This window comes from Caulobacter segnis, from assembly GCF_023935105.1.
In the GTDB taxonomy this organism is placed as follows: Bacteria; Pseudomonadota; Alphaproteobacteria; order Caulobacterales; family Caulobacteraceae; genus Caulobacter; species Caulobacter segnis_B.
Window position 1 is genome coordinate 5271651 of sequence record NZ_CP096040.1, and the last position, 112374, is coordinate 5384024.

Annotated in this window: 103 protein-coding genes, 1 other RNA gene and 2 pseudogenes (2 of these 106 running past the window's edge); 51 read left to right on the top strand and 55 right to left on the bottom strand. The window is 68.5% G+C overall.

Annotation, left to right across the window (positions count from 1 at the left end; genetic code table 11):
• From MZV50_RS24430 to MZV50_RS24440, 3 genes are all read left to right on the top strand, one after another.
• A protein-coding gene (locus tag MZV50_RS24430; protein ID WP_252631936.1) for a hypothetical protein crosses the window boundary here: on the top strand, positions 1–120 show its final stretch. The gene continues 495 nt to the left of window position 1, outside the view; the window shows 120 of its 615 coding nt (coding positions 496–615); its start codon lies off the left edge, out of view; the stop codon is at positions 118–120.
• An 88-nt stretch (positions 121–208) separates the two neighbouring features.
• A complete protein-coding gene (locus MZV50_RS24435; RefSeq protein WP_252631937.1) occupies positions 209–763 on the top strand; it encodes a hypothetical protein in 555 nt (184 codons plus the stop codon).
• A 3-nt stretch (positions 764–766) separates the two neighbouring features.
• Positions 767–1123 carry a hypothetical protein gene (locus tag MZV50_RS24440; protein ID WP_252631938.1) on the top strand — a complete coding sequence of 119 codons (357 nt, stop codon included), beginning with the start codon at positions 767–769 and terminating at the stop codon, positions 1121–1123.
• Here the strand turns inward: MZV50_RS24440 and def are convergent.
• The 7 genes from def to ffs all read right to left on the bottom strand — a co-directional run bounded on the left by def (position 1120) and on the right by ffs (position 6409).
• Entirely contained in the window at positions 1120–1641 is a 522-nt protein-coding gene (def, locus tag MZV50_RS24445) for a peptide deformylase (RefSeq protein ID WP_252631939.1), read from the bottom strand. The two genes, MZV50_RS24440 and def, sit on opposite strands and share 4 nt — an antisense overlap.
• 8 nt (positions 1642–1649) lie before the next feature.
• Positions 1650–2951, bottom strand: coding sequence for a DNA recombination protein RmuC (rmuC, locus tag MZV50_RS24450; RefSeq protein WP_252631940.1), 1302 nt, complete (start codon positions 2949–2951; stop codon positions 1650–1652).
• A gap of 53 nt (positions 2952–3004) precedes the next feature.
• Positions 3005–3157 carry a hypothetical protein gene (locus MZV50_RS24455; RefSeq protein WP_252631941.1) on the bottom strand — a complete coding sequence of 51 codons (153 nt, stop codon included), beginning with the start codon at positions 3155–3157 and terminating at the stop codon, positions 3005–3007.
• Positions 3158–3268: 111 nt separating this feature from the next.
• Positions 3269–3871, bottom strand: coding sequence for a recombination mediator RecR (gene recR / locus MZV50_RS24460; RefSeq protein WP_252631942.1), 603 nt, complete (start codon positions 3869–3871; stop codon positions 3269–3271).
• 39 nt (positions 3872–3910) lie between these two features.
• Positions 3911–4240 carry a YbaB/EbfC family nucleoid-associated protein gene (locus tag MZV50_RS24465; protein WP_252631943.1) on the bottom strand — a complete coding sequence of 110 codons (330 nt, stop codon included), beginning with the start codon at positions 4238–4240 and terminating at the stop codon, positions 3911–3913.
• Positions 4241–4385: 145 nt separating this feature from the next.
• Positions 4386–6221 carry a DNA polymerase III subunit gamma/tau gene (locus MZV50_RS24470; protein ID WP_252631944.1) on the bottom strand — a complete coding sequence of 612 codons (1836 nt, stop codon included), beginning with the start codon at positions 6219–6221 and terminating at the stop codon, positions 4386–4388.
• Between the two features lie 90 nt (positions 6222–6311).
• An RNA gene (gene ffs, locus MZV50_RS24475) (signal recognition particle sRNA small type) lies at positions 6312–6409 on the bottom strand.
• Between the two features lie 94 nt (positions 6410–6503).
• On the opposite strand from ffs, the gene nudC reads away from it, so the two are divergent.
• Positions 6504–7445, top strand: coding sequence for an NAD(+) diphosphatase (gene nudC / locus MZV50_RS24480; protein WP_252631945.1), 942 nt, complete (start codon positions 6504–6506; stop codon positions 7443–7445).
• Positions 7446–7569: 124 nt separating this feature from the next.
• Here nudC and MZV50_RS24485 read toward each other — a convergent pair whose 3' ends face one another.
• Positions 7570–9024, bottom strand: coding sequence for an AMP nucleosidase (locus tag MZV50_RS24485; RefSeq protein ID WP_252631946.1), 1455 nt, complete (start codon positions 9022–9024; stop codon positions 7570–7572).
• 321 nt (positions 9025–9345) lie between these two features.
• Between MZV50_RS24485 and MZV50_RS24490 the strand changes: the two genes are divergently transcribed.
• Together MZV50_RS24490 and MZV50_RS24495 are read left to right on the top strand one after the other, a co-directional pair.
• Entirely contained in the window at positions 9346–10608 is a 1263-nt protein-coding gene (locus MZV50_RS24490) for a dicarboxylate/amino acid:cation symporter (protein WP_252631947.1), read from the top strand.
• A gap of 148 nt (positions 10609–10756) precedes the next feature.
• On the top strand, positions 10757–11182 hold the full coding sequence (locus tag MZV50_RS24495) for a DUF6491 family protein (RefSeq protein ID WP_252631948.1): 426 nt from the start codon (positions 10757–10759) through the stop codon (positions 11180–11182).
• Between the two features lie 160 nt (positions 11183–11342).
• Here MZV50_RS24495 and MZV50_RS24500 read toward each other — a convergent pair whose 3' ends face one another.
• Both MZV50_RS24500 and MZV50_RS24505 read right to left on the bottom strand, forming a co-directional pair.
• A complete protein-coding gene (locus MZV50_RS24500) occupies positions 11343–12230 on the bottom strand; it encodes a 2-dehydropantoate 2-reductase (RefSeq protein WP_252631949.1) in 888 nt (295 codons plus the stop codon).
• Positions 12231–12291: 61 nt separating this feature from the next.
• Positions 12292–13005, bottom strand: coding sequence for a hypothetical protein (locus tag MZV50_RS24505; RefSeq protein ID WP_252631950.1), 714 nt, complete (start codon positions 13003–13005; stop codon positions 12292–12294).
• Positions 13006–13170: 165 nt separating this feature from the next.
• On the opposite strand from MZV50_RS24505, the gene MZV50_RS24510 reads away from it, so the two are divergent.
• Positions 13171–13872 (top strand): hypothetical protein, encoded by a 702-nt coding sequence (locus MZV50_RS24510; RefSeq protein WP_252631951.1) that lies wholly within the window; start codon positions 13171–13173, stop codon positions 13870–13872.
• 70 nt (positions 13873–13942) lie between these two features.
• On the opposite strand, the gene MZV50_RS24515 is transcribed toward MZV50_RS24510, so the two are convergent.
• Positions 13943–14983 carry a ribonucleotide-diphosphate reductase subunit beta gene (locus MZV50_RS24515; RefSeq protein ID WP_252631952.1) on the bottom strand — a complete coding sequence of 347 codons (1041 nt, stop codon included), beginning with the start codon at positions 14981–14983 and terminating at the stop codon, positions 13943–13945.
• 137 nt (positions 14984–15120) lie between these two features.
• Between MZV50_RS24515 and MZV50_RS24520 the strand changes: the two genes are divergently transcribed.
• Together MZV50_RS24520 and MZV50_RS24525 are read left to right on the top strand one after the other, a co-directional pair.
• Complete coding sequence (locus MZV50_RS24520; RefSeq protein ID WP_252631953.1) at positions 15121–15792, top strand: glutathione S-transferase family protein; 672 nt, start codon at positions 15121–15123, stop codon at positions 15790–15792.
• A gap of 630 nt (positions 15793–16422) precedes the next feature.
• Positions 16423–17466: an aspartate-semialdehyde dehydrogenase gene (locus MZV50_RS24525; RefSeq protein ID WP_252631954.1), complete on the top strand. Its 1044-nt coding sequence runs from the start codon at positions 16423–16425 to the stop codon at positions 17464–17466.
• A 139-nt stretch (positions 17467–17605) separates the two neighbouring features.
• Here the strand turns inward: MZV50_RS24525 and MZV50_RS24530 are convergent, their stop codons facing one another.
• The gene (locus MZV50_RS24530) at positions 17606–18550 is read right to left on the bottom strand and encodes a LysR family transcriptional regulator (RefSeq protein WP_252631955.1); all 945 of its coding nucleotides are present in this window, start codon (positions 18548–18550) and stop codon (positions 17606–17608) included.
• Positions 18551–18659: 109 nt separating this feature from the next.
• On the opposite strand from MZV50_RS24530, the gene MZV50_RS24535 reads away from it, so the two are divergent.
• From MZV50_RS24535 to MZV50_RS24560, 6 genes are all read left to right on the top strand, one after another.
• Positions 18660–19826 (top strand): MFS transporter, encoded by a 1167-nt coding sequence (locus MZV50_RS24535; RefSeq protein WP_252631956.1) that lies wholly within the window; start codon positions 18660–18662, stop codon positions 19824–19826.
• Positions 19827–19853: 27 nt separating this feature from the next.
• Positions 19854–20624: a sulfite exporter TauE/SafE family protein gene (locus MZV50_RS24540; protein WP_252631957.1), complete on the top strand. Its 771-nt coding sequence runs from the start codon at positions 19854–19856 to the stop codon at positions 20622–20624.
• A gap of 129 nt (positions 20625–20753) precedes the next feature.
• The gene (gene trhA, locus MZV50_RS24545) at positions 20754–21449 is read left to right on the top strand and encodes a PAQR family membrane homeostasis protein TrhA (protein WP_252631958.1); all 696 of its coding nucleotides are present in this window, start codon (positions 20754–20756) and stop codon (positions 21447–21449) included.
• Positions 21450–21471: 22 nt separating this feature from the next.
• Positions 21472–22743: a patatin-like phospholipase family protein gene (locus MZV50_RS24550; RefSeq protein WP_252631959.1), complete on the top strand. Its 1272-nt coding sequence runs from the start codon at positions 21472–21474 to the stop codon at positions 22741–22743.
• Between the two features lie 72 nt (positions 22744–22815).
• Positions 22816–24561: a serine hydrolase gene (locus MZV50_RS24555; RefSeq protein ID WP_252631960.1), complete on the top strand. Its 1746-nt coding sequence runs from the start codon at positions 22816–22818 to the stop codon at positions 24559–24561.
• 84 nt (positions 24562–24645) lie between these two features.
• The gene (locus MZV50_RS24560; protein WP_252631961.1) at positions 24646–25299 is read left to right on the top strand and encodes a DUF2799 domain-containing protein; all 654 of its coding nucleotides are present in this window, start codon (positions 24646–24648) and stop codon (positions 25297–25299) included.
• 7 nt (positions 25300–25306) lie between these two features.
• Here MZV50_RS24560 and MZV50_RS24565 read toward each other — a convergent pair whose 3' ends face one another.
• The 13 genes and pseudogenes from MZV50_RS24565 to MZV50_RS24625 form a co-directional block, all read right to left on the bottom strand.
• Positions 25307–25648: a hypothetical protein gene (locus MZV50_RS24565; protein WP_252631962.1), complete on the bottom strand. Its 342-nt coding sequence runs from the start codon at positions 25646–25648 to the stop codon at positions 25307–25309.
• Between the two features lie 83 nt (positions 25649–25731).
• A complete protein-coding gene (locus MZV50_RS26630) occupies positions 25732–26265 on the bottom strand; it encodes a lipid A-modifier LpxR family protein (RefSeq protein ID WP_354668912.1) in 534 nt (177 codons plus the stop codon).
• A 5-nt stretch (positions 26266–26270) separates the two neighbouring features.
• A complete protein-coding gene (locus MZV50_RS26635; protein WP_354668913.1) occupies positions 26271–26726 on the bottom strand; it encodes a hypothetical protein in 456 nt (151 codons plus the stop codon).
• Positions 26727–26936: 210 nt separating this feature from the next.
• On the bottom strand, positions 26937–28820 hold the full coding sequence (locus MZV50_RS24575) for a ribonucleoside-diphosphate reductase subunit alpha (RefSeq protein WP_252635310.1): 1884 nt from the start codon (positions 28818–28820) through the stop codon (positions 26937–26939).
• 479 nt (positions 28821–29299) lie between these two features.
• Positions 29300–30508: an OmpA family protein gene (locus tag MZV50_RS24580; protein WP_252631963.1), complete on the bottom strand. Its 1209-nt coding sequence runs from the start codon at positions 30506–30508 to the stop codon at positions 29300–29302.
• 346 nt (positions 30509–30854) lie between these two features.
• A complete protein-coding gene (locus MZV50_RS24585) occupies positions 30855–32003 on the bottom strand; it encodes an ABC transporter permease (RefSeq protein WP_252631964.1) in 1149 nt (382 codons plus the stop codon).
• Entirely contained in the window at positions 32000–32935 is a 936-nt protein-coding gene (locus MZV50_RS24590; protein ID WP_252631965.1) for an ABC transporter ATP-binding protein, read from the bottom strand. The genes MZV50_RS24585 and MZV50_RS24590 overlap by 4 nt, the downstream gene beginning before the upstream one ends.
• Positions 32932–33930, bottom strand: coding sequence for an HlyD family secretion protein (locus MZV50_RS24595; RefSeq protein ID WP_252631966.1), 999 nt, complete (start codon positions 33928–33930; stop codon positions 32932–32934). Before MZV50_RS24595 ends, MZV50_RS24590 begins: the two co-directional genes overlap by 4 nt.
• The gene (locus MZV50_RS24600; RefSeq protein ID WP_252631967.1) at positions 33927–34568 is read right to left on the bottom strand and encodes a TetR/AcrR family transcriptional regulator; all 642 of its coding nucleotides are present in this window, start codon (positions 34566–34568) and stop codon (positions 33927–33929) included. Before MZV50_RS24600 ends, MZV50_RS24595 begins: the two co-directional genes overlap by 4 nt.
• A gap of 195 nt (positions 34569–34763) precedes the next feature.
• Complete coding sequence (locus MZV50_RS24610) at positions 34764–35600, bottom strand: class I SAM-dependent methyltransferase (protein WP_252631968.1); 837 nt, start codon at positions 35598–35600, stop codon at positions 34764–34766.
• A 56-nt stretch (positions 35601–35656) separates the two neighbouring features.
• Positions 35657–37855 carry a copper-transporting P-type ATPase gene (locus MZV50_RS24615; protein WP_289781892.1) on the bottom strand — a complete coding sequence of 733 codons (2199 nt, stop codon included), beginning with the start codon at positions 37853–37855 and terminating at the stop codon, positions 35657–35659.
• Positions 37856–38166: 311 nt separating this feature from the next.
• Positions 38167–39986 (bottom strand): annotated as a pseudogene (locus tag MZV50_RS24620) (cation:proton antiporter domain-containing protein).
• 27 nt (positions 39987–40013) lie between these two features.
• Positions 40014–40262 (bottom strand): helix-turn-helix domain-containing protein, encoded by a 249-nt coding sequence (locus MZV50_RS24625; RefSeq protein WP_252631969.1) that lies wholly within the window; start codon positions 40260–40262, stop codon positions 40014–40016.
• Between the two features lie 71 nt (positions 40263–40333).
• Between MZV50_RS24625 and ybaL the strand changes: the two genes are divergently transcribed.
• Genes ybaL through MZV50_RS24640 form a run of 3 tightly spaced genes read left to right on the top strand, consistent with a single transcriptional unit; the run spans position 40334 to position 42840 of the window.
• Positions 40334–42019 (top strand): YbaL family putative K(+) efflux transporter, encoded by a 1686-nt coding sequence (ybaL, locus tag MZV50_RS24630; protein WP_252631970.1) that lies wholly within the window; start codon positions 40334–40336, stop codon positions 42017–42019.
• A gap of 45 nt (positions 42020–42064) precedes the next feature.
• Complete coding sequence (locus tag MZV50_RS24635) at positions 42065–42517, top strand: MaoC family dehydratase (RefSeq protein WP_223392758.1); 453 nt, start codon at positions 42065–42067, stop codon at positions 42515–42517.
• A 14-nt stretch (positions 42518–42531) separates the two neighbouring features.
• Entirely contained in the window at positions 42532–42840 is a 309-nt protein-coding gene (locus tag MZV50_RS24640; RefSeq protein WP_252631971.1) for a putative quinol monooxygenase, read from the top strand.
• Here MZV50_RS24640 and MZV50_RS24645 read toward each other — a convergent pair.
• The gene (locus MZV50_RS24645; RefSeq protein WP_252631972.1) at positions 42837–43466 is read right to left on the bottom strand and encodes a DUF2306 domain-containing protein; all 630 of its coding nucleotides are present in this window, start codon (positions 43464–43466) and stop codon (positions 42837–42839) included. The two genes, MZV50_RS24640 and MZV50_RS24645, sit on opposite strands and share 4 nt — an antisense overlap.
• A gap of 103 nt (positions 43467–43569) precedes the next feature.
• On the opposite strand from MZV50_RS24645, the gene MZV50_RS24650 reads away from it, so the two are divergent.
• Positions 43570–44334, top strand: a complete 765-nt coding sequence (locus tag MZV50_RS24650; protein ID WP_252631973.1) for a LytTR family DNA-binding domain-containing protein — start codon at positions 43570–43572, stop codon at positions 44332–44334.
• 72 nt (positions 44335–44406) lie between these two features.
• On the opposite strand, the gene MZV50_RS24655 is transcribed toward MZV50_RS24650, so the two are convergent.
• Complete coding sequence (locus MZV50_RS24655; RefSeq protein ID WP_252631974.1) at positions 44407–44817, bottom strand: hypothetical protein; 411 nt, start codon at positions 44815–44817, stop codon at positions 44407–44409.
• Between the two features lie 194 nt (positions 44818–45011).
• Here MZV50_RS24655 and MZV50_RS24660 point away from each other — a divergent pair, with 194 nt between their 5' ends.
• The 9 genes from MZV50_RS24660 (at position 45012) to MZV50_RS24700 (ending at position 53698) form a co-directional block, all read left to right on the top strand.
• Positions 45012–45407 (top strand): DUF2946 family protein, encoded by a 396-nt coding sequence (locus tag MZV50_RS24660; protein WP_252631975.1) that lies wholly within the window; start codon positions 45012–45014, stop codon positions 45405–45407.
• A gap of 97 nt (positions 45408–45504) precedes the next feature.
• The gene (locus MZV50_RS24665; RefSeq protein ID WP_436792234.1) at positions 45505–47565 is read left to right on the top strand and encodes a TonB-dependent receptor family protein; all 2061 of its coding nucleotides are present in this window, start codon (positions 45505–45507) and stop codon (positions 47563–47565) included.
• Between the two features lie 14 nt (positions 47566–47579).
• Complete coding sequence (locus tag MZV50_RS24670) at positions 47580–48101, top strand: YcnI family copper-binding membrane protein (RefSeq protein ID WP_252631976.1); 522 nt, start codon at positions 47580–47582, stop codon at positions 48099–48101.
• A 14-nt stretch (positions 48102–48115) separates the two neighbouring features.
• Positions 48116–48607, top strand: coding sequence for a copper chaperone PCu(A)C (locus tag MZV50_RS24675; RefSeq protein WP_252631977.1), 492 nt, complete (start codon positions 48116–48118; stop codon positions 48605–48607).
• A gap of 98 nt (positions 48608–48705) precedes the next feature.
• On the top strand, positions 48706–50823 hold the full coding sequence (locus MZV50_RS24680; RefSeq protein WP_252631978.1) for a M13 family metallopeptidase: 2118 nt from the start codon (positions 48706–48708) through the stop codon (positions 50821–50823).
• Between the two features lie 144 nt (positions 50824–50967).
• Positions 50968–51330, top strand: coding sequence for a BlaI/MecI/CopY family transcriptional regulator (locus MZV50_RS24685; RefSeq protein WP_252631979.1), 363 nt, complete (start codon positions 50968–50970; stop codon positions 51328–51330).
• On the top strand, positions 51327–52100 hold the full coding sequence (locus MZV50_RS24690) for a M56 family metallopeptidase (RefSeq protein ID WP_252631980.1): 774 nt from the start codon (positions 51327–51329) through the stop codon (positions 52098–52100). Before MZV50_RS24685 ends, MZV50_RS24690 begins: the two co-directional genes overlap by 4 nt.
• A gap of 14 nt (positions 52101–52114) precedes the next feature.
• Positions 52115–52534 carry an energy transducer TonB gene (locus MZV50_RS24695; protein WP_252631981.1) on the top strand — a complete coding sequence of 140 codons (420 nt, stop codon included), beginning with the start codon at positions 52115–52117 and terminating at the stop codon, positions 52532–52534.
• Positions 52535–52771: 237 nt separating this feature from the next.
• Positions 52772–53698 carry an alpha/beta fold hydrolase gene (locus MZV50_RS24700; protein WP_252631982.1) on the top strand — a complete coding sequence of 309 codons (927 nt, stop codon included), beginning with the start codon at positions 52772–52774 and terminating at the stop codon, positions 53696–53698.
• Between the two features lie 133 nt (positions 53699–53831).
• On the opposite strand, the gene MZV50_RS24705 is transcribed toward MZV50_RS24700, so the two are convergent.
• From MZV50_RS24705 to MZV50_RS24725, 5 genes are all read right to left on the bottom strand, one after another.
• Positions 53832–56630 (bottom strand): TonB-dependent receptor, encoded by a 2799-nt coding sequence (locus tag MZV50_RS24705; RefSeq protein ID WP_252631983.1) that lies wholly within the window; start codon positions 56628–56630, stop codon positions 53832–53834.
• A gap of 797 nt (positions 56631–57427) precedes the next feature.
• Positions 57428–58399: an ATP phosphoribosyltransferase gene (gene hisG / locus MZV50_RS24710; protein WP_252631984.1), complete on the bottom strand. Its 972-nt coding sequence runs from the start codon at positions 58397–58399 to the stop codon at positions 57428–57430.
• Positions 58396–59529: an ATP phosphoribosyltransferase regulatory subunit gene (locus tag MZV50_RS24715; RefSeq protein WP_252631985.1), complete on the bottom strand. Its 1134-nt coding sequence runs from the start codon at positions 59527–59529 to the stop codon at positions 58396–58398. Before MZV50_RS24715 ends, hisG begins: the two co-directional genes overlap by 4 nt.
• Positions 59530–59533: 4 nt before the next feature.
• Entirely contained in the window at positions 59534–61021 is a 1488-nt protein-coding gene (hisS, locus tag MZV50_RS24720) for a histidine--tRNA ligase (RefSeq protein ID WP_252631986.1), read from the bottom strand.
• Between the two features lie 338 nt (positions 61022–61359).
• Positions 61360–62952, bottom strand: coding sequence for a hypothetical protein (locus MZV50_RS24725; protein ID WP_252631987.1), 1593 nt, complete (start codon positions 62950–62952; stop codon positions 61360–61362).
• Positions 62953–64041: 1089 nt separating this feature from the next.
• Between MZV50_RS24725 and MZV50_RS24730 the strand changes: the two genes are divergently transcribed.
• Positions 64042–64260, top strand: a complete 219-nt coding sequence (locus MZV50_RS24730; protein WP_252631988.1) for a hypothetical protein — start codon at positions 64042–64044, stop codon at positions 64258–64260.
• Positions 64261–64444: 184 nt separating this feature from the next.
• A complete protein-coding gene (locus MZV50_RS24735) occupies positions 64445–66523 on the top strand; it encodes a TonB-dependent receptor plug domain-containing protein (RefSeq protein WP_252631989.1) in 2079 nt (692 codons plus the stop codon).
• 15 nt (positions 66524–66538) lie between these two features.
• Here MZV50_RS24735 and pgi read toward each other — a convergent pair whose 3' ends face one another.
• Positions 66539–68158: a glucose-6-phosphate isomerase gene (pgi, locus tag MZV50_RS24740; RefSeq protein ID WP_252631990.1), complete on the bottom strand. Its 1620-nt coding sequence runs from the start codon at positions 68156–68158 to the stop codon at positions 66539–66541.
• A gap of 221 nt (positions 68159–68379) precedes the next feature.
• Here pgi and MZV50_RS24745 point away from each other — a divergent pair, with 221 nt between their 5' ends.
• Positions 68380–69126, top strand: a complete 747-nt coding sequence (locus MZV50_RS24745) for a DUF1353 domain-containing protein (protein ID WP_252635312.1) — start codon at positions 68380–68382, stop codon at positions 69124–69126.
• Positions 69127–69130: 4 nt separating this feature from the next.
• Here the strand turns inward: MZV50_RS24745 and MZV50_RS24750 are convergent, their stop codons facing one another.
• Positions 69131–71290, bottom strand: coding sequence for a protein-disulfide reductase DsbD family protein (locus MZV50_RS24750; RefSeq protein WP_252631991.1), 2160 nt, complete (start codon positions 71288–71290; stop codon positions 69131–69133).
• A 113-nt stretch (positions 71291–71403) separates the two neighbouring features.
• Here MZV50_RS24750 and MZV50_RS24755 point away from each other — a divergent pair, with 113 nt between their 5' ends.
• The gene (locus tag MZV50_RS24755; RefSeq protein ID WP_252631992.1) at positions 71404–71796 is read left to right on the top strand and encodes an acyl dehydratase; all 393 of its coding nucleotides are present in this window, start codon (positions 71404–71406) and stop codon (positions 71794–71796) included.
• 71 nt (positions 71797–71867) lie between these two features.
• Here MZV50_RS24755 and MZV50_RS24760 read toward each other — a convergent pair whose 3' ends face one another.
• Both MZV50_RS24760 and MZV50_RS24765 read right to left on the bottom strand, forming a co-directional pair.
• Positions 71868–72656, bottom strand: a complete 789-nt coding sequence (locus MZV50_RS24760; protein WP_252631993.1) for a SapC family protein — start codon at positions 72654–72656, stop codon at positions 71868–71870.
• A gap of 290 nt (positions 72657–72946) precedes the next feature.
• The gene (locus MZV50_RS24765) at positions 72947–74980 is read right to left on the bottom strand and encodes a TonB-dependent receptor (RefSeq protein ID WP_252631994.1); all 2034 of its coding nucleotides are present in this window, start codon (positions 74978–74980) and stop codon (positions 72947–72949) included.
• Positions 74981–75125: 145 nt separating this feature from the next.
• On the opposite strand from MZV50_RS24765, the gene MZV50_RS24770 reads away from it, so the two are divergent.
• Positions 75126–75932 carry an acid phosphatase gene (locus MZV50_RS24770; RefSeq protein WP_252631995.1) on the top strand — a complete coding sequence of 269 codons (807 nt, stop codon included), beginning with the start codon at positions 75126–75128 and terminating at the stop codon, positions 75930–75932.
• Here MZV50_RS24770 and MZV50_RS24775 read toward each other — a convergent pair.
• From MZV50_RS24775 to MZV50_RS24790, 4 genes are all read right to left on the bottom strand, one after another.
• Positions 75929–76456: a GNAT family N-acetyltransferase gene (locus tag MZV50_RS24775; RefSeq protein ID WP_252631996.1), complete on the bottom strand. Its 528-nt coding sequence runs from the start codon at positions 76454–76456 to the stop codon at positions 75929–75931. The genes MZV50_RS24770 and MZV50_RS24775 overlap by 4 nt on opposite strands.
• On the bottom strand, positions 76453–77331 hold the full coding sequence (aguB, locus tag MZV50_RS24780) for an N-carbamoylputrescine amidase (RefSeq protein WP_252631997.1): 879 nt from the start codon (positions 77329–77331) through the stop codon (positions 76453–76455). Before aguB ends, MZV50_RS24775 begins: the two co-directional genes overlap by 4 nt.
• Positions 77331–78338 (bottom strand): agmatine deiminase family protein, encoded by a 1008-nt coding sequence (locus tag MZV50_RS24785; protein ID WP_252631998.1) that lies wholly within the window; start codon positions 78336–78338, stop codon positions 77331–77333. Before MZV50_RS24785 ends, aguB begins: the two co-directional genes overlap by 1 nt.
• Positions 78339–78493: 155 nt before the next feature.
• Complete coding sequence (locus tag MZV50_RS24790) at positions 78494–80908, bottom strand: TonB-dependent receptor (RefSeq protein ID WP_252631999.1); 2415 nt, start codon at positions 80906–80908, stop codon at positions 78494–78496.
• A 189-nt stretch (positions 80909–81097) separates the two neighbouring features.
• On the opposite strand from MZV50_RS24790, the gene MZV50_RS24795 reads away from it, so the two are divergent.
• On the top strand, positions 81098–82675 hold the full coding sequence (locus tag MZV50_RS24795; protein ID WP_252632000.1) for an ArnT family glycosyltransferase: 1578 nt from the start codon (positions 81098–81100) through the stop codon (positions 82673–82675).
• A 93-nt stretch (positions 82676–82768) separates the two neighbouring features.
• Positions 82769–83797, top strand: a complete 1029-nt coding sequence (locus tag MZV50_RS24800; protein WP_252632001.1) for a DJ-1/PfpI family protein — start codon at positions 82769–82771, stop codon at positions 83795–83797.
• Here the strand turns inward: MZV50_RS24800 and MZV50_RS24805 are convergent.
• Together MZV50_RS24805 and MZV50_RS24810 are read right to left on the bottom strand one after the other, a co-directional pair.
• Positions 83757–84398 (bottom strand): 3-oxoacid CoA-transferase subunit B, encoded by a 642-nt coding sequence (locus tag MZV50_RS24805; protein WP_252632002.1) that lies wholly within the window; start codon positions 84396–84398, stop codon positions 83757–83759. The genes MZV50_RS24800 and MZV50_RS24805 overlap by 41 nt on opposite strands.
• On the bottom strand, positions 84398–85108 hold the full coding sequence (locus tag MZV50_RS24810) for a CoA transferase subunit A (protein WP_252632003.1): 711 nt from the start codon (positions 85106–85108) through the stop codon (positions 84398–84400). Before MZV50_RS24810 ends, MZV50_RS24805 begins: the two co-directional genes overlap by 1 nt.
• Before the next feature lie 174 nt (positions 85109–85282).
• On the opposite strand from MZV50_RS24810, the gene kefF reads away from it, so the two are divergent.
• Both kefF and MZV50_RS24820 read left to right on the top strand, forming a co-directional pair.
• Positions 85283–85870, top strand: coding sequence for a glutathione-regulated potassium-efflux system oxidoreductase KefF (gene kefF / locus MZV50_RS24815; RefSeq protein WP_252632004.1), 588 nt, complete (start codon positions 85283–85285; stop codon positions 85868–85870).
• Between the two features lie 7 nt (positions 85871–85877).
• A pseudogene (locus tag MZV50_RS24820) lies at positions 85878–87781 on the top strand (monovalent cation:proton antiporter-2 (CPA2) family protein).
• A 5-nt stretch (positions 87782–87786) separates the two neighbouring features.
• Here the strand turns inward: MZV50_RS24820 and MZV50_RS24825 are convergent.
• From MZV50_RS24825 to MZV50_RS24835, 3 genes are all read right to left on the bottom strand, one after another.
• On the bottom strand, positions 87787–88824 hold the full coding sequence (locus tag MZV50_RS24825) for a helix-turn-helix domain-containing protein (protein ID WP_252632005.1): 1038 nt from the start codon (positions 88822–88824) through the stop codon (positions 87787–87789).
• Positions 88825–89134: 310 nt separating this feature from the next.
• Positions 89135–90178, bottom strand: a complete 1044-nt coding sequence (locus tag MZV50_RS24830; RefSeq protein ID WP_252632006.1) for a fatty acid desaturase family protein — start codon at positions 90176–90178, stop codon at positions 89135–89137.
• A gap of 110 nt (positions 90179–90288) precedes the next feature.
• Positions 90289–90960: an OmpA family protein gene (locus tag MZV50_RS24835; RefSeq protein WP_252632007.1), complete on the bottom strand. Its 672-nt coding sequence runs from the start codon at positions 90958–90960 to the stop codon at positions 90289–90291.
• Between the two features lie 209 nt (positions 90961–91169).
• Between MZV50_RS24835 and MZV50_RS24840 the strand changes: the two genes are divergently transcribed.
• Both MZV50_RS24840 and MZV50_RS24845 read left to right on the top strand, forming a co-directional pair.
• Positions 91170–92105 carry an isopenicillin N synthase family dioxygenase gene (locus MZV50_RS24840; protein ID WP_252632008.1) on the top strand — a complete coding sequence of 312 codons (936 nt, stop codon included), beginning with the start codon at positions 91170–91172 and terminating at the stop codon, positions 92103–92105.
• A gap of 86 nt (positions 92106–92191) precedes the next feature.
• Complete coding sequence (locus MZV50_RS24845) at positions 92192–92695, top strand: DUF805 domain-containing protein (RefSeq protein WP_252632009.1); 504 nt, start codon at positions 92192–92194, stop codon at positions 92693–92695.
• A 19-nt stretch (positions 92696–92714) separates the two neighbouring features.
• On the opposite strand, the gene MZV50_RS24850 is transcribed toward MZV50_RS24845, so the two are convergent.
• The gene (locus MZV50_RS24850) at positions 92715–94589 is read right to left on the bottom strand and encodes a ubiquitin-activating E1 FCCH domain-containing protein (protein WP_252632010.1); all 1875 of its coding nucleotides are present in this window, start codon (positions 94587–94589) and stop codon (positions 92715–92717) included.
• A gap of 119 nt (positions 94590–94708) precedes the next feature.
• Between MZV50_RS24850 and trmD the strand changes: the two genes are divergently transcribed.
• Together trmD and rplS are read left to right on the top strand one after the other, a co-directional pair.
• On the top strand, positions 94709–95446 hold the full coding sequence (trmD, locus tag MZV50_RS24855; RefSeq protein ID WP_252632011.1) for a tRNA (guanosine(37)-N1)-methyltransferase TrmD: 738 nt from the start codon (positions 94709–94711) through the stop codon (positions 95444–95446).
• A 2-nt stretch (positions 95447–95448) separates the two neighbouring features.
• Positions 95449–95847 carry a 50S ribosomal protein L19 gene (gene rplS, locus MZV50_RS24860; protein WP_252632012.1) on the top strand — a complete coding sequence of 133 codons (399 nt, stop codon included), beginning with the start codon at positions 95449–95451 and terminating at the stop codon, positions 95845–95847.
• Between the two features lie 63 nt (positions 95848–95910).
• On the opposite strand, the gene MZV50_RS24865 is transcribed toward rplS, so the two are convergent.
• Complete coding sequence (locus MZV50_RS24865; protein WP_252632013.1) at positions 95911–96720, bottom strand: M23 family metallopeptidase; 810 nt, start codon at positions 96718–96720, stop codon at positions 95911–95913.
• Positions 96721–97166: 446 nt separating this feature from the next.
• Here MZV50_RS24865 and MZV50_RS24870 point away from each other — a divergent pair, with 446 nt between their 5' ends.
• The 7 genes from MZV50_RS24870 (at position 97167) to MZV50_RS24900 (ending at position 105588) form a co-directional block, all read left to right on the top strand.
• Positions 97167–98132, top strand: coding sequence for a LysR substrate-binding domain-containing protein (locus MZV50_RS24870; protein ID WP_252632014.1), 966 nt, complete (start codon positions 97167–97169; stop codon positions 98130–98132).
• Between the two features lie 307 nt (positions 98133–98439).
• The gene (leuC, locus tag MZV50_RS24875) at positions 98440–99879 is read left to right on the top strand and encodes a 3-isopropylmalate dehydratase large subunit (protein WP_252632015.1); all 1440 of its coding nucleotides are present in this window, start codon (positions 98440–98442) and stop codon (positions 99877–99879) included.
• A complete protein-coding gene (gene leuD / locus MZV50_RS24880; protein ID WP_252632016.1) occupies positions 99876–100484 on the top strand; it encodes a 3-isopropylmalate dehydratase small subunit in 609 nt (202 codons plus the stop codon). Before leuC ends, leuD begins: the two co-directional genes overlap by 4 nt.
• Before the next feature lie 145 nt (positions 100485–100629).
• Entirely contained in the window at positions 100630–100932 is a 303-nt protein-coding gene (locus MZV50_RS24885) for a putative quinol monooxygenase (RefSeq protein ID WP_252632017.1), read from the top strand.
• A 12-nt stretch (positions 100933–100944) separates the two neighbouring features.
• The gene (gene leuB, locus MZV50_RS24890) at positions 100945–101997 is read left to right on the top strand and encodes a 3-isopropylmalate dehydrogenase (protein ID WP_252632018.1); all 1053 of its coding nucleotides are present in this window, start codon (positions 100945–100947) and stop codon (positions 101995–101997) included.
• A 97-nt stretch (positions 101998–102094) separates the two neighbouring features.
• Positions 102095–103903: a methyl-accepting chemotaxis protein gene (locus tag MZV50_RS24895; protein ID WP_252632019.1), complete on the top strand. Its 1809-nt coding sequence runs from the start codon at positions 102095–102097 to the stop codon at positions 103901–103903.
• A gap of 65 nt (positions 103904–103968) precedes the next feature.
• A complete protein-coding gene (locus MZV50_RS24900; protein WP_252632020.1) occupies positions 103969–105588 on the top strand; it encodes a long-chain fatty acid--CoA ligase in 1620 nt (539 codons plus the stop codon).
• Positions 105589–105606: 18 nt separating this feature from the next.
• On the opposite strand, the gene MZV50_RS24905 is transcribed toward MZV50_RS24900, so the two are convergent.
• The 4 genes from MZV50_RS24905 to MZV50_RS24920 are packed head-to-tail and all read right to left on the bottom strand — an operon-like array spanning position 105607 to position 107954.
• Entirely contained in the window at positions 105607–106086 is a 480-nt protein-coding gene (locus MZV50_RS24905) for a GNAT family N-acetyltransferase (RefSeq protein ID WP_252632021.1), read from the bottom strand.
• On the bottom strand, positions 106083–106502 hold the full coding sequence (locus MZV50_RS24910) for an SRPBCC family protein (RefSeq protein WP_252632022.1): 420 nt from the start codon (positions 106500–106502) through the stop codon (positions 106083–106085). Before MZV50_RS24910 ends, MZV50_RS24905 begins: the two co-directional genes overlap by 4 nt.
• Positions 106503–106507: 5 nt before the next feature.
• Complete coding sequence (locus MZV50_RS24915) at positions 106508–106918, bottom strand: PaaI family thioesterase (RefSeq protein WP_252632023.1); 411 nt, start codon at positions 106916–106918, stop codon at positions 106508–106510.
• 40 nt (positions 106919–106958) lie between these two features.
• The gene (locus tag MZV50_RS24920; RefSeq protein ID WP_252632024.1) at positions 106959–107954 is read right to left on the bottom strand and encodes an aldo/keto reductase; all 996 of its coding nucleotides are present in this window, start codon (positions 107952–107954) and stop codon (positions 106959–106961) included.
• A gap of 96 nt (positions 107955–108050) precedes the next feature.
• Between MZV50_RS24920 and MZV50_RS24925 the strand changes: the two genes are divergently transcribed.
• Positions 108051–108956, top strand: coding sequence for a LysR family transcriptional regulator (locus MZV50_RS24925; RefSeq protein ID WP_252632025.1), 906 nt, complete (start codon positions 108051–108053; stop codon positions 108954–108956).
• A gap of 6 nt (positions 108957–108962) precedes the next feature.
• Here the strand turns inward: MZV50_RS24925 and MZV50_RS24930 are convergent, their stop codons facing one another.
• The 4 genes from MZV50_RS24930 to MZV50_RS24945 form a co-directional block, all read right to left on the bottom strand.
• Entirely contained in the window at positions 108963–109496 is a 534-nt protein-coding gene (locus MZV50_RS24930) for a DUF1579 family protein (protein ID WP_252632026.1), read from the bottom strand.
• Positions 109497–109568: 72 nt separating this feature from the next.
• The gene (locus MZV50_RS24935; RefSeq protein WP_252632027.1) at positions 109569–110375 is read right to left on the bottom strand and encodes a helix-turn-helix domain-containing protein; all 807 of its coding nucleotides are present in this window, start codon (positions 110373–110375) and stop codon (positions 109569–109571) included.
• A 4-nt stretch (positions 110376–110379) separates the two neighbouring features.
• Entirely contained in the window at positions 110380–110814 is a 435-nt protein-coding gene (locus MZV50_RS24940; RefSeq protein ID WP_252632028.1) for an acyl-CoA thioesterase, read from the bottom strand.
• Positions 110815–110828: 14 nt separating this feature from the next.
• Positions 110829–111098 (bottom strand): zinc-finger domain-containing protein, encoded by a 270-nt coding sequence (locus MZV50_RS24945; protein WP_252632029.1) that lies wholly within the window; start codon positions 111096–111098, stop codon positions 110829–110831.
• Between the two features lie 150 nt (positions 111099–111248).
• On the opposite strand from MZV50_RS24945, the gene MZV50_RS24950 reads away from it, so the two are divergent.
• Complete coding sequence (locus tag MZV50_RS24950; protein ID WP_252632030.1) at positions 111249–112211, top strand: ABC transporter ATP-binding protein; 963 nt, start codon at positions 111249–111251, stop codon at positions 112209–112211.
• A 98-nt stretch (positions 112212–112309) separates the two neighbouring features.
• Positions 112310–112374, top strand: partial view of a purine nucleoside permease gene (locus tag MZV50_RS24955; RefSeq protein WP_252632031.1) — the 5' end (the start) only. It continues 1000 nt past the right edge of the window; the window shows 65 of its 1065 coding nt (coding positions 1–65); the start codon lies at positions 112310–112312; its stop codon lies beyond the right edge, outside the window.

The following is a 112374-nucleotide window of genomic DNA, read 5'->3' on the forward strand; positions in this document are numbered from 1 at the left end:
AAGGCGCTCGAAGGCTGCTGGCGGCCGAAACAGCCCTATATCGCCGGCGCCTACGACCTTCGATCCCGGCTGGGCTCGGCCGAGGACGAGGTCAAGGTGATGAGCCCCAAGGCGCGATAGCGCGACGGCCGCCGCGCCACGGCGCGTTCGGAACCTTCACCGCACGGATCGGTTAGTGGGCTCGAATGGTGAGAGTCGGGGAGTCTTCATGAAAACCGTGTTGCGCGTCGCGGCCCTGTGCGTCGCGTTTCTCGCGCCCGTATCCACACGCGCCCAGGACGCTTCGAAATTCGATCCGGCCACTATCGACCTGGCCAAGCTGATCGCCTGCCGCACCTATCAGCCGGCCCAGTACAACGCCCTGGCGTTCTGGATGGCGGAAGACGACGGCAAGGCGGCGCTGGCGCATCTTGGTCTGTCGGAAACGCCGTCCGCCAACCCGATGCTGCGCACCTTCACGCTGAAGGCGCCGCTGACCGTGTTCGGACGCCAGACTCGCCAGATCGCCTTCGCCAGCTCGGGTCCGCTGGCCATACTGGACGAGGCCGATCCGCATCCGCTGGCTCGCGAGCTGGGCGTGAAGGCGGCCGTCGATACGCCCGGGAAGTTCCTGGGCGAGCGCGAGATCTCCGCCGCGTCGGAAAAGGACGAGAAGACCGGCATGACCTTCAGCAGCCGCGTCGCGCTGAACGTCTCGACCGTCACCTCGCATCCCGGCAAGACGCTGGCGGGGTGCAGCTATGTCATCGATGTCTTGGGCTAGGCCATGCGAAACCCAGATCTCATCGCGGCGCTGACCGCCGTGGCCTTGCTGGCGAGCGGCGGCGCCGCCAAGGCCCAGGACATCTACATCGGCACGGTCGCGGTCGAGAAGGACGTGGTCGTGCTGACCCGCTGCGATCTCGCCCAGAACCGATACGTCCTGCGCGACCGCAAGGGCGAGGCGCGGCGTCCGGTCGCCGACCTGCGCGAGCGCCTCAAGCGCCTCAGGGCGCCGGTCTATGTCGAGGTGATCGGCGAATATGCCGAGCAGGGTGAGGACAACGCCCTGGACGTCATCGGCCTGGAGAACCTCGAGGCCGGCAAGTCATGCCATCTGACCGACGCGCTGGAGGCGCGCTAAGCGGCCCGGCGCGCCTTCTTGACCTTGGCGATGGCGCGATCGCGGCGCAGGCGCGAGAGGTGGTCGATGAACAGGACGCCTTCCAGGTGGTCCATCTCGTGCTGAATGCAGACGGCGAACAGGCCCTCGGCCTCCTCGACGACGGTCTCGCCCTGGTAGTTCATGTAGCGGATGGTGACCTTCGACGGGCGCTCGACCTCGTCGAAATATTCCGGCACCGACAGGCAGCCTTCCTCGTAGCCCAGGGTCTCTTCCGAGCTCGAGAGGATCTCGGGATTGACGAAGTAGCGCGGCGCCGGCTCCTCGCCCTCGCGGGCCAGGTCCATGGTGATGACGCGAATCGGTTCGCCGACCTGCACGGCGGCCAGACCGATGCCGGGGGCGTCGTACATGGTTTCCAGCATGTCATCCATCAGGGCGCGCAGTTCGTCGGTGACGGCCTCCACGGGCGTGGAGATCTTCTTGAGAACCGCCAGGTCGGCGGCGTTATCGACGGTGAGGATGCGACGGATAGCCATGATGAACGTCAGGTAGGCGTCTCATTTCCGAGCGTCAAGGTGGGAGATTGTCCCGCCCCGGCCTGGGCCGTTCCCAACTTGGTGAGCGGACGGACGGCCTGTTCGACCGGCGCCGGCTCGGCGATTTCCTTGCCCTCGTGATCGACCGACAGGTCCTCGAAGCGGCGAGCCTGGGTCAGGACCTGACTCTCCAGCGAGCCGACGAACTGGTTGTACTTGCCCACGGCGCTCTCCAGCGCCTTGCCCATGGCCCCGGCATGGGCGCCCATGACCGAGACGCGCTTGTAGAGCTCGCGGCCGACCTCGACGATGCGGGCGGCGTTCTTGGCCTGGTCCTCGGCCCGCCAGCCATAGGCCACCGCCTTGCAGAGGGCGAACAGGGTGGTGGGCGTGACCAGCACCACCCGCCGGTCCATGGCTTCCGCCATCAGTTCGGGCAGGCGGTCCAGGGCGGCGGCCAGGAAGCCGTCGCCGGGCACGAACATGGCCACGAAGTCGGGCGAGCCCTCGGCGTTGAACTGGTCCCAATAGGCCTTGGACGCCAAGCCCTGCATGTGGGACCGGACGCTGGCGGCGTGGCGGACCATGGCGGCCTCGCGCAGACCTTCGTCGGTCGCCTCCTGGGCCTCGAGGAAGGCGTTCAGCGAGCACTTGGCGTCGATCACGAACACCCCGCCGCCCGGCAGGGTGACCTTGACGTCGGGCCGGCGGCGGCCTTCCTCGCTGTCGACGCTGAACTGCTCCTGGAAGTCGAAGCGGCTGTTCAGGCCGGCGGCCTCCAGCACGTTGCGCAGGGTCTGCTCGCCCCAGCGGCCCTGGACCCCGGCCCCGCGGCGCAGGGCGGCCGACAGCTTGCGGGCCTCGGCCTGGGTGGCGGTCGAGGCCTCCATCAGGGCGGCGATCTGGGCCTTGAGGCCGCCGGTCTCTTCGGCGCGGGCCTTCTCGACCGCGGTGACCTGGGCCTCGAACTTGGCCAGGGTTTCGGCCACCGGCTTCAGCTGGGCCTCCAGGCGCGCCTGGGCCAGGTTGTCGCGACTCTTGGCGTTCTCGTCGGCGCGCTTGATCAGCTGTTCGGCGATGGCGTTGGCGCTCTGGGCGGCCTGGGCGCGGATCAGTTCGAGCTGGGTGGCGCTCTGATCCTCCAGGAGGCGGTGGCGTTCCTCGGCCTGGGCCACACGCTCGTTCAGCATCCAGGCCTGGGCCTCGGCCTTGGCGGCGCGGCGCTGGCTGGCGACCGCCCACAGGGCGCAGGCGATGGCCGCGAGGGCGAAGACGACGGCCAGGATCAGAAACGGATCAGAGAAGTTCATGCTCCGTTCTTAGGGGGAGTCGGCGGCGGCATAAAGACCGCCGCCGCGCAGGATCAATCGTCGCCGTCGGCCAGGTCGGCGATCATGCCGCTGATCGGTTCACCGCCGAAGCCGGTGACGTTGTGGCCACGATCGACCACGCCGACCTTGGCGGGGTGCGGCGCTTCGGTCTCGACCTCGGGGGTTTCGTCTTGGGGAGTGCTCATCGGAAAGTCTCTCCGCTCACACGGCGACGATCGCCAGCGTGGCGAGGCTGAGCTTGCCACCGCCTTCGCGGTCTTGTCAGGGCGTGATTGCTACGGTCCGGAGATTTTCCGTCAGGCCGGTCGCCGAGCGCGCAGCGCCTGGGCGATGGTGCCGTCGTCGAGCCAGTCCAGGTCGCCGCCGACCGGCACGCCGCGCGCCAGCATGGTCACCGGCACATTGGTCCGGGCCAGGCGGTCGGCGATGTAGTGGGCGGTCGTCTGGCCATCGACCGTGGCCGGCAGGGCCAGGATGACCTCGGCCACCTCGCCGTCGCCCACGCGGGCCGCGAGCTCGCCGATCCGCAAGGCTTCGGGTCCCACGCCGTCCAGCGCCGACAACAGGCCGCCCAGCACGTGATAGCGGCCCCGGAACGAGCCGCCGCGCTCCATGGCCCAGACCGAGCCGACCTCCTCGACCACGCACAGCAGGCGCCGGTCGCGCGCGCCGTCGGCGCAGATCGCGCAGGGATCGGTGACGTCCAGCGAGCCGCAGGTCGAGCAGGTCCGGACCTTGGCCTGGGCCTCGGCCATCGCCAGGGCCAGCGGCGCCAGCAAGGTGTCGCGCTTCTTCAGCAGGGCCAGAGCCGCCCGCCGGCCCGAGCGCGGACCCAGGCCCGGCAGCTTGGACAGCAGGGCGATCAGGCGCTCGATCTCGGGTCCGGCGGAGGAGGCCATTCTTTTCCTTGATCCCTTTCCAGCGGAAAGGGTGGGTCCCTAGAACTTCATCCCAGGCATGCCGCCCATCAGGCCCGCCATCGGGCCGGCGGCGTCCTGCATCATCTGGGCCTGCTTGGCGTCGAGCTTCTTCTTGGCGTCGGCGTGGGCGGCGACGATCAAGTCGGCGATCACCTCGCCCTCGCCCGGCTCGATCAGGCTCTCGTCCAGCGTCACCTTGGCCAGCTCGCCCGTGCCCTTCAGCACGACCGTGACCATGCCGCCGCCCGAGGTGCCCTCGACGGTGCTTTCGGCCAGGCGCGCCTGGGCGTCCTGCAGCTTCTGTTGCATGGCCTGGGCCTGCTTCATCAGGCCGCCGAGGTCTTTCATTGTCTCAATCTCCAACTCTGTCGATTTCCCCTCCCCTTGATGGGGAGGGGTAGGGGTGGGGTGATGCGGCGGTCGATGCAGCGCGCGGCGGCCGCCTCGGCAGTCACCCCCATCCCAACCCTTCCCCCATCAAGGGTGAAGGGCGTTATCCCTCTTCCTCGTCGGGCTCCAGCGGCGGCGTCTCGGGCGTGAGCAGCTTGCGGATCTCGACGATCTCGGCGCCAGGGAAGGCCGACAGCACCGACGACACGAAGGGATCCTTCTTGATCTCCTCCAGCGCCTCGCGCTCCTCGCGCTTCTGGCGCTCCATCAGGCTCTCGGCCCCGCCGCCGCCCTCGGCGGCGACCAACCAGGGCTGGCCGGTATATTCCTTCAGGGCGCGGACCAGGCGGCCGGCCAGGTTGGCGGGCGCTCCGGGGGCGGCCTCGAAGGTGATGGCGCCGGGCCGGAAGCTGATCGGGCGGACATATTGCTCGACGTCCAGCCGCAGTCCGATGTCGCGCTTGGCGGCGATCAAAGCGAGGACGTCGTCGAACGAGGCCAGCACCGGCATGGCCTGGGCGCCGGGCGCGGCCATGGTCACCGGGGCGTGGGCGGTCGCGCCGCCGCCGGCCGAGCCGCCCCCGCCCATTCCCCCATTGGCGGCGACACCGCCGCCAGGACCACCGCCGCCGATCGGCGAACCGTCGCGCAGAGCCTTCAGCGCCTCTTCCGGACCGGGCAGGTCGGCGGCGTAGCACAGGCGGATCAGCGCCATCTCGGCCGCGGCCATGGCGTCGGGCGCGCGGCGCACCTCGTCGTGGGCCTTCAGCAGCATCTGCCACAGCCGCGACAGCGTGCCGGCCGAGGTATGAGCCCCGATCGCGGCCAGGCGCGCGGCCTGCTCCTTGGGCATCGACAGGGCGTCTGGCCCCAGGGCCTTGGACACCGCCGAGGCGTGGCAGTGGTCCAGCACGTCCAGCATCACCACCGCAGGGTCGGCCCCGAAGCCCCATAGGGCGCGGAAGCCTTCCAAGGCGTCCTTGGTCTTGCCGGCCATGACGTTTTCGAACAGGGCGATGGTCTGGCCGCGATCGGCCAGGCCCAGCATGTCGCGGACGACGGCCGAGGTGACGGTCGCGCCGCGATCGGTCTGGACGATGGCCTGGTCCAGCAGCGACAGGCCGTCACGCACCGAGCCCTCGGCCGCGCGGGCGATCAGGGCCAGGGCGTCCATCTCGATCCGCGCGCCTTCCTTGGCCGAGATGCGGTCGAAATGCTTGACCAGCACGTCCGGCTCGACCCGGCGCAGGTCGAAGCGCTGGGTGCGCGACAGGATGGTCACCGGCACCTTGCGGATCTCGGTGGTGGCGAAGATGAACTTGGCGTGCGGCGGCGGCTCTTCCAGCGTCTTCAGCAGGGCGTTGAACGCCGCCGTCGACAGCATGTGCACTTCGTCGATGATGTAGACCTTGTAGCGCGCCTCGACCGGGGCGTAGCGCACCCCGTCTAGCAGCTCGCGCATCTCGTCGACCTTGGTGCGCGAGGCGGCGTCGAGTTCCAGCACGTCCATGTGCCGGCCCTCGATAATGGCGCGGCAGTGGTAGCCCTCGGTTGTCAGGTCGACCGAGGGGCCCTTGACGGTGTCGGTCTCGTAGTTGAGCGCGCGGGCCAGCAGGCGCGCGGTCGTGGTCTTGCCGACGCCGCGCACACCGGTGAGCATGAAGGCGTGGGCGATGCGGCCGGTCGCGAAGGCGTTGGCCAGGGTGCGGACCATGGCCTCCTGGCCGATCAGGTCCTCGAAGGTGCGCGGACGATATTTCCGCGCCAGCACCGTATAGGCGTCGCCGGTCTCGGGCGGCGGATCCTGGACGACAGGACGCGACTCTTCGGGCGCGGGCGCGGGGCCGCCGAAGATGTCGGCGGTGTTCTCGTCGCGCTCGGCGGGCGCCTCGTCCCACGGCGGCGCGGAATCAGGCGAGAGGTCGTCGTGGTCGGCCATGGGCTGAGTGTAGTGGGGCGAAGGGCGCGGCAAAAGACCCGGCCCGCGCGGACCGACCATCTGCTGACAGATTTCGCTGAATTTGGGGGAAGGTGGAGACCGGACAGCGACCCAGAGGTGATCTCGTTGTGGCTGCTGCCTCTCGGCCCTGACCAGGTTGGCGAGGCTTCCGTCCGCGCCGATCTCCGAGGCCTATATCGCGACTCATCGCGGCGGATGCAAGACGCATGACGCACATGCGACGTCGTGACGAACAATCACGCTCGCGCTAGAGGTTCGTTCATGCCCCTCTCGATCATCACCAACACCTTCGCCGGCAACCCCTTGAACCGCGACAGCGAGCGTCGCGGCGACGAGGTGTTCATCGCCGAAAAGCTGGCCGACGCCGAATCCCTGGCCGTGGCGCTGTGGAACGGCAAGCCGCTGGTCGAGGACATCCTGGGCGAGGACGGCAAGCCCACCGGTGTCCAGATCGCCTATCTGCGGGCCGACATGGCCCAGGACCTGGCCGGCGGCAGCGAGAAGCTGCTGTATCTGGGGCTGTGGAAGGACATCGCCGTGTTCGCGGTCGACATCGACACGGCCTCGGACCCGGCCGAGGGGCCGCTGCAGGGCCTGGGCCGGTTCGAGGAACTGCGCGGCGCGGCGGCGACCATGCCCCAGGCCGACGCCGGCATCCTGGCCACGGCCAAGTCGATGTTCGAATGGCGCCGACGCCACCGCTGGTGCAGCGCCTGCGGCCAGAAGACCGAGGTGGCCGACGGCGGCTGGAAGCGCATCTGCCCCGCGTGCGACGCCGAGCACTTCCCCCGCACCGACCCGGTGGCGATCATGCTGGCCATCCATGACGGCAAGTGCCTGCTGGGCCGCCAGGCCGCCTGGCCGGCCGGCATGTACTCGGCCCTGGCCGGCTTCATCGAACCCGGCGAGACCATCGAGGAGGCTTGCGCCCGTGAGCTGCACGAAGAGGCCGGACTGAAGGCGACGGCCGTCCGCTACCACTCCAGCCAGCCTTGGCCATGGCCCAGCTCGCTGATGATGGGCCTGATGGCCGACGTCGAGACCGCCGACGCCGCCCCGGACCAGACCGAGCTGGAAGCCGTGCGCTGGTTCACCAAGGAAGAGGCCGCGCGGCTGATCAAGGGCGAGTTCGAGGACGGCCTCTTCGCCCCGCCCCCACTGGCGATCGCCCACCAGCTGATCAAGGCCTGGGCGGAGGGGTAGTCACTTGCCCCCTCCGGGCCTTCGGCCCTCCTCCCCCGGAGGGGGAAGAAGGTTCACCTTCCGCCCCCGCTGGGGGCGGACGATCGCGAAGCGATCAGGTGGGGGCCTGCTGAGCCTGCCGTCCTTACCTGAACGGCGGCTCGTCGAACGCCCGGAGCTTGCGCGAGTGCAGGTTGGGCCCTTCGGCGTGCAGCAGCTTGCAGGCCATGATGCCGATCTGCAGGTGCTGGCTGATCGCCCGCTCGTAGAAGGCGTTGGCCTGGCCGGGCAGCTTGATCTCGCCATGCAAGGGCTTGTCCGACACGCACAGCAGCGTCCCGTACGGCACCCGGAAGCGGTAGCCCTGGGCCGAGATGGTCGCGCTTTCCATGTCGATGGCCACGGCCCGGCTCTGGTTGAAACGCAGGGCCGAGAGGCTGTGGCGCAGTTCCCAGTTGCGGTCGTCGGTGGTGACGACGGTGCCGGTGCGCAGGCGGCGCTTCAGCTGGTCGCCGCTGTCGCCGCTGATCGCCTTGGACGCGTCGTACAGCGCCCGCTGGACCTCGGCGATCGAGGGCACCGGGATCTCGGGCGGCAGCACCGCGTCCAGCACGTGGTCGTCGCGCAGATAGGCGTGGGCAAGGACGTAGTCGCCGATGGTCTGGGTGTCGCGCAGGCCGCCGCAGTGGCCGATCATCAGCCAGGCCTGCGGACGCAGCACCGCCAGGTGGTCGCAGATGGTCTTGGCGTTGGACGGGCCGACGCCGATATTGACCAGGGTCACGCCCGAGCCGCCCGGGGCCATCAGGTGGTAGGCCGGCATCTGGTGCTTGCGCCAGGTCGACTCCGCCACCGCCAGTTCTGGATTGGCCGTGTTGGCGGTGATGGTCAGGCCGCCAGCGCAGGACAGGGCCGTATAGGGGCTGTCCGCCGCCTTCAGCTGCTCGATGCCCCAGCGCACGAACTCGTCGACATAGCGGTTGTAGTTCGTGAACAGGATGAACTGCTGCACGTCCTCGGCCGGGGCGCCGGTGTAGTGCTTGAGCCGCGCCAGCGAGAAGTCGGTGCGCAGGCCGTCGAACAGCGACAGCGGCCGCGTCTCCTCCAAGGCCGGGTTCCAGACCCCGTCGGCGATCTCGTCGCCGATGAAGGCCAGGTCCGTGGTCGGGAAGAAGCGGGCGATGTCCTCGCTGCGCACGTCGGCCTGGTTCAGGTCGATGGTGGCGTCCAGCACGTAGGGATAGGGGATCTCTTGGCGCGAGCGATCGACCTCGATCTCGACCTCGAAGTCGTCCATCAGGAGGCTCAGTTGCTCGACCAGATAGTTCTTGAACTGGGCCGGCTTGGTGACGGTCGTCGAATAGACGCCGGGACGGCTGACGCGGGCGTACGAGCGGGCCAGCTTGGGCGGCAGGGCCTCGGGGTCGTAGGTCAGCCGCAGCTCGGGATAGGCGAACGTGCCGTCGAACCGCGTCTGCGGGTCCGGGCGGGTTCCATTTTCGAGATAGGCGCGCAGGGCGGTCCGGAGAGCGTCGACGGCGCGTTCGTATTCGTCATTGAGCCGTTCGACGACGGCGATTGCTTTTTCTTGGTTTGACATGGGTCCTTATAGCGGCGTTTCGCGACATTGGCGAGACATCGGGCCCGCCCATGAGAATGATTTCTTACTTAGCGCCCAATCCATCCAGATGAGGAAGTCGAACGGCCTTCCGTCTCTACAGACTGAGCCTGTTTATGCGGCTTGCCTCGAAACTACCCAGACCAGCCCGTCGCAAGAGCATGGACGAACCCGTCCGGGTCGGCCACAAGGGCGGAAATGCTCAAGGAAGGCGCGAATGGCGGCGCGGGCGTTCTCGCGCGTCGTTCCTTCCGTAAACCAGAATACGCCGTCGACGCTCGCGTGGAGCGCCAGGGGGACTGAATGAACAAACGCTTCGCCTTTCTGATCGTGGCGGCCATGGTCCTCGGCGTCGCCGTGGGCTGGGCCTGCAACCAGTTCCTGGATCCCGCCCACGCGGCCGAGGCCGCCAAGTGGTTCAAGCTGGGCACCGATCTGTTCCTGCGCCTGATCAAGATGATCATCGCGCCCCTGGTCTTCACCACCCTGGTGGCGGGCATCGCCCACATGGAGGACGCCGCCTCGGTCGGCCGCATCGGCGTCAAGACCATGGGCTGGTTCATCAGCGCCTCGGCCGTGTCGCTGCTGCTGGGCCTCTTGATGGTCCACCTGCTGCAGCCGGGCGCAGGCCTCGTCTTGAGCGACGCGGTCTCGGGCGGCGCGGCGGCGCCGGCGGCCTCGACCGAAGGCTTCACCCTGCAGACCTTCATCACCCACCTGGTGCCGACCTCGATCTTCGACGCCATGGCCAAGAACGAGATCCTGCAGATCGTCGTCTTCTCGCTGTTCGTCGGCACGGCCGTCGCCTCGCTGGACAACAAGGCCCCGCAGATCATGGAGCTGGCCGAGCAAGGCGCCCAGATCATGCTGAAGGTCACTAGCTTCGTCATGAAGCTGGCCCCGCTGGCCATCTTCTGCGCCCTGGCCGCCTCCATCGCCACCCAGGGCATCTCGATGCTGGTGGTCTACGGCAAGTTCGTGCTGGGCTTCTACGCCACCATGGGCGTGCTGTGGGGCCTGCTGTTCCTGGCCGCCTTCGTGGTGATCGGCAAGCGGGTCATCCCGCTGTTCGGCGTGATCCGCGACCCGGCCCTGCTGGCCTTCTCGACCGCCTCTTCGGAAGCCGCCTATCCGCGCATCCTGGACGGCCTGCCCAAGGTCGGCGTGCGCCGCCGCATCGTCTCGTTCGTGCTGCCGCTGGGCTACTCGTTCAATCTCGACGGCTCGATGCTGTACTGCACCTTCGCCACCATGTTCATCCTGCAGGCGCATGGCGTGCACCTGTCGATCCAGCAGCAGATCTTCATGCTGGCGCTGCTGATGGTGACGTCCAAGGGCATCGCCGGCATCCCGCGCGCCTCGCTGGTGGTGATCATGGCCACCCTCACCCACTTCGGCATGCCCGACGCCTGGATCGCCCTGGTCCTCGGCGTCGACCACCTGCTGGACATGGGCCGCAGCGCCACCAACGTCGTCGGCAATAGCGTCGCCGCCGCCGTGGTCGCCAAGTGGGAAGGCGAGCTGGACGACATCGTCCCCGACGAGGCCGAAACCGCCAAGGCCTGAAGCCCTTTCAGACCTCGATTTCAGAAGGCCCGCCTCTCCCTGGGAGGCGGGCCTTTTCGTGTACAGTTTCAAATGTACAGTAAAAACTTGACAAGGGCCGGGAGAGGCCCAATCTCTTGATCCGAGGGACCTTTAGGACGACCACGCCATGAGCAAGCTCACCCAAGTCACGCGCACCGCGCTGATCGGGCTCGCCATCGCCGCTGGCCTGAGCGCCACGGCCGCTTCGGCGGCGCAAGGCGACGCTCCGACCAAGGCGGTCAAGCCGGCCCGCCAGTGCTTCTACCTCTCCGATTGGCGCGGCTGGACCGCCCCGGACAAGGACACCCTGTACATGAAGGTGCGGGGCCGAGACGTCTATCGCGTCGACCTGTCCTGGGGCTCCAACCAGCTGACCTGGCCGGGCACCCACCTCGTCTCGATCGTGCGCGGCAGCGACAGCATCTGCAACCCGCTGGACCTGGACCTGCGGGTTTCGGACGGCATGGGCTTCTCGACCCCCATCCGCGCCAAGACGATCACCAAGCTGACCCCGGACGAGGTCAAGGCGATCCCGAAGAAGTACCAGCCGTAAGGCTGGCTCCGACCGCCCTACCGCCGCTCATCCCCGCGAAAGCGGGGACCCAAGCTGACTCTCGGCTGTGGCGCGGTCAGCGAGAAACTCTCAACGCCGCTTGGGTCCCCGCTTTCGCGGGGATGAGCGGCTTTGGGGCCGTTCCAGATATTGAACCGATCTACCCCGCGGCCGCGTTCAGCAGGGCGACGATCATCGCGTTGGCCGGGGTGGCGATCCCATGCTTCTCGCCCCGACGCACGATGACGCCGTTGCGGGCGTCCAGCTCCATCGGCCGGCCGGCGGCGCGGTCGGCCAGCAGCGAATTGACCATGTCCGGCGGCCCGGCGCGGTAGCCCTCGACCACCTGCTCGCCGATGTCATCCGAGAGGGTCGCACCCTCGGCCCGGCCCACCGCCACGCACTCGGCGACCAGGGTCTTCATCACCGCCGCCGCGCCCGGATCATGGGCCACGCCCGAGGGCTTCAGGGTCATGGCGTTGACCGCCCCGGCCGCGTTCAGGGCCAGCTTGCGCCAGGCCACCGAGACGAAGTCGTCGGTCGTGGCCACGTCGATCGGGCAGCCCTCGAACAGCGCCACGAACGCCTCGCCCGCCGCGCCTTCCGGCACGCGGATCCAGCCATAGCGCCGCTGGCGGAAGACGCCCGGCCCGGGCCGCTCGGCGGGAAAGTCGACGATCACCGGCACAAGGTTCTCGTCGGCCACGCGGCCGGCGAAGGCCTCGCGGTGTTCGACGCCGTTGCGGATCACCGCCACCCTGGTGTCGGGCCCCACCAGGGTCTTCAGCCACGGGGCGGCGGTCGCGTCGTCATAGGCCTTGGTCGCCACCAGCACCCAGTCGACCGGCGCCAGGCCCCTTTCCTCAAGGATTTCTGGCGAGGTCACAAGGCGCGGGGTGGCGGTCACCTCGCCGTCCGGCGTCTCCAGCACCAGCCGCTCGAACGGCGTGCGGACGCAGACGGTCAGGTCCAGGTCGCCGCGCTGGGCCAGCCACGTGGCCAGGGTTCCGCCGATGGCGCCGGGTCCGATCAGGGCGAGGGTGGTCATGGGCGAGCTCCGACGGGGGTCGGCCCGTCCTAGTCCGGCTCGGCGGCCGGGTCACGCATTTCTAGCGCTTGCGGACGCTGGCCTCGGGCGCGATGAAGCTGCCTTGCACGGGGATGGAGCACGGCGTGCGCCCCAGGCGCACTTCGCCCTGGCGGTCCTTGGACTTGCGACCCGCGCCGAACTTGATCGAGCAGTTGAGGACGCGAAAATAGTCGGCGTCCGGCGTCGCGGCGCCGGGCTTGGGATCGCCATAGCCTCCGCCCGTCGGCCCCGCCGCGGCCACCGCGTCGTAATAGGCCCGCTTGCCCGGATCCATCGGCGCCGCGTAGCTCGGCGCCCCGGCGCGCAGCCGGCCCAGTTTCTCCTCGCAGGCCTCGCGCTCCTCGCGTGAGGCGGACGCCAACCCCGAGCAGCCGGCTCCGGCGCGGAGAGCGGCGCGCAGAGCGTCCGGCGCGACGGCGCCCACGGCCGGGGTCGGCGCGGCGCCGGCGGGCGCGGAGACGACCGGCGGAACTTGATCAGCCCTTGGCGTGGCCACCGGTGCGGGTGCGGCCACGTCCGCAAGCGGCGATTTCCGGATCGCGCCGGATCGCGCCGGCGAGGGCGTCGGCCTTTCGGGCCTTAGCAGCTCGACCGACATCGAGGACAGGTCGGGACCGATCGCCAGCAGGGTCGGCGCGGTCGGCCAGGCCAACCAGACCAGCACCACGACGTGCAGCGCCAGCGACGCCGCCGCGATGATCACCAGCCGTCGCCGCCGCCTGAATGCCCGCATCCCCACGGCCCCCAACCTCAGGCTGCGATATCGCGGTTCAGTTGTGTCGGAAGCGGGGCCGCGGCGAGGCGGAAACGGCCAAGGTTCAAGGCGCTGGCCTTACCCCTCCTCGTCTTGGCAAGGCGCGCGACTTGAACGTTCCATCGCTCCGCGCGCTATCCAAGCGTGAGAGGACGCATCCGCTTTCCCGGCAACCCCTGGCCCGACGGACACCCCGTCGCCGCCTTCGTCCTGAGCGCCGCCCTGGATCCGCGCCATGGCGTGGGCCTGCTGCTGCATCTGGAAAGCCAGGCCTATGACGCCGAAGGCCCCGGCGTGGAGACCGACGATGACGCCGACTGGACATCGCCGGACGTCTGGCTGAACTACGGCGAGGCGACGCTGTCCAACACCCACTGGGGTTACCTGGAGGAGCAGCTGATCCGGCTGGACCAGCCGCCGTTTCGCCGTTTCGACCCGATGGCCCTCGCGGGGCGGACCTTCGCGTTCGATCCGGTCGAGACCCTGGCGCCAGACTGGTCGCCAAGCGACCAACCGTTCCAGATCTACCTATTGGGCCACGACGCGGTCGCCGAGCACCACATCGCCTTCACCGCGGGCGCGGCGCCGGGCCTGCTCGACATCGTCTGGCGCGGCCGCGTCGCGCTCGCCTATGCCGGCGACGAGGACTTCAAGCACACCTTCGAGGCCCAGCTGCGCGATGTCCCGTTCAGCCATATCGAGCTGGACACCGACGCCGACATCGCCCCCGCGCGCCGCGAGGCCGCCGCCCAGGCGTTGCTCGGGAAGTTCGTCGCCCATCCCGATGCCTGGCGCTTCGTCGCCGGCGCCAGCCAGGCCGACAAGGACCGCTTCGTTCCGGCCTGACCGCGAAACGACGAAGGGCGAGACCGGCCGCCGCCGATCCCGCCCTTCACCACGCCCCTCGTGAAAGGGTTTATTCCGCCGGCGTCAGGTCCGAGCGCTTCTTCATCATCTCGTCGAAGCTGGTCCAGACACCCTCGGCGCCGTGCCATTGGCCCTTGGTCGCGGCCTTGGAGTACTCGGTCGCCCGGGCCTCGAAGAAGTTGGCGTGCTCGACGCCCGACAGCAGCGACTGCAGCCAGGGCAGCGGGTTTTCCTTGACGCCGTACACTTCCGGCAGCTGCAGCTGGCGCAGACGCCAGTCGGCGATGAAGCGGATGTACTGCTTGATGTCGTCGGGGGTCATGCCCTGGATGTCGCCGGCCTCGAAGGCCAGGTCGATGAAGGCGTCCTCCATCTTCACCACGGTCTTGCAGCAGTCGACGATGTCGTCGGCCACGGCCTTGGTCACCGCGCCCGTCTCCTTGTTGAAGGCGTGGTACAGCTTGATGATGCCGTCGCAGTGCAGGCTCTCGTCGCGGATCGACCACGAGACGATCTGGCCCATGCCCTTCATCTTGTTGAAGCGCGGGAAGTTCATCAGCATCGCGAACGAGGCGAACAGCTGCAGGCCTTCGGTGAAGCCCCCGAACATCGCCAGGGTGCGGCAGATGTCGGCGTTGGAGTCGACGCCGAAGGTCTGCATGTAGTCATGCTTGTTCTTCATGGCCTCGTATTCCATGAACGCCGAGAACTCGGTCTCGGGCATGCCGATGGTCTCGAGCAGCAGGGCGTAGGCCGCGATATGGATTGTCTCCATGTTCGCGAACGAGGCCAGCATCATCTTCACTTCGGTCGGTTTGAACACCCGACCGTAGCGCTCCATGTAGTTGTCCTGCACCTCGACGTCGGACTGGGTGAAGAAGCGGAAGATCTGCGTCAGCAGGTTCCGTTCCTTGTCGTTCAGCTTGACGGCCCAGTCCTTGAGGTCCTCACCCAACGGCACCTCTTCCGGCATCCAGTGGACCTGCTGCTGCTTCTTCCAGAAGTCGTAGGCCCACGGATAGCGGAACGGCTTATAGCCGCCCGAAGGGGTCATCAGGCCAGGCAGGATCAGCGACGACGGAGCGGACATGACAGGGCCTCGGGGCAGAATCGACGAAGAGCGCTAAGGTCAATCACCCTATCAAAGCCTTCGCGTTCATCTAGTGGTGTCGACGTCGCGCCCACACAAGATGTTGTGAGTGGCATGTGGATAAGCCGGAGTCGCCCATGACCGCCTACCGTCTGTTCAGCGCCCTCGGATCCGGCGGCGTGCCGGTCGAGGCGGCTATGTCCTTGATCGGCCTGCCCTATGAGATCGTCGAGGCCCCGACCTGGGAGGGCGAGGCCGAAAAGGCCAAGGTCGCGGCCATCAATCCCCTTAAGCAGATTCCGGCCCTGGTCACGCCCGAAGGCGAGACCATCACCGAAAGCGCCGCCATTCTGATCTGGCTGGCCGACCGGTTCCCGGAGGCGCGCCTCGGCCCCGCGATCGACGCGCCCACCCGCGCCCAGTTCCTGCGCTGGATGACCTTCATCCCGGCCTCGATCTATTCGCTGTTCTGGGTACGGGACGATCCGTCACGGTTGGGCGGGCCGGATCCTGAGGTCCAGGCGCGGATCAAGGCGGCGACGGCCGAGCGGATCCTGGATTGCTGGCGGATGATGGAGAGCCAGCTGACGCCGGGGCGGTACCTGCTGGGCGATGAGCTGACGGTGCTGGACCTCTACGTCACGGTGGTCAGCCGCTGGGGGCCGAGGCGCGTGCGGTTCTACGAGGCCGCGCCGAGGATGAGCGAGGTCGTGAAGCGGGTGGATGCGGATCCGAGGTTGGCGGCGTTCTGGCCGAAGCGGTTCCCGTTCTTCGAGGGCTGGGAGCGGCTGGGGCAGCAAGTGGGCTGACCGGAATCCCTCTCTCATGGAGAGAGGGATTCGTGGGGCGTTCGCCTTGGGTCGCCGCCCGACCGCCTCGGTCGGTGCGATCCTTAAATCTCTTGGAGGCTGCAGCGTGCAGGGCTGATCAGCCCTGCGATCGTCTCGCCGTGAGATTTAAGGAGGGCTCCTTCTCTGGGGGAGAAGGACGCGAGCACACGAACGCCCCCAACACCCACCTCCCCGGCGAACGCCGGGGCCCAGATTCATCCGGAGCGGTTTGGGTGGGCGCGCCATGCCGCCTCGGTAGTATGACGACGTTAGCGGGTTCGATCTGGGCCCCGGCTTTCGCCGGGGAGGTGGGGGAATTGATAGGCCCGCGCACATCATGCCCACCACGCGCTGCAACCCTCGCCCCCGCCGCATCATTATTCCCCGCCCCGCCCTTTACGCGGCCACGCTTCCTCGCTATCAACCGCGCCGATGCAATTCGCGCCGACCACGATTATTACCCCGAAAACGACCCGCCTCGGCGGGGCGTGGTCGGGTGCGTGCGCGAACTAGCGAGCATCCCACCAGCCCCGCCGATGCGCGGGGCCGGCTCTCACACCAGAGACCTCCAAGCTCCCCGCGCCTCCGCACCCAAGGAGACGTAAGACCGTGAGCTTCAAGTTTTCCCGCGCCAATCCGCCCCGCGTCGGCGTCGTCGGCGCCACCGGCCTGGTCGGCGGCATGATGCGCGAACTGCTGGCCGAGCGGGACTTCCCGGTCGCCCAGCTGCGCCTGTTCGCCTCGGCCCGCTCGGCCGGGAGCAAGATCGACTTCAAGGGCCAGGAGATCGTGGTCGAGGACGCCTCGACTGCCGACTTCGCCGGCCTGGACATCGTGTTCTTCTCGGCCGGCGGCGGCACGTCGCGCGAACTGGCCCCCAAGGCCGCCGCGGCCGGAGCCGTGGTCATCGACAACAGCTCGGCCTGGCGCTCGGACCCCGACGTCCCGCTGGTGGTGGCCGAGGTCAATCCGCACGCGCTCTCGAACATCCCCAAGGGCATCGTCGCCAACCCCAACTGCACCACCATGGCCGCCATGCCGGTGCTGAAGCCGCTGCACGAGAAGGCGGGCCTGAAGCGCCTGACCGTCAGCACCTACCAGGCCGCCTCGGGCGGCGGGGTGGAGGGCATCCAGGTGCTGGCCGAGCAGCTGCGCGCCGGCGCGGCCGGCGACCTGGACGGCCTGGCGATGTCGCCCGACGCCGCCCCGCTGCCGGAAGCCCGCAAGTGGGCCGTGCCGCTGGCCTACAACGTCGTGCCGCTGAACTACGTGCTGGGCGAGGACGGCTATACCGAGGAGGAACTGAAGCTGCGCGACGAGAGCCGCAAGATCCTCGAGCTGCCGGGCCTGCCGGTCTCGGGCACCTGCGTGCGCGTGCCGGTGTTCACCGGCCACTCTCTGTCGATCAACGCCGAGTTCGAACGCCCGCTGTCGGTCGCCGAGGCCACGGCGCTGCTGGGCGCCGCGCCCGGCGTGGTGGTCGAGGCCGTGCCCAACCCGCTGGCCGCCACCGGCCAGGATCCGGTGTTCGTCGGCCGCATCCGCCCGGACCCGACCGTGGCGTCCGGCCTGGCCCTGTTCGTGGTCGGCGACAACCTGCGCAAGGGCGCGGCCCTGAACGCGGTGCAGATCGCCGAAGTGATGCTGGGCTAGCGGCCTTAGCGCCCCCTCCGGCCCTCCGGGCCACCTCCCCCGTTTCACGGGGGAGGAGATGGCGCGTTCATCCTCCCTCGCGAAGCGGGGGAGGTGGCGCGGCGCGAATACGCGCCGTGACGGAGGGGGCGCTCAACGGCTAAGCCGGCGCCCGCCCCATCGGCCAGTCGACATCGACCTCGGCCGCCAGGAAGTCGATGAAGGCGCGCACCCGGGCGGGCAGCGGACCGGCGTGGCCGACATAGACGGCGCTGATCGTCTCGACGTCGCCGGGATTGAACGCCTCCAGCACCGGGACCAGCCGGCCGGCGGCGACGTCCTCGGCGATATGGAACATCGACAGCCGCGTGATCCCCTGCCCCGCCAGGGCCAGGCGTCCGGCGCTCTCGCCGTCGCCGACCATGGCCCGGCCACGGGCCGGCAGCCACGTCCGCTCGCCCGCGCCCGGCCCGCCTTCCATCAGGAATGGCCATTCGTCGCGATGCCGCGCGAAGTTGAAGGTGATCAGGTCGTGATGGGCCAGGTCGTCGGGATGCTTCGGCGTCCCCCGCCGCGCCAGATAGTCCGGCGCGGCGACCAGCGCCATGCGGCTGTCGCCCAGCTTCTTGGCCACCAGCTGCGACGGCTTCAGCGGCCCCACGCGGATCGCCAGCTCGGCGCGTTCGTCCAAGAGATCGATCACCTGGTCCGTCAGGGTCACGTCGACCTGCACCTCGGGGTGCAGGGCGGTGAATCTCGGGATCAGGGGCAGCAGGTGATGCAGGCCAAACGGCACGTTGGAATTGATCCGCAGTCGGCCCCTGGGCGCGGCGCAGGCGGCGACGGACCGCTCGGCCTCGTCCAGGTCGGCCAGCACGCGCAGGGCGCGCTCATGGAAGGTCAGGCCCTCGGCGGTCAGCTGCAGTTTGCGGGTCGAGCGGACGACGAGGCGCGAGCCCAGCCGGGCCTCCAGCCGCGCCACCAGCTTGCTGACCGCCGAGGGCGTCATGCCCAGGGCCTTGGCCGCCGCGGTGAAGCCGCCCTCCTCCACCACGCGCGCGAAGACCTCCATCTCGCCGGAGCGGTTGATGTCCTGGCGCGCCATCGTGCCCTCAAGTCACAAGTGAAGTTCCTCTTCGCAATCTAATTCATCGAACCGACCGGCGCTATCTGATCGTTCGGATACGCCCAAGCCGCCCATGGAGCCGGACGCCATGCCCCTCGCCCTCTATGCCCTGACCGTCGGCGCCTTCGGCATCGGCGTCACCGAATTCATCATCATGGGCCTGTTGATCCAGGTCTCCGCCGATCTCGGCGTCTCGATCCCGGCCGCCGGCCTGCTGATGACCGGCTACGCCCTGGGCGTCTTCGTCGGCGCGCCGGTCCTGACCCTCGCCACCCGCCGCCTGCCGCGCAAGACCACCCTGCTAGTGCTGATGGCGATCTTCACCCTGGGCAACGCGCTGGCCGCCATCGCCCCGACCTATGGCGTCCTGATGGGCGCGCGCCTGGTCACGGCCCTGGCGCACGGGACCTTCTTCGGCGTCGGGTCGCTGGTCGCCGTCAGCCTGGTCCCGCCCGAGCGCAAGGCCTCGGCGATCTCGATCATGTTCACCGGCCTGACCATCGCCACCCTGCTGGGCGTGCCATTTGGCGCGTGGCTGGGCCTGGCGTTCGGCTGGCGGATGGCCTTCTGGGCCGTGACCGGCGTCGGCGCCCTGGCCTTCGTGGTGCTGGCCGCCCTGGTGCCCAAGGCCCAGGAGACGGTCGAGCCCGCCCCGCTGCGCGAGGAGTTCGCCGTCCTGGCCCGTCCGCAGGTGCAGCTGGGCCTTCTCATGACCGTGCTGGGCTTCGGCGGCGTGTTCGCGGTCTTCACCTATATCCAGCCGATCCTGACCGAGTTGGCCGGTTTCTCGAAGGAAGCCGTGTCGCCGATCCTGCTGGTGTTCGGCGCGGGTCTGGTGGCCGGCAACCTCGCCGGCGGCCGCTGGGCCGACAAGGGGCTGAACGCGGCCCTCGTCGGGACCCTGGCTCTGCTGACCCTGGTCATGGGCGCGTCGGCCTTCGCGTTCCACAGCCAGGCTGGGGCGGTCGTCGCCGCCTTCCTGCTGGGCGCGGCCGCCTTCGCCACCGTCGCGCCGCTGCAGATGCGGGTGCTGAGCCAGGCCGGCGGCGCGGGCCAGGGCCTGGCCTCCAGCCTGAACATCGCCGCCTTCAACCTGGGCAACGCCTTCGGCGCCTGGCTGGGCGGGGCGGTGATCGCCCACGGCCCCGGCCTGTCGGCCGTGCCGCTGATCGCCGCCGCCGTGCCGCTGTCGGCCCTGGCGCTGGCCGGCCTGTCGCTCAGCCTGGAACGCCGCGCCCGTCCCGCCCTGGCCTAACGAGGAAATGCTGCTAAGCACGGCCTTATGCTGACCGATCCGCTGTTCTACGCCGTGGCGATCCCCGCCGTGATCCTGCTGGGCCTGGCCAAGGGCGGTTTCGCCGGCATCGGGGTGGTGGCCGTGCCGCTGATGGCGCTGGCGGTCTCGCCGGTGATGGCCGCGTCGATCACCCTGCCGATCCTGCTGGTCCAGGACGTGGTCAGCGTCTGGGCCTTCCGCAAAAGCTGGGACAAGGGGCTGCTGATCCTGATGCTGCCGGCCGCGGCGGTGGGGATCTTCCTGGGCTGGGCCCTGGCCGCCTTCGTCCGGGAGGCCGCCGTCGAGCTGGCGGTGGGGGCCATCTCGGTCGTCTTCGCCCTGCAGCGCCTGTGGGCCGAACGCGCGGTCAAGGCCGCCGAACAGGTCGCGGTCGGTCCGGCCCGACCCTGGCTGGGCGCGATCTGCGGCGCGGCGGCCGGCTTCACCAGCCAGATCGCCCACGCCGGCGGCCCGCCCTTCCAGATCTACGTCCTGCCCCGCCGGCTGGCGCGCGATACGTTCATCGGCACCAGCGCCATCTTCTTCGCGGTCGTCAACTGGATGAAGGTGCCCGCCTATATCGCCCTGGGCCAGTTCACGCCCAAGGTGCTGATGACCGCCGGCGTGCTGCTGCCGCTGGCCATCGCCTCGACCTGGGCCGGGGTCTGGGTCGTTCGCCGCGTGCCGGCCGAGGGCTTCTACAAGGTCATCTACGTGCTGTTGGTGGCGGTCGGCGGCAAGCTGGTGTTCGACGGCGCGCGCGGGCTCTTCTTTTAGACGGGCTTGTTCTTCCTTTTTCTGGACGATCGTGTCGCCGAGGCCCTTTCCCCGCCACGATGATGACCGCTTATATGTCACGGAACGAACCTAGGGTTCGGACGTAGTTGCCATACGAACGGGCGGGCCATGACTGCGAGCACCACCACGACCGACATCGTCGTCACCGAACAGCCGGTCGCGACGCACTACCCCACGGCGGGCGCCAAGTGCGCCGACCTGGTGGTGCACCTGGCCGGCCTGGCCTGCGCCCTCCTGGGCGGCGGCATCCTGCTGGGCCTGGCGTTCGGCCTGGGCGACCTGAAGCAGGTGGCGGCGGTCAGCGTCTACACCGTGGGCCTGATCCTGATGCTGTCGCTGTCGACCGCCTACAACTTCGCCAAGGCCCGCTGGCGGCCGCTGCTGCGCCGCTTCGACCACGCCGGCATCTTCGTGATGATCGCCGCCTCGTACACGCCCTTCACCACCCAGAACCTGCACGGCTGGTGGGCCATCGGCATGACCTCGGCGGTGTGGACCGTCGCGGGCGTCGGCGTCTTCGCCAAGCTCGTCCTGCCGGGCCTGGACAAGCGCTTCTGGGTCGGCCTGTACCTGGCCCTGGGCTGGCTGGTCCTGGTCGCCATCAAGCCGATGATCGAGGGCTTGTCCTGGGTGGCCCTGCTGCTGCTGGCCATCGGCGGCGTCGTCTATTCCACCGGAACCATCTTCTACCTGATGCGTCGCCTGAAGTTCCGCCGCGCCATCTGGCACGGCCACGTGATCGGCGGCGCCGGCCTGCACTACGCGGCCGTCCTGGTGGGCGTGGTGCTGGCCAGCGCGCGCTAGAAGCGCCCCCGGAGAGTTCAGCTTGGATCGCGATCCCGCCGGCAAGATCAGCCTTCAGGGCTTCTTCAAGGACTGGAAAGCCAGCGATCCCCTGCGCGGCAAGCGCCTGCCCGCCCCGCCCTCGGACCGTCCGGTCCAGGCCGCCGGCTTCCCGGGCGTGCGCCTGACCGTCGACCAGGCCGACGACGCGCTGCGCCAGGCCGCCGACCGCCTGGCCCCGCTGCGCTCGCTGATCGGGCGCGACGAGTTCAACATCCTGGCCCTGTCGGGCGGCGCGTCCGGCGGCGCCTACGGGGCTGGTGTTCTCGCGGGCCTGACCAAGGCCGGCCGGCGGCCCGACTTCGCCATCGTCACCGGAGTTAGCACCGGGGCTCTGATCGCGCCGCTGGCCTTCCTCGGCCCCGCCTGGGACGACCGCCTGACCGACGCCTATGTGGGCGGCCACGCCGCCGAGCTGCTCAGCCTGCGACGCCTGGGCCCCGCCCTGGGCCCCAGCATCTTCAAGGGCGAGTCGCTGGACGCCCTGGTCGACACCTTCGTCGACATGGAGATGGTCGAGGCCGTCGCCGTCGAGCACGCCAGGGGCCGGCGCCTGCTGATCGCCACCACCAATCTCGACAGCCAGCGCGCCGTGGTCTGGGACATGGGCGAGATCGCCACCCACGGCGGCGACGAGGCCCTGAAGCTGTTCCGCACCCTGCTGGTGGCCTCGTCCTCGGTGCCCGGCATCTTCCCGCCCAAGCTGGTCGAGGTCGAGACCGACGACCACATCTATCAGGAGATGCACGTCGACGGCGGCGTCGCCGCGCCGCTGTTCCTGATGCCCGACGCCCTGCTGCACTGGCGCAACCTGGGGCCCCGCTTCCGGCGCGGCCGGGTGCACGTGATCGTCAACACGGTGCTGGATCCCTCGACCCAGTCGACCCCGCCCGGCGTGGCCTCGATCATGGCCCGCAGCTTCGACACCATGCTGCGGTTCTCTTATCGACAGGCCTTGAGCCTGGCCGCCGGCTTCTGCTCGCGCCACAACCTGCCACTCAGCGTGGCCTCGATCCCGAGCAGCTTCGAAGGCTTCAACCTGCTGAAGTTCGAGACCGACCTGATGCGCCGCATCTACGACGCCGGCGTCGAGCAGGCGATGCAGGGCACGGTCTGGACCAGCGCGGTCGAGGAGCAGAGCCTGTGGCGCGGCCTGTTCAAGAAGCCGCTGGCGGCCTCTCCGGCGGCCGGCACGGGCGTGATGATCCGCGACGCCCCCGGCCCCGTGGGCATAGAGGCGCCGCTGGAGCCTTAGTCGCCACGCCGCCCTTGCGATCTTCGCGCGAGCGCCCGAAACTCGGCAACCTGAGGATCGGCGGGGAAAGACATGCGCAAGATGATCGTGGCGGCTTTCGCCGTCTGCCTGGCGACGCTGTCGCTGGCCGGGGGCGTCTCCGCCCAGTCCACGCCCGCGACCGCTCCGACGCCCGCGAGTCCTTCCGCGGAACGCCTGTCCGACGCGGCCATTCGGCAAATCCTGGTCCAGCGGGTCGATGTCGATCACATGGACCGAGGCGTGGTCGTCGGCGTGATCGACGCCCGCGGCCGACGGGTGATCGCCCATGGCGTCAGCGACCCGGCCGACAACCACCCGATCGATGGCAAGACCCTGTTCGAGATCGGCTCGGTGACCAAGGCCTTCACCGGCCTGCTGCTGGCCGACATGGTCCAGCGCGGCGAGGTCAAGCTGGACGATCCGGTCGTCAAACACCTGCCGCCGGGCGTGGTTTTGCCGACCCGCAATGGCAAGGCCATCACGCTACTGGACTTGACCACCCACACCTCGGGCCTGCCGCGCCTGCCCGGCAACATGGCCATGACCGATCCCAAGAATCCCTACGCCGACTATACCGAGGCCCAGTTGGACGCCTTCCTGCGGAGCTACACGCTGACGCGCGACATCGGCGCCAGCTACGAATATTCCAATCTGGGAGTGGGCCTGCTGGGCCGGGCCCTGGCCTATCGCGCGGGCGGCGACTACGAGACGGTGCTGCGCCGACGAGTGCTGGCGCCGCTGGGCATGGCCGACACCGCCATCACCCTGCCGCCGGCGCTCGCGGCGCGCTTTTCGGTGGGCCATTCGGGCGACCTGACGCCGACCCCGCACTGGGACCTGCCCGTCCTGGCCGGGGCGGGCGGCCTGCGCTCTTCGGCGGATGACCTTCTGAAGCTGCTGGCGGCCGAACTGGGCTATGTCGACACGCCGCTGAAGACGGCCATGGCCGAGCAGCTGGTCCCTCGCCGTTCGGCCGGCGGCAAGGTCCAGGTCGCGCTCGGCTGGCATGTCGCGCCCAACGGCGCCGGCGAGATCGTCAACCACGGCGGGGCCACCATGGGCTTCCAGAGCTTCGTGGGGTTCGACCGCGCCAGCGGGCTGGGCGTCGTCGTGCTCAGCAATACCGCCAGCGTGATCGGCGTGGAGAATCTGGGCCTGCACCTGCTGGCCGGATGGCCGCTAAGGCAGCCCCCTAGGGCCCGAACCGCCGTGCCTATCGCGCCGGCCGCCTTCGACAAGCTGGCGGGACGCTACGCCCTGGCCCCGGAGGCCATCATGACCATCTTCCGCGATGGCGAGCGCATGCAGGCGCAGCTGACCGGCCAGCCGCCCGTCGAGATCTTCGCCGAAAGCCCCACCGCGTTCTTCGCCAAGGTCGTCGACGCTCAACTGACCTTCACCGTGGACGCCGAAGGCAAGGCAACGGCGCTGACCCTGCACCAGAACGGCCAGAACACCCCTGCCCCGCGCCTAGCCGACGGCGCCGCGGCGGCCACTCCGCCCGCGCCACCCCCGCCCCCGAACGTCGTGGCCCTGTCGCCGAAGGCCCTGGACGCCCTGACCGGGCGCTATGCGTTCGCGCCTTCGTTCATAATCACGATCACCCGCGAGACCGCGCGGCTCTTCGCTCAACTGACCGGTCAGCCCCGGTTCGAGATCTATCCGAAGAGCGAAACCGAGGCCGTCTGGACGGTCGTGCCCGCCAGCGCCACCTTCACGCTCGGCCCGGACGGCAAGGCCAGCAGCGTGACGCTGCACCAGAACGGCAGGGACCTGACCGCGACGCGGCTGCCGTGACGCCCGCCGCCCGCGTGAACCGTCGTTCAGCCACGGTTCACACGGCCAAGCTCTAAGCTCTCACGACAAGAGGGGAGCTTTGGAATGCTAAGCCTATCGATGCGGAGCCTGATCATCGGGGCGGCGGTCGCCGCCGGAGCGCTGATGACGGCCAGTTGCGCGACCATCAGCAAGGAGCAGTGCCTGCGCGGCGACTGGGGCGCGGTCGGCTATGACGACGGGCTGGACGGCCGCCCGATGAGCCGGCTCGATGACCACGCCAAGGCCTGCGCCAAGACCGGGGTGACGCCCGACCCCGTCCCCTATTTCGCGGCGCGCGCCGAGGGGCTCAAGCGCTACTGCACCGAGCCGAACGGCTTCCGGGTCGGGCGCGAGGGACACACCTATGCCGGGGTTTGCGCGCCACCGGCCGAGGCCGAGTTCCTGGGTGGCTACGCCGACGGCGAACGCGTCCACGCCGCGACGCAGCGTTTGGAGTCCGCGCGATCCGACCTCAGTTCGGCCGACTCCCGGGCCGAAACGCGCGCCCGCCAGGCCGATGGCGTCGAGGACGAGCTGCGCAACCCCAAGCTCACCGACGAGCAGATCCGGGAACTGCGTGATCGCCTGAACCGGCTGCGTCGCGAACGTCGGGACGCCATCGAGGATGGCCGCCGCGCCGACGCGGCGATCCGCGACGCCGAGCGCGAGGTCGACGACTTGAGGGCCCGCTTCTCGCCTCGCTATGGCGGGTGGTGAGGGAGCCCTAGGCCTTCTTCAGCCAGCGCGCGCGCAGCTTGGCCACGTTCGGCGGATCGGCGCGGAAGTCCGAGGCCAGGCCCAGGCGGGCGTTGCACGAGGGGCAGCGGACGTGATCCTCGTCGGCCAGCTCGGCCGGCGGGTCGAAGCGCGTGCCGCAGGGCTTGCACTTCCAGTCCCCCACCGGCGGCGGCGGCGCGACGGGCGCGACCGGCGCGGCCGAGGGCGTGAACACGGTGGTGCGGGCCGACGGCTTGACCATGCGCTCGAGCGGCGGCGGACCGCCGGGGGCGGCGACCGGGCTCTTGAGGCTCAGGGTCTTGCGGCGCGGGGGCTCGCTCTCGCTCATGGTCTCGCTGGAGGCAGTGGACAGGACGGCGCTTGCTGCATGAAAGCGGCCGGGAACACAAGCTTAATAGGGGAAATGAATCCCTACCAGTGCGGCTTCAGGCTGAATGACAGGGCGACCACGTCATCCTTCTGGGTCGCCAGGCCCATGATGCCTTCCTTGGCGCGGATCTCGCGGTGGATATAGCCCAGCGAGGCCTGCATCGGCCCGCGCCGCCAGGCGACGCCCGCCTGGCTGTCGCCGATCAGGCGGCTGGTGACATCCTGGGTCAGGCCCGCGCGGGTCCAGTCGCCGTTCTGACCGCGCAGCATGTTCAGGCCCACGGCTCGGCCGCTGGCGGCGGCGAAGATGTACCAGCGCCCGCGCTCGCCGAAGGCCTCGTCGCCCTCGCGCACGCCCAGGGCGTCGTTCACCCGGTCGCCCATGTTCTTCTTCTTGCCCAGGCGCACGGTGGCCCCGGCCTCGGCCGAGCCACCGGCCCCGCCATAGCCGAACCCGGCGTGAGGCGTGACGTCCAGGGCGAACTTGCGGCCTTTCAGCGAGACGGCCGAGGGCCAGCCGCGCGTGACGGTGACGTCGACGTCCCGGACGTCGTAGGCGTCGCTGTCGGGCCGCACCAGGGTCAGGGGGCGACGGCCGCGGTCTTGGCCACGCCCGCCATCGAGACGCGGACGCTGTCGATCGGCCCGCCGGCCTGGCCCTGGCGCGTGAAGGCGTTCGAGCGCCAGGTCACCGGACCGGCCCCGTCGTAATAGCGATCGGCATCGAGGATGCGGACGTCGCCGGCGGAGGCGGCGGCCGGCGACAGGGCGAAGCCGCCCTCCAGCTCGGCTTCCGGCGCGGCGACATCACTGGCCGCGAAGCCGGTGGCGCCCATCTTGGCCGGGTCCAGGGGACGCAGGCTCTCGGGCTTCAGCTGGAAGGACATCGGGGCGGGAACAGACGTCGCGGGGACCTTGGCCGCCTTGGCGGCCTTGCCAGCCTTTTGCGCGGCGCAGGCCTCGCCCGCATATGCGCCGACCACGGTCGCCACCATGGCCATCAAGCAGAAGACGGTGCGCTCCCCAGCGACCCTCATCCCGGATTCCCCAATCCCAACGGATACCCAGCCTACGCGCTTCTCGACGTCTGTCCATGGCGACGAATGCGCACATGGTGAACCGCCGTGAACGCCTTCGGGTTCCGCTTTCCGCCACAAAGTCGCCGCAAAAGAAAACGGCGGCGCGATCCCCATCGCGCCGCCGTCCCCGTATTTTGAATCCGTGACGCCTTTACGGGCGGGCCACTCCTACTGGCAGGCCAGGCACTCGTCGTAGTCGGTCTTTTCCGGAACGTCGAAACCGCTGGTGGCGGCTTCCGCCTTGCCCTCGGCGCCGGCATAGGCCGCGCGCTGCACCGACTTGGAGCGCAGGTAGTACAGCGACTTCACGCCCCGCTCCCAGGCCATCCAGTGCAGCATGTGCAGGTCCCACTTGTCGACGTCGCCCGGCAGGAAGACGTTGACCGACTGGCTCTGGCAGATTTCCGGCGTGCGGTCGGCGGCCAGTTCGATCACCCAGCGCTGGTCCAGTTCGAAGGCGGTCTTGTAGACGTCCTTCTCGTCCTGGTTCAGGAACTCCAGGTGCTGGACCGAGCCCTCGTGCTCCAGGATCGAGCCCCACACCGTGTCGGTGTTCTGGCCCTTCTCCTCGAGCAGCTTCTCCAGATAGGGGTTCTTCACCGCGAACGAGCCCGACAGGGTCTTGTGAGTGTAGATATTGGCCGGGATCGGCTCGATGCCGGCCGAGGTGCCGCCGCAGATGATCGAGATCGAGGCGGTCGGGGCGATGGCCAGCTTGTGGGCGAAACGCTCCTTGGAGCCGCGATCGGCGGCGTCCGGGCACGGACCCTTTTCCTCGCCCAGCGCGATCGAGGCCTTGTCGGCCTCGCGGCGCAGGTGCTTGAACATCCGCATGTTCCAGCTCTTGGCCAGGGCGCTCTCGAACGGGACGTTCTGGCTCTGCAGGAAGCTGTGGAAGCCCATCAGGCCCAGGCCCACCGAACGCTCGCGCATGGCGGCGTAGGCGGCGGTCGAGGCCGCGTCGGGGGCGCGATCGATGAAGTCCTGCAGCACGTTGTCGAGGAAGCGCATGACGTCCTCGATGAACGTCGGATGGTCGCGCCATTCCAGATAGGTCTCGGCATTGACCGACGACAGGCAGCAGACCGCGGTGCGCTCGTGGCCCAGGTGGTCGGTGCCGGTGTGCAGCATGATCTCGCTGCACAGGTTCGACTGGCGAACCTTCAGGCCCAGCTCCTGCTGGAACGAGGGCATGGCGCGGTTCACGCTGTCGGAGAAGATCAGGTAGGGCTCGCCGGTCTGCAGGCGCAGCTCCAGGATCTTCTGCCACAGGGCGCGGGCGTCGACCTCGCGCAGGACCTCGTTGGTCTTGGGCGAACGCAGGCCGAACTTGGCCCCGTCACGCACGGCGTGCATGAACTCGTCGGTGATCGACAGGCCGTGGTGCAGGTTCAGGGACTTGCGGTTGAAGTCGCCCGACGGCTTGCGGATCTCGAGGAACTCCTCGATTTCCGGGTGGTGGACGTCCAGGTACACGGCGGCCGAGCCGCGACGCAGGCTGCCTTGGCTGATCGCCAGGGTCAGCGAGTCCATCACGCGGATGAAGGGGATGATGCCCGAGGTCTGGCCCTGGCCCTTGACCTTCTCGCCGATCGAACGGACGCCGCCCCAATAGGTGCCGATGCCGCCGCCGTTGGCCGCCAGCCAGACGTTCTCGTTCCAGACGCCCAGGATGCCGTCCAGGCTGTCGTTGACGGCGTTCAGGAAGCAGCTGATCGGCAGGCCACGATCGGCGCCGCCGTTCGACAGCACCGGGGTCGCCGGCATGAACCACAGGCGGCTCATATAGTCGTAGACCCGCTGGGCGTGGTCGGCGTCGTCGGCGAAGGCCGTCGACACGCGCGCGAACATGTCCTGATAGGACTCGCCCGGCAGCAGATAGCGATCTTCCAGGGTGGTCTTGCCGAAGTCGGTCAGCAGGGCGTCGCGCGAGCGATCGACCTCGACCTTGCGCACCAGCGCCAGCTGAGGCCGCTTGCTCGGCTTGATCGCCGCCAGCCGGGCTTCTTTCCGAACGCTCGTCTTCGCCGCTTCACTGCCGTTCATGACCAAATCCATTGCTCAATCAGCGTGTTCCGGAGAAGGGAATTGCCCTGCCCAGCCGCTATATCTTGTGGCCGAGGAGCCCCCTCAGCCCAGATATGGGGCCATAAGGGTGAATGACTCGTCAACGCCTCGACCACGAGTTTTTCGTTAACAACCTGTGAACGGCCGCAACTTGCCTAGGCGGGACAAGGGGTTGCCTGGGCGAACTTTTTTCAGCCGCCGCGGGACGCGGCAAGAGGCCTCCGGAGATCCGCCCCCGGACAACGCCGTTCGTCAACAAGCTGACCACAAGGGATAGTGGTCGACGGTGGACAGCGCCCTTGGGATGGCTTCGGGATCCGCTTGCGGCGAAAGCCCCGAAAACCGGGCCTTCGGATCAAATATGGGGTCGCCGGTCCGGCCGCCAAGCGGCGCCAGACCTCCGGACAAAGAGAAAGGGCCCGGCGTTTCCGCCGGGCCCTCCCGAGTAGTCAGTCGATTCGATCTTAGAAGTTGATCGAGATCGTCGAACGACGGTTCAGCGGTTCCTTAACGCCATCGCCGGTGGCGACGGCCGGAGCGCTTTCACCCTTCCAGTCGACGGCCAGGGCCGACGTCGGGACGCCTTGCGAGGCCAGTGCGTCGGCGACGGCGCGAGCGCGACGTTCCGAGAGCTTCACGTTGTACTTCGGCGAACCCGAGGTGTCGGTGTGGCCGACGACAACGATCTTGGTCGCGTGACCGTCGTTGGCGTACTTCGCGGCTTCCGTGACCACCGATTGCGCTTCCGGCGTCAGGACCGATTGGTCGAACGGGAAGTACACGATGAACTCGCGGGCCTCATACTGCGGCGGCGGCGGAGGCGGCGGCGGCGGGGGAGGCGGCGGAGGCGGCGGCGGGGGAGGCGGCGGCGGCGGGGGCGGCGGCGGCGGAGGCGGCGACGCGAACGAGTAGCGGAGACCCACGGTCACCGACTGGTCCCTGTACTGGCCTTCGAAGGCGCCCGGCTGCAGGGCGTGCGAACCCTGCGACTGCCAGCCGTGATCCGCGCCGGTGATGTAGCGGTAGGTGAAGTCGATCTTCAGCTTGTCCGTCGCCTTGATCGAGGCGCCGGCGATGGCCTGCCAGGCGACCGCCAGATCGTCGTCGTCGACGGTCAGGCTCTGGATGCTCGGATTGGTCGTCGAGATCGCGCCCGGCACGTTGCTGAACTGACCCAGGGCCTTGACGTCCAGGCGGTTGATGCCGACGCCGGCGCCCAGGAACGGGTTCAGCCAGGAGTCCGGAGCGAAGTCATAAATGACGTTCGCCATCAGGGTCCACGACTCGATCGAACCGCTCGGCGAGCCGCAGGTCGGCGCCGCGGCGGTGCGCGTCACGCCCGGCGTGCAGAGACCGACGGGCTGGTTGGCGCGAACGGCGTTGCCGTGAACGCTCTTCAGGTCGCCGGGGCGATAGCCGCCCTCGACTTCAGCGCGCCAGTGCGGGTTGAACTGGTAGCCGAGACGGACGAAGCCGGTCCAATCCTTGTCGGTCTTCCACGACCAGTGATAGGGCGCGCCGTCCGGAGCGCGAGCTTCCGACTCGGTCGTGACGCTCTGCGGCCAGTGGTAGCCAAGGTCGACCGCGCCGTACCAGCCGGTCTCTTGGGCCGAAACGCCCGACGCGGCGAACACCGCGGCCAGAGCAGCTCCCGCCAGGAGGTTGAGTTTCATCGTTGAAGAGCCCTCTATTGCCCTGCCCAGGCCGGAGACCGACCGGGCACTGTTATACCAAGGCGAACGCCACGGGAAAGTGTCAGCAAGGACACACTCGTCAGGTTTCGCCCCCTGCGTTTTGCTCAGGAAAGCTAAACAAGATCGCCCCTCAGAATCGTCTTCCGAGCGTGTCCGACGACATCCACGAGAGATAAGCGTCAGCTGTGTTGGGTTCGCACGTGAACCGTTTGCACGCAAGAGCTCGAAGCCAGGAAATGGTCAAGCATTCGTGGAGCGTCGCCAAAAATCCTCACCTTTCGGCGCGGTTCGTCAGGTCCTCGACGGACTCTTAACGGAAGATTACCTAGTCGAGCGTCGTGCGATAGCGCGCCATCGCCAGTCCCGAGACCACCAGCACGAACAGTCCGAGGGCGGCGAGACTTGACCACAGCTGAGCCACGTCCAGCCCCTTGAGCAGGGCGCCGCGCACCACCCTCAGGAAATGCGTCACCGGAATCACGCCGCCGATCGCCTGGGCCCAGCCAGGCATGCCCCGGAACGGGAACATGAACCCCGACAGCAGGATCGAGGGCATCATGTAGAAGAACGACATCTGCATCGCCTGCAGCTGGGTGCGGGTCACGGTCGATATGAGAAAGCCCAGGGCCAGCGAGCCGATGATGAACAGCAAGACGCCCAGGGACAGGGCGACCCAGCCGCCGGCCATCGGCACCGCGAACAGGGCGCGGGCCATGATCAGGATCACCGCTGTCTGCACGAGGCCGACTCCCACATAGGGGGCCAGCTTGCCGATCATCACCTCGATCGGCCGCGCCGGGGTGGCCAGAAGGCTCTCCATCGTGCCGCGCTCGTATTCGCGGGTGACGCCCAGGGCGGTCATCATCACCAGGGTCATCGACAGGATCACGCCCAGCAGGCCCGGCACGATGTTGTACGCGGTGATGGCCTCGGGATTGTAGCGGCGGTGGATCACCACCTCGAACGGGTCGCCGCCGACTTTCGCGACGGGTCCGACCAAGTCGCGCGACAGGGCCACGCGGGGCAGGCTGGCCAGGGCCGCGATCGCCCCGCCGGTGGCGGCGGGGTCCGAGGCGTCGGCCTCGACCAGGATCTGGGCGTCGTCGCCGCGCACCACGCGGCGGGTGAAGTCGGCGGGGATGGTCAGGGCGAACTGCACCTCGCCCCGCGCCACCGCCTCGTCCAGCTCGCGGGGCGATCCGGCCACGCGGACGATCTCGAAATAGCCGCTGTTGACCAGGGCCGAGAGGGTCGAGCGCGCCATCGGGCCCTGGTCCTGGACCAGCACGGCCGTCGGCAGGTCGCGCGGGTCGTTGTTGATGGCGTAGCCGAACAGCAGGAGTTGCACGATCGGCATGACCAGGATCATGGCGTAGGTCAGCCGGTCTCGGGTGAGCTGGATGAACTCCTTGATCAGCACCGCCAGGATGCGGGCGCCGGAGAGGCCGCCCCGGCGCGCTCGAGCGGCGCTCATTGAAAATTGTCCGACGACTGGTCCATCAGTCGGATGAACACGTCCTCCAGGGTCGGCTGGACCTCGGCCCAGTTCAGCGGGGGCTTGCGATAGGGGGCGATGGCGGCCTCCAGCGCCGCGCGGTCGGTCCCGCTGACATGCAGCGCCGCGCCGAACGGGGCGGCCATGGCCACGCCGGGCCGGCCCGCCAGCGCGCCCGCCAGCCGGTCCGCCCCCAGGCCGTCGGCGGTTTGCCCTTCCGCGCGGAAGGTGACCAGGCCGCTGGCGGCGATCACCTCGTCCGCCGTGCCCCGCGCCATCAGCTTGCCATAGGCGATGTAGGCGATGTCGTGACAGCGCTCGGCCTCGTCCATGTAATGGGTCGAGACCATGACGGTCAGGCCCTCGGCTGACAGGGCGTGGATCTCGTCCCAGAACTCCCGCCTCGCCTTGGGATCGACACCCGCCGTGGGTTCGTCCAGTAGCAGCAGCTTGGGCTCGTGCATGACGCTGGCGGCCAGGGCCAAACGCTGCTTCCAGCCGCCGGACAGGCTGCCCGCCAGCTGCTTCTTGCGGGCGGTCAGGCCCAGGCGGTCGAGGCTGTCCCTGACCCGGTCGCGGCGGCGGTCCAGCTCGTGGACCCGCGCGACGAAATCGAGGTTCTCCTCGATCGACAGGTCCTCGTAGAGCGAGAACTTCTGGGTCATGTAGCCGGTCTGGCGCTTCACGGCCTCGGCGTCCTTGCGAAAGTCCAGGCCCAGCACCGCCCCCTCGCCGCTGTCGGGGGTCAGCAGGCCGCACAGCATCCGCAGGGTGGTGGTCTTGCCCGAGCCGTTGGGGCCGAGGAAGCCGGTGATCCGCCCCCTGCCGACCTGGATCGAGACGTCCTGCACCACGTGGCGCGGGCCGAAGGACTTGTTCAGTCCCCGGACGTCCACCGCGAGCTCCGTCACCGCCCGCTCTCCCCGGAAACACCCTCCAGCGGCACCACGTCGACCGGTTGGCCGATCGCCAGGGGCGCGCCCGGATCGGGCCGGGCTTCGACCAGAAACACCAGGCGCTGGCGAGCCTCGCGACTGTAGATCACCGGCGGGGTGTATTCCGAGCGCGGCGAGACGTAGTTGATCCGCGCCGTTCGCTCGGCCCCGCAGCCGTCGCATGCGAAACGGACAGCCATGCCCGGCTGGTAGCGCGCCACCTCCGCCTCCGGAACAAAGAAGCGCAGGCGCACGCGGCTGTCGGACAGCAGGGCCACCACCGGCTGGTTGGCGGCCGCCCATTCACCGGGCTGGTAGAAGACGTCCTGCACCCGCGCCGCCGCCGGGGCGCGCGGACTGATCTGGTCCAGGCGATCCTGGGCGGCGGCCAGGCTCTCGCGCGCCGAGGCGACGGCCGACCGGGCCGCGCTCACGGCGTCAGGCCGGGCACCCAGGGTCCCGACATCCTTGCGGCGCGCCACGGCGGCGGCGTTGGCGCGGGCGGTGTCCAGGGCGGCCTTCACCTGATCCAGCTTGGCCGGGGCGTAGATGCCCTTGCGCACCAGCGGCGCGATACGGTCGTAGTCGGCCTGGGCCTGGCGGACCTGGGCCTGGGCGGCGGCGCGCTCGGCGTCGTAGACCGCCAGCTCCTGCGGACGCTGGCCCTTCTCGGCGTCGCGGAGCTGGGCTGAGGCGATGGCGACCTGGGCGGCCGCCTGGTCACGGGCGGCGGTCAACTGGGCGGCGTCCAGGGCGAACAACGGCTGGCCGGCTTTGACCCGGTCGCCGCGCTGGACGGCGACGGCGCTGACCAGGCCGGCGTTCGAGGTCGCGACATACAGCGTCTCGCCCTCGACATAGCCCGACAGGCGATGCGGCCGACGCGCGTCGGGGCCCAGCAGTTTCCAGCCCAGCACGCCGCCGACGACGACCCCGGCCACGACGGCGAGGATCCGAACAGCGGGTTTCATGGCAGCATGACCACGCGCGAGGCCAGGCCCGTCAGCACGGTCTCGCAGTGCTGCAGGGCCAGCGCCTCCAGGTCGAGGGCCGAGGCCCCCACGGGCGTGAACGTCTCCTGCCAGATCACCCCCATCAGGACTGGCCCCACGATGCTGAAGGCCTGCAGGCGAGGATCGCCGGGGCGGATTTCGCCGCGCGCCTGGGCTCGCGTCAGCGCGCCGGTCATCGCGCCCAGCGCGCGGCTGACCACCTCGTCGTGCCAGACGCGGGCCAGTTCCGGAAAGTTGCGCGACTCGCCGATGACCAGCTTGGCCACCGCCCCCAGGCGCGTGGTCCCGATCACCTTGACGATGCGCCCGATCACCAGCCGCAGCAGGTCCGGGAACGGCAGGGTCGCCTGGGTCAGCAGCCCTTCGACCATGTCGAGGTTGGGGGCCACCGCCTCGCGAACCACCGCGCGAAAGATGTCCTCCTTGGTCTCGAAATAGAGATAGAGCGCGCCCTTGGAGATGCCGGCCCGGGCGGCGATCTCGTCCAGCTTCGCGGCGGCGAAGCCCTTTTCCGCGAACACCTCGAGCGCCGCCTGGACGATCTCGCCCGGCCGCGCCTCGCTGCGCCGCCGCCACTTGGGGGAACCGGCCTGCATTTTCGGGATCCGTATATAACTGACTAGTCGGTTATATATTTGGGCGAGAAGGAACTCAAGTCATCCGGAACCCATGTCATCCCGGACACGCTTGCGCGATCCGGGACCCAGGGCCGGCGCTTCGGATTTTGCCCCTGGGTCCCGGCTCTCCGCTGCGCTACGGCCGGGATGACACAGTTTCCGTGTTTCGAATTCCTACCCCTCCGCCGACACCAGCCAGCAGGCCGAGTTCATTCGGGCGACGCCGTCCTTCACATAGGGCTCCAGCGCCCGGGTCACGGCCTCGCGGACCTTCTCCCGCACAGCCTCGTCCTGGTTCGCCAGGGCCGGGTTCAGCGGGCCGACGCGCAGGCTCATGGTCAGGAGTTCGTCGAAGCTGACGGGAGTCGGGTCGTCCAGAGGCTCGATACGGACGTTCCGCCAGCCGCCCGCCTCCAGGATCGTCCGCGTGCGGTCGGGATCGGCCAGGCCGAAGCGGCCCGGCGCGTCCGTCTCGAAGACCGGGACCGACGGCAGGAACGGCGCGGCGGCCTCCAACGGGACTCCCGCGATGGCGTTGTCCTCGGCGCTCCGCCAGCTGGCGAAGACCAGCCGACCGCCCGGCCTGACGGCGCGCCGCAGGTTCTCGAAGGCCGCGAAGGGATCGGGGAAGAACATCACCCCGAACCGCGAGATGATGGCGTCGAACGGCGGGTCGAAGACATGGGTCTGGGCGTCAGCCTGGACGAAGTCGACGCCCTCCAGCCCCGCCTCGCCCGCCCGCTGGCGCGCCAGCTGCAGCAGGGCGCCGGAGATGTCGGCCCCGACGGCCAGGCCCTGCGGCCCCACGCGCCAGGCGGCCTCGAAGGTGGTCGCGCCCGCGCCGCAGCCGATGTCCAGCACCCGCTCGCCGGCCCGCAGGTCGGCGCGGTCGACCACGACCTTGGCGATCGGCGCGTAGAGGCGGTCCAGCAGGGCCTGCTGCTCGACCCAGACCTTGCCGGCCCGGTCCCAATAGGCCGACATGTCCTTCTCCAGAACAGCGTCGCTCATTCCGCCTCTCCTTCTCTCTTGTCAGGAGGCTGATGTCGGCGCCGGGCGGCCCAGGTTCAAGCCTTGTCCAGCTTCACGGATCGCAGCCGCAGGGCGTTGCCGACCACGCTCACCGACGACAGGGCCATGGCGGCCGCGGCGATGGCCGGCGACAGGGTCCAGCCGAACAGCGGATACAGCGCCCCCGCCGCGATCGGCACGCCGGCGACGTTGTAGGCGAAGGCGAAGACCAGGTTCTGCCGGATGTTGCGCATCACCGCCCGCGACAGCCGCCGGGCGGCGACGATCCCTTGCAGGTCGCCGTGGAGCAGGGTGACGCCGGCGCTCTCGATGGCGACGTCGGCCCCCGCGCCCATGGCGATGCCGACCTCGGCGGCGGCCAGGGCGGGGGCGTCATTGACCCCGTCACCGGCCATGGCCACGCGGCGCCCCTCGGCCCGCAGTTTCTCGACCACGGCGGCCTTGTCGCCGGGCAGTACCTCGGCCTCGATCTCGGTGACGCCCAGGCGGTCTCCGACGGCCTGGGCGGTGGCGCGGTTGTCGCCAGTCAGCATGACGATCCGCACGCCCTCAGCCTGGAGCGCGGCGACGGCGGCCCGGGTGGTCGGCTTGATCGGGTCGGCGATGGCCAGGGCCGCCACCGCCCGCCGGTCGACGGCCAGCAGGATCACGGTGGCCCCGGACCGCGCCAGCCCCTCGGCCCGCGTCGGCAGGTCGCCGGCCTCGACGCCAGCCTCGGCCAGGAAGCGGGTCGAGCCGATCAGCAGGTCGTGGCCCTCGACCACGCCCAGCACGCCGCGCCCGACCGGCGAGTCGAAGCCGCTCGGCTGGGCCAGGCTCAGGTTGCGGTCGGCGGCGACGCGCAGGATGGCGGCCGCCAGCGGATGCTCGCTGCCCCGCTCCAGGCTGGCGGCCAGGCGCAGGGCCTCGTCGGCCGCGAAGCCGTCGACGGTGAGGATCTCGACCAGGGCCGGCCGGCCCTCGGTCAGGGTACCGGTCTTGTCGACCACCAGCGTGTCGATCGCCTCCAGCCGCTCCAGGGCCTCGGCGTTCTTGATCAGCACGCCGGCCCGCGCGCCGCGACCGACCCCGACCATGATCGAGATCGGCGTGGCCAGGCCCAGGGCGCAGGGACAGGCGATGATCAGCACCGACACCGCCGCCAGCAGGGCCCAGGCCAGGCGCGGGCTGGGCCCGACCAGCGCCCAGGCCGCGAAGGCGACGGCCGCGACGGCGATCACCGCCGGCACGAACCAGCCCGACACCTGGTCAGCCATCCGCTGGATCGGCGCGCGGCTGCGCTGGGCGGCGGCCACCATGCCGACGATCTGGGCCAGCAGGGTGTCGGCCCCGACCTTCTCGGCCCGCATCACGAACGAGCCGGTGCGGTTGAGGCTGCCGCCGATCACCGGATCGCCCGGATGCTTGGAGACCGGCATGGATTCGCCGGTGACCATCGACTCGTCGACCGAGGCGACGCCGTCCACGATGCGGCCGTCGACCGGAACCTTCTCGCCGGGCCGGACCCGCAGGTCGAAGTCGACCTCGATCGCCTCGACGGCGACCTCGACGTCCTGGTTGTCGACCACCCGGCGGGCCGTGCGCGGCGCCAGGTCCAGCAGGGCGCGGATCGCGCCCGACGTCCGCTCGCGCGCCCGCAGCTCCAGCACCTGGCCCAGCAGCACCAGCACGGTGATCACGGCGGCGGCCTCGAAATAGACCGGCGGCGTCCCGTCCATGCCCCGGAAGGCCGGCGGAAACAGATCCGGCGCCAGGACGGCCGCGACGCTGTAGAGCCAGGCGACCCCGATGCCCATGGCGATCAGGGTGAACATGTTGAGATGGCGCGTGACCAGAGACCGCGCGCCGCGCTCGAAGAACGGCCAGCCGCACCACAGCACCACGGGCGTGGAGAGGGCGAACTGGATCCAGGCGCTGGTCCGGCCATGCAGATGGCCCCACAGGCCGACGTGACCGCCCATCTCCAGGGCGAACACCGGCAGGGCCAGGACGAGGGCGACCCAGAACCGCCGGGTCATGTCGCGCAACTCGGCGCTGGGCGCGTCGTCCACCGTGACCGTCAGGGGCTCCAAGGCCATGCCGCAGATCGGGCAAGGTCCGGGCTTGGGCGACCGCACCTGCGGGTGCATCGGGCAGGTGTAGATCGTCCCGGCCGGCGCGGCCGGGCCTGGAGCCGCCGGCGCGTGGGCGCCGTGGTCATGGTGGTGGTGGGCGTGATGCGCGTCCGGATCCATTACCGTCTCCCGCTGAAGCGCCCATACGGCGCCACGCCGCCTCGCCCGCCTTGATCGGCGTCAAGCCTGACGCGGACTGGCCTAACGCGGATCGACATTCAGCAACCCACTGCGATTGCTACCCCAAACCCCGTCTCCCCGGCGAAAGCCGGGGCCCAGATTCATCCAGAGAGGTTCGGGCTGACGCGCCCTTTCGCCTCACCATTCCCGTTGAACGCCCGTGGGTTCGATCTGGGCCCCGGCTTTCGCCGGGGAGAGCGGATTTTCGGAAACTCAAAGCTGAATGTCGATTGATCCTACAGCGGAGCGCCCTACCGCAGGCTGGCGTCCCGCAGTCGCCGGCGCCGGCCGCCCAGGGCGTCGGGACGGTTCAGGACCTTGCGATATTCGTCGCGGCGCTCGTGGATCGAGGCGATGACCAAGCCCATCGGCACGCCGATGTCGACCAGCACAGCCTCGGAGAGCTGCAAGGACGCCTCGATGGTTTCGGGCACGGCGTCGGTGGCGCCCAGTTCGTAGAGACGCGCGGCGTGGCGGGCGTCGCGGGCGCGGACCACGATCGGCACGTCCGGCCGGGCCCCGCGCGCGGCGGCGACCACCGCCTCGGCCACCTCGAAGGCGTCCATGGTCACGACCACCGCCCGGGCCGTGGCCAGGCCGCAGCGCTCCAGCAGCTCCAGCCGCGAGGCGTCGCCATAGTAGATCTTGTGCGCCTCACGCCGGCCCTGCTCGACCAGGCGCGCCTCGCGGTCGATGGCGATCCACGGCAGGTCGTGGCGGTCCAGCATGTCGCCGACCAGCTTGCCGACCCGGCCATAGCCGATGACCAGCACCTGGCCCTGCGGCTCGGGACCGACGCGATCGGGCTCCCGGGGCGTGGACTGGGGGCGGACGGCTCGCCGGGCGGCGCCTCGCTGATCGTCGCCGGCGCGCTCTTGCGGCCCAGATAGCCGCCCAGCGCCGCCAGGCCCGGGATCAGGAACATGGTCAGGGTGGCCGAGACCAGCACCGCCTGGCCGACGTTGCGCGACACCACCTCGGCCCCGATGGCGTTGTCCATCAGCACGAAGGCGAACTCGCCGCCGGCGGCCAGGATCAGGGCCGCCTCAATCGCGGCCCGCTTGTTCAGACCCATCAGCAGGCCGGCGCCGAACACCACGACGGTCTTCAGCAGCAGCAGGCCCAGGGCCCCGCCCAGGATCACCACCGGCTCGGCGACCAGCAGCGACAGGTCCAGGCGGATGCCCAGCGACACGAAGAACAGGCTGAGCAGCAGGCCCTTGAACGGCTCGATCTTGACCTCGACCTCGTGGCGATACTCGGTCTCGGCCAGCAGGATGCCGGCCACGAACGCGCCCAGCGCCATCGATAGACCCGACAGCGCGCTGACCAGGCCCGCGCCGATGATCACCAGCAGGCAGGCGGCCATGAACATCTCTTCGCTCTTGGCCTTGGCGACCGACTTCAGCATCGGGCGCAGGGCCAGGCGGCCGACCAGCACGATCAGGCCCAGGCCCAGGGCCGCCGGGGCCAGGGCCAGCAGGTCGGCCATCTGGAAGTGGCCGTGGCCCCGCCCCAGGATCGCCAGGGTGATCAGGATCGGGGCGACGGCCAGGTCCTGGAACAGCAGCACCGAGAAGGTGGCGCGCCCGGCCTCGGAATGCAGCCGCCGGCGCTCGGCCAGCACCGGCACGGCGATGGCGGTCGAGGACAGGGTCAGGGCCGCGCCGATGGTCAGGGCCGCCACCGGGCTCTGGCCCAGCAGCATGGCGCCCCCGCCCAGCACCAGCGAGCAGCCGATCACCTGGATCGCGCCCAGGCCGAACACCCACTTGCGCATCAGGCGCAGGCGCTCCCACGACAGCTCCAGCCCGATCATGAACAGCAGGAAGACCACCCCGAACTCGGCCAGCTGGGCGATTTCGTCGGGATTGTCGACGGTGACGTAGTCCAGCCAAGGGGCGACGGGGATCAACCGGCCCAGGCCGAACGGCCCCAGGATCACCCCGGCCAGCAGATAGCCCAGGATGGTGTTGATCTTCAGGCGCTTGAACAACGGCGCGACGATGCCGGCGGTGGCCAGGAACAGGACCAGGTCCTTGTAGCTCTCTGGTGAAACCTCGTGCTGCACCGCCCCTCCTTCGTTTCCCTGAAAATCCTAGACCGGCCGCCTGAACCGCACGCCCGGCCCCGCCTCGTCGGCGAAGATCAGCGACACCCCCCCGGCCTCGATCGCGTCGATCAGCAGGCGTTCGGTGCTATGGTGCAGGGCGTGGCGCTCGGTCTCGAAATCCTTGACCGTGCTGCGCGACACCCCCGCCCGATCGGCGAGGTCGCCTTGCGACCAATTGATCAGTCCGCGAGCGGCCCGGCATTGCGCCGGGAGGAGAATTTTTGCGTGTGGCATCTAGCGTACCTGGGTTTTGTCACCCATATTGGTTGAGTACGCCCGAAAGAGACGACCGTCAAGGAGCGCCATTGCACCATACCTCGCTGATCGCCACCATCGTCGCGGGCCTCGGCCTGGCCTTCGTCTTCGGCGCCATCGCCAACCGGCTGAAGCTGCCCGTGCTGGTCGGCTATCTGCTGGCCGGCGTGCTGGTCGGGCCGTTCACGCCCGGCTACGTCGCCGACCAGGAACTGGCCCCGCAACTGGCCGAGATCGGCGTGATCCTGCTGATGTTTGGCGTCGGCCTGCACTTCTCGCTGAAAGACCTGATGGCGGTGAAGAACATCGCCATCCCCGGCGCGGTCGTGCAGATCGGAGCGGCGACGGTGATGGGCCTTGGCCTGGCGGTCGCCTTGGGCTGGAGCGTCGGCGCGGGGGTGGTGTTTGGCTTGGCGCTGTCGGTCGCCTCGACCGTGGTGCTACTGCGCGCGCTGCAGGAACGACGGCTGATCGAGACCGGGCGCGGCAAGATCGCGGTCGGCTGGCTGATCGTCGAGGACCTGGCCATGGTGCTGGCCTTGGTGCTGTTGCCGGCTCTGTCGGGGGTGCTGGGCGGCGAGGCTCCGGCGACGCAGGGCGCCACCGCCTTCCTGGGCGGCGGCGTGATGGCCGCCTTCGCCATCACCATCGGCAAGGTCGTGGCGTTCGTCGCCTTCATGCTGATCGTCGGCCGGCGGGTGATCCCGTGGGTTCTGCACCGCATCGCCCACACGGGCTCGCGCGAGCTGTTCCGCCTGGCGGTGCTGGCCATCGCCCTGGGTGTCGCGTTCGGCTCGGCCGCCCTGTTCGGCGTGTCGTTCGCCCTGGGCGCCTTCTTCGCCGGCATGATCATGGCCGAGAGCGAACTTTCCCAACAGGCCGCCAACGAGACCCTGCCGCTGCGCGACGCCTTCGCGGTGCTGTTCTTCGTCTCGATCGGCATGCTGTTCGACCCGATGGTGCTGATCCGCGAGCCGCTGTCGGTGCTGGCGGCCCTGGCGATCATCGTGGTCGGCAAGTCGATCGCCGCCCTGGTCATCGTCCTGGCCTTCCGCCGGCCGATGAGCACGGCCCTGACCATCTCGGTCAGCCTGGCCCAGATCGGCGAGTTCTCGTTCATCCTCGCGGGCCTGGGCGTGTCGCTGAAGCTGCTGCCCGAAGACGGCCGCGACCTGGTTCTGGCCGGCGCCATCCTGTCGATCCTGCTCAACCCGCTGCTGTTCGCCTGGCTGGACAGGATCCTGCCCGGGATGATCGCCAAGGAGCGCGCGGCAGCCGGCGAGGAGCCGGCCATCACCGCCGCCGCCCAGCCGCACGCCCTGCTGATCGGCTATGGCCGGGTCGGCAAGGCCGTGGCCGAGGGGCTGAAGGGCAAGACCCCGCTGGTGGTCATCGAGGACGACGTCGAGCGGGCCGACGACCTTCGCAAGGCCGGCTTCGAGACGGTCAGCGGCAACGCGGTCAAGCCCGAGGTGCTGCTCAAGGCCGGCCTGGACAAGGCCACCCACCTGTTCGTCGCCGTGCCCAATCCGTTCGAGGCCGCCCGGATCATCGAACAGGCCCGCGCGGCCAATCCCGGGTGCGAGATCGTCGCCCGCGCCTATACCGACGCCGACGTGGTCCTGCTGAAGCAGACGGGCGCCACCCACGCCCTGATCGGCGAGGAGGAGATCGCCAAGGGCATGCTGGCTCGGGCGCCGAAGAAGAAGCCGGCGGCCAGTTCGGGGCATCACTGAGCGATTTTGCTGGCCACCGCGCTCCGTGACCGCTAACCGCGCCTGATGATCCAGCCTCACGCCTCGGGCGGCTACATCCTCGAAGAGCTCTCCGTCGGGATGACGGCCGAAAAGCACGTCCCCATCAGCGAGGAGCGCATCCGCCTGTTCGCCGAGGCCTCGGACGATTTCAATCCGGTCCACATGGACGAGGCCTACGCGGCCAAGACCGCCTATCGCGGCCGCATCGCCCATGGCCTGCTGTCGGCCTCGTTCGGGTCGGCCGTCGTCGGCACCATCCTGCCCGGCGCCGGCTCGATCTATCTGTCTCAGACCCTGGCCTTCCATCGGCCGGTGCGGATCGGCGACGTGGTCACCGCCCGCGTCACCGTCGCCGCGATCGATCCCGAGAGCGCCCGCGTCACCCTCCGCTGCGAGGGCCTGGTCGGCGAGGACCTGATCATGGACGGCGAGGCCGTGGTCCGCGTGCCGCGCCGCCGTCGCCCGGCCAAGGACTAGAGGACGCGGCCCCGATGCCGACCCCCGCCCCCGTCCCCGCCAAGATCACCGCGATCCTCACCGCCCGACCGGGCAGGACCGACGAGCTCCAGGCCCTGCTGCTGGGCATGGCTCCCGCCTTCCGGGCCGAGCCGGGCAACCTGCGCTGGGACGTCTGGCGCGACCAGGCCAACGCCGACCGCTTCGTGCTGGACGAGCTCTATGTCGACAGCGACGCCGTCGCGGCGCACCGCGAGACGCCGCACTTCAAGGCCTATCTGGCCCGGATCGGCGACCTGGCCGAACGGACATCGATGGTCTCGGAGCCCGTCGATCTAGGTTAGGGCCGCCGCCGCAGATACAGCTCGGCGACGACCAGGTTCGGGACCCAGCACAGGAAGGCGATGGCCCGGTACCAGGGCAGGAACGGCAGCTCCAGCGCCATGACCGCCGGCAGGTAGAGCCGCAGGGTGACCGCCGCCAGGGTCAGGGCCCACGAGCGGATCATCCAGCGCCGATGCGCCACCAGGCGCCGGTCCATGGCCGCGCGCCAGCCCAGCAGGTTCACCGCGATCCAGGTCACGGCCAGGCTCCCGAACCCGGCCGAGGCGATCGGGCCGGCGGACGAGCCGAACGCCAGCACCAGGCCCGCCGCCCCGCCGACCAGGCAGCCCACCACATAGGCGCGGCCGATCCAGCGATGCGCCCCCACCACCGCGCGCAACCCGGGCAGGAACTGCAGCGAGCCCAGCACCAGCGCCGTCACCGCGCCGCCGACGTGGATGACCAGCCCAGGCACGCCCAGAGGATTGCCCAGGGCCTGGGCGGGCGTCCGGGGCGGATGCAGAAGATAGCGAGCAGAATAGGCGGCGATGGCCAAGCCGAGGAGCCCCGCCAGGAGCCAGAAGATCCGGAGCGGCCACGCGGTTCGAGGGCCAGTCTGGGCCTGGGTGGCGGTCGGGGTGGTCATGGGGATCCTCGTGACGATGTCGCCCGATGGATTGCGGCCCGCGCGGCGTCTGGCTAGGCCTTGCTTCGCGAACGGCGCCAGGGCCGCGCGAACGGGACCTTCGATGCAGGACGCCACGGCAATCCGGAGACACCGATGGGCGGTCGACCTGGCGGTGCTGGTCGCCATCGGCCTGCTGATGGGCTTTCTCGGCCCGTTCGACTCCGAGCGCATGCCCGCGGCCCACCGCTACGGCTATTGGATGAGCTGCATGGTCGGCGGCGGCCTGATCGGCATCGGGATCGACAGCCTGCTGAAGGCCCGGGTGACCGCGCCCTGGCGGCGCGCGGTTCTGGTCTCGCTGCTGATGACGCCGCTGGTCTCGGCCTGGGTGCTGACTAGCGCCGTCGCGATCCTGGGCGCGCATTTCACCCCGCCGAATTTCCTGAGGCTGCCGGCCCAGGTGTTGCCGATCGCGCTGGCGGTGATGCTGGTCCGCGCGCTGGTCTGGCGGCCTCGTCCCACCCGGATCGAAACCCGCACCATCGTCGCCCCGCCCACGCCCGACGCCGAGACCACCTTCCGCAAGCGCCTGTCGGCCCGGCGGCGCGGCGCCCGGCTGATCGCGATCGAGGCGCACGACCATTATCTGAAGGTCCACACCGACGCCGGCGCGGAGCTGATCACCCTGCGCTTCGCCGACGCCCTGGCCGAGCTGGACAAGGCCCACGGCTGGCGGGTGCACCGCTCGTGGTGGATCGCGGCCGAGGCGGTCGAGGACGTCCGCTGGCGACGCGGGACCGGCGAGGCCCGCCTGGCCGGCGGCCTGGCCGCGCCCGTCAGCCGGACCTACGCCCCGGTCCTGAAGGAAGCCGGCTGGCGGCCCTGAGCGATCACCCGTCCGGATCGGCCGCGTGACGGGGCACCTGCGCCATGCCAAAGCAGCGCAGGGCATAGACCTTCACCGGCCGCTGGCCCCGCCGATCCAGGCTCGCGCCGCGCGCCGACAGATAGACCCGTCGGATCCTGGCTTCACGCGGCGTGCGAACGGCGGCTCGCGAGTCATCGCGATCACGAAAGCCGATGCTGTCCCGGAAGCGCGCGTCACGGGCGTCCACCGTCCGTCCTTGTTGTCGTCGAAGAGCGACAGATAGCGGCGCTCGATCTCCACGCCCGCCGGGAAGGTGTCGACATGGATGAGGCGCCCCATGCTCGTCATGCGGCTCGCCGTCACCGTCGACTTGCGGCAGGCGGGGTCGGACGATCCGGCCTGCCCGGCGTCCACCGGCGCGGCGGAGGCGGCGACCAGCACGGCGACGATCCATCCCGCGCGAAGGACGGAGGAGGCGATCATGCGGCGAGGCGTCTTCATTGTTCCGTTCCGATCGGACCGAGCCCGAAGCCAGCATGATCGTCTCCCGCGTCCGCCGATAGACTCCACCTCCGATTTATCCCTTCGCCCCGACGGCCGCGCCGGTCGACGCGCCCCTTAAGCGTTCGCGCGCCCATCTGTCCCACCCGCGCCAGATTGACCCGGCCGTCGCCGCGCCCTACTCAGCGCGCACCATGACCGCCCGCCCCGGACAGTTCCGAGCCTTGCTCGCCGCGCTCGCGGCGATGCTGGCCGTGTTCGTCCAGGTGCTGACGCCCGCCGCGGCCATGGCCCACGACCTGCGCGAAAGCGGGTCGGCGATGGTGATCTGTACGGCCGACGGCTCGAAGGTCGTGATCATCGCCGAGGACGGCTCGGTCCGCACCGCGCCCGCCAAGGGCTTCATGGGCCTGAAGTGCTCGGATTGCGTGGGCCCGACCCTGGCGGTCACCCTGGGCGTATCGGCCCCGGCCATCGCCCCCGTCCAGTACGCCGAATTCGTCGAGACCCCCGTCCAGCGCGTCCTGGGCGTACGCGGCCATGCCCGCGCCCCCCGCGTCCGCCCAGCCAGGGCCCGCCCCAAGACCTGAACGCCTGACCCTTCCCGCCGCGCCGCGTCCGTGACGCCGCGCGCCTCGTCACGCTTTCAGGACGTCTCGTCTCATGTCGACCTATCGCCACGCCCTCATGGGCGCCGCCGCCTTCGCCTGTCTTTCCTGGGCCTGCTTCGCCCCCGCCGCCCACGCCGCACCGGACGCCGCGCCCGCGGCCGACCCGACGGAGGTCTCGTCGGTCATCGTCACGGCCCGCCTCAATCCCGAGGATCCGCCGATCGTCGCGGCCGCCCGCAAGCGGCTGTCCGAGACCCCCGGCGCGGTCTCGGTGATCTCGCGCGAGAGCTATATCAACCGCCAGACCCTGGCCCTGGACGACATGCTGCGCGACGCCCCCGGCGTCTACGCCCAGCGCAAGTGGGGCGGCGACATCCGCATCTCGATCCGCGGCTCGGGGATCGGCAACGCCAACCACAACCGGGGCCTGCTGCTGGCCCAGGACGGCGTGCCGCTGAACGAGGCCGACGGCTATGGCGACAGCCAGGTCGCCGACCCGCTGAACACCCGCTACGCCGAGGTCTATCGCGGCGGCAACGCCCTGCGCTTCGGCGGCGCCCTGCTGGGCGGGGCGATCAACATGGTCACCCCCACGGGCAAGGACGCCGGCTTCGACAACGAGATCCGTATCGACGGCGGCTCGTTCGGCCTGGCCCGCGAGCATGTGGCCATCGCCCGCCAGTCGGGCGACTGGGACGTCTTCGCCGCCGCCACCAACCAGACCGGCCAGGGCTGGCGCTCGCAGAGCCAGCAGAACATCCAGTTCGGCAGCCTGAACATCGGCCGGTCGTTCGGTCAGGACCGCGAGGTCCGGTTCATCGTCAACGGCTCGAACATCAACCAGGAAATCCCGGGCGCCCTGACCCTGGCCCAGTTCCAGGCCGACCCGCATCAGTCGGCGGCCGGCAACCTGTCGGGCGACCAGAGCCGCAACCAGCGCGGCCTGCGCGGCTCGCTGCGTACGACCTGGCGCCTGTCCGACCAGTTGGTGTTCGAGGGCGCGGTCTACGCGGTGTGGAAGGACCTGGACCACCCGATCTTCCAGGTCATCGACCAGGAAAGCCGCAACTACGGCGCCTTCGGCCGCTTCGACTGGGATGGCCAGATCGGCGACAAGCGGGCCGACGCCTTCTTCGGCGCCTGGGTCCGCCAGGGCGACCTGGACTCGCACTTCTATACCAACGTCCGGGGCGGACGCGGCGCGCTGCAGTCGATCTCGTACCAGAACGCCAAGGCCGTGGACGTCTTCGGCGAAGGCCGCGTCTTCGTCACCGACCACCTCGCCGTGGTTGGCGGCGCCACCTGGGGCCAGGCGCAGCGCGACTATGTCAGTGTCGCGGTTCCGGGGATCACGAGCACCTTCAACCTGACCGCCTCGAAGACCTACGACTGGATCTCGCCGCGCGTGGGCCTGCTGTGGCAGGACGAAGGCGGCAACCAGGTGTTCGCCAACCTCACCCGGTCGGTCGAGCCGCCGAACTTCAGTTCGATGACCCCGACCAATGTCGGCTTCACCCCGGTCAAGGCGCAGAAGGCCTGGACCGCCGAGGTCGGCGCGCGCGGCCATCGCGGCCCGTTCACCTACGACGTCACCCTGTACCGCGCCGACCTCACGCACGAGATGTTGCAGTACGCCATCGACAACAACGCCGGCATCCCGGCCGCGACCTTCAACGCCGACAAGACCCTGCACCAGGGGATCGAGGCGGCGCTGGACTGGGCCCCGGCCAAGCACTGGCGCATTCGCCAGACCTGGACCTGGTCGGACTTCCGCTTCAAGGACGACGTCAAGTACGGCGACAACCGCCTGCCGATCGTGCCCAAGAACTTCTACCGCTCGGAGGTCCGCTACGACGACCCGCGCGGCTGGTTCCTGGCCCCGTCGGTCGAGTGGTCGGCGACCGACCAGTGGATCGACTACAAGAACACCCAGAAGGCCCCGGCCTATGCGATCCTGAACCTGAACGCGGGCTGGAAGGTCACGCCCTCCGTCTCGCTGTTCCTCGACGCGCGGAACCTGACCGACAAGGCCTATGTGTCCAACACCCAGGCCGCGGTCGCCTGGACCGCCGCCACCGCGACGCTCTGGCCGGGCGACGGCCGGTCGGTGTTCGGCGGCGTCACCGTAAGCTTCTGAGGGAGAACGACATCATGAGAACGCCCCTGATCGCCCTCCTGGCGCTGGTCGCCACCCCGATCCTGACGACGGGCGCCTCCGCGCACGTGGTCGCCGTCCCCGACACCGCCAAGGCCGGCTCGTACTCGGCAATCGCCTTCCGCGTCGGCCACGCCTGCGCGACGGGCGACACCACCCTGAAGGTCCGCATCGAGATCCCCGACGGCGTCGCCTCGGCCCGGCCGCAGGTCAAGCCGGGCTGGACCTATAGGCTGGAGCGCGGACCCGACCCGAAGGCCGCCCCCACCGCCATCACCTTCGAGGGCCGCCTGCCCGACGAGGCCTTCGACGACTTCGCGATCCTGATGAAGCTGCCCGCCCAGAACGCGACCGGCGGCGACAAGCTCGTCTTCCCGGTCGTCCAGACCTGCGAGACGGGCGAGAGCCAGTGGACGGAAATCCCCAGCCCCGACGCGCCGGACGCCAAGCTGAACCGCCCGGCCCCGACCGTCACCTTGATCCCCAACGGCGCGGCGCCGGCCGCCCACCAGCACTGAGAAAGGAGCGCCTCATGTCGCGCATGGTCGCCATCGGCCTGACCGCCATCCTCGCCGCCTCGGCCGCCGCCTCTGCCTGGGCCGGCGACTACAAGCTGGGCGCCCTCACCATCCGCCAGCCCTGGAGCCGCCCGGCCCAGGCGGGAATGAACGGGGTCGGCTTCTTCACCCTGGTCAACGCCGGCAAGACGCCGGTGACGCTGCAACGCGTCGAGAGCCCGGCGGCCGGCAAGGTCGAGATCCACCAGTCGGCCATGGCCAATGGCGTCATGACCATGCGCCGCCAGGACGCCGGCGTCGTCGTGCCCGCCGGCGGCCAGGTCGCCTTCGCGCCCGGCGGCTATCACCTGATGCTGCTGTCCCTGAAGGCGCCACAGGGCGTGGGGCAAAAAGTTCCGGTAACGCTGGTGTTCGACAACGGCCGCAAGGCTCAGGTCGATCTGACCGTCCAACTGGCGCCGCCGCCCGGCGCGCCGGCTTCGTCCATGGGCGAGCACAAGCACTGATCCGCCCCGAAACGCCGATCATGAACTTTTTTTAAGGGAGCAAATATTCCGCGTCCGTGCAGATTGCCGCCAGCTCATTACCAACGGACGCTTCTTCCATGAAAAGAGTTTGGTTCGGCGCCGCCGCGGTCGCCGCCCTGTCGATCTGCGCCTTCGGGGCCCAGGCCCACGAACAACACCCCTGCATCGACGAGGCCTGCACCGTGCAGTCGCTGATGCCGACGCTGGCTGAGGGGCTCGCCGGCGACGTCACCTCGCTGGAGTCGCCGCGCTACGGGACCTGGGGCTTCGACCTTTCCGGCATGGACACGTCGGTGAAGCCGGGCGACGACTTCTACAAGTTCGCCAACGGGACCTGGGACGCCAAGACGGAGATCCCGTCGGACCGCGTCCGCTACGGCAATTTCGACAAGCTGGCCGAACTGTCGGAAGCCCGCACCAAGGCGATCATCGAGGGCGCCGCCGCCGACAAGGCCGCCACCGGCGAGAAGGCCAAGATCGGCGCCGCCTACCGCGCCTTCATGGACGAGGCCGCGATCGAGAAGCTCGACGCCAAGCCGATCCAGCCCTGGCTGGACGGCGTCAAAAAGGTCAAGACCAAGGAAGACTTCACCGCCCTGATGGGCAAGAGCTCGACCACGCCCTACGCCACCCTGATCGGCGTCGGCATTTCCGTCGACGCCAAGAGCCCGCAGCGCTACGCCGTCTACGCCTCGACCGGCGGCCTCAGCCTGCCCGACCGCGACTACTATCTGGACGCCAAGTTCGCCGACAAGAAGACGGCCTACCTGGCCTATGTCGAGAAGATGCTGACCCTGGGCGGCTGGGAAAAGCCGGCCGAGAACGCCAAGGCCATCGTCGAGTTCGAGACCAAGCTGGCCGAGGCCAGTTGGACCCGGGTCGAGCGCCGCAACCGCGACAAGACCTACAACCCCGCCACTTTGGCCGAGCTGCAGGCCCAGACGCCGGGCTACGACTGGAACCGCTATCTGGTCGGGACCGAGCTGCCGAAGGTCGATCGCTTCATCGTCACGACCAACACCAGCTTCCCCAAGTACGCCAAGATCTACGCCGACACCCCGATCGAGACCCTGAAGGCCTGGCAGGCGTTCAAGGTGATCGACGGCGGCGCGCCGATGCTGTCCAAGCGCTTCGCCGACGCCAGCTTCGAGTTCCGCAACAAGACCCTGGCCGGCCAGCCCGAGCAGAAGCCCCGCTGGAAGCGCGGCGTGGCCCAGGTCAACGGCCTGCTGGGCGAGGCGGTCGGCAAGCAATATGTCGCGGCCTACTTCCCGCCGGACTCCAAGGCCAAGATGGTCGCCCTGGTCGGCGACATCCGCACCGTCCTGAAGACCCGTATCGACGGTTCGGACTGGATGGGTCCGGAGACCAAGGCCAAGGCCCAGGACAAGCTGGCCAAGTTCACCGTCAAGATCGGCTATCCCGACAAGTGGCGTGACTATTCCAAGCTGGAGATCAAGGAAGGCGACGCCTACGGCAACGCCATCCGCGAGGGCGCCTGGGACTATCGCCACGACGTCGAGCGCCTGAACCAGCCGGTCGACAAGAGCGAGTGGGGCATGACCCCGCAGACGGTCAACGCCTACTACAACTCGGTCAACAACGAGATCGTGTTCCCGGCCGCGATCCTGCAGGCGCCGTTCTTCCATCCGGACGCCGACCCGGCCGTCAACTACGGCGGCATCGGCGGCGTGATCGGCCACGAGATCGGCCACGGCTTCGACGACCAGGGCCGCAAGTCCGACGGCGACGGCGTGCTGCGCGACTGGTGGACGGCCGAGGACGCCGCCAAGTTCGAGGTCCAGAAGGTCAAGCTGGGCAAGCAGTATTCGGCGTTCGAGCCCTTCCCGGGCATGCACGTCAACGGCGACCTGACCATGGGCGAGAACATCGGCGACATGTCGGGCCTGGGCTTCGCCCTGGACGCCTACCACGTCTCGCTGAAGGGCCAGCCCTCGCCGGTGCTGGACGGCTTCACCGGCGACCAGCGCGTCTATCTGGGTTGGGCCCAGGTCTGGCGCCAGAAGTCGCGCGACGACGCGCTGAAGCAGCAGATCGCCAGCGACCCGCACTCGCCGGCCTACTACCGCGTCAACGGCACGGTCCGGAACCAGCCGGGCTGGTACGCGGCCTTCGACGTCAAGCCGGGCGACAAGCTGTACGTCGCGCCGGAAGACCGCGTGAAGATCTGGTAGGCCACGCGCCGATCATCGAGACAGAGAGGGCCGCCAGGAGACTGGCGGCCCTTTTTCGTGGCCCCCTCCCGGATAACAGCGATTGACGATCAGGATGACAAGTGTCAACGTCGATTCGTTGACACTTGTCATCAGGAGAAGCTTATGAAGATCAGCGCTGCGGAAAGCGTGGTCATGGAAGCCCTGTGGCGGCGGGGTGAGCTGACCTCTGAAGCGATCATGGCCGAGGTGTGTGAGCTCCAAGGCTGGACTGAGGGCACCGTCAAGGTGCTGATCAGCCGCCTCGTCAAGAAGAAGGCCGTCGCCGTTCGAGCCGAAGGCCGGCGCTACCACTATTCGGCGGCGCTGAGCCGCGAGGCCTATGTCGGCGCCGAGAGCCAGGGCCTGCTGGACCGCCTGTTCGACGGACGTCTCGCGCCGCTGGTCATGCATTTTTCCGAGAGCGACAAGCTCAGCGACGAAGACATCGCCGAGCTGAAGGCCCTGGTCGAAAGAATCGGCAAATGAGCGCCGCCGTGCTCTCAGCGGTCATCGCCGCCAATCTCGCCCTGGCGGGCGGCGTCGCGGCCGTGATGGTCCTGCGCGGACCCATTCGCCGACGCATGGGCGCCGGCTCCGCCTATCTCCTGTGGTTGACGCCGCTGTTATGCGCGCTGGCGGCGCTGGCCCCCGCGCCGATGGCGACCACGCCTCTGGCGCCGATTGTCCTGACGGTCGGCAAGGCAGCGCGCGAGGTCGTTCCGTCCGCTCTGGTCACGCCGATGGCGGCGTCCCTAGCGCTGCTTTTGTGGGTTGCGGGCGCGGTCGTCATGGCCGGCGTCTTCGCCGTTCGCCAGGCGCGCTTCACTCGGTCCCTTGGACCGCTGGCGCCGCACCCTCGCCTCTCCGGACTGCTGCAAGGTCGGCATGTCAACGCCAGTCCCTTGGTCCTGGCCACGCCTTGGCCGCGCATCGTGGTTCCCGCCGACTTCGACGCCCGCTTCCAGGGTGAGGCCCGCGATCTGGTCCTGGCGCACGAGCGCGTCCACCTTCGACGCGGCGATGCTCTGATCAACGCTCTGGTCGTGGCCATCCAATGCCTGGCCTGGTTCAACCCGCTCGTCCATCTGGGCGCGCGCAGCCTGCGGCTCGACCAGGAAATGGCCTGCGACGAGGCGGTCTTGGCGCGCCGCCCGGAGGCCCGGCGCCTGTACGCCGAGACCCTGCTCGGCGCGCTTCTCGTTCCCCGTGCCGTTCCGTTCGGCTGCCATTGGCCGGCGGGCGGCGCTCACCCCTGAAGGAGAGACTGGTCATGCTGAACATCCCCGCCCGAAGCCCTGCACGGAAGGCCGCCGGCCTCGCCCTGGCCACGCTTGTCGGCCTCGCCGGCGCTGGCGCGGTCTGGACCGCCGAAGCGCGTCCGACCCACGCGATCACCAAGCCCGACTGGGCGGTCAAGCCGACCGGTGATGACATGGCCCGCTTCTATCCGGCGGCCGCGGCGAAGTCGAACATGGGAGGGCGCGCCACCATCAACTGCCGCGTCACCGTCGAGGGACGGCTGACGAAATGCAAGCTCCTGCGCGAAAGCCCCGGCGATCAGGGCTTCGGCGCGGCCGCCCTGCAATTGGCCGAGATCTTCCAGATGAAACCCAAGACGCTGGACGGACGGCCCGTCGCGGGCGGCGACGTCACGATCCCGCTTCTCTTCGCCGTTCCCCCGAAGACCTGAGGTCGACCGACCAATCCCCCCAAGGGCCGCCGGGCGACCGGCGGCCTTTTTCGTGACCGTCCGCGCCCGCGCGACCCGTGCGCCATCCCAGGCGACGCCATCGAATTGCCGCATCCTCCGCAAAGCTTCACCAGAGGTTGATCCCGAGGGCATGGCGTGCGCGATCTTGGTCTCTGTCTTCTGGCGCTGGCATGCCTGTCACCACTCCCGTCGCTGGCCCGGGAAACGCCTCCGAAGATGACGGCCGGCAGTCCGGCGATGTTGGATCGACACCTGATCGATATCGGCGGCGGCCGGCGGCTGAACATGGTCTGCATCGGCAAGGGCGCGCCGACCCTGGTCTTCGAGCAAGCCCTGGGCGGGACGATCCTCGACTGGCAGCGCATCCAGGCCGAGCTCAGCAAGACCAACCGGACCTGCTTCTACGACCGCGCGGGCTATGGCCAAAGCCCAGCCTCGGACCAGCCCCGCACGCCGCGAAACGTCACCGACGACCTGCACGCCCTGCTGCGCAAGGCAGGAGAGCGCAAGCCGGTGGTGCTCATCGGCCATTCGATCGGCGGGCGCTACGCGCCTTACTACTACGAGCGGTTCCCAGCCGACGTCGCGGGCATGGTGCTGGTCGATCCGGGCTTCTATGGCCAGGACGACCTGAACCTGTCCGCCGCCGATCAGGCGCTCTTCGACGGCTTGCGGACCAAGGTCTATGCGAAGTGGTCGAACTGCGCCGCCAAGGCGCGCAGCCACGACATGACGCTGGAGGCCCCGCAGGGCTGTTTCGCGGCGAATCTGCCGTACTACACGCGCGACGAGGCCGCGCGGATGCTGCCCGTCTACCAGCGCCCCGAGCGCTGGGAGACGATCGCCTCGGAATATGGTCACATCGACGAGGACAGGGGCCCGCACAAGGACTGGGGCGCCTTGCCGCTGGTCGTCCTGACACGGACCGCGTTCCCGCCCACGCCCGGCGCGTCCGACGCCTTCAATCAGTCGGTCGAGGCGGTGCTGAAGCGCGGGCATGCGGCGCTGGCGGCCCGGTCCAGTCGTGGCCGGAACATCACCGTGCCGAACTCCAGCCACTACATCCAGGCCAACCAGCCCGAGCCTGTCCTGGCCGCGATCCGGGACCTCTTGGCCGAGGTCAAGGCAAGCCCCTCACCATGACCCGTCCTCCGGATGACGCTTCAGACGGCGTCGCTGACGCGCGCGCGCCGGTTCTGATGAGAGACCGCCAATGGGCCGCGACGCCTGGGGGAGAACGGCCAGCGGCGCATCGCCGCCGGCCGTCGAGGGGCGCCTATTCGCCGAAGCGGAACCGCATGCCCACACCGTAGTAGCGGCCTTCGTACCGGACATCGACCGGATAGGTCCGGTTGGGCTGGTAGTTGTTGTAGTTTTCGAACGGCTTGGCCAGCAGGTTGGCGACATCGAAGCTGACGGTCAGCGACTTGGAGAGGTCGTAGCTCAAGGAGGCGTCCAGGCGCGAGATCGCCCGGACTCCGACGCCGGTATATTGCGAGCCGTCGGTCGCCTGACGGTAGTCGGTCACCCAGGGTGAGCGGTGATTGTAGGAGATCCGCGCCGTCACGCCGTTGCGCTCGTAGAAGAGGGCGGCGTTGTAGGTCCATTTGGACAGGCCGGTGATGCGGACGTAGGGCGCGTCCCCGCCGAGCGTCTTGGGGAACTGGTTCTTGCCGTCGATATAGGTGACGTTGCCCTGGACGCCGAAGCCCTTGAAGGCGTCGGGCAGGAAATCCAGGAAGGTCTGGGCGTTGATCTCGAAGCCCTTGATCTTGCCCGCGCCGGAATTCTCCGGACGGCTGATCTCGATCAGGCCGTAGACCGGGTCTTGGACGCGGCGGGTGTAGTTGCTCGTGAACCCGAAGAGGTCGCGATAGAAGCCCGCGATCGTGATGCTGCCGGTGCTCGAGAAATAGTATTCGGCGCTGGCGTCATAGTTGTTGGACGTCAGCGGGACGAGGTCGGGGTTGCCGCCCGAGCCGTAGGCGTTCGGCTGCGCGGGCGCATTGGGGTCGACGGGCTGGTTGGGGTCGCGGACCACCTGGCTGACGTTCAGGGCCGGGTTCAACGCGCCGAAATCGACGCGGGTGCGGGTCTGGGTATAGCCGAGGCGCAGCTGCACCTTGTCGGCCGGGCGGATGCGCAGGCTGATGTTGGGCAGCACGTCGGTGTAGTTCTGTTTGATCGTGCGCGGGATCAGCGTCGTGACGCCGTTGGCCGCCACGCGCGAGACGCCGGAGTATTCGCCCAGCGTCTGGACGACCCGGACGCCGACCACGCCGTCGAAGGCGATCGCGCCCACGTCGAACGCGTATTTGGCCTGGGCGTATTCCGCGTAGCTCTGCTCGGTAGCGCTGAAGGCGCCGCCCTGGTCCAGAGGCACGTCCGGGCTGCTGAAAGCCTTCAAGGTGTCCTTGTAGCCCTGGTCGGCGGGGTTGAGCGCCACCAGTTGCTGCAGGGCCGCGACGGAGCGCTGCTGCAGGGCCGTGAAGTTGGCCGCGATGCCTTCGCGGGTCGGCATCAGGTACTGGGTGAAGCCCTGCGAATTGCCGCGGAACGGATCCTCGACCATCTGCAACTGGCCGACGGGCAGGCTGGACAGCGCGATCTTCAGCGGCAGCACCCAGGCATAGCGCGAGCCCTGGATCAGCGAGGCGTCACGGTCCGTGTAGCGCAGGCCGAACTTGATCTGGGGAATGAACGACGAGCCGGTGTCGTACACCGCATCGCCGCGCCATTGGACGCCGTCGCCCTTGGCGATGTAGTGGCGCTCGTAATAGCCGCGCCAATAGTAGTTGGCCGGATTGGCGGCGTCGAAGCCCGTGAGGTCGAAGGCCGCGCCATCCTTTTCATTGAACTTGACGACGACGGTCGGCGCGCTGGTGAAGGCGCTGTCCAGGCTCCAGTTGCGCGCTTCGTACTCGCTGTCCTCGTAGGCGAGGTCGGTGGACAGGGTCAGGCGCTCGCCGCGCCAGACCGCGCCGAGCGCGCCCTGATAGGTGTTGGTGTGGTCCGCGCCGGTCGAGCGATAGGCCTGGGGCGCGACGCCGCCGGTCTTGGTGAAGCCCGCCGCCTGATCGGTCGCGCCCGGAACCAGCGTCACGTTCGTCAGCGTCGGGTCCTGCTGGACCGCCGAATCCCAGTCCCGCAGGTTGACGTCCAGATTGTCCGTCGCCTGCCGGCCCCGATACCCTTGGAAGATACCGTCGAAATAGACCTCGAGCTTGTCGTTCGGCCGCCACTGGACGGCGACGTTGCCGGACGGGCGGAAGCGCTTGCCGCCGTCGTTATAGAGGCCGACGGAGTTCGGATAGTAGAAGCTGTTGCCGGCGCTAGCCGGCGAAACGCTGGACGCCGGGCTGACCTGGCGGATCCACTGGTTGTTGTAGCGGACGCCGTTGCGGTACTGCGACTGGGCGTAGGTGGCGTTGGCCAGCACGCCGATCTCGCCGATCGCCGTGTCCCAGCGATCCGAGACCAGGATGTTGCCGTTCGGATCACGCTTCTTGGTCTGGTCGTTGTAGGTGAGGCGCACGCCCCCACCGATGAAACCGCCCTTGAAGTCCAGCGGGCGGCGGGTGCGGACATTGATCAGGCCCGCCAGGCCAGGCTCGACGATGTCGGCCGTCCCGGACTTGTAGACCTCGATGCCCGCCAGGGCCTGGGCCGGGAAGTCCTGCAACTGCACGCGGCGCAGTTCGGCGGTGAAGATCTCACGACCGTTATAGGTGGTGGCGACGTCCGGCAGGCCGCGGATCAGCACGCGGTTGGCCTCGTCGCTGAAGCGCTCGACCTGGATGCCGGCGATCCTCGCCAGGGTCTCGGCCGCGGTGTTGTCGGGCAGCTTGCCGATGTCCTCGGCGACGACCGCATCGAGGATGGCGTCGGAATTGCGCTTGATCATCTGAGCCGAGCGCAGGCTCTGCCGTAAGCCGGTCACGACCACTTCGGTCACGGCCGAGGTCTCCGCCGTGACGGTGGGGGTGTCCACCGCAGCGGTCGTCGTCTGCGCGGCGACAGGCATGGCGAAAAGCGCCATGGGCGCGACCGACAGCATGAAGGCTAAGCGTTTCATAGGACCCCTCCCAGATTGAGCGCGAGATGTTTTCTCGCAGCTTCATTTGTCTGACTAAATGTGCAGGGGAGTCGCTTTTCGTCAATCGGATTAATAGGACTAATGCGGCTATTGCAATTCGGATTCTATATCCACCTGGATTCGAACATGTTTTCCATAGGGGCAAGAGCGGGTATTCGCTTCAAATGGCTTGAGGAAATGGCCTGACGTGCGTGATCGCACGCGCGTCAAAAGCTTCGCGTGAGTCGCCTCGCGGTCATGACTCGATGCCGCCCTATACTCTGACAAAACTTTACCCTAGGGAATGCCGCCCGCCCCCGGCCTGGGCTTGCCGCCCTCGACGACCGCCCTTTACCCCGCGATCATCCCGACCTTCAGATCCGTCGCGGTGTAGACGCACTCGCCGTCGGCCAGCAGGCGGCCGTTCGCCGGCGGGATCGCGCCCGGAAGCGCTACCCGCGCCGCAGAACGTTTTTGACAGATCCGTCAAATAGCTTTGCCATGGCCCAGATACACCAAACCCGCCGCGGGGGATAATCGCGACGGGCTGGCTATTTTCTCGATCATTCGATCTAGGCGGGCGTTTCCTCCCCGAAACGCCGAAGAACGGGAGCTCTCTGTTGGGCTCGTTTCGTCCTTGCAGTGTCTAGAAACGTCAAATTCATGACGGTGTCAACGCATCAAAACCCTTTTTCGCAACGGGTTCGCCAGATTTTTGACGCGGAAGGCGTAGTTTGGACCCGAAAGTCGAAGTTACCACCGGTTACCGCGCCGATATTTGACATATATGTCAAAACTTACTTTCCCAACGATCCCTTCAGACTGTCGGCGAAGCGATCCAGCACCGCCGACCGCGACTCGAACACATAGTCCGGACGCGACACGGTCACCGGCTCGACTCCGGCGGCGGCCAGGGCGGCGGCGGCGTCGAACAGGTCGCCGGTCGCCAGCAGGGCGCCGTTGGCCCGGCGCGAGCCGCCCTTGGCTACGAAAGCGGCCACGGCCGCCTGCCCCGCCGCGTCCTGCTCGGCCGGCCAGACCAGGGTCGCCAGCTTGCCGGCCCGGCCCTTGGCCTCGACCACCGACAGCATGCGCCGCAGGGCGGCCAGCTGCTCGGGCGACCAGGCCGCGATCAGCGAGGCGGTCAGCTGGGCCTGGCTCTTCAGGATCACGCCGTCCGCCAGGATCTTCAGACCGTTGGCCGCCAGGGTCGCGCCGGTGGTGGTGATGTCGACGACCAGTTCCGCCGCGCCGGCGGCCGGTGCCCCTTCGGTCGCGCCGCTGCTCTCGACGATGCGGTAGTCGGCCACCCCATGGCGGGCGAAGAAGGCCCGGGTCTGGGTGACGTACTTGGTCGCCACCCGCAGGCGACGGCCGGTGCGGGCCAGGTGCGCATGGCCGACCGCGTCGACATCGGCCATGGTGTCGACGTCCAGCCAGCTCTTGGGCGCGGTCACCACCAGGTCGGCGCGGCCGAAGCCCAGGGCCCGCAGCAGCATGACCCGGCTGTCCATGTCGTCGCCGCGCTCGCGCAGCAGGTCCTCGCCGGTGACGCCCAGGTGCAGCTCGCCGCTGTCCAGGCCCGCGGCGATGTCGCCGGCCGACAGCAGCCGCACCGAGACGCCGGGCAGGCCGGCCAGCTCGGCCGAATAGCCGCGCGCGCCGCCCGTCATTTCCAGCTTGAAGCCGCACTCGGCGAGCCAGGCCTCGACCTGGTCCTTCAGGCGGCCCTTGGAGGGAATGGCGAAGATCATAGGTGAGCCGCTCATTCGCCGCCTCCCGCATAGGCGCGCGCCGGACGGACCATGAAGCCCACCGCGCCGGTGTTGGTGGCGGAGACGCCGAGCTTGGACGGCAGGCCGTCGTAGCGGCCGCCAGCGGCCAGCGGCCGCTCAGCGCCAAGCGCTTCAGAGCGGACCTCGAACAGATAGCCGTCGTAATAGCCGAAGGCGCGGCCGAAGGCGGCGGCCAGGGTCACCTTGTCCAACGGTACGCTCCGAACGGCCAGACCGGCCAGGCGCGCGCGCCAGCCGGCGATGGCGGCCTTCAAGCTCCCGTCATTGGGGCCCGCCAGGGACGCGATGGCGTCCAGCGCGGCCTCCGGACGATCCGAGACGGCCAGGAAGGCGCGGACCTTGGCGGCCTGCTCCGGATCCAGACGGCCGGCCCTGGCGGCCTCGGCGCGCTCGACCAGGCGGTGGGCGATCTCGGCGGGGCGGCGTCCGCCGACGGGCTCGATGCCGGCCAGGGACCACAGCTCCTGCAGCACCGCCGAGGCCTCGGCCTCCGGCAACCCGGCCAGTAGGGCGGCGATGCGCGACTGTTCACCGGTGGGCGCGTCCACGTCGCCGTCCAGCTCGGCCTTCAGCTGGCGCGGCTTGGCGAACGACCGCTTCAGCCGCGCGGCCAGGGGCGCGGCCAGGTCCAGGCTGTCGACGAAGGCGGCGAACAGCGAGACGTCGCCCAGGATCAGGGAGAGATCCGCGCGTCCGCCAGCGGCGGAAGACGCCCAGGCAAGAGCGGCGATCTCGGCGTCGGCGGCCACGGGGTCGCCCGCTTCGAAGGCCTCGACGCCGATCTGCAGGAACTCCTCGGCCCGGTCCGAGCCGCGCGGGGCGACGCGGAACGCCTTGCCCTCGTAGCGGTAGCGGCCCGCGCCCCCGCCATTCGCAAAGTGCTGCCGGGCCACGGCCACGGTGAAGTCGGGCCGCAGGGCCGCCTCCTCGCCGCCATCGCCCGAGACGACGAACAGCCGCGAGCGCATCGCTTCGCCGGTCAGGTCCAGCAGCACGCCCAGCGGCTGCAGCACCGGCGCGTCGGTCGCCACGGCGCCGGCCGCCAGCAAGGGGGCGCGGATGGCGTCGAGCGCCTCCGCCGGAATGGAACGCTCGAGCCTCAAGTCCTTAGCCCCCGATGATCTTGCGAACCGCGGCGACCAGCTGGTCGCGCGGGATGGTCTGCTGGCCCGGACGCTCGGCCTTCCAGGCGGCGTTGTCGGCCAGCCCCTCGGCGGCCATACGGCCGGCGTCCAGGTCCTTGATGGTCACCGTGCCGGCGGCGATCTCGTCGCCGCCCAGCATGACCACGGCCGGCGCGTTGCGGCGGTCGGCGTATTTCATCTGCGGCTTCATGCCCGAGGTCCCCAGATAGACCTCGGCCGGGATGCCCGCCGCGCGCAGCTGTCCGACCACGGAGAAGTACTCGGGCATGTGCGCCTGGTCGAAGGTGATCACCACCACCGGCCCGCGCGCCACGCCGCCCGGCTCGCGGCCCGCCGCCCGCAGCGCCGCCGCCAGGCGCGACACCCCGAACGAGAAGCCCGTCGCCGGCGTCACATTGCCGGTGAACCGCGCCACCAGGTCGTCATAGCGCCCGCCGCCGCCGATCGAGCCGAACGAGACCTTGTTCCCCTTCTCGTCCGTGGTCGACAGCAGCAGTTCGGCCTCGAACACCGCGCCGGTGTAGTATTCCAGCCCCCGGACGATCGACGGATCGATGAAGGCCTGGTCGTCGGCGATGCCCAGGCTGGTCAGGGCCGCGTCGATCCGCGACAGCTCCAAGAGGCCCTCGTCGCCCTCGGCCGAGCCGGCGACGACCTTGGCGATGTTGTCCAAGGTCGCGGAGCGGCCGCCGGCTCCGGCTTGAACAAAATCGAGCACCGAGTCGATCGCCTTGCCCTTCAGGCCCGCGCCCTTGGTGAAGTCGCCGCTCTCGTCCAGGCGGCCCTCGCCCAGCAACAGGCGCACGCCGTCGACGCCCAGGCGGTCCAGCTTGTCGACCGCCCGCAGCACGGCCAGCTTCTGGCCGGCGCTGTCGGCGCCCGCGGCGGTCAAGAGGCCGTTCAGCAGCTTGCGATTGTTGATCTTCAGCACCGCCGCGCCGCGCGGCAGGCCGGCCGCCTCCAGCCCCTCGACCGCCATGGCGATGATCTCGGCGTCGGCCTCAGGACGGGCCGAGCCCACCGTGTCGGCGTCGCACTGGATGAACTGGCGGAAGCGCCCCGGCCCCGGCTTCTCGTTGCGCCACACCGGTCCGAAGGCGTAGCGGCGGAACGGCTTGGCCAGGGTCTCCCAGTTCTGGGCGGCGAACCGCGCCAGCGGCGCGGTCAGGTCGTAGCGCAGCGCCATCCACTGGTCGTCATCGTCCTGCAAGGCGAAGACGCCCTCGTTGGGCCGGTCGCTGTCGGGCAGGAACTTGCCCAGGGCGTCGGCATATTCGAACGCCCCGGTGTCCAGCGCCTCGAAGCCGTAGCGCTCATAGACCGCCGACACCGCCTCCAGGATCGCCCGCTCGGCCCGCAGGTCGCGGGCGCGCTTGTCGGCGAAGCCGCGCGGGGCGCGCGCCTCGGGGCGGAAGTCGGTGGTGTTTTCGGTGGTCGTATCGTCGGTCATCGGCGTCGGTCCTAAGGTCTTCTAGGCTTCGACGGATGGCGCTTGAGCCAAGCCCCATCCGCCTAGCCCTTCCTTCGGAAGGGCGTCGGCTATGTAAGTTGGGAGCGCGTCCTGGTCGCGGAGCCGGAAGCCACCTCCGCGGGACGCGCTCCGCGGGGCTCTGGCTGGGTCGCTCGGCTTAGAGCGCGCGGACCCGGCCGATCCCGCGAGGCGAGGTCGGATGGTGGTGCTGGCCGTGATGGTGCGGCGTGCGGGTCATTGCGGTGGGGGGTTTAGCGGATGTGGGCGGGCGGGGGAAGGGGGAGTGTGTGACCGAACTTACCGGGACCGCCTTCGAACTATTTCGAAGCGAAGGTTCGCACCCAAGTTATAAATGCTGCAGTCCAACCAAACATCAAAGGGTGCTGGTCCGCCAAGACTTTAAATGCAGCCTCTAAGGCCAACACCACCCTAACGAGGACCATATAAAATAGTTTACTAGCGTTCTTGCCCCAGTCATCGGATATTGCATCTTTAAGACTGGAAAATGCCTTAGAAACTAGGTTGTGCAAAACACGAAGAACGCCCCGACGCTCCACATTTGTAGTGGCATCGGATTTAGCTTCATATATGGCTCGGCTAAGAGCAACGGATCCTTTTTCATCAACTATTTGAGGCGCATTAAATCCTTCAAGAACATTAATCGCCGGACCGAGATCATTTTCAGCAACGCGATCCGCGCTGCCGAGGTCCCCATCCTGAACATAGCTACGCCATTCAGTGAAGCGCGCAACAAACCCCTCTATTTGTGCTAAAGCAGTATGAATTGCACCTTCGGCGGGCCGATCGAGATTCTCCACCTCGAATCTCAGATGCTCCCGGCATGCCTGCGTCCTTATTCCAAGCTTGAGGACACGTGTTTCACTAAGGCCTTCATCTCGGATCTCCACCAAATGTTCTCGAACACGCATCAATTTCGTGTTGCAGGCCGGAGCCATGTTGTGAAGATTGAAATGCTTCGGAACATCATCTACCTGATGAACCAGCTCTTCAACTATGCCGTCTATTATAGGCCTTCGGAGACTTGTTACGACCTTCTCATCTGTCGCCGTAATCTTATGCCTGACAATTTCAAACTCGATCGGAGCAGCATGAGCTAGAGGGACCCGTGGAAGGAACTCCCCCGCTTGCCTCACAATAAAATTATGCGCCCACTTGATGAACCGGAACATTTCGGCCTCGGTAAAACCTTCGGCCCCGGTGGAAAATCGAGCAAAATCTTCGCTTTTTGCCAGAATTATATCTATACTGCTCGAGTCAAGTTTGAATATCTCCCCAAGAGCATTAATCACAGAAGACTTATCAATATATTCACGCTCAACCTGAAAAAATTCCGATAACTCCTCCACCCTTCCAGAGGAATAAATTATCCAAAGAGCCGACTTGCATTCTTTTATAATGAGAGGAAGGAATAGTCTAAAATATGAACTTTGAGCTACGTGCGCGGGATAGAATATTATTCCGCGATCGATTGCGGCAACGGCATTGTCGATAGCCGCTTTGAAAACTTGAAATTCCCTGAAATACTTATCATCAAACAGAAGTCTCTGATGGTAGTCTTCAATGCTCCAATTCGAAGCAGCGCCCTTTCGTTGAGCAATAGCGAAGCGTCCGGCTATGCGATCATCGACAGAGTGGGAGAGTTGCAGACTTATATTTGCTCGAGCTGATTCAACGCGGCGCAGTATTGTCTCGATATCGGAGCGATCCTCGATGAGAAATCCGCCGCGATGGCGCACCTCCTCTCTCAACGCCCGCGCATAGTCGCTGACCTCTCGGCCTGACACGATGACAGCAGAGCCTGAGCCAACCTCAGCCTCGAAAATCTGGGACCAGTCCCATTGAATATTGATTGTAGGACGAGCGGGGTCCGAAACCGTTAGATTGGCCATTCAGATCTTTGGTCCCACGAGTGCCCGACGACCTTATCCCGATCTTGTCAAGCTTAACAGTAGCGCAGTTTTGCGCCAAAGTCGCGCAGTGACCCCTTACATCTCACGGCGAGACGATCGCAGGGCTGATCAGGTCACTCAAGGACCGCCCTCCGGGCGGCCGCCGCGCGGCGACGCGAAGCGTCGTCCTTGACTGACCTGAACAGCCCTGCACGCTGCAGCCTCCAAGAGATGTAAGGACGGCGCCGACCTCGCGGAGGTCGGGCGGCGGGAGGGGCCAAGGCGGCCAGGGCGGTGAGCGCCCCCTCCCGCCCTCTGGGCCACCTCCCCCGCGACGCGGGGGAGGAGAAGTGCTGGCGGTGGGCCGAAAGCCCCCGCGCAACTACACCCGCCTCCCCGGCGAAAGCCGGGGCCCAGATTCAGCCTGAGCGTCTGGGGTGTTCGCGATCGGGCGGTCGGGATAGATCGCCCGCGCCCTTGGGTTCGATCTGGGCCCCGGCTTTCGCCGGGGAGACGGTGTTTTGGGTGAAACGACGGGGATTGAGGCCGCTCTGTCCTCGGCGTTCGCGACATCGAACCCAACGAAATCAACGCCTTCTCACTTTTACGCCCCGCTGAATGATCCGCGTTCAAACCGGCCCCCATACTTGTCTTCGCCCCACCGCAGGGGAGGCCGTCCAGCTGGCGACCTGACGGGCGGTGGGGGTGGTCGAGCGGGTAGCGCTTGTCGGCCTCTTCGTTTCGGAGAGGCGCCGCCGCGACGGATCCAGCACGGGCTCCCTGAAACATCGGGACGAAAGGCTGGCGGCGACGGCTTCGACGGCGCGCCAGGCGCGGGCTGAAATCCCCCGCGCGGTCCGGGAGGGTCGCTTCCCTCCCGACCGCCGGAGGCCTCTCATCGGGAGCGGATCAATACCCCGCGCCCCGAGGGCTTCCGCATCAACGACCGCGCGGAGCGCCCGGTTCACGTCGAAACGGTATCTCCTATCCAAACCTCCGGGCGCGGCCCGGACGCTCCGCCGCCTCCCCAGCCCGCCGGCTTTCCCGGCGGAAGACCGTCGCCGCACGCGCAAACCCGAGGAAGCCTCCATGCCCAGACGCAATCCGAAAACCAAGGCCGCCCCCGCCGCCGAAGCCCGGCCCGTCACCGCCGAGAGCTCCGCGCTGCAAATCCTCCGTGAGAACGTCAGGATGCAGCTGGAAATCCTGCGGCGAGACGCCTGGGAGCGTCACCAGACGCTGCGGGCCGAGCTCAACGCGCTGCCGCCGGCGCCCGCCTCGTTCGAAGATCCGTTGGACGACCTCTGATGAGCGCCGCCCTATACACGAATTCTTAAGTCTAACCTGACGTCTCGCCAGACTTATCCACAAGCCTCGCCGTATAGGAACATGAACCCCGTGTAATGTGTCCGCGAAGTAACCCACCTTTCCGCCTTGTAACTTGAGATGAACGGGCGCGGCGGTCAGACCTCTCCTCACTGAGGGGAACAGTATGACCAAGACCATCTTGCTGGCCACCGCGGCCACGCTTCTGCTGGCCGGTGGGGCCGCGAGCGAGGCTTTCGCCGGCGACGCCGCCGCCCAGGTTCCGGCGTCCGGCGCCCAGGGAAGCCCGGCGCCCGCCGACGACACCGCCCAGCGCGGGGTGCTGGTCTTCACCCCCGACTTCTTCGCCGCCCAGCGCCCGAACACCGCCCTGGACATGGTCGACCGCGTGCCGGGCTTCGACGTCGACGACGGCACCGGGGCCCGGGGCTTCGAGGGCGCGGTCGGCAACATCCTGATCAACGGCGGCCGCCCGGCCTCCAAGAACGACACCGGCTCGAACGTGCTGTCGCGGACGCCCGCCAACCGCGTCGAGCGCATCGAGCTGATCCGCGGCGGGGCCCCGGGCGTCGACATGCAGGGCTACGCCGTGGTCGTGAACGTGGTGCTGAAGAAGGGCGTCAGCCACCAGTCGATCCTGACCTGGAACGCCATGCTGTTCGACGGCGGCCACGACGTCTATGGCGGCAGCTACCAGTTCACCGCCACCAACGGCGACCGCAGCTGGGGCGTGACCTTGAGCGACGGCACCTCGACCAGCGACAGCAACGGGGCGGGCCGCAACGTCCGCCACGACGGGACGGGCGCGCTGATCCGCGACGAGGCCTATCTGAACGACGGCTGGGGCGGCGGACGCTCGATCCGCGGCAACTTCGTCGGCCCGGTCGGCGGCGGCAAGCTGGAGGCCACGGCCAAGTACGGCGTCCACGACTGGCAGGAATGGCAGGAGCTGAGCTCGCCGTCGGCGTTCCGCCGCAGCGCCTATGCCGAGGAGAGCCACGACGGCGAACTGGGCCTGACCTGGACCCGGCCGCTGTCACCGAAATGGAAGCTGGAGACGCGGGCGATCCACAGCTTCGAGGACTTCGACAACGTCTCGACCGGCGACCAGACCCTGTCGGGGGTGAAGGACGCCCAGCAGCGCTTCGCGGCGGACGGCGACAGCTCGGAGTCGATCCTGCGCGGCCTGGTGCGCGGCGAGGTCTCGCGGGCCCTGACCCTCGAGGCCGGCGGCGAGGTCGCCTACAACATGCTGGACGTGCGCCAGGCCTACAGCGTCGGCGGCGTGGCCGTGGTCCTGCCCTCGGCTTCGGTCAAGGTCGAGGAGCTGCGCGGCGAGGCCTTCACCAAGGCCACCTGGCGGGTGAACCCGAAGCTGACCCTGGAGGGCGGCCTGCGGCTGGAGACCTCGACGATCAAGCAGTCGGGCGACGCGTCGAACAAAGAGAGCTTCTTCTACGCCAAGCCCCGCTTCCTGGCGACGTGGACGCCGGCGGCCAACAATCAGGTCCGCTTCCGCTTCGAGCGCGAGCTGGGCCAGCTGGACTTCGAGGACTTCGCCGCCTCGTCGGACCTGGAGGACAGCACCGTCTACGGCGGCAATGTCGACCTCAAGCCCGAGCAGCGCTGGATCAGCGAGATCAGCTACGAGCGGCGCTTCTGGGGCGAGGGCATCGTCTCGATCGGCTATCGCCACGACGAGATCATCGGCGTGATCGACCGCCTGCCCCTGCCCGGCGGCCTGTCGGCGACCGGCAATATCGGCGACGCGACGCTCGACCGCCTGTCGCTGAACATCGTGGTGCCGACCGACCGGTTCGGCATCAAGGGCGGCCGCTTCACGTTCAAGAACGACTGGAACGAGACCCACGTGAAGGACCCGACGACCGGGCTGGACCGGCCGATCAGCAAGGTGCGTCCGACCCAGGCCAATATCGGCTTCCAACAGGACCTGGTGCGCTGGAAGACCCAGTGGGGGATCAACTGGCTGCCGCTGCTGGGCCAGGGCACCTACGACGTCGACCAGACCAACGTCTGGCGCGGCTCGGGCTATTACGAGGCCTTCGCCGAGTACAAGCCGACCCCGACCCTGGCGATCCGCGCCCAGCTGAACCTGTGGGACGACTACACCATCCGCCGCACGGTCTTCGCCGACCGCGCGCCGAACCGGGCGGTGGCCTTCGTCGAGGACCGTGACATCAACCCGCGGACGTTCGTCAGCCTGCGGGTGAGGAAGACGTTCTGAACGGCCCCTTGGCGGCTACTTGCGTAGCCGCTGGATCAGCGCGGTCGTCGACGGGTCGTGCTGGCCGCTGGCGCCGCTTTCCAGCTCGGGCAGGATGCGACCGGCCATCACCTTGCCCAGCTCGACGCCCCACTGATCGAAGGAATTGATCCCCCAGATCACGCCCTCGACGAAGGTCTTGTGCTCGTAGAGGGCGATCAGGGCGCCGAAGGTCTGGGGCGTCAGGCGCTCCAGCACCACCAGGGTCGAGGGGCGGTTGCCGGCGAAGGTGCGCTGCGGGGCCAGGGTGGCGATCTCGGCCTCGGACACGCCCTTGGCGGTCAGCTCGGCGACCACGTCTTCGGTGGTGCGGCCGACCATGAAGGCCTCGGCCTGGGCCAGCAGGTTCGACAGCAGCTTCTCGTGCATGCCGGCCGGGCCCTCGTCCGACTTGGCGACGCCGATCAGCTCCATCGGCGTGATGTCCGTGCCCTGGTGCATGCACTGGAAATAGGCGTGCTGGACATTGGTGCCCTCGTCGCCGAACACCACCGTGGCGGTGCCGCGCTTGGCCGGCTGGCCGTTCGGGCCGACCGACTTGCCGTTGCTCTCCATCTCCAGCTGCTGGAGGAACGAGGCCAGACGGCGCAGGCGGTGCGAGTACGGCACGACCGAGCGGGCCCGGCGGTCCAGGCCGTTGCGGTTGAAGATCTGGGCCAGAGCGACCAGCACCGGGGCGTTCTTGTCCAGCGGCGCGGACTTGAAGTGCGCGTCCATCGCCGCGCCACCGTCCAGGAAGCCCTGGAAGGCGTCCCACCCCGCCGCCACGGCCACCGACAGGCTGACCGACGACCACAGCGAATAGCGGCCGCCGACCCAGTCCCAGAAGCCGAACACCCGCTCGTCCGGCACGCCGAAGGCGGCGGTCTTGTCCAGGGCGGTCGAGATGGCGGCCAGGTGCTGGTTCGCGCCGGCTTCGCCCAGGGCATCGACCAGCCAGGCGCGGGCGGCGTTGGCGTTGGCCAGGGTCTCCTGCGTGGTGAAGGTCTTGGAGACCACGATGACCAGGGTCTCTTCCGGGTTCATGTCGGCCGTGGTCAGGGCGAACTCGGCGCCGTCCACGTTCGCCACGAAACGCAGGTGGATCGACGGCTTCACCGGTCGCAGGGCGTCCCACAGCAGGCGGGGACCCAGGTCGCTGCCGCCGATGCCGATGTGCAGTATGGCCTTGAACGGCTTGCCGGTGGCGCCCTTGATCGCGCCGGAGCGGACCGCCTCGGCGAAGGCCTTCATTCGCTGGCGGACACCGTCAACCTCGGCCATCACGGACTGCCCGCCGACCTTGAAGTCGGCGTCGGCGGCGGCGCGAAGGGCGGTGTGCAGGACGGCGCGGCCCTCGGACGAATTGATCGCCTCGCCGCCGAACATCCGGGCCCGGGCCCCTTCGACATCGGCCGCGTGGGCCAGGTCCAGGGCGGCTTCCAGGCCGGCCTCGTCCCAGGCCTGCTTGGAGAGGTCCAGGTGCAGGCCGGCGACGTCCAAGGTGAGGCTGTCGAGCCTTCCAGGCTCGCTCTCGAAGAACTCGACGATGCGCTTGTCGCCCGCGGCCTTGGCGGCGGCTTCCAGGCGATTCCAGGCGGTGTCGAGAGCGGCCATGCGAGACGTCCTTTTGGTGGATCGGTGTGTACCGAACGCGGCTTACCAAACGGCCGCCGCCGCGTCATGGCGGACCAATGACGTTTTTTCCGGAAACGACCAATATCTCCAAACCCGAGGCGAAAGCCGGACATGCCGCCTTCCGCGCAATCGCCGAAACTTCGCCATTCTTGCTTGATTGAAAGGCCCCCCGCGCCCAGAAGACCTTCGCCCTCCCCCTGCTGCTCTCCGCCTCGATGTCCCGCACCAAGATCCTCGCCGCCGTCGTCGGCTCCGGCCTGCTCCTGGCGGCCTGCGCCACCGAGACCAACACCACCGTCTTCGTGCCGGTCGTCGCGCCCGTGCCGCCCAGCTCGCTGACGCCGCAGCCGATCATGCTGTTCAACCAGACCAAGGACGGCCGCAAGCTGTTCACCCTGGACGCCGAGTTCCCCTATTGCGACGTCGAGACCGGCAAGGTGATCGTCGTGCCGCGCTGGTACGTCACCGACTTCGCCAGCGTGCCCTGGTACGGCCAGGGCTTCGTCGACCCGCAGGGCCCGACGGCGCGGGCCGCCATCGTCCACGACTGGCTCTACACGATCGGCGAGCCGGGCAAGCGCGAGGAGGCCGACCAGATCTTCCTGCGGGCCATGGTCAAGTACGGCGTGCCGTCGTTCCAAGCCAACATCGCCTATCAGGCTGTGCGGCTGGGCGGCGAGAAGGGCTACGGCCTGCCGACCGACTGGCGTTTCGTCGATCCCAAGCGCCAGGACCTGGCCCAGCCCGCGCCGTTCGCCAAGCCGCGCACCGGCATGGTCCGCTACCTGCCCCGGTGCCAGGGGTTCAGCGCCCTGATCCAGACCGGCTGGCGCGCCTATCCGGTCAAGGTGACCGCGCCGGTGATCCCGCCGCCGGTCATCGTGACCAAGACCCCGATCGACAGGGTCAAGGAACGGCTGCCGTTCGGCGGAGACAAGAAGAAGTAGCGTCTCAGACGCCCGCCTTCTCGATCGCCTCGATGACCAGGCCCTCGGTCAGCAGCTGGGGCAGGATCACCGGTTCGCCGCCGTTCTTCGGATAGACCACGTACAGCGGCACGCCGACGCGATTGAACTGAGCCAAGGCCTTGGCGATGACCGGATCGCGGTTGGTCCAGTCGGCCTTCAGATAGACCGCGTCCTTGGCTTTGAAGGCCTCGGCGACCTTCGAACCCGACAGGGCGACCTTCTCGTTGACCTGGCAGGTCACGCACCAGGCGGCGGTGAAGTCGACCAGGATCGGACGGCCAGCGGCCCGCAACTCGGCGACCTTCTCGGGCGACCAGGTCTCGGCGACCAGGCCGGGGCCGGTCGGCGCTTCGGCCGACGCCGTCGCGGCGGTGGGCGGCCTGGCCGCGAGGGCGGCCGAGGCGGCCAGGGCGAGGGCGGCGACCACCGCCAGAAGGCCGACGATCGTCGAGACGGTCGAGGGCTTGCCCACCGCCCGGCGACTCTGCGCCAGGCCGTATAGCCACGCCCCGAAGGCGGCCAGCACGCCGGCGGCCAGCACCTGGCCCAGGGCGATCGGGCCGGCCTGCTGGGCGAACACCCAGGTCAGCCACAGGGCCGCGCCGTACATCGGGAAGGCCAGGCCCTTCTTCAGCACGTCCATCCAAACGCCGGGACGCGGCAGCAGCTTCAGGAGGCCGGGGATGAAGGCCACGGCCACGAACGGGGCGGCAAAGCCTAGCGCCAGCGCCAGGAACACCGCCAGCGAGACGATGGCCGGCTGGGTCAAGGCGTAGCCCAGGGCGCCGGCCATGAACGGCGCGGTGCAGGGAGCGGCCACCACCACAGCCAAGGCGCCGGTGAAGAACGCGCCGGTCGCGCCGTCCCGGGCCGAGGCGCCCGAGCCGACGTTCTGCACCGAGGTCCCGATCTCGAAGACGCCCGACATGTTCAGGGCCACCAGCAGCATCAGCAGGGCCAGGGCCGCGATGACGATCGGCGACTGCAGCTGGAAGCCCCACCCCACCGCCGCCCCGCCGGCCCGCACGGCCAGCAGCAGACCCGCCAGGGCCAGGAAGGTGGTCACGACGCCGAGCAGGAACACCAGGCCCTGAAGGCGGGTCTTGCCCGCGTCGTGGGCGTGGCCGGCCAGGCTGGCGGCCTTCATCGACAGCACCGGGAAGACGCAGGGCATCAGGTTCAGGATCAGGCCGCCCAGGAAGGCGAAGACCAGCGCTCCCGCGAGACCACCTGCCACGGCCCCGCCCGCGTCGGTCGCGGTCTCGGCCGGAGGGGCGCCCAAGCCGGCGGCGACCGCGGGCGGCTCGCCCGCCGTGGCGGTGACCTCCCAGGCGCCGGCCTTGGTGCTCAGCACACCTTGCAGCTCGACCGGAGGCGTCCCGCCGCCGACGAAGTCGTAGCCCGGCTTCAGCGACAGGGTCAGGCCCTCGGGACCGCGGTCGATGAGCTGCTCGGCGGCGTGCTCGATCACCTTGGGCGAATAGGGGAAGAAGTAGGCGCCCGCCATGTCCGCGCCCTTCAGCGGGCCGCCGGTGACGGCCAGCTTCAGGGCCTGGCCGTCCAGCTTGAATACCGCCTTCAGGCCGGCGGGCTTGGGGGCCTTGGCCAGGACCTCGGCGACGATCGGGCCCCACTTGGGATCGGCCGACGGCGCGCCGGCCACGACCGGCAGCAGCAGGGTCAGCTTGGCGTCCTCGGGCACGCAGACCTGCTCGCAGACCAGGTACGAGACGGCGGCGTTCAGGCTGATCGTCGTCCCGACCTCGGCGTCGGCCGGCGCGCTGATCGGTACGGGGATGAAGACCTCGCCCTCATAGGCGTAGTCCAGCAGCGGGCCCAGCTTGGCCTTGATCGGCGTCGGCCAGACCATGTCGCCGGCGCTCCAGCCTTGCGGCAGCGTCCAGGCGATCTTGGTCGCCTCGCCCGCATCGCCCGGGTTGCGCCAATAGGTGTGCCAGCCGGGAATGATCTTCTGGCGCAGGGCGACATAGACCGTGCCGCCCGGCGCGATCCCCGCTTCCTGGGCGACCAGCTCGGACTCGATGTGCCCGGAATTGACCACGGGCCCCGCCAAGGCCGCGCCGGCCAGCAGGGTCGCCGCCAGCAAGGCTTGCAGGGCGAGGACGGCTTTTCTCAGAAACATCGGCGGCGGGCTCGGCAGAAAACAACGCGGACGAACACATGGCCCGCCAGCCTCCCCTCGACAATGCTCAAGTCGCGACGGACAGTCGACTACAGAATCATCCGGAGCCGCCCATGCCCGCCGCGTTCGACGACATCGAGATCGGCCAGGTCGTGAATCTGGGGTCGCGCGCCGTCGACGATAAGGCGCTGGAGGCCTTCATCACCGCCTTCGCGCCGGGCTGGCCGATCGAGAACGGCGCGCCCGACGGCATGGTCTTCGCCATCTGGACCCGGCTGGACGGCGAAGCCAGCGCCGGCTGGCCGCAGACCAAGCGCGTGGGCGTCGACGCCCTGCGCTGGATGCGCAACCCGCCCGTCGGCGAGCTGCTGCGCGGCCGCATGACGGTGATGGGCAAGGACCCGGTCGGCGAGGGCAAGGGCATCGTCATCGCCCAGCACGACCTGCTGGACGAGGCCGGCCGCCTGGTCTTCTCGTGCCTGACCCGCAGCATCTTCGCGCGGTAGGCTCGGACAAAGAAAAAGGGCGGCGAAGCCAGAAGCTCCGCCGCCCTCTCGTCTTCAGCTGACGCCGAACCTTAGTTCAGGTTCGCGGCCTCGGCCTGCTTCAGCATGGTTTTGTTGATCAGGCGGTCCCAACCGAGCAGCGACACCAGGTGCGCGTAGATCTGGGCCAGGGCGCCGTTTTCCTGCAGTTCCTTCAGCTTGGCGGCCGACAGGCCGTTCAGCTTCTCTTCCGAGACGCCGAAGTACTCGGCGACGGTGACCGGCTCGCCGGCCGGAGCGCCGGTTTCGTCCTGCGGCTGGAAGGTGGCCTTCTTCAGCTCGAACAGATCCAGGTCCTTCAGGAGCTGGACGAACGAGTCGGTGCGGCGGCGCTCGACCTCGAAGTCGTCGCAGAACTTGATGCAGTTCTGGGTGTATTCGGTCGGCTCGCCCTTGGCGTCGAACAGCGGGGTCTGGCCCTTCTCGCTCAGCAGGTCCGAACCGGTGTCGATGCAGACGATCAGTCGGTCTTGCGTATCATCATTGGCCAGCACGAACGGATAGCGGCGGATGTAGGCCGGGATGTAGACGTTCGTCTCGACCGAGCCGTCGGCGTTGATGAACAGGTTTTCCTGTTGGTTCAGGCCCATCACGGCCAGCGGAACCTTGTCGTCGCCGGCGAAGATCACCGGGAAGGTCAGGGCGGCCGGGGCGAATTCCGAGACCGTCAGCGGCACGGCGGTGCCGGCGGCGGCGAAGCCGTACGGCTTGTCCTTGTGGACCAGGGCCAGCTTGGCGTGCTGCTCGCGGTTCAGCGGCTCCGGCGAGTTGTAGAACAGGACGTTGCCGGAGATCTCGCCGGCGGACTGGGACGTGGTCATGAAGAGCTCTACGACAGAATTAGAAAACGGGCGCTCGAACGCTTCAAGACGACCGCAAAGGCTCGGCGTTCTAGCCGATCCTTCGAGACCGGGCAATCTGGGCCGCTGCCATCACCAGATCGCCGACCTCGGATTCATCTCAGGCGGGAGTCTTCGCACCCCATGACCATCACCCCCCGGCGAGCAACGAAGACAAGCAGTCCGGGGCCTGGATTGGGGGGAGGACATCCAGGCCCCGGCGCGAGACGGGTCCCCGAGGGGCTGGTGGGGACCCATGCTTTCGTCCGGCGCTAGAAGCGCCAGGCGAAACCGGCGCGGACCGAGCGGCCCGGCGAAGGCGCGAAGTCCTTCAGGAATGAGGCATGCTCGCGGATCGTCTCGTTGGTCAGGTTGCGGCCGTCGACGAACAGGCGAAGGGCCGAGTCCGCCACCGGCTTGAAGGTGACCATGGCGTTGACCTGGGTGTAGCCGTCGGTGGGCAGTTCGAATGTCGCCACCCGGTTCTGGCTGGCCACCCGGCGCACTTCGGTCTGCAGGTCCAGGCGCGGCGAGCTCCAGACCACGCGGCCGGTCAGGGCCCACGGCGGCACGCGGGCGGGCGCGCCCAGGTCGGTCTTGCCGCGCACATAGTCATAGACCCCTTCCAGCTTCAGCGCGTTCTCGCCGCCGCGCCAGGCGACGTACGAGGTCTCCAGCTCGGCGCCGTGGAACTTGGCGTCGGTCTGGAAGTACTGGAACACTGGCAGGTCGTCCTTGACCGCGCCGGTCGGGGCCTCCTCGATGAAGCCGTCGTACTGGGCGCCCCACAGGTGCCCCTCCACCCGCAGGCGCTCGCCGGTGTAGCGATAGGTCGCCTCCAGCGAGGTCACCTTCTCGGATTTCAGGTCCGCGTCACCGACCTCGTAGCCGCCGGTGCCCGGGTGCGGGCCGTCGGCGAACAGCTCGAACTCGGTCGGAGCGCGGCCGTTGCGCGACAGGGTCAGGGCCACGAACTGGTGATCGGCCGGCTTGTAGAACAGGCCCAGCGAGGCCGAGACGTTGTCGAACGACGTCTTGGCGAAGTCCGTCTTCAGCTCGCGGCTGTCGAAGCGCAGACCCGCGTCCAGGCCCCAGACGCCCCTGTCCAGGCGCTGCAGGGTGAAGACGCCGTACTCCTTGATGTCGGTCGAGGGCACGAAGGCCTCGTCACCGATGGCCGAGAAGTGGCGCTCCAGGGCCTGGACGCCCACCGCGCCCTGCCAGCCGTCGCGCGCCTTCTGGACCAGCTCGAGGCGGCCTTCCGTGCCATCGGACAGGAAGCGGGTGCCCACCTCGCCGTCCTCGACCGAGACCTCGGCATGCTCGTACTTGGCGTGGCCAACCGACAGACGGATCTTGTCGAACGGACCCAGGTCGACCTCCTGCTCGCCGCGCAGGTCGTAGCGGGTCTGCTGCAGGTGGATCGAGACCGGCCCTTCGGCGTTCGGGTCGATCGGGGCCAGGACCTGCTGGTACGGCACGCCATAGGTCGTGTCGGTCTTCTTGACCGAGACCCCGAAGAAGCCGCTGTCGTGCACGTAGGAGACGCCGGCGCCATAGGCGTCCATCTCGACGTCGGTGTTCTTGACGGTCTTGTCCGGGTCGGGCGTCAGGCCGTCGCGGCGCGCCAAGCGCGTGGAGACCGGGGCGGTCGGGACATCGTAATCGCTGCTCTCGCGGTGATCGGCGTCGATCGCGAACACCAGCGGGCCCTTGCCGAACTTGGCCGAGCCGTTGATCGCCTTGCCATCGTCGACCGACGAGACCGAGCCGGCGAGCCGGCCCTCGAAGCCGTTCTGCGCGGGGCTGGTGGGCACGCGCTCGTCGATGACGTTGACCACGCCGCCGATGCCCGAGCCGCCATAGGCCAGGGTCGAAGGGCCGCGCAGCACCTCGACGCGCGTGGCCTCACCGGGGTCAGAGGCCACCGCGTGGTCGGGCGACAGCGACGAGGCGTCGACCTGGCCGACGCCGTTCTCAAGCACCATGACGCGCGGACCCGACAGGCCGCGGATCACCGGGCGGCTGGCGCCAGGACCGTAGAAGGTCGAGCGAAGGCCCGGTTGGCCATTCAGGGTGTCGCCCAGCCCCGCCGGCGGCGCCACGTCCAGCTGGTCGCGGGTGATGACGTTGACGCTGCTGGTCACGGTATCCAACGAGACCGCGTAGGGCGCGGCGGTGATGACGACCTTGGAGACTTCCGTATCGGCGTCCGAAGCCGGGGCCGGCGCGTCGGCGGCATGGGCGGAGACGGCGGCGGCGAGCGCGATGAGGCTCGCGGCGGAGAAGGCGACGCGACGAAGCATGGAAGTCTCTGGAACCCATAAACACTTGACCGGAAGCGCGATCGCGGCCGTGTTATGAAATAACATATCCATTCGTCAATCCGCTTTCTCTTGACGCGTGAACTTCCCCGCTCTCTGTGGGCGGATGACCTCAGGGACGCATCCCATGACCCGTTTCGTTCTGATCGCCGCCGTGTCCGGCCTGGTCCTCGCCGGCTGCTCGGGCGGTGGCCTGCGCACGCATCTCGCCAAGCCTGCGGCCGTGGCCACCACCGCGCCTTCCGCGGGCTGGGTGAAGCCGCCGCCGGGCTATCTGGGCGGTGACGGCGGCATCGTCGCCACGGCCATCGTCGGCCCGCCCCCGGCCCCGGACTCGGCCCGCGGCAAGGCCGAGCGCGCCCAGTTCGACGAGACCCGCAAACTGGTCAACACGCCGACCTGGAGCCAGGCGATCGCCGACGCCGACCTGTCGGGCAAGAACGGGCTGAAGAGCTTCTCATGCGCGGCCGGCGTTACTCTGAGCGCCGAGGCCACCCCGACCCTGGCCAACATGCTGCTGCGCATGACCGACGACGCGGCCAAGATCTACCAACCGGCCAAGGCGGCCTATCAGAGGCCTCGCCCGCCGGTCGACAACACCGCCCCCATCTGCGTGCCGCGCGAGGCCTGGATCAACACCGATGGCTCCTACCCCTCGGGCCATGGCCTGATCGGCTGGGCCTGGGCCTCGGTGATCGCCGAGCTGGTCCCGGAAAAGGCCAGCCCGATCCTGGCGCGCGGCAAGGCGTTCGGCGACAGCCGCATCGTTTGCGGCGTCCACTTCCAGAGCGACGTCGAGGCCGGCCGCTATCTGGGCTCGGCGCTGGTCACGCGGCTGCACGATGATCCAGGCTTCATCAGCGACCTGGCCAAGGCGCGGGCGGAGGTGGCGGCCTCGAAGGCCAAGGGCCCGCCGACCGACTGCGGCGCCTAGGGTCGCGCCACGAACACCACGTGTTGGCGCAGCGGATCATCCTCGGCCAACCCCGGATGGTCGAAATCCCGCACCGGGTCGTGGCGCATGCCGATCCGGCGCATGACCGACTGCGAGGCCAGGTTGGTGCGGGCCGTGAAGGCGATGATCTCGGGCAGCTTGAGGGTCTCGAAGCCGTAGGCCAAAGCCGCCTTGGCCGCTTCGGTGGCGTAACCCTGGCCCCAGGCGTCGGGATGGAAGCGCCAGCCGATCTCAACCACGCCCGGCATGTCCATCTCGGGCGGAACCCACCAGACGCCGGTCATGCCGATCACGCGGGTGTCGGTCTGGCGCTCGACGACCCAGAAGCCGAAGCCGTGCTCGAACTCATGGGCCTGGACCCGATCGACGAAGGCGTCGCTGGCGGCGCGGTCGCGCACGCCGCCCAGCCACGCGCCCACCTTGGGATGGGCGTTCAGCGCGGCGATGGCGTCCCGGTCGGCGTCGACCGCCGGGCGCAGCACCAGGCGGTCGGTGTGGATCACGCGGGGCGACCGTTGGCCAGGGCCGTGTAGAACTCCGGCCGCCGGTCACGGAAGAAGCCCCAGGCGGCGCGGTGCGTCGTCAGGAAGTCGAGGTCGAACGTCGCGTTGACCAGACCCTCGTCGGCCCGGCTCAGCTCGCTGACCAGGTCGCCGCGATGGTCGGCGATGAACGACGAGCCGTAGAAGGTCTGGCCGCCGTTCGGATAGCCGTCCCACGGCTCGAAGCCGATGCGGTTGGCGCCGATCACCGGGATCACGTTCGAGACGGCATGACCCTGCATGGCCCGTCGCCACGGCAAGGCGGTGTCCAGGCTGGGGTCGTGCGGCTCGCTGCCGATCGCGGTCGGATAGAACAGGGCCTCGGCGCCCATCAGCGCCATGGCGCGGGCCGCCTCGGGGTACCACTGGTCCCAGCAGATGCCGACGCCCAGACGGCCGAAACGGGTGTCCCAGACCTTGAAGCCGGTGTCGCCGGGCCGGAAGTAGTACTTCTCCATGTAGCCCGGGCCGTCGGGGATATGGCTCTTGCGATAGACGCCCATCAGCGAGCCGTCGGCGTCGGCCATCACCAGGCTGTTGAAGTAGTGCGGGCCTTCGCGCTCGAAGATCGAGATCGGCAGCACCACGCCCAACTCGCCGGCCAGCGGCGCGATGGCCTTGACCACCGGGTGCTCGCGCCAGGGATGGGCCTCGGCGAACCAGCGCTCCTCCTGCGCCACACAGAAGTACGGCCCCTGGAACAGCTCGGACGGCAGGATGACCTGCGCGCCCTTGGACGCGGCCTCGCGGATGAAGGCTTCCGTCTTCTTGATGTTGGCCTGCAGATCCATGCCGTACGAGGTCTGGATCGCGGCGACGCTGAGCGTACGGGCCATCAGGCGGTCTCCGGCTCTTGTTGCGAGATGCAGTGGAATGAACCGCCGCCGGTCAGGATGGCGGTGGACGGCAGGCCGATGACCTGGCGCTCGGGGAACAGGCCCTTGATCACCTCGACGGCGAAGGCGCCCGACTCCTCGGCGTAGATCGGCACGATGACCGCCTCGTTGGCGATCAGGAAGTTCATGTGCGAGGCCGGGATCGGCTCGCCGTCCTCATCGAGGATCTTGCCCGGCGACGGAATGCGGGCGACCTGCAGCGGCGAGCCGCGGCTGTCGGTCATGCCGGCCAGCAGCTTGGCGGTCTCGGCATAGACGTCCGCGTTCGGATCATCGGCGCCATAGGCCATCGGGCAGGCGACGACGCCCGGCGCCACGAAGCGCGCCAGATTGTCGACGTGACCGTCAGTGTGGTCGTTCAGCAGGCCGTCGCCCAGCCACAGCACCTTCTTGGCGCCCAGCGCGTCGGCCAGGGCCGAGGTCGCCGAGGCTTCGTCCCAGCCGGTGTTGCGGTTGGCGTTCAGCAGGCACTGGCGGGTGGTCAGGATGGTGCCCAGGCCGTCGTGGTCCAGGGCGCCGCCTTCCAGGATGAAGCCGTTGCGGACCAGCGGCGCGCCCGAGGCGGCGGCGATCTGCTCGGCGACGATATCGTCGCCTTCCAGGCTGTACTTGCCGCCCCAGCCATTGAACTGGAAGCCGGCGGCCGAGGCGGCCCCCTCGCGCTCGACGAAGATCGGGCCCGTGTCGCGCAGCCAGATATCGCCGAACTGGCCGCGCACGATCTCGACCGTGGTGTCGGACAGCAGCGCGCGCGCGGCGGCCTCGGCCTCGTCGCCGACCACCATCAGGCGCACCCGCTCTGCGCCCGGGCCGGCCAGGGCGCGGGCCAGGTCGGCCACTTCCGCTTGAGCCTGCTCCAGGTCTTCCTGCCACAGCTCGGCGTGGCTGGGAAAACCCACCCACATGGCGCGGTGCGGAGCCCACTCGGCGGGGACGGTGATGGTCATCGGTGAGCCCAAGGAAAACGGTGGGAAAACGAAGGGGGCGCAGATGGCCCCTGCGGGGTCGGGGGTCAAGACGTCTGTGACTAGCAGACGCACATGACAAAGAAAAAGGGCGGCCCGCGAGGACCGCCCTTCTCCCTTATCTCTGCTGGCCGAGCTTAGAACGCGGCGTGCAGGGTGATGCTGGCCGTGCGCGGGTAGCCCGGCTGGCCCAGGCCCGTGCCCGACGGGTTCACCGCCAGGTCGCCCAGGTACTTCTCGTTCGTCAGGTTCTTCACGTTGATCTGGACGTAGGTGTCCTTCATGCCGAAAGCGTCCAGCTGGTAACGGGCGTCCGCATCCAGCAGGGCGTAGTGCGGCACCTTTTCGGTGTTGGTCAGGTTGGTCCAACGCTCGCCGACCCACTTGGCCTGGACGCCGACGCTGAAGGCCTCGGTGATGTCGTAGTCGACCCGGACGGCGCCCTGATACTTCGGCGCTTCGTACAGTTCCTTACCCTTGGTCAGCAGCAGCGAACCCAGGGCCGTGCCCGGGATGTTTTCTTGCAGTTCTGAGTCCTGGTACGAGAACGAGGCGTAGAAGCTGATGTAGTCTTCCGGCTTAAAGCCGAACTGGGCGTCGAAGCCCTTCTTCTTCACGTCGCCGACGTTGACCGAGAAGGCGATATTGTCCTGCTCGTTGAACGCACGCTCGATGCGGTTCGAGAAGTCGGTGTACCAAACCGCCGCAGAGAACAGGACCGTGGGCGACTGATAGCGATAACCAAGGTCGAACGAGTTGGTAATCTCCGGCTTCGGGCTCGTCAGCTTCTTGTCGTACAGGTCGTCCGTACGCGGAGCCGACAGGGTTTCGGCGTAGCTGGCATAGACCGACTGGTAATCGGCCAGTTGGTAGCTAATGCCAACATTCGGCAGGACCTTATCGTACTTGCGGGTGAACTGACGCGGGCGACCGTATTGGGTCGAGCCTTGGCCTGGCAAGGTAACCAGGGTCTGGCCGTTGCCGTCATCCGTACCTGCCACGGCCGTCGGAGCCTGGTTGGTGCAGTAGGCCGTGAACGTGTCAGACATGTAGCAGAAGTTATTCAGCTCACGCTTGAAGAACGGCGCGCGCAGGCCGACGTTGAGCAGCAGCTTGTCCTCCATGAACTTGCCACGGTACTCGACCGAGAACTGGTTCAGAGTCGCGACCGAGACACGGTCACGCTTGCGCAGGATGCTGCCGTCCGAGAGCTTGATCGGCGTACCGTAACCGTCCTTGCCGCCAAAGACGCTGGTCGGCGTCGTGTCCGAGCTGAACGTCGTGTACTCGCCGGTTTGACGGTGATGAGCTTCGTCGAAGGTGTAGGCGGCGCGGAAGCTCTGGTTGTCCGAGAACTTCCAGATCAGCGACGAGGTGACGCCGTAGCGACGGGTGTTCGTCGTGTTCGGCGCGTAGAGCAGGACGGTGTCGAGGGTGTCGCCGTCGCCGTTCAGATCCTGACCGCCGGTCAGGGCGCTGCCGCGGATGATGCCGCTGCCGGTGCCGTTGCCGCTTTCGTTGAACAGGGCGCGGCCGCCGCCGTTGGCCAGGGTGTACTGGAAGTACGGGTCGGCGGTCAGGATGAAGTTGTCACCGATGTGGAACAGCGACTGACCGCGGAGGTTGCCCGTGTTCGACGGGTTGATGTTGTACTTGTAGCAGCTGCCCGCGTTCGTATCGATCTGCGCGGTGCCGGCGACCGGGGTCGGACGGGTGCAGGTGGCGCGGCTGTAGCCGATGCCCGTGCCGGCCTGGAAGGCGGCCAGCGACATGCGGTTGATGAAGTTGTTGCGGTTCTCGTTGTAGTTGGCGATCAGGCTGATGAAGTCGCCATTGTCGCCGATCGGTTGATAGATGCGGGCGTTGTACTGTTTCTTGTGGATCTTGCCCGGGCCGTTGAACACGTCGTTGATCGCGTCACCGGCGCTGATCCAGGCGGTGGTGCCCCAAGGCCCAATCTTGCCGGTGTCGATCACGGCGAAGAAGCGGCGGAAGTTGCCGTCGCCGGTTTGGGCTTCGATCACACCACCGAATTCATCTTTCGGCTTGCGGGTCACGTAGTTGATGGTGCCGCCGGCGGCCGCGGCCGTCGGGCTGTCGACGTCGGTCGTGCCGAGATTGACGTCGACTTTGGCGATCAGCTCCGAGTCCATCTGCTGGTTCGGATAGATGGCGTAGTTGCCGCTGTCGTTCAGCGGGATGCCGTCTTGCAGCAGGGCGATGCGTTGCGAGTCCAAGCCTCGCAGGGTGATGTCGCCGCCGGCCGAGCCATAAGCATCGTTGTTAGTGAAGTTGACGCCCGGCATCAAATTCAGCGAGTCCAGGATGGTCTGGCCAGGCACCTGACGGGAGATAAATTCCTGGGTGATGGTCGAGCGCGACTTCGGAACGACCTGCGACACAATGGCGCCGTTTTGGTTCTTCAGAGTCGATGCAGTGACGACGACCTGTTCGACAGCGTCCGTACCCGTCGATTGAGCCATGGCCGCGCCAGCGGCCACCAGGCTGCCGACCAGCGCGGTCGTAGCCAGGGCGAAATTTCTCATACGCATTTGAAGGATCCCCTCATTTTTTCGACACGCCCGCCATATGACCGGCATGGTTCCGCGCCGTTGGGGCCGTTTAACGAAAGTTTTAGAAGGTTTGGTGACGGAAAGGCCACGCCCGCCCGCAAACCGTCATAAACGCCCGTGAACGCGGAACAATTGGTCAGAATTTTTTTACTTGGCTAATTAGGCGTCATGCAAGCCGTTCACGAATCTCCGCAATTCTCAGTCGAGGCCCGCGCGTGGCGGTGGACCCTGCTGATGGTTGCGGGCCTGACGCTCGTGCGGCTGATCGCCCTCTTCACGACGCCGCTGGAGCTCTATCCGGACGAAGCGCAGTACTGGCTGTGGTCGCGCGAGCTGGCGTTCGGCTACTTCTCCAAGCCGCCGATGATCGCCTGGCTGATCTGGCTGACAACCAAGATCGGCGGCGACGCCGAGCCGTGGGTGCGTCTGTCCGCCTTGCTGCTGCACGGCGGCGCGGCCCTGGTGATCCACCGCATCGCCCGCAAGCTCTATGGCGGCTGGAGCGGACTGGTCGCCGCGGCGATCTACAGCCTGATGCCGGGCGTGGTGCTTTCGTCGGGCCTGATCGCGACCGACGCGCCGCTGCTGTTCTTCCTGGCCCTGACGATCTGGGCCTATGTCGACCTGGCCACGGCCTACGCCCCGCGCCGCTACTTCGTCGCCCTGGGCATGGGCGCGGCCCTGGGCCTGGCCTTCCTGTCGAAATACGCGGCGATCTACGCGCTGGGCAGCATCGCCATCCACGCCCTGATCTCGAAGGAGGCGCGCAACCGTTGGTGCCCGGCGGCGATCGTTCTGTTCCTGGCGGCCTTCGTCCTGGTGCTGGCCCCCAACTTCGCCTGGAACGCCAGCCACCAGTTCTCGACGGTCAAGCACACGGCCTCGAACGCCAACTGGGGCGCACACACCCTGTTCAACTTCCGTGAGCTGATCGAGTTCGTCGGTTCGCAGTTCGGCGTGTTCGGCCCCGTGCCGTTCGCGGCCCTTCTAGGCGGTGCGATCTGGCTGGGCGTGAAGCGAAAGCTGGCCTCGCCCGACCTGCTGCTGCTGTGTTTCGCCGCCCCGCCGCTGATCCTCGTGGCCGGCGAGGCCTTCGTCTCGCGCGCCAACGCCAACTGGGCCGGCGCGGCCTTCGTGGCCGGCTCGGTGCTGGCGGCCGGCTGGCTGCTGCGCTGGAACGCCCGCCGCTGGCTGATCGGCGGCCTGGCGTTCCAGGCCCTGTTCGCCGCCTTCTTCGTCGCCTGCATGATCAGCCCCAAGCTCGCCGACGCCACGGGCCTGTCGAACGGCTTCAAGCGCGTGCGCGGCTGGGACCAGACCGTTCAGGCGATCATCGAGCGCGCCCGCGAGGAGCAGGCCCTGCGTGGCGGGGTCAGTTCCGTGGCGATGGACGATCGCTTCGTCTACAACGCCGCCGCCTACTACGGCCGCGACTATTTCGGCCAGCCAGGCGCGCCGCCGCTGCGCATGTGGGTGCACGAGGCCCATCCCCAAAACCAGGCTGAGACCTCGGCCCCGCTGGACGCCCACTACGGCCGCCGCGCCCTGATCGTCAGCCTGGAGGGCGGCTATCGCCCCGAGATAGAGCAGGATTTCAAGGCCCATTCCGGCCTGCAGATCGCCCGCGTGCGGCTGGACAAGAAGCGCTCGCGCCGCGTCGACCTGTTCATCGCCGAGGGCTTCGCCCCCCTGCCCCGCGACCCGATCACCGGCCTGCCGCCTCGCCCACGGCATCAGCCACAGTAAGGACATCGGACGTCCTGGCTGCTTTCGAGGGATCACCGTCCTTTCGCCAGCCCTCGCCACGGCGATGCTTCCCGCGTCTCACGGGAGGTCTTCATGTCGCGCCTGCTCGCCATCTTGCTGGCCCTGTTCACCGCCTCGCCGGCCCTGGCCCGGCCTCTGGTCGTGATCCTGGCGGACGCCCGGGGAACCGAGACCACCGATCTCGTCGCCCCCTACGCCGTGCTGGCCGAGTCCGGAACGGTCGAGGTGAAGATCATCGCCCCCACCCTGGCGCCCGTGCGGCTGATGCCGGGCAAGGCTTGGGTGCGGCCGCAGGCGACCTTCGCTCAGCTGACCCGCGAGCCGGACGTCGTCGTCATTCCCTTCATGATGCCGGCCTATGACCCCGTCCGTGACGCCTGGCTGCGCGAGCGCGCCAAGCGCGGCGCCCGGATCGTCGCGATCTGCGCCGGGGCCGAGACCCTGGCCCGGGGCGGCCTTCTGAATGGCCGCGAGGCCACGACCCACTGGTTCGAACTGAAGCGTCTGGCCAAGGCCTATCCGAACGTGCGCTGGCGGCGCGACCGGCGCTGGATCGTCGACGGGCCGATAACCACCACCGCCGGGGTGACGGCGTCGATCCCCGCCAGCCTCGCCCTGCTGCGCGACCTGGCCGGCGAGGAGGTGATGCGGGCGACGGCGGCGCGGCTGGGCGTTCCCCTCCCCGTCCAGGCCCACGACGGCGCGGCCTTCCGGGTCGGGACGGACGCGGCGATGACCGGCCTCTCGGGCTGGGCCAACGCCTGGCGCGGCGAGAAGGTCGCGGTGCGGATCACCGACGGCTTCGACGACCTGGCCTTCGCCACGGCCCTGGACGCCTGGTCGAGGACGAACCGCTCGGAGGCCTTTCCGAGCCAGGGCGCGGTGTCACGGCATAGGCTTGCGGTGATCGCGCCGGAGAAGCTTCCGCGCGCCGGCCGGATGGTGGAGCCGCGCAACGGCGATCCGACCACCGCCCTGAACGACATCGCCGCCGCCTATGGCAAGGCGACGGCGAGATACGTGGCGCTCACCCTGGAGCACCCCTACTGGCTGGAGGTGACTAGAGCGCCACCTCGAACGCCGCCTCGGTCTTGGCCTTGACCTCGTCGACCGTGACGCCCGGCGCCAGTTCGATCAGCTTCACCGGCGTCTTGCCGCGATTGATCTCGAACACGCCCAGCTCGGTGATCAGCAGATCGACCACGCCCGCGCCGGTCAGCGGCAGGGAGCATTGCTTGAGCAGCTTGGGCGCCCCGGACTTCTCGCAGTGGTCCATGACCACCACCACGCGCTTGACGCCAGCGACCAGATCCATGGCCCCGCCCATGCCCTTGACCATCTTGCCCGGCACCATCCAGTTGGCCAGGTCGCCGTTCTCGGCCACCTGCATGCCGCCCAGGATCGACAGGGCGATATGGCCGCCGCGGATCATGGCGAAGCTGTCGGCCGAGCTGAAGTACGAGCTCGAGTCCAGCTCGGTGATCGTCTGCTTGCCGGCGTTGATCAGGTCGGCGTCCTCCTCGCCCTCATAGGGGAAGGGACCCATGCCCAGCATGCCGTTCTCGCTCTGCAGCGTCACGTGCATGCCTTCCGGGATGTAGTTGGCCACCAGGGTCGGAATGCCGATCCCCAGGTTCACGTAGAAGCCGTCCCGCAGCTCCTTGGCGGCGCGGGCCGCCATCTCGTCGCGCGTCCAGGCCATTACGCTTGTTCCTTCTGGCGGGTGGTCACGCGCTCGATGCGCTTCTCGAACTTCGCGCCCTTGATCAGGTGGTCGACATAGATGCCGGGCGTGTGGATGGCGTCCTTGTCCAGGGCGCCGATCGCGACCAGTTGCTCGACCTCGACGACGGTCTTCTTGCCGGCCGTGGCCATCATCGGATTGAAGTTCCGGGCCGTCTTTCGATAGATCAGATTACCCTCGGCGTCGGCCTTCCAGGCCTTGACGATGGCCAGGTCGGCGGTCAGGCCGCGCTCCATGACGTACATCTCGCCGTCGAACTCGCGGACTTCCTTGCCTTCGGCGACCAGGGTGCCGTATCCGGTGCGCGTGAAGAAGGCCGGGATGCCCGCACCGCCCGCACGGATGCGTTCGGCCAGGGTGCCCTGCGGATTGAACTCCAGTTCCAGTTCACCGCTGAGGTAGAGCTGTTCGAACAGCTTGTTCTCGCCCACATAGGACGAGACCATCTTCTTGATCTGGCGGTTCTCCAGCAGGATCCCCAGGCCGAAGCCGTCGACGCCGCAATTGTTGGAGATGACCGTGAGGTCCTTCGTTCCCGCCTCGCGGATCGCCGCGATCAGGTTCTCCGGAATGCCGCAGAGGCCGAACCCGCCGGCCATGATGGTCATGCCGTCGAACAACAGCCCGGCCAGGGCCTCGACGGCGTCTGTCTTCACCTTGTCGACCATGGTGTCTCCCTATTCCGAACGCGCGGGCTATCGCGAGCTGGCCGCTTTTTATCCAGGACGGATGAAAAGCCTGCCTCTCAGCTTTCCTCCGGCTCTCGGCGAACCGTGTCGCCCGAGCCGTGACGAAATTCAACCCTTGATGAATATTTTTCCGCCAGGCGGAGGGGTTCAGTGATGAACGACGCTAACACCGGCTCCGTGACACCCGCCACCTCCGGCGTGCTGTTGGTGCTGGCCCACCCGGCGCTTGAACGCTCGCGCGCCAATCGGGCCCTGGCCAAGGCGGCGAAAGGCCTTTCCGGGGTCACCTTCAAGGATCTTTACGAGACCTATCCGGACTTCGTGGTCGACATCGAGACCGAGCAGGCGGCCCTGGTCGCGCACGACGTCGTCGCCCTGCAGTTCCCGCTGTTCTGGTATTCGCCCCCGGCCCTGATGAAGGAGTGGCTGGATCTGGTCTGGCTGCACGGCTTCGCCTATGGCGAAGGCGGCGAGGCTCTGAAAGGTAAGCGGCTGTTCGTGGCCTGCACCACCGGCGCCAGCGCCAAGGCCTATCACGCCCACGGCTACAACCGGTTCTCGATGGACGAGTTCCTGCGGCCGCTGGAGCAGACCGCGCACCTGTGCGGCATGGAATGGGAGACGCCGTTCGTGGTTCACGGCGCCTCGGTGAAGGACGACGCGGCCCTGAAGGCCGAGGCCGAGCGCTACAAGGCGCGCGTGGCCTCGCTGCTGCCGGCGCGCGGCAAGGCGGAGGCTTAAGGACGGCATGGAGAACTTCCTCACCCAGACCCTGGTCTATCTGGGCGCGGCCGTCATCTCGGTGCCGATCGCCAAGCGGCTGGGGCTCGGCTCGGTGCTGGGCTATCTGATCGCCGGCGTGGTCATCGGGCCTTTCGCCCTGTCGCTGGTCGGCGACCAGGCCGACGTCATGAAGTTCGCCGAGTTCGGCGTCGTCATCCTGCTGTTCCTGATCGGCCTCGAGGTGCAGCCCTCGATGCTGTGGGACATGCGCAAGGCGATCTTCGGCCTGGGCGGCGCGCAGGTGCTGGGCACGGCCCTGGCCATCGCCGCGGCCTCGCTGGCCCTGGGCCTGCCCTGGCAGACGGCCCTGGCCGTGGGGCTGGTGCTGGCCATGTCGTCCACCGCCATCGTGCTGCAGACCCTCGACGAGAAAGGGCTGCGGCAAGGCCCGGTCGGCCGCGCCGCGTTCGGGGTGCTGCTGCTGCAGGACCTGGCGGTGATCCCGATGTTCGCCCTGCTGCCCCTGCTGGCCACCGGCGCGGCGCATCACGCCGAGGCCGGCGGCGGGCATGGCGGCGGCAGCCTGGTCGCCCACCTGCCGATCTGGGCCCAGACCCTGTCGGTGTTCGCGGCCGTGGCGGGCGTGATTGGCGGCGGCCGCTATCTGGTGCGCCCGGTGTTCCGCTTCATCGCCAAGGCCCGCCTGCGCGAGATCTTCGTCGCCGCGGCCCTGCTGATCGTGGTGGCCGTGGCCAGCCTGATGCAGATCGTCGGCCTGTCGCCCGCCCTCGGGGCCTTCCTGGCCGGCGTGGTGCTGGCCGAAAGCGAGTTCCGCCGCGAACTGGAAAGCGACATCGAGCCGTTCCGGGGGCTGCTGCTGGGCCTGTTCTTCATCACCGTCGGCGCGGGCGTGAACCTGCCGCTGGTGGCCAGCCAGCCCCTGGTCCTAGCCGGGATCGTCGTTGGCCTGATGGTCCTGAAATTCCTGGTCATGTACGGCATCGCCCGCCTGTTCGGGGCCCAGAAGCGCGGCGCCATGGCGGTGGCCACGGCCCTGGCCCAGGGCGGCGAGTTCGCCTTCGTGCTGCTCAGCTTCACGGTCGGGGCCGGCGTGATCGGCGTCCAGCTGGCGGCCCTGCTGACCGCCGCCGTCGCCGTCTCCATGGCCCTGACGCCGGTGGCCATGATCCTGTACGAGCGCATCGCGGCCCTGATGGACGCGGCCATCCCCGACGTGGTCCCCGAGACCGGCGACTTCGACGAGGGCGAGCCGGACATCATCATCGCCGGCTTCGGGCGCTTCGGACAGATCACCGGCCGCATGCTGACGGCCAACGGCTTCAAGTCGACGATCCTGGACAGCGACATCGAACAGATCGAGCTGCTGCGCCGCTTCGGCCGCCGCGTGCACTATGGCGACGCCACGCGGCTGGACCTGTTGCGCGCCGCCGGCGCCGAGCGGGCCCGCATGCTGATCGTCGCCCTGGACGACCGCGAGAAGGCCGTCGAGCTGGTCGAGACCGCCCGCGAGGCCTTCCCGAACCTGGTGATCCTGGCCCGCGCCTGGGACCGCCGCCACGCCTACGACCTGCTGTCCAACGGCGCCGACGCGGTCGAGCGCGAGACCTTCGAGGCCGCCCTGGCCCTGGGGGCCACGGCGCTGCAGAAGCTCGGCTTCCGCGCCCATCGCGCCCACCGCGCCGCCGCCTTCTTCCGCCGCCACGACCGACGGGTGTTCGAGGAGCTGCGTCCGATGTGGGGCCAGGAAGAAGCCTATATCCTGGCCTCGCGCGACGCGGCCAAGACCATGGACCGGCTGCTGGACGCCGACCTGCACCGCATGCGCCCCGGTGACGCCGGGGGGCCTGGGACACCGCCAGCCTGGACGAGGAACTGCGCGAGCGCGCCCAGCAGGAGGGGACCAGCTAGAGCGCCTAGGCGGCGTCCAGCGCGCGCAGCCAGTCCGGCAGCCCGCCGTTCGCCGCCTGCAGCACGCTGGCGCGGGCGGCGGCGGTCGCGCCCTGCCCCCGCGCCTCGCCCGGCGTCATGCCGAACCGCGTCTTGAAGGCTCGGCTGAAGCTGGACCAGACGGTGAAGCCGTAGCGCTCGGCGACCTGGGCCATGGCCAGGGGCTGGGCGGGATCGGACAGGGCGTCGAACACCCGGCGCAGACGGCGATTGCGGATGTGTTCGCTGACACCGCCCAGCGGCGCGAACAGCCGATAGAGCGAGGCGCGCGACAACCCGAACTGGCGGCACAGCCGCTCGGCGCCCAGGTCCGGATCGGCCAGGTGCGCGTCGATGAACCGGCGCACCCGGGCGCGCTGGGTGTCGGCCGCCGCCCGCCGCGCCTCCGCGCCGCGCAGTCCCAGGGTCAGGCCGGCCAGCAGGTCGGTGGTGGCCCGCCCCACGCCATAGGCCTCGTCAGGACGCAGGTCGGGCGCTACGCGCATCAGGCTCTCGGCGTGCGATCGCAGCAGTTGGGCCCCCGCACTTTCGCGCCGCAGGACCAGGCCGTGCAGCGGATCCAGGTCGATGTCGCGGGCGTCGAAGGCGTCGCGCGGCAGGGCCAGGTTGATGTTGGTGCAGCGGGCCGTCTCGGACTGGAAGGTCCGGGTCAGGTCCAGCAGGCAGACGTCGCCCGGACGCGCCGTGATCTCGTCGCGGCCCGCGCGCCGCACGTCCTCGCCGTCGACGATGATCTGCACCAGGATCAACTCAAGGCCAGTGGCCGCGATCTTCCGCGCATCGCGGCCGTAGGTGAAGGCGGCCTGACTCATGTGGGCCTGGCCCAGCAGCAGCGGACCGATATTGAAGCTGTTGATGCCCAGATCAGGCCCGGCGGCGTCGACGTCGCGCAGCCCGATATCGAAGATCGGCGCGATGGCGTCCGCATAGGCCTCAGCGCCGGGCCGGCCGGGGGTCACCCGGGTGCCCGCCTGGAAGTGTGGAAGCGCCGAATCTGACGACATGGAGAACTCGAACGAACGCTACGCGGCTCCGCAGCCAGACCCCGAAAGGCGATCGACGTCAACGGCCCGGGCGCCGCGTCTCAGATTCATGACCCGCCGTCTCAAACGACCGCCGTTCCATTGATCCGTTGGCGGCTCGCTCGTAGCAACCGCCGGCGCGCGGTCGTCGTCTCACCGCTTACGGTGTGGATCGCGCGACGAGCGTCCGGTCAGATCCGTCCAGGGTGGGGAAACTTTGGATGGTCCGACCGCCGCGCGAAAACTTCCAAGCCTTCGCGGCGCGGGCTCCCGCCGAGTCCGCGCCGTTTCTTTATTCGGCGGCGAGGTTCTTCCGCCCGACGCGACCGAACAGATCGGCCAAGGCCTCGAACAGGCCCTTCTCCGAGGCATGGTGATAGATCGAGTCCGTCCCCAGGGCCTGGGCCAGCCGCGCGTGGGCTTTGCCCAAGTTGTGATACGGCAGGCGCGGCAGCAGATGGTGCAGGGCGTGGTAGCGCAGGCCCACCGGCGCCCAGAGTTCCGAAGCCAGGTTCGGCGGCGGGACGTTGACCGAGTCCAGGAACTGCTCGTCCAGGGTCATCTTGCCACCGTCGTTGTCCCAGTGGTGGGCGACCAGGGTGCGGGCCTGGTTGACGAAGGTGGCGACCGAGAAGATCGCCAGACCCGTCAGCACGAAGCGGACCGGCAGCATGCCGGCGACCGTGGCGGCGATCACCGCCCACGACCACAGCCAACAGGCCACGTCCTGGACCACCCACTCGGGACGCCAGCGGTTCAAGTCATCGCGCACGAAGTCGGGATTGATGATCAGGGCCGACAGCTTGGTCTTCAGATAGCGACGCAGCGGCGGGACCACGAACGACAGTGGGATCAGGATCGCCGAGCGCAGGACCACGCCCAGCGGCGCCAGCAGCGCCACGAACAGGAAGCCGGCCAGCTTCAGCGGCGTGAACCGCGACAGCGGCAGGTATTCCGGATCCAGCGCCGTGCCGAACCGGTCCTTGATGTGGTGGATATTGTGCACGCCCTCGTACATCAGCGACGGCGTCATCAAGGGCACGCCAACCAGCACGTTCCAGCCGATGCGGAAGCCCGGCGCCTCGTCGTCGCGGATGTGGGTCAGTTCGTGGATGAAGGACAGGGCGCGATAGAGGGCCAGCATGCTGACCAGGCCAGCGACCAGGCCGATCGCCAGGCTGGCGGTCGTCGCCGCCACGTAAAAGCCGCCCCACATCAGGGCGGCCGAGATCACGAGGTCGATCCAGTAGATCGTCGCGTTCGGGGTCATCAGGTCGCCAGCCAGGGCATAGGCCTGCTTGGTCAGACTGACGCCTTCGCTCGCCAACTTGTTCACGTCCACCTCACGCCGCGCCATCCGCGATAAGGACGACGAATTGGCGACGGCGCGAGGGAAAAGCAACCACTTGGATCAAGGGCGCGACGATTCCGCGCCCTTAAGCGGATTTAGGTCAGCGGGCGCAGGATGATCTCGACCCGGCGGTTCTGGGCGCGGCCGGCGGCGGTGGCGTTGTCGGCGATCGGCTGGCGCGCGCCCATGCCCGCGACGAAGATGCGGTCCGGCAGCACACGGCCCTGGCGGGTCAGATAGTCGGCCACCGCGCTGGCGCGGCGCTCGGAAAGACCCTGGTTGTAGTCGGCGCCGCCGCTGCTGTCGGCGTGGCCCACCACGTCGATGGTGGTCTGCGGATAGGCGTTCAGCGTGCGGGCCACGTCATCCAGGACCCGGGTGAACTGCGGCTGCACGTCCGACTTGTCGACCGCGAAGGTCACGTCGCTGGGCATGACCAGCACGATCTGGTCGCCGTTGCGACGGATCATGACGCCCGAGGATTCCAGGCTGCGCCGGAGGTCAGCCTGCTGACGATCCATGTAGTTGCCGACCGCGCCGCCGGCCAGCGCGCCGATGCCCGCGCCGATCAGCGCGTTCTTGCGGCCCTGCTCACCCTTGTTGGTGTTGGTCAGATAGCCCAGCAGCGCGCCGCCGGCCGCCCCGGCCAGCGCGCCCGTGCCGGTGTTGTTGCGCACGGGCATGCCCGTATACGGGTCGGTCGTCGTGCAGGCGGCCAAGGCGCCGGCGCCCACCAGGACAGCGGCCAGAGCGAACTTGCGGGTCATCGCATCCCTCGTCATTTTACGTTAGAGCAAGGTCCGACGGGCAAACGCCTGGCTTATGGTCAAGTTCCATTCTCACGCTCGCGCCCGCGATGAACGGCCTTCGTTTCGCCGGACGCTCAGTGTAGGATGAACGGCCTTCGTTTCGCCGGACGCTCAGTGTAGTAAGAAGGGACTTACTCATTCCAAGGCTCGCACCGAGGCTTCTAGACGTGTCCACCTCCGCCATCGAACCGGTTTCGTTCTCCCTCTACAGCAAGGACTTTCCGCGCTTCGCCCAGGAGCTGGGCGCCTCGTTCGAGCGCTACGGCTTCGCCGTGCTGTCCGAGTACGACATTCCCCAGGACCGCATCGATGCGGCGCTCGCGGACACCAAGGCCTTCTTCGCCCTGCCGACCGAGGTGAAGAAGCAGTACGCTGGCGTGAAGGGCGGCGCGCGCGGCTACATCCCGTTTGGCGTCGAGACCGCCAAGGGCGCTACGCACCACGACCTGAAGGAATTCTGGCACATGGGCCGCGACCTGCCGCCCGGCCACCGCTTCCGCGCCACCATGGCCGACAACGTCTGGCCCGCCGAGATTCCGGCCTTCAAGCACGATGTCAGCTGGTTCTACAACGCGCTCGACAACATGGGCGGCAAGGTGCTGGAGGCGATCGCCACCTACCTGAAGCTGGACCGCGACTTCTTCAAGCCGACCGTCGAGAACGGCAACAGCGTGCTGCGCCTGCTGCATTATCCGCCGATCCCGCAGGACGCCACCGGCGTCCGCGCCGGCGCCCACGGCGACATCAACACCATCACCCTGCTGATGGGCGCCGAGGAAGGCGGGTTGGAGCTGCTGGACAGGAACGGCGACTGGCTGCCGATCAACCCGCCGCCCGGCTGCATCGTCATCAACATCGGCGACATGCTGGAACGGCTGACCAACCACGTCCTGCCCTCGACTATCCACCGCGTGCAGAACCCGCCGCCCGAGCGCCGTCACATCCCGCGCTACTCGACGCCGTTCTTCCTGCACTTCGCGTCGGACTACGAGATCAAGACGCTGCCCAACTGCGTCACGCCCGACAATCCGGACCGCTATCCGGAGTCGATCACGGCGGATGAGTTCCTCCAGCAGCGCCTGCGCGAGATCAAGCTGGCCTAGGGCTGCCTCAACCTCAAGCCGCACCCTTGAACGGGCTCCACCATGCAGCCATGGTGGAGCCCTTCTTCTTGGTATCGGGGGTGGCGATGCAATTTTTGAAACGGGGACTGGGTCGCCTCACAGACTTCTCGGGCCGGGATCCGCGCCGGCTGTTCTGGCCATATGCCGGCGTCCTGTTTCTGTTGCTGTTCGTCGTCATGGGCGGGGTCAACAGCACCTTCATGGCGCGGGCCATGACGAGCATGCAGACCAATGCGCCGCCGAACTTCAGCCTCATGGTCGGGGCCATGGGCGTAGAGATGCTGGTCTTCGTGGGCCTGCTGGCCGCCGCCGTGGCGCGCCGCCTGCACGACACTGGACGCACCGCCTATTGGGGCCTGGCGCCCCTGCCGTTCCTGGCCTTCGGCATCATCGGCTTTTCAATCGTCGTGCGCAGTTTCGACAAGCCGTTCTCTGGCCTTGGGACGCTGTTCGTCGCGATCTTCTTCAACAACGTGCTCTATCTGGCAGCCCTGGTGACCCTCATCGTGCTGCTGGCGCGACCGACCAGACCGGAAGCCAACCGCTACGGCGAGCCTCCGGCCGCCTGACCTGCTGGCCGCCCCTTTTCTATTTCGCGATCCGCAACTCGGAGATTTCCTGGGCGATCGCCTTGAACGCCGTCTTCAGCTCCGAGCCGTTGGCCGGGAAGAAGGCCTTGCTGCTGTCGCTGGCGCAGTCGGTCAGGAACGACTTGGCGGTCGCGTCGGACCCCACGTCGAAGCCAACGGTGTAGACGATGACGCCGTTGGCCGGATCCTTGATCGCCTTGCAGAGTGCACGGCTCTGCACGAAGGGCGCGCCATTGGTCGCGGCGCAGTTGATATGGTCGCTGGAATTGCCGCTGCCGCTGCCGGCGTCCAAGGCGATCACCCCCTTGCAGTAGGGCGTGTTGAACGCGCCGTCGGTCATCAGGATGACGAACTTCAACAGGTCCTTGGACCTGTAGGCCGCCGGCCTCTGCGCCGGGTTGGGCCACAGGTAGCCGAAGTTCGGCGCGACCATGTACCAGCCCCAGGCCAGGCCGATCTGGCCCGCCGTCGAACCGCCCTCGCTCAGCGCGGTGATCTGGTTCTTCAGGGTCGTCCGATCACTGGACAGCGGGGTGATGGTCGCGCCGGGACAGGGATTGGGCGAGTTGGTGTCCGCGGACAGGTACGACGGATAGTTGGTCCCGACGAAGGCCGTGCTGGGCGCGGCGTCGGTATAGGCGTCCGCCCCCGTCCGCTCGCTGACGCAGGAGCTGCGGCCGCGGACCTCCGACGTGTTCGAGGCGCTGGTATAGGCCAGCTTGTTGCAACCGGGGTTGGCGCTCTGCTCGCAGGTGGCCGCGCCGCCGCTGGTGTAGGTCCCCGTGGTCGAGCCGCCGATGACGCCGGTGTCGAAGGTGGTCGCGGTCAGGTTGGTGATCGTCCGGGTCGAGCCGTTCAGCGTGGTCAGGCCCGCCATGCCGGCGAAGCTGATCTGGTCGTTCGTGATGAAACCGTGCGCGGTCGAGGTGGTGACCACGATCGAGCAGGCGCTGGTCAGGCACTTGCGCACCTGACCGCCGCCGCTGCTGTAGTTGCCGAAGGTGCTGGTGCTGGTGTTCTGCAGCGAGAAGCTGTCGGCGTTCACCTTGGTGATCGTGTAGGTCTTGCTGTTCAGCCCGCTCATGTTCCCGGTGATCCCCGAGATATAGACCTTGTCGCCGGTCGCGAAGCCATGGCTGACCACGGTGACGACGGCCGGGTTGGCCTTGCTGACGCCGGTGATCGACTTGGCCGAGGCCAGCCAGGCCGCGCCGCTGATCGCGCGCACGGGCACGGGGCCGCGCGCGGCGTCGGCATAGGTCCCGACATTGACGCCGGCCGCGTAGGGCACCAGCGCCACCTTGGAATAGAACGGGACCTGGTTGTCCTTGACGATGATGTCGACGAGGTCGGAGGCGGCGGTCTTCAGGTCTGTGATCCGCGTCCCCTTCATCGAGCCGGTGATGTCCAGCACCAGGGCGACTTCCAGGTTCTTCGACGAGCGCACCACGTCCGACGTCGCCGTGACGGTGAAGTCGTCGCGGGTCCAGAGATTGGCGATGACCGGCTTCAGCTTGGCCGTGGCCGTGCCGATGATGTGGTTGTCGGCGCCGGCCGTGAACTTGGCGTTGGCGCCGCTCAGGCCCAGGTTCAGGCTGGCGACCTCGGCCAGGAACGCGGGATCGCCGACCGCTTCCATCTCGGCGTCGGTGGTGGCGGTCGAGCGCGCCGCGATCAGGGTGGCCGCGTCCAGGGCGTCCTGCATCTGGCGGCGCTGCAGGCTGATGCGGCCCAGGTCGACCAGAGCGAAGACGATCACCGCCAGCGGGATGACCAGCAGCGCGAACTGCACCGCGATCGCCCCGCTCTGATCCCGCCGCGCCCGGGCGGCGCCTTCGCTCAGGCGTCGGAGGATGCGGCGGAGGGTAGGCATGGTCGTGTCCAGGCGAGGCGGCTGGGCCAGACCTTTCCCCCACGAGGGTGAACAAGGCGAAAACACCTCTGGTGAACGGTCCCTTCGACTCTCGCGCCGGGTGCGGCTAAAGAGCGCCCATGCCGTTCACCGCCACCGTCCTGACCATGTTCCCCGAGGCCTTCCCCGGCCCGCTCGGCGTCTCGATGATCGGGACCGCCTGGAAGGAACAGGACCTGTGGCGTCTGGAAACGCTGGACATTCGGGCCTTTTCCAAGGATAAGCGCGGCTTCCTCGACGACACCCCCGCGGGTGGCGGCGCGGGAGCCGTGCTCAAAGCGGACGTTATCGCCTCGGCGCTGGACAGCGTGGAGCGCGATGGACGGCCGCTTTTGTACATGAGCGCCCGGGGCAGGCCCCTGACCCAGGCGCGCGTTCGAGAGTGGTCCAAGGCGCCCGGTATCGTGGTGCTGTGCGGCCGCTTCGAGGGGGTGGATCAGCGGGTGCTCGACGCCCGCGGGTTCGAGGAGGTCTCGGTCGGAGACGCGGTCCTTGCCGGTGGCGAGGCGGCGGCGATGGTCGTGATCGAGGCGTGCGTTCGATTGGCCCCGGGTGTTCTGGGGAACATCGAGAGCACGCTAGAAGAGAGCTTCGAGGACGGCCTCCTCGAGCATCCGCAGTACACGCGACCGCGGACGTTCGAAGGGCTCGACATCCCCGAGGTGCTGCTGTCGGGCGATCACAAGCGGATCGACCAGTGGCGGCGCGGTATGCGTGAAGAAACGACCCGCGAGCGGCGTCCCGATCTCTGGGAAACGCATCTCGCCAATCAACAGGCAAAAGGCGGCCCGAAAACGGGTAAGCCCAAGGAGAAATGATCATGGCGATCAACATCATCGCTCAGCTCGAGCAAGAAGAATCGGCCCGTCTGCTGGCCGCCCGCGCGATCCCGGAATTCCGTCCCGGCGACACCCTGCGCGTCAACGTGAAGATCAAGGAAGGCGAGCGCGAGCGCGTTCAGGCCTACGAAGGCGTCTGCATCGCGCGTCAGGGCGCGGGCGTCCACGAGAGCTTCACGGTCCGCAAGATCTCGTTCGGCGAAGGCGTGGAGCGTCTGTTCCCGCTGCTGTCGCCGAGCATCGAAAGCATCGAAGTCAAGCGTCGCGGCGTCGTCCGTCGCGCCAAGCTGTACTACCTGCGCGACCGTCGCGGTAAGTCGGCCCGTATCGCTGAGCGCGCCGGTGGCAACGCCAAGGCCGCGGCGGCGACCGAAGAGTAATCTTCGACGCATCGCGAATGAACGAGGCCCCGACGGAAACGTCGGGGCCTTTTTCTTTGTCCGCTAGGCGGGGAAGCGGACCACGACGTCGGAGCCCGGCAGTTCGTCGCGACGCTCGGAATCCAGACCCTCGAGTGGCGTCCATGGCGCCGAGCCCAAGCGCCCCAGATCCTCGTAGCGGCCCAGCAGGGTGAAGCGTTCGAAGCCGTAACCGACGCCCTCGCCCAGCAACGGCGCGGCCGCATCGGCCACGTGCAGGTGCAGGTGCGGGCCGGTGCTGTCACCGGAGAAGCCCAGCCGGCCGATGACCTGGCCCTTGCGCACCCTGTCGCCGATCCTCACCCGCAGGCTGCCGGGGATCAGGTGCTCGTAGACCGCGAACCGCCCCCTCCCCAGATCCAGCGAGACGTAGTTGCCGGCCGCCAGGTCCTGCGGATGCTTGCCGTTCCTGGAGACCCGCTCGGCCTCGGGGACGCCGTCGCGAGCGGCGGCGACCACCGCGTCGGCCACGGCCAGCACCTCGGCGCCGTAGCCCAGGGCGTCGCGGGCGAGGTCGGGGTCGCCGACGGCGATGCGGCCCTGGTCGTCCAGCTTCACCCAGTCGATCGCGGTGCGGCCCGGCAGGCGCGAGACGCCATCGGGGGCGTAGAACACCCGCCGATGCCCGCGTGGCCAGTCTGCCTTGTAGATCGCCGCCCACGGTCCACCGCGCAGGGGCGGCCCCAGCATCGGGCCGTCCTCGGCCGGAAGGTCGAGGCTGAAAGTGTTGCCGCCCGCCTCGATCGTCAGGCGGCGGGTGTGGTCGGACACATCCAGTTCGACGAAGGTCCCGTCGAACCGGCCCAGCACGGCCTGGCCGTCGCGCACCGTCACCGGCCCGGCCGGGACCTCGAAAGCGCGCGCCGCCGGCCTTCGACCCTGACCACGGCGAGGGGATGCCGGGGGGCCGAGGCGGCGGCGCGCGCGAGACCCGGAACGAAAGCCAGCGCCAGAGGGGCGGCCATGGCGCCGCGCCGGGTCAAACTATCAGGCATGTCGCCTCCCCTGGTCTCTTCATCTGGACTTGGGGAGCGCATCGGCCGGATCAAGTCGCCTTATCGCGGCTGGATCAGGCGCGGGTGTTTCGAGGGCGGGCTTGGCGTCCGCAGCAGCGCCCACAGCTCTTGCAGCGCCAGCACCCAGCCGAACGTGGTTTCCTTATGCATCTTGAGCGCCTGGTCCATCATCACGGCCCTCCTTGGCTGTCGATGACGTGGAAGATCGACGTTCGACCGCCTGATGACAAACGCGGCCTCCTTGACTATGCATAAGCTATCCTTATGACTGACATCCTCTCCCGCCTGCCGCTCAGCGCCATCCGCGTGTTCGAGGCGGCTGCTCGCCTGAAGAGCTTCACTCGCGCGGCCGACGCGCTGGGCGTGACGCAGGCCGCCGTGAGCTGGCAGGTGAAGGCGCTGGAGCAGCGCCTGGATCAGCCGCTGTTCAACCGTCTGCCGCGCGAGGTGACCCTGACCCCGGCGGGCGAACGCCTGTCGCGGGCGGCGACCGAGGCGATGTCCCTGCTGCGGGCGGCGGTCTCCGACCTGGTCGAGGCCGAGGAAGGGGTGCTGTCGATCACCACGGTCCAGAGCCTGGGCGGCCAGTGGCTGGCCCCGCGGCTGGGCGGATTCCAGATCGCCCATCCGCGCATCGCCGTACGGCTGGAGGCCTCCAGCCGGGTGGTCGACCTGACGCGCGAGGGCGTCGACATGGCCCTGCGCGGCGGTCACGGCCAATGGCCGGGCATGACCGCCCACTTTCTCATTCCCGCCGTCCAGACGCCGTTGGTTTCACCCGAGTTTCTGGCCAGGATCGGCGGACTTTCGAAGCCCGAAGACCTGCTGGACGTCCAACGCATCGGCATCGCCCGCGAGTGGGACGAGTGGTTCCAGGCCGCCGGCGTGACAGCCACCCCTCAGAAGCTGGATCCGCGCCTGGCCTCCGACGCCCAGGCGCTAGAGGTGGCCAGCGCCCTGGCCAGCCACGGCGCGGCCCTGGGCTCGCCGATCTTCTTCGCCCGCGAGCTGGCCGAGGGCCGCTTGGTCATGCCGTTCGACGTGGTGGCCCGCTATACTGGCGGCTATTGGCTGGCCTATCCCAACGACCGGGCCAGGGTGCGCAAGATCGCCGCCTTCCGCGACTGGGTGCTGGCCCAGGCCGCGGCCGATCCGCTGATCGCCCACTATGCCGCCCTGCCGCCGCTACAGGCTCCCGCCGCCTCGCCGCTCACCCGGTCCCCGCCATAGAGGTCAAGCTTGCGTGCGCCCGCACCCATCTTGACAAAAACCTCGTTCCATGAGATGGTTAACTCACCCCCGACACTGTCGGGCTTCCAGACCGTCTCCTTTCTAGTGGACGGCCCTCTTCGGGCGGAGCCATCGGCCCCCGAAGGCTGAAAATGATGCTAGGGCGCGCCGAAACCACTGGCGCGCCCTATGTCGTTTCGGCCGCCCCCACCCTTTCTTGAGGGTTGGGCGACACAGAACGCAAGAATTTGGCCCGACGGCCGGCCGCCACTGGATTTTGGCGCACGATCCGCCCTATATCCCCGCCATGTCCGGCAAAACCCTTTACGACAAGATCTGGGACGCTCACGTCGTCAGCGAAACCGACGGCGAAGCGATCCTCTATATCGACCTGCACCTGATCCACGAGGTGACCACCCCGCAGGCCTTCGCAGGCCTTCGCGCGGCGGGTCGCAAGGTGCGTCGTCCCGACCGCACGCTCGCCGTGGCGGACCACAACATCCCGACCGAGGGCCAGGCTCTGGGCGTCGATGCGGTGCAGGATGAAGAGGCGCGGCTTCAGCTCAAGACGCTTGCCCGCAACGTGGCCGACAACGGCATCCAGTTCTTCCCGATGGGCGACATCCGCAACGGCATCGTCCACGTGGTCGGCCCCGAGCAGGGTCGCACCCAGCCGGGCATGACCATCGTCTGCGGCGACAGCCATACCTCGACCCACGGCGCCTTCGGAGCCTTGGCCCATGGCATCGGCACGTCCGAGGTCGAGCACGTCCTGGCCACCCAGACCCTGCGCCAGAAGAAGGCCAAGAACATGCTGGTCCGCGTCGACGGCCAGTTGGGTCCTGGCGTGACCGGCAAGGACATCGCCCTGGCCGTGATCGGCGAGATCGGCACCGCCGGCGGCACCGGCTACGTCATCGAATTCGCCGGCGAGGCCGTGCGCGGCCTGTCGATGGAGGGCCGTATGACCCTCTGCAACCTGACCATCGAGGGCGGGGCAAAGGCCGGTCTGGTGGCTCCGGACGAGAAGACTTTCGAGTATATCCAAGGCAAGCCCGCCGCGCCGAAGGGCGCGGCCTGGGACATGGCCCTGTCGCACTGGAAGACCTTCTTCACCGACGAGGACGCCGTCTTCGACCGCACCGTGGTCATCGACGGCTCGACCCTGGTTCCGATGGTCACCTGGGGCACGTCGCCCGAGGACGTCATCCCGGTCACGGGCAACGTCCCAGATCCGGAAAGTTTCGCCACGCCCGACAAGCGCGCGGCCGCTCACCGGGCCCTGGACTATATGGGCCTGACCGCCGGTCAGCCGATCTCGGACGCCAAGATCGACCGCGTCTTCATCGGCTCGTGCACCAACAGCCGCATCGAGGACATGCGCGCCGCCGCCGCCGTGGTGCAGGAAGCCTTCCTGCACGGCCGCCTGGTGGCGCCGCACGTCAAGGCCATGGTCGTGCCGGGCTCGGGCTTGGTGAAGGAACAGGCCGAGGCCGAGGGCCTGGACGCCATCTTCAAGGCCGCCGGCTTCGACTGGCGCGAGCCCGGCTGCTCGATGTGCCTGGCCATGAATCCGGACAAGCTGGCCCCGCAGGAGCGCTGCGCCTCGACCAGCAACCGCAATTTCGAGGGCCGCCAGGGCCGCGCCGGCCGCACGCACCTGGTTTCGCCCGCCATGGCGGCGGCGGCGGCGATCGCCGGCCACCTGACCGACGTGCGCACCCTGCTCTCGGAGACCGCCCAATGAAGGCCTTCACCCGCCTGGACGGCCGCGCGGCTCCGCTGGAGCTGGCCAATATCGACACCGACCAGATCATCCCCAAGCAGTTCCTCAAGACCGTGGAGCGCGAGGGCCTGGCCAAGGGCCTGTTCTACGACTTCCGCTTCGACGGCGACGGCAACGAGATCAAGGACTTCGTCCTGAACCGTCCGGAGTACAAGAACGCCTCGGTGCTGGTCGCCGGCGACAACTTCGGCTGCGGCAGCTCACGCGAGCACGCTCCGTGGGCGCTGATGGACTTCGGGATCATGTGCGTGATCTCGACCAGCTTCGCCGACATCTTCAACAACAACTGCTTCAACAACGGCCTGCTGCCGGTGGTCGTGAAGCCCGACGAACTGGCCGTCCTGATGGACGAGGCCAAGGGCGGCAACCACATGGTCAGCGTCGACCTCGAGGCCCAGACCGTGGTCTCGCCGTCGGGCAAGACCTTCACGTTCGAGATCGATCCTGTCCGCAAGGAGAAGATGCTCAAGGGCCTCGACGCCATCGGCGAGACCCTGCAGCACGGCGGCGACATCGACGTCTTCGAAAGCAAGCGCGCGATTAGCCAGCCCTGGCTGGAGGCCTGATCTCCTCTCCCCTCCCCTTGATGGGGAGGGGTAGGGGTGGGGTGACGCGGCGGTGGATATCGTCACGCCCCCGATCCATTCTGACACGTGGGCTTCACCCCATCCCCAACCCTTCCCCATCAAGGGGAAGGGGGAGACCGTCAAAATGACCCTCATCCTCGCCGGCACGATCCGCATCGCGCCCGAACGCCTGGCCGACCTGCGCCCGCACCTGCGCGCCCAGGTCGAGGGCACGCGCGCCGAGCCGGGCTGCCTGGACTACGCCCTGACCGAGGATCCCCTGGATCCCGGCCTGATCCGGGTCTACGAGCACTTCGAGAGCGAGGCGGCGCTGGAGCACCACCGCGCCACGCCGCACATGGCCGCCTGGCGCGCCGCCTGCGCCGCGCTGGGCGTGCACGGTCGCGACCTGCAGTCCTTCGACGTTTCAGATTACCGCAAGATCTAGAGAGAGCCCGTCATGTCCACCCTGCTGCTCCTGCCCGGCGATGGCATCGGCCCGGAAGTCTGCGCCGAGGTGCGCCGCGTGGCGGCCGCCCTCACCCCGGATCTGAAGGTCGAGGAAGCGCCCTACGGCGGCATGAGCTATGACGCCCACGGCACGCCGCTGCTGGACGAAGTCCGCGACCAGGCCATCGCCAGCGACGCGGTGCTGATGGGCGCGGTCGGCGGTCCGCAATGGGCCAGCGCCCCGCGCCACCTGCGCCCGGAAGCCGGCCTGCTGAACCTGCGCAAGGCCATGGACGTCTACGCCAACCTGCGTCCCGCCTACTGCTTCGAGGCCCTGGCCAGCGCCTCCAGCCTGAAGACCGAGCTGGTCGCGGGCCTGGACATCATGTTCGTGCGCGAACTGGTCGGCGGCGTCTATTTCGGCCAGCCGCGCGGTATCGAGGACCTGCCGGACGGCCAGAAGAAGGGCTTCGACACCGCCGTCTACACCACCAGCGAGATCGAGCGCGTCGGACGCGTGGCCTTCGAACTGGCCCGCGGCCGCACCAATAAGGTCCATTCGGCCGAGAAGTCGAACGTCATGGAGTCGGGCCTGCTGTGGAAGCAGGTGATCACCGAGCTGCACGCCCGCGAATATCCTGACGTCCAGCTGGAGCACATCCTGGCCGACAACTGCGCCATGCAGCTGGTCCGCGCGCCCAAGCAGTTCGACGTCATCGTCACCGACAATCTGTTCGGCGACATCCTGTCGGACGCGGCCGCCATGCTGACCGGCTCGCTGGGCATGCTGCCCTCGGCCGCGATCGGCGACCCGAACAAGCCGGGCCTGTACGAGCCGATCCACGGCTCTGCCCCCGACATCGCCGGCAAGGGCCTGGCCAATCCGCTGGCCGCCATCTTGTCGTTCGAGATGGCCCTGCGCTGGTCGCTGAAGCAGGTCGAGGCCGCCGACGCCTTGCTGGCGGCGGTCAAGGCCGCGCTGGACGGCGGCGCCCGCACGCGCGATCTGGGCGGCGCCCTGACCACCGCCGAGATGGGCAGCGTCGTTCTGTCGCACCTCTGAGACCTTCCGCCAGGGCAATTCACTCGCCCCGGAAAACTGAAGTTAACGCCTGGCCCCTAGACGCTTAACCCCATCGCAAAGGCGTTGGGGGCCGGGCATGAACTTCCAGAATCTAAAGATCTCCGCCAAGTTGGCGGTCGCTTTCGGCGCCTTGATCCTGGCCTTCGTGACGTCCGCCGTCGTCGTCCTGGTCAGCCTCAATCAGATCCAGGAAGCCTCGACGTCCAGCCAGCGTTCGCTGGTCCTGGCGGCCCAGGCCGAAGCCATGGCGACCCTCGCCGAAGAGCAGCAGAACGCCTTGCGCGGCTATGTGCTCGCCGGCGATCCGGCCCACAAGCAGACCTACGACAGCGTGGGCAAGAGGTTCGACGACGCCCTGGATGCGTTCGAGGCCAAGACGACCCAGGCGCCCCAGAAGAAGCGCGCGCAAGCGATCCGCGCCGCCATGAACGATTGGCGTCGTGACGTCGGCGCGCCCACGATCGCCGCCATGAATGACCCGGCGGGCAAGGAACAGGCCGCCAGCATCGTCGGCAAGCCGTCCCTGACCAAGCTGCGGGCGCTGCAGGAAGACATGCGCGCCGCCGCGGTGGCGCGCGTGTCGATCCGGACCAAGGAACAGGCGAGTGCTCTGTTCATGGCCAAGACCTCGATGATCGTCGGCGGCCTGGTCTCCCTGGCCATCGCGGGCCTGATGGGCTGGCTGCTGTCGGCCACCATCGGCGCGCCCGTCAACCTGATCACCAGCGTCATGCGCCGCCTCGCTTCGGGCGACAACGGCGTCGAGATCCCCGCCATCGGCCGCAAGGACGAGGTCGGGGAAATGGCCGACGCGGTCGCCGTCTTCAAGGACGCCGCCATCGAGAAGTTGCGGGTCGAGGCCGAGGCCGTCGCCCACCGCAGCGCGGCCGAGGCCGAGCGCGCCCAGCACGAGCGCGAGAAGGCCATCGAGGCCGAGGCGGACGCCTTCGCCATGGACGCCCTGGGCCAGGCCCTGGACCGCCTGGCGTCCGGCGACCTGACCTACCGCATCAACGCCCAGCTGGCGCCCAAGACCGCCCAGCTGAAGAACGACTTCAACGCCGCCGCCGGCCGCCTGCAGGACGCGCTTCGCGGCATCAACGGCGCCACGGGCGGCATCAGCGCCGGCTCGGAAGAGATCGCCCAGGCCTCGGACGACCTGTCGCGCCGCACCGAGCAGCAGGCCGCTAGCCTGGAAGAGACCGCAGCCGCCCTCGACGAGATCACCGCCACGGTCCGCAAGACCGCCTCGGGCGCCCTGGAGGTTTCCGGGCTGGTCGCCCAGGCCCGCGCCGGCGCCGAACGTTCGGGCGCCATCGTCGACCAGGCCGTCTCGGCGATGAGCCAGATCGAGACCTCGTCCAACCAGGTCAACCAGATCATCTCCGTCATCGACGAGATCGCCTTCCAGACCAATCTCTTGGCCCTGAACGCCGGCGTCGAGGCCGCCCGGGCCGGCGAGGCCGGTCGCGGCTTCGCGGTCGTCGCCCAGGAAGTCCGGGCCCTCGCCCAGCGTTCGGCCGACGCGGCCAAGGAGATCAAGACCCTGATCTCGACCTCGACCCAGCAGGTCGGCGCCGGCGTCGACCTGGTCGCCCAGACCGGCGAGGCCCTTCGCGCCATCGTCGGCCAGGTCGCCTCGATCGACGCCCTGGTCAAGGAGATCGCCGCCTCGGCCCAGGAACAGTCGACCGGCCTGCATCAGGTCAATGTCGCGGTGAATCAGATGGACCAGGTCGTCCAGCAGAACGCCGCCATGGTGGAAGAGGCCACCGCCGCCACCCACTCGCTGAAGGGCGAGGCTGGCGAACTGGCCACGCTGGTCGGCCGCTTCCAGGTCGGTTCGCCCCAGGCGCACGCCGCCCAACGGCCGCGCGCGGCCTGACCGCTCTTTCACTGAACACCGATCACGTTCTAGGCTCTTCCCAACGATAAGGTTGGGAGGAGCGCATGACCCCGGGGCTCATGCAGACGACGCCGCTGATGATCAGCGGCATCCTGAACTACGCGGCCCGGGCCCATGCCGGGCGCGAGATCGTCTCGCGCCTGATCGACGAGCCGCTGTGGCGCTACGACTATGCGGGTCTGGCCCGCCGCGCCGCCCAGGCCGCCCACGCGTTGAGGCGTCTGGGCGTCGCGTCCGGCGATCGGGTCAGCTCCCTGGCCTGGAACACCCATCGGCACCTTGAGCTGTTCTACGCCGTCCCCGGGATCGGCGCGGTACTGCACACGGCCAATCCGCGCCTGTTCGACGAGCAGATCGTCTACACGATCAATCACGCCGAAAGCCGCGTGCTGTTCTACGAGCGCAATTTCGCCGCCCTGGTCGAGCGGATCGCCCCGCACCTGACCACGGTGAAGACCTTCGTCATGCTGTCGGACGCCGAGCGGACGATCCCGGGCGCGGTCGGCGCCATCGGCTACGAGACCCTGATCGCCGGCGAGCCCGAGGCGATCGACTGGCCGGTCTTCGACGAGAACGCCGGAGCCTTCCTCTGCTACACCTCGGGGACGACCGGCGATCCCAAGGGCGTGCTCTATTCGCATCGCGCCGTGGTGCTGCACGCCATGGCCGGCGGCCTGAACAGCGCGTTCGGCTTCACCGCCTTCGACGTCGTGCTGCCCTGCTCCAGCCTCTATCACGCCACCGCTTGGGGCCTGCCGTTCACCGCCCCGATGTGCGGGGCCAAGATCGTATTGCCGGCCGACCGGATGGACGGCGCCAGCCTGCACGCGCTGATCCAGGGCGAGGGCGTCACCTTCACCGGCGGGGTGCCGACCATCTGGACCATGTACCTGGACTGGCTGGACAAGACCGGCCAGCGGCCGGACAGCCTGAAGCGCGTCGTCATCGGCGGCAGCGCGGTGCCGCGCGCCATGGCCGAGACCTTCAAGCGCCGCTACGGCGTCCAGACCCTGCAGATCTGGGGCATGACCGAGACCTGCCCGATCGGCGTCGTCGCCACCCCGACCCCCGCCCTCGCCGCCCTGGGTGAGGAGGCGATGGACGAGGCGATCTGGACCCGCCAGGGCCGCCTGCAGTTCGGCATCGAGTTGCGCGTCGAGACCGAGGACGGCCAGGAGGCCCCCTGGGATGGCGAGACCTCCGGGGCCCTGCTGGTGCGCGGCCCCTGGGTGGTGCGCCGCTACTTCCGCAAGGAAGCCGATGCCGCGCGCCCCGACGGTTGGTTCGACACCGGCGACATCGCCACCCTCGACGCCAACGGCTTCATGCGCATCACCGATCGACAGAAGGACGTCATCAAGTCGGGCGGCGAGTGGATCAGCTCGATCGACCTGGAAAACGTCGCCGTCGGCTGTCCGGGCGTGAAGATCGCCGCCGTGGTCGGCGTACCGCATCCCAAGTGGGAAGAGCGGCCGTTGTTGGTGATCGAGGTCCATGAAGGCTCGGCGGTCGGCAAGGACGAGGTTCTGGCCTACCTGGCGCCGCGGATCGTCAAGTGGTGGACGCCCGACGACGTCGTCTTCGCCGCGGTGCCGCTGACGGCGACCGGCAAGATCGACAAGAAGGTGCTGCGCGAGGCTTGGCGGTCCCACCTGATGGGATGAGCGGTTTATCGGCAGGCCTTAAAGCTTCAACCGCCAGCTCTCCGACACCAGCCCCTCGGCGAAGCCGTCGTAGTCCCAGCTCTTCTCCAGCTCGAAGCCGAACCGCGCGTAGAGGCGGCGGGCTGGCAGCAGGTTGGCCTGGGTCCAGAGGACAACCTCGGCGTAGCCCGCCTCGCGGGCCCGCGCCAGACAGGCCGAGACCAGGGTCTCGCCGACGCCCAGGCCGCGCGCGGACGGCTCGACCAGCAGCAGCCGCAGACGGCCGACCGTTTCGGTCTCCCTGGCCAGCATGATCGAGCCGACGGGCCGTCCCTCATGCTCAGCGATCCAGCAGGCCTCCCGGGCGGGATCATAGGTCTTGACGTAGTCGGCGACGACGCCGGCCACGACGCCTTCGAAGCGGTGATCCCACCCCTCCTCGGCCGCGTAGAGCTGGCCATGGCGCTGGATGATCCAGCCCAGGTCTCCGGGCCCGGTGGGGCGCAGGGTGACGCTCATGGCTTCCCCTGGGCCTCGACCAGCGCCTTCAGCCTGGCCAGGTCGCGCGCCACCGCGGCCGCGTCGCGATCGAAGGCCGCGTCATCGTACAGGTTGGGCGGTCGATAGAGGGTCAGCCCCACCTCGGCCCCCTCGCCGTTGGCCACCACCCGCAGCGGCATGTACAGCTCGGTCCCGTCCGGCAGCGTCACCCAATGGTCGAGCACGCCATAGTCGTTGTCCGGCGAGAACCGCACCTTCACGTCACCGCCGGGACCGTGGGCGATCCATTGCTCGCCCGTGGGATCGCTGTCCCGCGTCAGGCCCGAGGCTAGGCCCGCCGCCCATTTCGTGAAGCTCCGTGGCTCACGCGTGAAGGCGTAGACCTCCGCCGCCGGCTTGTGGATCCGGATGCTGATGTGCCGGGACTCGAACATGGGCGCTACTCCACCGTCATCTGGGTCTGGGTGACCACCGCCACCAGACGGCTCCTTTCACCATCCTTGGCCTCGGTCTCGATCCGCGTCGTCCAGACGCTGGAGCGCTTGCCGATGTGCAGCGGCGTGGCGGTGGCGACCACGGTCGCCCCGACCTTGGCCGGGCCGATGAAGTTGGTCTTGCTCTCCAGGGTCGTGGTGCGCTTGCCCTCGGGCGTCGACAGGAAGGCGCCGATGGCCCCCAGGGTGTCGGCCAGGGCCATGGCCGCGCCGCCGTGCAGAATGCCGCCGGCGGTGCACAGGTCCGGGCGAACGACAAGCCGCCCCTCGACGCGGTCGGGGGCGGCGCTGGTCACCGTCACGCCCATCAAGGCGGCGAACGGCAACAGGTCGAGGTCGAAGACGGGCGTTCTCATGAGCGCATCTGACGCCCGTCTCCCGACCGGATGCAAGAGGTCAGCGCTCGCTGTCGAGGAACCGCATCATCTGTTCGGCGTAGCGCGAACCCGCCACCGCCTCGGCCGGGACCGCCGCCTCGATGGCGGCGAGATCCTCCGGCGTGAAGCTCACCTCCAGCGCGCCCAGGGCCTCGGCCAGGCGATCGCGGCGGCGCGCCCCGATCAGCGGCACGATGTCGTCGCCGCGTGAGGCGACCCAGGCGATGGCGGCCTGGGCCGTGGTCACGCCCTTGGTCTCGGCGACGTCGCGCAGGGCCTCGGCCAGCTTCAGGTTGGCGTCGAGGTTCTCGCCCTGGAAGCGCGGGCTGTGGGCCCGGAAGTCGCGACCGCCCTGACCCGTGTCCTTCGTCCAGTGGCCGCTGATCAGGCCGCGCGACAGCACGCCATAGGCTGTCATACCGATGCCCAGCTCGCGCAGGGTCGGCAGGATGTCCTTCTCGACCCCGCGCGAGACCAGCGAATACTCGATCTGCAGATCTACGATCGGCGCGACCTTGGCGGCCCGGCGGATCGTCTCCGACCCCATTTCCGACAGGCCGATGTGGCGGACATAGCCGGCCTGGACCATCTCGGCGATGGCGCCGATGGTGTCCTCGATCGGCACGGCGGGATCCAGTCGCGAGGGGCGATAGATGTCGATGTAGCCGACGCCCAGGCGCTTGAGGCTATAGGCCAGGAAGTTCTTGATCGCGGCCGGGCGGCTGTCGAAGCCCAGGAACTGGCCGTCGGGATCGCGCAGGGCGCCGGTCTTGACGCTGAGCACCAGCCGGTCGCGCTTGTGGGTCTTCAGCGCCTCGCCGATCAGCATCTCGTTGTGGCCCATGCCATAGAAGTCGCCGGTGTCGATCAGGGTGATCCCGGCTTCCACGGCGGCGTCAAAGGTGGCCAGGCTCTCGGCCCGGTCGCTGGGACCGTACATGTCGGACATGCCCATGGCGCCGAGGCCGAAGGCGAAAACGACGGGGCCGGTCTTGCCGAGTTGGCGGGTCTTCATGACGGTCTCTCCTTGAGAAGCGAGACGGGTTATGCGCGCGATCATGCCGTGCGATAATCCAGGAAGGTCCGCACGGGCCGTTCGGAATTTCGCACAATGCAGCAGGCCGACTTCGCCGATCTCGACGCCTTCACGGCCGTGGCCCGCGCCCGAGGCTTCCGCGCCGCGGCGGCCCTGCGCAACGTCTCGGCCTCGTCGCTGAGCGAGGCGGTGCGGCGGCTGGAGGCCCGGCTGGGCGTGCGGCTGCTGAACCGCACCACCCGCAGCGTCACCCCGACCGAGGCCGGCCAGAAACTGCTGGAGCGGTTGTCGCCCGCCCTGGCCGACGTCGCCCTGGCTCTGGACGAGGTCAACGCCTTCCGCGACAGCCCGACCGGCACGCTGCGCCTGAACGTGCCGCTGGTGGTCTCCAAGGTCGTCATGCCACGCCTCATCCCCAAGTTCCTGGCCCAGAACCCCGGCGTCACGGTGGAGATCATCGCCGAGGACAGCTTCATCGACGTGCTGGCGGCCGGCTACGACGCCGGGGTGCGCTATGACGAACGGCTGGAGAAGGACATGATCGCCGTGCCGCTGGCCGGTCCGCAACGCTTCATGCTGGTGGGCTCGCCGGCCTATTTCGCCGCCCACGGCCGCCCGACCCATCCGCGCGAGGTGCTGGACCATGCCAGCATCCGCCATCGCTTTCCCAGTGGCGCGACCTATGCCTGGGAGTTCGAGAAGGACGGTCAGACGCTCCGTCTGGATCCGCCGGCCCGCCTGACCTCGACCAATCTCGACCTGGAGATCGCCGCCTGCGAGGCGGGCGTCGGCCTGCTGGCCACCTTCGAGGACTTCGTGACCCAGGCGATCGCGGCGGGGCGGCTGGAGGCGGTGCTACAGGACTGGCTGCCGCCGTTCAGCGGCCCGTATCTCTACTACCCCAGCCGCCGCCACATGCCCGCGCCGTTGCGGGCGTTCGTGGACTTCGTGAAGGCGGAACGTCTGGCGGATCAGACCTGAGTCGTCTCAGGGCGCGCGAACATATTCCAGCCGCACCGCCTGAACCTCGCGTCCTTCGCGGGTCTCGAAATAGTCGTAGGTGAAGTGGTCGTCGTCCTGGACCGACATCACCTCGCGCAGCGGAGCGATCGTCCCCGGATGGGCGGGATCGGGCGCGGCGCCGGAGAAGGTGTAGCGCCGTGTCGCCGGGTCGTAGCCGCCCCGGGCCACGATCAAACCGGTGAAGTTGACGTCCATCCAGGTGCTGAAGAACGTCTTGGCGTCGGCGTCGTAACCGATATAGCCCAGCCCCTCGAACGGCTTGTCCTTGGACGCGATGCGCAGGGTCTGGCGCAGGTGGCGGCCGCCGAGCACCATCACGAAATCGGCCTCGCCCGGATCGACGGCGGGCGAGGCGCCCGGCGCGGCCCAATAGGTTTGCCTGACCGTCCAGTGACCCGCCAGGCGAGCCAGCGCGGCATGCTCGCCGTCCAACGGCGCGGCCCGCGCGCTCGTCGTGATCATCGCGACCAGAACCACCGCCTTGAATATTTGACGCATGCCCGTCTCTCCCTCCGGATACGGGCGACAGGAACGCGTCCGGCGACGACCTCGCAACTACCTCGCAGGTCGTCAGCTCAGCGCGCCGGACGCCAAGCTGGCGCAGATCTCGGCCGTATGGGCGTCAGCCGGAAAGGCGCAGTCGATCCTCAGCTCGTCGAGGGTCACGTCGCGCGGGGCGGCGAAGGTCGTGATGGTCTCGAAGAACCGCAGCGGTCCGGCGCGGCTGTTGAAGACCATGGTCAGCACCGGCTCGGGCTCGGCGCCCAGGTCGCGTCGCCGCCAGGCTTCCGGCACGTCGGGATAGCGCAGAATATCGTCCAGCAACGTGCGGATCACCGGATCGGACGGCGAGGCCGTCAGCTCGTCCTGCAGGCGGCGGAGGAACTTGGCCGCCACTTCCGGCCAGTTGGCGATCACCCGCCTGAAATCGGCCGGGTCGAAGATCTGGCGCAGCAGGTTGGCGTGCGGGCTCCGCCAGCCCTCCAGCACGAATTCATTGACTCGCCGAGCCGCGGCGTTGGCGGCCAGCACGTCGAAGCGGCGATTGATGACGAAGGCGGGACACGGCTCCTGGTGGCTCAGGATCAGGTCGACCGCCTGGCTCAGGCGCGCCATGGCCGGCTCGGCAAGGGCGCTCTCGGCATATCGCGGCGCATAGCCCGCCGCCAGCAGCAGGGCGTTGTGCTCGCGCAGAGAAACACCGAGGGCGTCGGCCAAGCGCGATACCGTCTCGCGGCTCGCCTGGGCGCGCCCCGTCTCGATGAAGCCCAAGTGGCGAGCCGAAATCGCGGCCTCGTGGGCCAGGTCCAACTGGCTCAGGCGGCGAAGCTCGCGCCATTCGCGCAGCAGCAACCCGATCGCTGGACGCTGGCCCACGCCTCTAGACCGGCAGCGGCCGGGGTTTGCGGTCCTCGCCGATGGCCACGAAGGTGAAGACGCCCTCGGTGACCTTGTGGGCCTGCTCGCCGTCGCGGCGGCGACGCCAGGCCTCGACGGCGACCTTGATCGAGGTGCGGCCGGTGTGAACGACCTTGGCGAACAGGCTGACCTCGTCGCCGACGAACACCGGGCTGATGAAGGTCATGCCGTCGATGGCGATGGTGGCGCAGCGGCCCGCCGCGCGGTGGAAGGCGATCGAGGCCGCCGCCAGGTCCATCTGCGACAGCAGCCAGCCGCCGAAGATGTCGCCTTCGGGGTTGGTGTCGGACGGCATGGCGATGGCGCGCAGCACCGGCGCCTCGTGCGGCCATTCGGCCTTTTCCCACGCCTTGGCGAGGGTCTCGGCGCGGTTGGCCGGCGGAACCTGGTCGCTCATGTCGCTTGGGGCGCCTAGTGGCCGCCGGCGCCTTCGTAGACGCCCGGAGCCAGGCGTTCGTCCTCATCGCCCTCGCCCGTGGCGGCCACGAAGCGGCGGTCGCAATACGAGCAGTCGACGAAGCCGGCCGCGCCCATCTCCAGCCACACGCGCGGATGGCCCAGCGCCCCGCCGACGCCGTCACAGGCGATGCGGTGCGAGCGAACCGTGATCGTCTCGGGCGCGGGGCCGGCGATCGCGGCCGGGTCCATGGCCGTCGGGGCGGTGGAAGGGGTCTTGGCCATTGGCGAGTCCTTGAAATCCGAACGTGGCCTTGGCGCGGCCGCGAACGAGGCATACCTATGCGACGCTGGAAGGCGCCGTCAATGAACGCGCGCCTCATCGGGCGTTTCTGGCGGCGTTCCGACGCCGCCGTGTTGCTATCTGGACGATTCATGGACCTGCCCGCCTACGCCATCGAAGCCGAAGGCCTGTACAAGACCTACGCGGCGACCAAGACCTCGCCGGAGAAGCGGGCGCTGAACGGCATCGACCTGAAGATTCCGCGTGGCTCGATCTTCGGCCTGCTGGGCCCCAACGGCGCGGGCAAGTCGACCTTCATCAACATCCTGGCGGGTCTGGTCCGCAAGACCTCGGGCACGGTGCGGATCTGGGACCGCGACATCGACCAACGCCCGCGCGACGCCCGCGCCGCCATTGGCGTGGTGCCCCAGGAGCTGGCCGCCGACGTCTTCTTCACCCCGCGCGAGTCGCTGGAAGTCCAGGCCGGCTTCTACGGCGTGCCCAAGAGCGAGCGCCGCACCGACGAACTGCTCAATGCCCTGGGTCTGGGCGACAAGGCGGGGGCCTATGTCCGCCAGCTGTCGGGCGGCATGAAGCGCCGCCTGATGGTGGCCAAGGCCATGGTCCACCAGCCGCCGGTGCTGATCCTGGACGAGCCCACCGCCGGGGTCGACGTCGAGCTGCGCCGCCAGCTCTGGCACTATGTGAAGGGCCTGAACGAGCTGGGCGTCACCATCGTGTTGACCACCCACTACCTGGAAGAAGCCCAGGAGCTTTGCGACGAGATCGCCATCGTCAACCGCGGCGAGGTGGTGGCCTGCGAACCGACAGCGACCCTGTTGCGCCGGATGGACAGCCGCAACGTCGTGGTCACGCCCGAGGCGCCCGTAACCACCGCCCCCGCCCTGGCCGGGTTCGACACCAAGCTGCGCAGCGGCGGCGCCTTCCAGGTCAGCTATCGCACCGGCCAGTCCAGCGTCGAGCAGGTGCTGGCGGCAGTGCGCGCCAGCGGCGTCCACATCAAGGACATCGCCACCGAGGACCCGGACCTGGAGGATGTCTTCCTGGCCCTGACCTACGGCGACCCGAACGCGGCCGATCCGACCAAGGACTGATCACTCGGCGCGCCTTCGCCGTCGCACGGCGAAGGTCGCTTGCCAGCCCGACCGACCCACGCCAGCTTCGCCGCGATTTTCGGCGTGGAGGGCGTGTGATGGCGATGCGGTTGCTCGGACTTGTGATGGCCCTGTGCCTGGGGTTGGCGCCGATGGCGCGCGC

What these genes read in the sequence shown, in the direction of transcription:
- MZV50_RS24600 (WP_252631967.1), bottom strand. Translation starts at nt 34,568, where the DNA reads ATGCAGGCCGGTTCCCCCAAGTGGCGGCGGCGCAGCGAGGCGCGGCCG.
- MZV50_RS24585 (WP_252631964.1), bottom strand. Translation starts at nt 32,003, where the DNA reads ATGAGCGCCGCTCGAGCGCGCCGGGGCGGCCTCTCCGGCGCCCGCATC.
- MZV50_RS24705 (WP_252631983.1), bottom strand. Translation starts at nt 56,630, where the DNA reads ATGAAACGCTTAGCCTTCATGCTGTCGGTCGCGCCCATGGCGCTTTTC.
- leuD (WP_252632016.1), top strand. Translation starts at nt 99,876, where the DNA reads ATGAAGGCCTTCACCCGCCTGGACGGCCGCGCGGCTCCGCTGGAGCTG.
- MZV50_RS24905 (WP_252632021.1), bottom strand. Translation starts at nt 106,086, where the DNA reads ATGAGCGTCACCCTGCGCCCCACCGGGCCCGGAGACCTGGGCTGGATC.
- MZV50_RS24700 (WP_252631982.1), top strand. Translation starts at nt 52,772, where the DNA reads ATGACGGCCGGCAGTCCGGCGATGTTGGATCGACACCTGATCGATATC.
- MZV50_RS24515 (WP_252631952.1), bottom strand. Translation starts at nt 14,983, where the DNA reads ATGTCCGCTCCGTCGTCGCTGATCCTGCCTGGCCTGATGACCCCTTCG.
- MZV50_RS24530 (WP_252631955.1), bottom strand. Translation starts at nt 18,550, where the DNA reads ATGGCGCGCCAGGACATCAACCGCTCCGGCGAGATGGAGGTCTTCGCG.
- trhA (WP_252631958.1), top strand. Translation starts at nt 20,754, where the DNA reads ATGACTGCGAGCACCACCACGACCGACATCGTCGTCACCGAACAGCCG.
- MZV50_RS24500 (WP_252631949.1), bottom strand. Translation starts at nt 12,230, where the DNA reads ATGACCACCCTCGCCCTGATCGGACCCGGCGCCATCGGCGGAACCCTG.
- MZV50_RS24465 (WP_252631943.1), bottom strand. Translation starts at nt 4,240, where the DNA reads ATGAAAGACCTCGGCGGCCTGATGAAGCAGGCCCAGGCCATGCAACAG.
- MZV50_RS24760 (WP_252631993.1), bottom strand. Translation starts at nt 72,656, where the DNA reads ATGACCACGTCCCAGTCCGCCGGCGAGATCTCCGGCAACGTCCTGTTC.
- MZV50_RS26635 (WP_354668913.1), bottom strand. Translation starts at nt 26,726, where the DNA reads ATGAGGGTCGCTGGGGAGCGCACCGTCTTCTGCTTGATGGCCATGGTG.
- MZV50_RS24795 (WP_252632000.1), top strand. Translation starts at nt 81,098, where the DNA reads ATGCAAGCCGTTCACGAATCTCCGCAATTCTCAGTCGAGGCCCGCGCG.
- trmD (WP_252632011.1), top strand. Translation starts at nt 94,709, where the DNA reads ATGCCGTTCACCGCCACCGTCCTGACCATGTTCCCCGAGGCCTTCCCC.
- MZV50_RS24625 (WP_252631969.1), bottom strand. Translation starts at nt 40,262, where the DNA reads ATGCCACACGCAAAAATTCTCCTCCCGGCGCAATGCCGGGCCGCTCGC.
- MZV50_RS24540 (WP_252631957.1), top strand. Translation starts at nt 19,854, where the DNA reads ATGCTGACCGATCCGCTGTTCTACGCCGTGGCGATCCCCGCCGTGATC.
- MZV50_RS24910 (WP_252632022.1), bottom strand. Translation starts at nt 106,502, where the DNA reads ATGTTCGAGTCCCGGCACATCAGCATCCGGATCCACAAGCCGGCGGCG.
- MZV50_RS24870 (WP_252632014.1), top strand. Translation starts at nt 97,167, where the DNA reads ATGACTGACATCCTCTCCCGCCTGCCGCTCAGCGCCATCCGCGTGTTC.
- MZV50_RS24695 (WP_252631981.1), top strand. Translation starts at nt 52,115, where the DNA reads ATGCTGAACATCCCCGCCCGAAGCCCTGCACGGAAGGCCGCCGGCCTC.
- MZV50_RS24750 (WP_252631991.1), bottom strand. Translation starts at nt 71,290, where the DNA reads ATGTTTCTGAGAAAAGCCGTCCTCGCCCTGCAAGCCTTGCTGGCGGCG.
- MZV50_RS24915 (WP_252632023.1), bottom strand. Translation starts at nt 106,918, where the DNA reads ATGAGAACGCCCGTCTTCGACCTCGACCTGTTGCCGTTCGCCGCCTTG.
- MZV50_RS24560 (WP_252631961.1), top strand. Translation starts at nt 24,646, where the DNA reads ATGCTAAGCCTATCGATGCGGAGCCTGATCATCGGGGCGGCGGTCGCC.
- MZV50_RS24670 (WP_252631976.1), top strand. Translation starts at nt 47,580, where the DNA reads ATGAGAACGCCCCTGATCGCCCTCCTGGCGCTGGTCGCCACCCCGATC.
- pgi (WP_252631990.1), bottom strand. Translation starts at nt 68,158, where the DNA reads ATGGCCGCTCTCGACACCGCCTGGAATCGCCTGGAAGCCGCCGCCAAG.
- MZV50_RS24765 (WP_252631994.1), bottom strand. Translation starts at nt 74,980, where the DNA reads ATGCTTCGTCGCGTCGCCTTCTCCGCCGCGAGCCTCATCGCGCTCGCC.
- MZV50_RS24455 (WP_252631941.1), bottom strand. Translation starts at nt 3,157, where the DNA reads ATGAGCACTCCCCAAGACGAAACCCCCGAGGTCGAGACCGAAGCGCCG.
- MZV50_RS24495 (WP_252631948.1), top strand. Translation starts at nt 10,757, where the DNA reads ATGAGCAAGCTCACCCAAGTCACGCGCACCGCGCTGATCGGGCTCGCC.
- MZV50_RS24735 (WP_252631989.1), top strand. Translation starts at nt 64,445, where the DNA reads ATGACCAAGACCATCTTGCTGGCCACCGCGGCCACGCTTCTGCTGGCC.
- leuC (WP_252632015.1), top strand. Translation starts at nt 98,440, where the DNA reads ATGTCCGGCAAAACCCTTTACGACAAGATCTGGGACGCTCACGTCGTC.
- MZV50_RS24785 (WP_252631998.1), bottom strand. Translation starts at nt 78,338, where the DNA reads ATGACCATCACCGTCCCCGCCGAGTGGGCTCCGCACCGCGCCATGTGG.
- MZV50_RS24810 (WP_252632003.1), bottom strand. Translation starts at nt 85,108, where the DNA reads ATGGTCGACAAGGTGAAGACAGACGCCGTCGAGGCCCTGGCCGGGCTG.
- MZV50_RS24900 (WP_252632020.1), top strand. Translation starts at nt 103,969, where the DNA reads ATGACCCCGGGGCTCATGCAGACGACGCCGCTGATGATCAGCGGCATC.
- MZV50_RS24755 (WP_252631992.1), top strand. Translation starts at nt 71,404, where the DNA reads ATGCCCGCCGCGTTCGACGACATCGAGATCGGCCAGGTCGTGAATCTG.
- leuB (WP_252632018.1), top strand. Translation starts at nt 100,945, where the DNA reads ATGTCCACCCTGCTGCTCCTGCCCGGCGATGGCATCGGCCCGGAAGTC.
- MZV50_RS24725 (WP_252631987.1), bottom strand. Translation starts at nt 62,952, where the DNA reads ATGGCCAATCTAACGGTTTCGGACCCCGCTCGTCCTACAATCAATATT.
- MZV50_RS24885 (WP_252632017.1), top strand. Translation starts at nt 100,630, where the DNA reads ATGACCCTCATCCTCGCCGGCACGATCCGCATCGCGCCCGAACGCCTG.
- MZV50_RS24895 (WP_252632019.1), top strand. Translation starts at nt 102,095, where the DNA reads ATGAACTTCCAGAATCTAAAGATCTCCGCCAAGTTGGCGGTCGCTTTC.
- MZV50_RS24690 (WP_252631980.1), top strand. Translation starts at nt 51,327, where the DNA reads ATGAGCGCCGCCGTGCTCTCAGCGGTCATCGCCGCCAATCTCGCCCTG.
- MZV50_RS24800 (WP_252632001.1), top strand. Translation starts at nt 82,769, where the DNA reads ATGTCGCGCCTGCTCGCCATCTTGCTGGCCCTGTTCACCGCCTCGCCG.
- hisS (WP_252631986.1), bottom strand. Translation starts at nt 61,021, where the DNA reads ATGACCGACGATACGACCACCGAAAACACCACCGACTTCCGCCCCGAG.
- MZV50_RS24470 (WP_252631944.1), bottom strand. Translation starts at nt 6,221, where the DNA reads ATGGCCGACCACGACGACCTCTCGCCTGATTCCGCGCCGCCGTGGGAC.
- rmuC (WP_252631940.1), bottom strand. Translation starts at nt 2,951, where the DNA reads ATGAACTTCTCTGATCCGTTTCTGATCCTGGCCGTCGTCTTCGCCCTC.
- hisG (WP_252631984.1), bottom strand. Translation starts at nt 58,399, where the DNA reads ATGAGCGGCTCACCTATGATCTTCGCCATTCCCTCCAAGGGCCGCCTG.
- MZV50_RS24650 (WP_252631973.1), top strand. Translation starts at nt 43,570, where the DNA reads ATGCAGGACGCCACGGCAATCCGGAGACACCGATGGGCGGTCGACCTG.
- MZV50_RS24535 (WP_252631956.1), top strand. Translation starts at nt 18,660, where the DNA reads ATGCCCCTCGCCCTCTATGCCCTGACCGTCGGCGCCTTCGGCATCGGC.
- MZV50_RS24920 (WP_252632024.1), bottom strand. Translation starts at nt 107,954, where the DNA reads ATGAAGACCCGCCAACTCGGCAAGACCGGCCCCGTCGTTTTCGCCTTC.
- rplS (WP_252632012.1), top strand. Translation starts at nt 95,449, where the DNA reads ATGGCGATCAACATCATCGCTCAGCTCGAGCAAGAAGAATCGGCCCGT.
- MZV50_RS24835 (WP_252632007.1), bottom strand. Translation starts at nt 90,960, where the DNA reads ATGACCCGCAAGTTCGCTCTGGCCGCTGTCCTGGTGGGCGCCGGCGCC.
- MZV50_RS24640 (WP_252631971.1), top strand. Translation starts at nt 42,532, where the DNA reads ATGCCGACCCCCGCCCCCGTCCCCGCCAAGATCACCGCGATCCTCACC.
- MZV50_RS24565 (WP_252631962.1), bottom strand. Translation starts at nt 25,648, where the DNA reads ATGAGCGAGAGCGAGCCCCCGCGCCGCAAGACCCTGAGCCTCAAGAGC.
- MZV50_RS24805 (WP_252632002.1), bottom strand. Translation starts at nt 84,398, where the DNA reads ATGGCCTGGACGCGCGACGAGATGGCGGCCCGCGCCGCCAAGGAGCTG.
- MZV50_RS24930 (WP_252632026.1), bottom strand. Translation starts at nt 109,496, where the DNA reads ATGCGTCAAATATTCAAGGCGGTGGTTCTGGTCGCGATGATCACGACG.
- MZV50_RS24825 (WP_252632005.1), bottom strand. Translation starts at nt 88,824, where the DNA reads ATGTCGTCAGATTCGGCGCTTCCACACTTCCAGGCGGGCACCCGGGTG.
- MZV50_RS24685 (WP_252631979.1), top strand. Translation starts at nt 50,968, where the DNA reads ATGAAGATCAGCGCTGCGGAAAGCGTGGTCATGGAAGCCCTGTGGCGG.
- kefF (WP_252632004.1), top strand. Translation starts at nt 85,283, where the DNA reads ATGAACGACGCTAACACCGGCTCCGTGACACCCGCCACCTCCGGCGTG.
- MZV50_RS24850 (WP_252632010.1), bottom strand. Translation starts at nt 94,589, where the DNA reads ATGCCTACCCTCCGCCGCATCCTCCGACGCCTGAGCGAAGGCGCCGCC.
- MZV50_RS24555 (WP_252631960.1), top strand. Translation starts at nt 22,816, where the DNA reads ATGCGCAAGATGATCGTGGCGGCTTTCGCCGTCTGCCTGGCGACGCTG.
- aguB (WP_252631997.1), bottom strand. Translation starts at nt 77,331, where the DNA reads ATGGCCCGTACGCTCAGCGTCGCCGCGATCCAGACCTCGTACGGCATG.
- MZV50_RS24615 (WP_289781892.1), bottom strand. Translation starts at nt 37,855, where the DNA reads ATGGATCCGGACGCGCATCACGCCCACCACCACCATGACCACGGCGCC.
- MZV50_RS24635 (WP_223392758.1), top strand. Translation starts at nt 42,065, where the DNA reads ATGATCCAGCCTCACGCCTCGGGCGGCTACATCCTCGAAGAGCTCTCC.
- MZV50_RS24645 (WP_252631972.1), bottom strand. Translation starts at nt 43,466, where the DNA reads ATGACCACCCCGACCGCCACCCAGGCCCAGACTGGCCCTCGAACCGCG.
- recR (WP_252631942.1), bottom strand. Translation starts at nt 3,871, where the DNA reads ATGGCCTCCTCCGCCGGACCCGAGATCGAGCGCCTGATCGCCCTGCTG.
- MZV50_RS24655 (WP_252631974.1), bottom strand. Translation starts at nt 44,817, where the DNA reads ATGAAGACGCCTCGCCGCATGATCGCCTCCTCCGTCCTTCGCGCGGGA.
- MZV50_RS24940 (WP_252632028.1), bottom strand. Translation starts at nt 110,814, where the DNA reads ATGAGCGACCAGGTTCCGCCGGCCAACCGCGCCGAGACCCTCGCCAAG.
- MZV50_RS24950 (WP_252632030.1), top strand. Translation starts at nt 111,249, where the DNA reads ATGGACCTGCCCGCCTACGCCATCGAAGCCGAAGGCCTGTACAAGACC.
- MZV50_RS24610 (WP_252631968.1), bottom strand. Translation starts at nt 35,600, where the DNA reads ATGAGCGACGCTGTTCTGGAGAAGGACATGTCGGCCTATTGGGACCGG.
- MZV50_RS24505 (WP_252631950.1), bottom strand. Translation starts at nt 13,005, where the DNA reads ATGCGGGCATTCAGGCGGCGGCGACGGCTGGTGATCATCGCGGCGGCG.
- MZV50_RS24665 (WP_436792234.1), top strand. Translation starts at nt 45,505, where the DNA reads ATGGGCGCCGCCGCCTTCGCCTGTCTTTCCTGGGCCTGCTTCGCCCCC.
- MZV50_RS24490 (WP_252631947.1), top strand. Translation starts at nt 9,346, where the DNA reads ATGAACAAACGCTTCGCCTTTCTGATCGTGGCGGCCATGGTCCTCGGC.
- MZV50_RS24660 (WP_252631975.1), top strand. Translation starts at nt 45,012, where the DNA reads ATGACCGCCCGCCCCGGACAGTTCCGAGCCTTGCTCGCCGCGCTCGCG.
- MZV50_RS24485 (WP_252631946.1), bottom strand. Translation starts at nt 9,024, where the DNA reads ATGTCAAACCAAGAAAAAGCAATCGCCGTCGTCGAACGGCTCAATGAC.
- MZV50_RS24945 (WP_252632029.1), bottom strand. Translation starts at nt 111,098, where the DNA reads ATGGCCAAGACCCCTTCCACCGCCCCGACGGCCATGGACCCGGCCGCG.
- MZV50_RS24520 (WP_252631953.1), top strand. Translation starts at nt 15,121, where the DNA reads ATGACCGCCTACCGTCTGTTCAGCGCCCTCGGATCCGGCGGCGTGCCG.
- MZV50_RS24730 (WP_252631988.1), top strand. Translation starts at nt 64,042, where the DNA reads ATGCCCAGACGCAATCCGAAAACCAAGGCCGCCCCCGCCGCCGAAGCC.
- MZV50_RS24790 (WP_252631999.1), bottom strand. Translation starts at nt 80,908, where the DNA reads ATGCGTATGAGAAATTTCGCCCTGGCTACGACCGCGCTGGTCGGCAGC.
- MZV50_RS24925 (WP_252632025.1), top strand. Translation starts at nt 108,051, where the DNA reads ATGCAGCAGGCCGACTTCGCCGATCTCGACGCCTTCACGGCCGTGGCC.
- MZV50_RS24580 (WP_252631963.1), bottom strand. Translation starts at nt 30,508, where the DNA reads ATGAAACTCAACCTCCTGGCGGGAGCTGCTCTGGCCGCGGTGTTCGCC.
- nudC (WP_252631945.1), top strand. Translation starts at nt 6,504, where the DNA reads ATGCCCCTCTCGATCATCACCAACACCTTCGCCGGCAACCCCTTGAAC.
- MZV50_RS24845 (WP_252632009.1), top strand. Translation starts at nt 92,192, where the DNA reads ATGCAATTTTTGAAACGGGGACTGGGTCGCCTCACAGACTTCTCGGGC.
- def (WP_252631939.1), bottom strand. Translation starts at nt 1,641, where the DNA reads ATGGCTATCCGTCGCATCCTCACCGTCGATAACGCCGCCGACCTGGCG.
- MZV50_RS24595 (WP_252631966.1), bottom strand. Translation starts at nt 33,930, where the DNA reads ATGAAACCCGCTGTTCGGATCCTCGCCGTCGTGGCCGGGGTCGTCGTC.
- MZV50_RS24675 (WP_252631977.1), top strand. Translation starts at nt 48,116, where the DNA reads ATGTCGCGCATGGTCGCCATCGGCCTGACCGCCATCCTCGCCGCCTCG.
- MZV50_RS24680 (WP_252631978.1), top strand. Translation starts at nt 48,706, where the DNA reads ATGAAAAGAGTTTGGTTCGGCGCCGCCGCGGTCGCCGCCCTGTCGATC.
- MZV50_RS24770 (WP_252631995.1), top strand. Translation starts at nt 75,126, where the DNA reads ATGACCCGTTTCGTTCTGATCGCCGCCGTGTCCGGCCTGGTCCTCGCC.
- MZV50_RS24440 (WP_252631938.1), top strand. Translation starts at nt 767, where the DNA reads ATGCGAAACCCAGATCTCATCGCGGCGCTGACCGCCGTGGCCTTGCTG.
- MZV50_RS24435 (WP_252631937.1), top strand. Translation starts at nt 209, where the DNA reads ATGAAAACCGTGTTGCGCGTCGCGGCCCTGTGCGTCGCGTTTCTCGCG.